At 64.5% G+C, this 108,471-nt stretch carries 113 protein-coding genes, 2 tRNA genes and 1 pseudogene (2 of these 116 running past the window's edge); 59 read left to right on the forward strand and 57 right to left on the reverse strand.

What is annotated here, in order from left to right:
* Together ku and ligD are read left to right on the forward strand one after the other, a co-directional pair.
* Positions 1–680 carry the 3' portion of a non-homologous end joining protein Ku gene (gene ku, locus ACR64R_RS22395; protein WP_487358444.1) on the forward strand. The gene continues 184 nt to the left of window position 1, outside the view, so only the last 680 of its 864 coding nucleotides appear in the window; its start codon lies beyond the left edge, outside the window; its stop codon occupies positions 678–680.
* 9 nt (positions 681–689) lie between these two features.
* Positions 690–3,191 (forward strand): DNA ligase D, encoded by a 2,502-nt coding sequence (gene ligD, locus ACR64R_RS22400; RefSeq protein WP_487358445.1) that lies wholly within the window; start codon positions 690–692, stop codon positions 3,189–3,191.
* Between the two features lie 41 nt (positions 3,192–3,232).
* On the opposite strand, the gene ACR64R_RS22405 is transcribed toward ligD, so the two are convergent.
* Positions 3,233–3,907, reverse strand: a complete 675-nt coding sequence (locus ACR64R_RS22405) for an ArsR/SmtB family transcription factor (RefSeq protein ID WP_487358446.1) — start codon at positions 3,905–3,907, stop codon at positions 3,233–3,235.
* A gap of 169 nt (positions 3,908–4,076) precedes the next feature.
* Between ACR64R_RS22405 and ACR64R_RS22410 the strand changes: the two genes are divergently transcribed.
* Together ACR64R_RS22410 and ACR64R_RS22415 are read left to right on the forward strand one after the other, a co-directional pair.
* Positions 4,077–4,445 (forward strand): NIPSNAP family protein, encoded by a 369-nt coding sequence (locus ACR64R_RS22410; RefSeq protein WP_487358447.1) that lies wholly within the window; start codon positions 4,077–4,079, stop codon positions 4,443–4,445.
* Positions 4,442–4,786, forward strand: coding sequence for an antibiotic biosynthesis monooxygenase family protein (locus tag ACR64R_RS22415; protein WP_487358448.1), 345 nt, complete (start codon positions 4,442–4,444; stop codon positions 4,784–4,786). Before ACR64R_RS22410 ends, ACR64R_RS22415 begins: the two co-directional genes overlap by 4 nt.
* A 42-nt stretch (positions 4,787–4,828) precedes the next feature.
* On the opposite strand, the gene mbfA is transcribed toward ACR64R_RS22415, so the two are convergent.
* A complete protein-coding gene (mbfA, locus tag ACR64R_RS22420; RefSeq protein ID WP_128257794.1) occupies positions 4,829–5,812 on the reverse strand; it encodes an iron exporter MbfA in 984 nt (327 codons plus the stop codon).
* Positions 5,813–5,991: 179 nt separating this feature from the next.
* On the opposite strand from mbfA, the gene ACR64R_RS22425 reads away from it, so the two are divergent.
* Entirely contained in the window at positions 5,992–6,315 is a 324-nt protein-coding gene (locus tag ACR64R_RS22425) for a hypothetical protein (protein WP_487358449.1), read from the forward strand.
* 308 nt (positions 6,316–6,623) lie between these two features.
* Positions 6,624–7,598: a threonine/serine dehydratase family protein gene (locus tag ACR64R_RS22430; protein ID WP_487358450.1), complete on the forward strand. Its 975-nt coding sequence runs from the start codon at positions 6,624–6,626 to the stop codon at positions 7,596–7,598.
* An 85-nt stretch (positions 7,599–7,683) separates the two neighbouring features.
* Here ACR64R_RS22430 and ACR64R_RS22435 read toward each other — a convergent pair whose 3' ends face one another.
* The 4 genes from ACR64R_RS22435 to ACR64R_RS22450 are packed head-to-tail and all read right to left on the reverse strand — an operon-like array spanning position 7,684 to position 11,388.
* Complete coding sequence (locus ACR64R_RS22435) at positions 7,684–8,820, reverse strand: ABC transporter permease (protein ID WP_487358451.1); 1,137 nt, start codon at positions 8,818–8,820, stop codon at positions 7,684–7,686.
* Positions 8,817–9,737 carry an ABC transporter ATP-binding protein gene (locus ACR64R_RS22440; RefSeq protein WP_487358452.1) on the reverse strand — a complete coding sequence of 307 codons (921 nt, stop codon included), beginning with the start codon at positions 9,735–9,737 and terminating at the stop codon, positions 8,817–8,819. The genes ACR64R_RS22435 and ACR64R_RS22440 overlap by 4 nt, the downstream gene beginning before the upstream one ends.
* Positions 9,734–10,687, reverse strand: a complete 954-nt coding sequence (locus tag ACR64R_RS22445) for an HlyD family secretion protein (RefSeq protein ID WP_487358453.1) — start codon at positions 10,685–10,687, stop codon at positions 9,734–9,736. Before ACR64R_RS22445 ends, ACR64R_RS22440 begins: the two co-directional genes overlap by 4 nt.
* Positions 10,684–11,388, reverse strand: a complete 705-nt coding sequence (locus ACR64R_RS22450; RefSeq protein ID WP_487358454.1) for a DUF1956 domain-containing protein — start codon at positions 11,386–11,388, stop codon at positions 10,684–10,686. The genes ACR64R_RS22445 and ACR64R_RS22450 overlap by 4 nt, the downstream gene beginning before the upstream one ends.
* A 90-nt stretch (positions 11,389–11,478) precedes the next feature.
* On the opposite strand from ACR64R_RS22450, the gene ACR64R_RS22455 reads away from it, so the two are divergent.
* From ACR64R_RS22455 to ACR64R_RS22465, 3 genes are all read left to right on the forward strand, one after another.
* Positions 11,479–11,952 (forward strand): CYTH domain-containing protein, encoded by a 474-nt coding sequence (locus tag ACR64R_RS22455; RefSeq protein ID WP_487358455.1) that lies wholly within the window; start codon positions 11,479–11,481, stop codon positions 11,950–11,952.
* Positions 11,949–12,881, forward strand: coding sequence for a CHAD domain-containing protein (locus ACR64R_RS22460; protein ID WP_487358456.1), 933 nt, complete (start codon positions 11,949–11,951; stop codon positions 12,879–12,881). The genes ACR64R_RS22455 and ACR64R_RS22460 overlap by 4 nt, the downstream gene beginning before the upstream one ends.
* Before the next feature lie 165 nt (positions 12,882–13,046).
* Positions 13,047–13,973, forward strand: coding sequence for a DMT family transporter (locus ACR64R_RS22465; protein WP_487358457.1), 927 nt, complete (start codon positions 13,047–13,049; stop codon positions 13,971–13,973).
* A 44-nt stretch (positions 13,974–14,017) separates the two neighbouring features.
* Here ACR64R_RS22465 and ACR64R_RS22470 read toward each other — a convergent pair whose 3' ends face one another.
* The 3 genes from ACR64R_RS22470 to ACR64R_RS22480 form a co-directional block, all read right to left on the reverse strand.
* Complete coding sequence (locus ACR64R_RS22470) at positions 14,018–14,287, reverse strand: helix-turn-helix domain-containing protein (RefSeq protein ID WP_487358458.1); 270 nt, start codon at positions 14,285–14,287, stop codon at positions 14,018–14,020.
* A gap of 90 nt (positions 14,288–14,377) precedes the next feature.
* Complete coding sequence (locus tag ACR64R_RS22475; RefSeq protein ID WP_487358459.1) at positions 14,378–15,079, reverse strand: phosphatase PAP2 family protein; 702 nt, start codon at positions 15,077–15,079, stop codon at positions 14,378–14,380.
* Positions 15,080–15,094: 15 nt separating this feature from the next.
* Positions 15,095–15,433, reverse strand: coding sequence for a hypothetical protein (locus tag ACR64R_RS22480; RefSeq protein WP_487358460.1), 339 nt, complete (start codon positions 15,431–15,433; stop codon positions 15,095–15,097).
* Between the two features lie 317 nt (positions 15,434–15,750).
* Between ACR64R_RS22480 and ACR64R_RS22485 the strand changes: the two genes are divergently transcribed.
* Both ACR64R_RS22485 and ACR64R_RS22490 read left to right on the forward strand, forming a co-directional pair.
* Positions 15,751–17,748, forward strand: a complete 1,998-nt coding sequence (locus ACR64R_RS22485) for a PhoX family protein (protein WP_487358461.1) — start codon at positions 15,751–15,753, stop codon at positions 17,746–17,748.
* A 128-nt stretch (positions 17,749–17,876) separates the two neighbouring features.
* The gene (locus ACR64R_RS22490) at positions 17,877–18,101 is read left to right on the forward strand and encodes a hypothetical protein (protein ID WP_487358462.1); all 225 of its coding nucleotides are present in this window, start codon (positions 17,877–17,879) and stop codon (positions 18,099–18,101) included.
* A gap of 12 nt (positions 18,102–18,113) precedes the next feature.
* Here the strand turns inward: ACR64R_RS22490 and ACR64R_RS22495 are convergent, their stop codons facing one another.
* Together ACR64R_RS22495 and ACR64R_RS22500 are read right to left on the reverse strand one after the other, a co-directional pair.
* Complete coding sequence (locus tag ACR64R_RS22495; protein WP_487358463.1) at positions 18,114–18,794, reverse strand: GNAT family N-acetyltransferase; 681 nt, start codon at positions 18,792–18,794, stop codon at positions 18,114–18,116.
* Entirely contained in the window at positions 18,791–19,282 is a 492-nt protein-coding gene (locus tag ACR64R_RS22500; protein WP_487358464.1) for a MarR family winged helix-turn-helix transcriptional regulator, read from the reverse strand. The genes ACR64R_RS22495 and ACR64R_RS22500 overlap by 4 nt, the downstream gene beginning before the upstream one ends.
* Positions 19,283–19,512: 230 nt before the next feature.
* Here ACR64R_RS22500 and ACR64R_RS22505 point away from each other — a divergent pair, with 230 nt between their 5' ends.
* Positions 19,513–20,550: a phosphatidylglycerol lysyltransferase domain-containing protein gene (locus ACR64R_RS22505; RefSeq protein WP_487358465.1), complete on the forward strand. Its 1,038-nt coding sequence runs from the start codon at positions 19,513–19,515 to the stop codon at positions 20,548–20,550.
* 51 nt (positions 20,551–20,601) lie between these two features.
* Here the strand turns inward: ACR64R_RS22505 and ACR64R_RS22510 are convergent, their stop codons facing one another.
* The 7 genes from ACR64R_RS22510 to ACR64R_RS22540 all read right to left on the reverse strand — a co-directional run bounded on the left by ACR64R_RS22510 (position 20,602) and on the right by ACR64R_RS22540 (position 27,620).
* Entirely contained in the window at positions 20,602–21,381 is a 780-nt protein-coding gene (locus tag ACR64R_RS22510; RefSeq protein WP_487358466.1) for an ABC transporter permease, read from the reverse strand.
* Positions 21,378–22,304: an ABC transporter ATP-binding protein gene (locus ACR64R_RS22515; protein WP_487358467.1), complete on the reverse strand. Its 927-nt coding sequence runs from the start codon at positions 22,302–22,304 to the stop codon at positions 21,378–21,380. Before ACR64R_RS22515 ends, ACR64R_RS22510 begins: the two co-directional genes overlap by 4 nt.
* Positions 22,305–22,428: 124 nt before the next feature.
* Positions 22,429–24,129, reverse strand: a complete 1,701-nt coding sequence (locus tag ACR64R_RS22520; RefSeq protein WP_487358468.1) for a phospholipase D-like domain-containing protein — start codon at positions 24,127–24,129, stop codon at positions 22,429–22,431.
* 277 nt (positions 24,130–24,406) lie between these two features.
* Positions 24,407–25,141, reverse strand: coding sequence for a peptide-methionine (S)-S-oxide reductase MsrA (gene msrA / locus ACR64R_RS22525; RefSeq protein ID WP_487358469.1), 735 nt, complete (start codon positions 25,139–25,141; stop codon positions 24,407–24,409).
* A 185-nt stretch (positions 25,142–25,326) separates the two neighbouring features.
* Positions 25,327–25,632, reverse strand: a complete 306-nt coding sequence (locus tag ACR64R_RS22530; protein WP_487358470.1) for a hypothetical protein — start codon at positions 25,630–25,632, stop codon at positions 25,327–25,329.
* An 83-nt stretch (positions 25,633–25,715) separates the two neighbouring features.
* Positions 25,716–26,408 carry a DUF1223 domain-containing protein gene (locus tag ACR64R_RS22535; RefSeq protein ID WP_487358471.1) on the reverse strand — a complete coding sequence of 231 codons (693 nt, stop codon included), beginning with the start codon at positions 26,406–26,408 and terminating at the stop codon, positions 25,716–25,718.
* A 120-nt stretch (positions 26,409–26,528) separates the two neighbouring features.
* Positions 26,529–27,620, reverse strand: a complete 1,092-nt coding sequence (locus ACR64R_RS22540; protein ID WP_487358472.1) for a TadE/TadG family type IV pilus assembly protein — start codon at positions 27,618–27,620, stop codon at positions 26,529–26,531.
* A gap of 197 nt (positions 27,621–27,817) precedes the next feature.
* On the opposite strand from ACR64R_RS22540, the gene lepA reads away from it, so the two are divergent.
* Entirely contained in the window at positions 27,818–29,623 is a 1,806-nt protein-coding gene (gene lepA, locus ACR64R_RS22545; protein ID WP_487358473.1) for a translation elongation factor 4, read from the forward strand.
* Between the two features lie 48 nt (positions 29,624–29,671).
* Here the strand turns inward: lepA and ACR64R_RS22550 are convergent, their stop codons facing one another.
* Positions 29,672–31,111: a hypothetical protein gene (locus ACR64R_RS22550; RefSeq protein ID WP_487358474.1), complete on the reverse strand. Its 1,440-nt coding sequence runs from the start codon at positions 31,109–31,111 to the stop codon at positions 29,672–29,674.
* 442 nt (positions 31,112–31,553) lie between these two features.
* Between ACR64R_RS22550 and ACR64R_RS22555 the strand changes: the two genes are divergently transcribed.
* Complete coding sequence (locus tag ACR64R_RS22555) at positions 31,554–31,775, forward strand: hypothetical protein (RefSeq protein WP_487358475.1); 222 nt, start codon at positions 31,554–31,556, stop codon at positions 31,773–31,775.
* A 12-nt stretch (positions 31,776–31,787) separates the two neighbouring features.
* Here the strand turns inward: ACR64R_RS22555 and ACR64R_RS22560 are convergent, their stop codons facing one another.
* Positions 31,788–31,994: a hypothetical protein gene (locus ACR64R_RS22560; protein ID WP_487358476.1), complete on the reverse strand. Its 207-nt coding sequence runs from the start codon at positions 31,992–31,994 to the stop codon at positions 31,788–31,790.
* Between the two features lie 116 nt (positions 31,995–32,110).
* A tRNA-Ser gene (locus ACR64R_RS22565) sits at positions 32,111–32,187 on the reverse strand.
* A gap of 301 nt (positions 32,188–32,488) precedes the next feature.
* Here ACR64R_RS22565 and ACR64R_RS22570 point away from each other — a divergent pair.
* The 7 genes from ACR64R_RS22570 (at position 32,489) to ACR64R_RS22600 (ending at position 39,753) form a co-directional block, all read left to right on the forward strand.
* Positions 32,489–33,001: a hypothetical protein gene (locus ACR64R_RS22570; RefSeq protein WP_487358477.1), complete on the forward strand. Its 513-nt coding sequence runs from the start codon at positions 32,489–32,491 to the stop codon at positions 32,999–33,001.
* Positions 33,002–33,012: 11 nt separating this feature from the next.
* Positions 33,013–33,522: a hypothetical protein gene (locus ACR64R_RS22575; protein WP_487358478.1), complete on the forward strand. Its 510-nt coding sequence runs from the start codon at positions 33,013–33,015 to the stop codon at positions 33,520–33,522.
* An 82-nt stretch (positions 33,523–33,604) separates the two neighbouring features.
* The gene (locus ACR64R_RS22580) at positions 33,605–33,952 is read left to right on the forward strand and encodes a hypothetical protein (protein WP_487358479.1); all 348 of its coding nucleotides are present in this window, start codon (positions 33,605–33,607) and stop codon (positions 33,950–33,952) included.
* A 112-nt stretch (positions 33,953–34,064) separates the two neighbouring features.
* Positions 34,065–34,691 carry a CDGSH iron-sulfur domain-containing protein gene (locus tag ACR64R_RS22585; protein WP_487358480.1) on the forward strand — a complete coding sequence of 209 codons (627 nt, stop codon included), beginning with the start codon at positions 34,065–34,067 and terminating at the stop codon, positions 34,689–34,691.
* Between the two features lie 58 nt (positions 34,692–34,749).
* Positions 34,750–35,052: a cupredoxin domain-containing protein gene (locus ACR64R_RS22590; RefSeq protein ID WP_487358481.1), complete on the forward strand. Its 303-nt coding sequence runs from the start codon at positions 34,750–34,752 to the stop codon at positions 35,050–35,052.
* A 360-nt stretch (positions 35,053–35,412) separates the two neighbouring features.
* Positions 35,413–37,449: a hydantoinase/oxoprolinase N-terminal domain-containing protein gene (locus ACR64R_RS22595; protein ID WP_487358482.1), complete on the forward strand. Its 2,037-nt coding sequence runs from the start codon at positions 35,413–35,415 to the stop codon at positions 37,447–37,449.
* Positions 37,450–37,578: 129 nt separating this feature from the next.
* Positions 37,579–39,753, forward strand: coding sequence for a malate synthase G (locus ACR64R_RS22600; protein ID WP_487358483.1), 2,175 nt, complete (start codon positions 37,579–37,581; stop codon positions 39,751–39,753).
* Positions 39,754–39,781: 28 nt separating this feature from the next.
* Here the strand turns inward: ACR64R_RS22600 and ACR64R_RS22605 are convergent, their stop codons facing one another.
* From ACR64R_RS22605 to ACR64R_RS22620, 4 genes are all read right to left on the reverse strand, one after another.
* On the reverse strand, positions 39,782–41,311 hold the full coding sequence (locus tag ACR64R_RS22605) for a YifB family Mg chelatase-like AAA ATPase (protein ID WP_487358484.1): 1,530 nt from the start codon (positions 41,309–41,311) through the stop codon (positions 39,782–39,784).
* A 151-nt stretch (positions 41,312–41,462) separates the two neighbouring features.
* A complete protein-coding gene (gene gshB, locus ACR64R_RS22610) occupies positions 41,463–42,404 on the reverse strand; it encodes a glutathione synthase (RefSeq protein ID WP_487358485.1) in 942 nt (313 codons plus the stop codon).
* 82 nt (positions 42,405–42,486) lie between these two features.
* The gene (locus tag ACR64R_RS22615; protein WP_487358486.1) at positions 42,487–42,864 is read right to left on the reverse strand and encodes a GtrA family protein; all 378 of its coding nucleotides are present in this window, start codon (positions 42,862–42,864) and stop codon (positions 42,487–42,489) included.
* A 7-nt stretch (positions 42,865–42,871) separates the two neighbouring features.
* Positions 42,872–43,876, reverse strand: a complete 1,005-nt coding sequence (locus tag ACR64R_RS22620) for a glycosyltransferase (RefSeq protein ID WP_487358487.1) — start codon at positions 43,874–43,876, stop codon at positions 42,872–42,874.
* Positions 43,877–44,003: 127 nt separating this feature from the next.
* On the opposite strand from ACR64R_RS22620, the gene ACR64R_RS22625 reads away from it, so the two are divergent.
* Positions 44,004–45,812, forward strand: a complete 1,809-nt coding sequence (locus tag ACR64R_RS22625; RefSeq protein ID WP_487358488.1) for a GtrA family protein — start codon at positions 44,004–44,006, stop codon at positions 45,810–45,812.
* A gap of 65 nt (positions 45,813–45,877) precedes the next feature.
* Here ACR64R_RS22625 and ACR64R_RS22630 read toward each other — a convergent pair whose 3' ends face one another.
* Positions 45,878–46,141 (reverse strand): hypothetical protein, encoded by a 264-nt coding sequence (locus tag ACR64R_RS22630; RefSeq protein WP_487362591.1) that lies wholly within the window; start codon positions 46,139–46,141, stop codon positions 45,878–45,880.
* Between ACR64R_RS22630 and ACR64R_RS22635 the strand changes: the two genes are divergently transcribed.
* The 6 genes from ACR64R_RS22635 to ACR64R_RS22660 all read left to right on the forward strand — a co-directional run bounded on the left by ACR64R_RS22635 (position 46,055) and on the right by ACR64R_RS22660 (position 52,014).
* Complete coding sequence (locus ACR64R_RS22635; RefSeq protein ID WP_487358489.1) at positions 46,055–47,404, forward strand: putative bifunctional diguanylate cyclase/phosphodiesterase; 1,350 nt, start codon at positions 46,055–46,057, stop codon at positions 47,402–47,404. The genes ACR64R_RS22630 and ACR64R_RS22635 overlap by 87 nt on opposite strands.
* 153 nt (positions 47,405–47,557) lie before the next feature.
* Complete coding sequence (locus tag ACR64R_RS22640) at positions 47,558–48,325, forward strand: SDR family NAD(P)-dependent oxidoreductase (RefSeq protein ID WP_487358490.1); 768 nt, start codon at positions 47,558–47,560, stop codon at positions 48,323–48,325.
* Entirely contained in the window at positions 48,322–49,257 is a 936-nt protein-coding gene (locus tag ACR64R_RS22645; RefSeq protein ID WP_487358491.1) for a 2-dehydro-3-deoxygalactonokinase, read from the forward strand. Before ACR64R_RS22640 ends, ACR64R_RS22645 begins: the two co-directional genes overlap by 4 nt.
* Positions 49,254–49,892, forward strand: coding sequence for a 2-dehydro-3-deoxy-6-phosphogalactonate aldolase (locus ACR64R_RS22650; protein ID WP_487358492.1), 639 nt, complete (start codon positions 49,254–49,256; stop codon positions 49,890–49,892). Before ACR64R_RS22645 ends, ACR64R_RS22650 begins: the two co-directional genes overlap by 4 nt.
* Positions 49,892–50,764, forward strand: a complete 873-nt coding sequence (locus ACR64R_RS22655) for an SMP-30/gluconolactonase/LRE family protein (RefSeq protein ID WP_487358493.1) — start codon at positions 49,892–49,894, stop codon at positions 50,762–50,764. Before ACR64R_RS22650 ends, ACR64R_RS22655 begins: the two co-directional genes overlap by 1 nt.
* Positions 50,765–50,955: 191 nt before the next feature.
* Positions 50,956–52,014: a D-alanine--D-alanine ligase family protein gene (locus ACR64R_RS22660; protein WP_487358494.1), complete on the forward strand. Its 1,059-nt coding sequence runs from the start codon at positions 50,956–50,958 to the stop codon at positions 52,012–52,014.
* Here the strand turns inward: ACR64R_RS22660 and ACR64R_RS22665 are convergent.
* From ACR64R_RS22665 to dnaK, 6 genes are all read right to left on the reverse strand, one after another.
* The gene (locus ACR64R_RS22665) at positions 52,011–52,298 is read right to left on the reverse strand and encodes a DUF1330 domain-containing protein (RefSeq protein WP_487358495.1); all 288 of its coding nucleotides are present in this window, start codon (positions 52,296–52,298) and stop codon (positions 52,011–52,013) included. The genes ACR64R_RS22660 and ACR64R_RS22665 overlap by 4 nt on opposite strands.
* A 40-nt stretch (positions 52,299–52,338) precedes the next feature.
* Positions 52,339–53,046: an orotidine-5'-phosphate decarboxylase gene (gene pyrF / locus ACR64R_RS22670; protein ID WP_487358496.1), complete on the reverse strand. Its 708-nt coding sequence runs from the start codon at positions 53,044–53,046 to the stop codon at positions 52,339–52,341.
* Entirely contained in the window at positions 53,046–53,642 is a 597-nt protein-coding gene (locus ACR64R_RS22675) for an NADPH-dependent FMN reductase (RefSeq protein ID WP_487358497.1), read from the reverse strand. Before ACR64R_RS22675 ends, pyrF begins: the two co-directional genes overlap by 1 nt.
* A gap of 115 nt (positions 53,643–53,757) precedes the next feature.
* Positions 53,758–54,363: a phospholipid N-methyltransferase PmtA gene (pmtA, locus tag ACR64R_RS22680; RefSeq protein ID WP_487358498.1), complete on the reverse strand. Its 606-nt coding sequence runs from the start codon at positions 54,361–54,363 to the stop codon at positions 53,758–53,760.
* A 137-nt stretch (positions 54,364–54,500) separates the two neighbouring features.
* Complete coding sequence (dnaJ, locus tag ACR64R_RS22685; protein ID WP_487358499.1) at positions 54,501–55,634, reverse strand: molecular chaperone DnaJ; 1,134 nt, start codon at positions 55,632–55,634, stop codon at positions 54,501–54,503.
* A 201-nt stretch (positions 55,635–55,835) separates the two neighbouring features.
* Positions 55,836–57,752 carry a molecular chaperone DnaK gene (dnaK, locus tag ACR64R_RS22690; RefSeq protein ID WP_487358500.1) on the reverse strand — a complete coding sequence of 639 codons (1,917 nt, stop codon included), beginning with the start codon at positions 57,750–57,752 and terminating at the stop codon, positions 55,836–55,838.
* A 245-nt stretch (positions 57,753–57,997) separates the two neighbouring features.
* On the opposite strand from dnaK, the gene ACR64R_RS22695 reads away from it, so the two are divergent.
* Positions 57,998–58,525: a MarR family winged helix-turn-helix transcriptional regulator gene (locus ACR64R_RS22695; RefSeq protein ID WP_487358501.1), complete on the forward strand. Its 528-nt coding sequence runs from the start codon at positions 57,998–58,000 to the stop codon at positions 58,523–58,525.
* A 257-nt stretch (positions 58,526–58,782) separates the two neighbouring features.
* Here the strand turns inward: ACR64R_RS22695 and ACR64R_RS22700 are convergent.
* From ACR64R_RS22700 to ACR64R_RS22720, 5 genes and pseudogenes are all read right to left on the reverse strand, one after another.
* Positions 58,783–59,588: pseudogene (locus tag ACR64R_RS22700) on the reverse strand (inositol monophosphatase family protein).
* A gap of 133 nt (positions 59,589–59,721) precedes the next feature.
* Entirely contained in the window at positions 59,722–60,720 is a 999-nt protein-coding gene (locus ACR64R_RS22705; protein WP_487358502.1) for an LLM class flavin-dependent oxidoreductase, read from the reverse strand.
* 3 nt (positions 60,721–60,723) lie between these two features.
* Positions 60,724–61,542, reverse strand: coding sequence for an arylamine N-acetyltransferase family protein (locus ACR64R_RS22710; RefSeq protein ID WP_487358503.1), 819 nt, complete (start codon positions 61,540–61,542; stop codon positions 60,724–60,726).
* Positions 61,543–61,630: 88 nt separating this feature from the next.
* A complete protein-coding gene (locus ACR64R_RS22715) occupies positions 61,631–62,800 on the reverse strand; it encodes an AI-2E family transporter (RefSeq protein ID WP_487358504.1) in 1,170 nt (389 codons plus the stop codon).
* Positions 62,801–62,897: 97 nt separating this feature from the next.
* The gene (locus ACR64R_RS22720) at positions 62,898–63,947 is read right to left on the reverse strand and encodes an LLM class flavin-dependent oxidoreductase (protein WP_487358505.1); all 1,050 of its coding nucleotides are present in this window, start codon (positions 63,945–63,947) and stop codon (positions 62,898–62,900) included.
* A gap of 231 nt (positions 63,948–64,178) precedes the next feature.
* Between ACR64R_RS22720 and ACR64R_RS22725 the strand changes: the two genes are divergently transcribed.
* Positions 64,179–64,607 carry a DUF6481 family protein gene (locus ACR64R_RS22725; RefSeq protein ID WP_487358506.1) on the forward strand — a complete coding sequence of 143 codons (429 nt, stop codon included), beginning with the start codon at positions 64,179–64,181 and terminating at the stop codon, positions 64,605–64,607.
* 73 nt (positions 64,608–64,680) lie between these two features.
* Here the strand turns inward: ACR64R_RS22725 and sugE are convergent, their stop codons facing one another.
* Both sugE and ACR64R_RS22735 read right to left on the reverse strand, forming a co-directional pair.
* Positions 64,681–64,995, reverse strand: coding sequence for a quaternary ammonium compound efflux SMR transporter SugE (gene sugE, locus ACR64R_RS22730; protein ID WP_487358507.1), 315 nt, complete (start codon positions 64,993–64,995; stop codon positions 64,681–64,683).
* Positions 64,996–65,191: 196 nt separating this feature from the next.
* On the reverse strand, positions 65,192–65,317 hold the full coding sequence (locus ACR64R_RS22735) for a hypothetical protein (protein ID WP_095819016.1): 126 nt from the start codon (positions 65,315–65,317) through the stop codon (positions 65,192–65,194).
* 210 nt (positions 65,318–65,527) lie between these two features.
* Between ACR64R_RS22735 and ACR64R_RS22740 the strand changes: the two genes are divergently transcribed.
* The 3 genes from ACR64R_RS22740 to ACR64R_RS22750 all read left to right on the forward strand — a co-directional run bounded on the left by ACR64R_RS22740 (position 65,528) and on the right by ACR64R_RS22750 (position 67,861).
* Positions 65,528–66,337 (forward strand): transglutaminase-like domain-containing protein, encoded by an 810-nt coding sequence (locus ACR64R_RS22740; RefSeq protein ID WP_487362518.1) that lies wholly within the window; start codon positions 65,528–65,530, stop codon positions 66,335–66,337.
* Positions 66,338–66,461: 124 nt separating this feature from the next.
* The gene (locus tag ACR64R_RS22745; RefSeq protein WP_487358508.1) at positions 66,462–67,421 is read left to right on the forward strand and encodes a cation diffusion facilitator family transporter; all 960 of its coding nucleotides are present in this window, start codon (positions 66,462–66,464) and stop codon (positions 67,419–67,421) included.
* Positions 67,422–67,456: 35 nt separating this feature from the next.
* Positions 67,457–67,861 carry a GFA family protein gene (locus tag ACR64R_RS22750; RefSeq protein WP_487358509.1) on the forward strand — a complete coding sequence of 135 codons (405 nt, stop codon included), beginning with the start codon at positions 67,457–67,459 and terminating at the stop codon, positions 67,859–67,861.
* Between the two features lie 31 nt (positions 67,862–67,892).
* On the opposite strand, the gene ACR64R_RS22755 is transcribed toward ACR64R_RS22750, so the two are convergent.
* Complete coding sequence (locus ACR64R_RS22755; RefSeq protein WP_487358510.1) at positions 67,893–69,146, reverse strand: DNA recombination protein RmuC; 1,254 nt, start codon at positions 69,144–69,146, stop codon at positions 67,893–67,895.
* 103 nt (positions 69,147–69,249) lie between these two features.
* Here ACR64R_RS22755 and def point away from each other — a divergent pair, with 103 nt between their 5' ends.
* From def to truA, 4 genes are read left to right on the forward strand one after another with little or no spacing between them, the layout of a single operon-like run.
* Positions 69,250–69,780 (forward strand): peptide deformylase, encoded by a 531-nt coding sequence (gene def, locus ACR64R_RS22760; protein ID WP_487358511.1) that lies wholly within the window; start codon positions 69,250–69,252, stop codon positions 69,778–69,780.
* A 56-nt stretch (positions 69,781–69,836) separates the two neighbouring features.
* A complete protein-coding gene (gene fmt / locus ACR64R_RS22765) occupies positions 69,837–70,772 on the forward strand; it encodes a methionyl-tRNA formyltransferase (protein WP_487358512.1) in 936 nt (311 codons plus the stop codon).
* On the forward strand, positions 70,769–71,275 hold the full coding sequence (locus tag ACR64R_RS22770; RefSeq protein WP_487358513.1) for a GNAT family N-acetyltransferase: 507 nt from the start codon (positions 70,769–70,771) through the stop codon (positions 71,273–71,275). Before fmt ends, ACR64R_RS22770 begins: the two co-directional genes overlap by 4 nt.
* Positions 71,276–71,299: 24 nt before the next feature.
* A complete protein-coding gene (gene truA, locus ACR64R_RS22775; protein WP_487358514.1) occupies positions 71,300–72,061 on the forward strand; it encodes a tRNA pseudouridine(38-40) synthase TruA in 762 nt (253 codons plus the stop codon).
* Positions 72,062–72,576: 515 nt separating this feature from the next.
* On the opposite strand, the gene ACR64R_RS22780 is transcribed toward truA, so the two are convergent.
* Positions 72,577–73,182, reverse strand: a complete 606-nt coding sequence (locus ACR64R_RS22780; protein ID WP_487362519.1) for a transporter — start codon at positions 73,180–73,182, stop codon at positions 72,577–72,579.
* 2 nt (positions 73,183–73,184) lie between these two features.
* Complete coding sequence (dapE, locus tag ACR64R_RS22785; RefSeq protein ID WP_487358515.1) at positions 73,185–74,384, reverse strand: succinyl-diaminopimelate desuccinylase; 1,200 nt, start codon at positions 74,382–74,384, stop codon at positions 73,185–73,187.
* Between the two features lie 174 nt (positions 74,385–74,558).
* Here dapE and ACR64R_RS22790 point away from each other — a divergent pair, with 174 nt between their 5' ends.
* The gene (locus ACR64R_RS22790; protein WP_487358516.1) at positions 74,559–75,590 is read left to right on the forward strand and encodes a 2-dehydropantoate 2-reductase; all 1,032 of its coding nucleotides are present in this window, start codon (positions 74,559–74,561) and stop codon (positions 75,588–75,590) included.
* A 76-nt stretch (positions 75,591–75,666) separates the two neighbouring features.
* Here the strand turns inward: ACR64R_RS22790 and ACR64R_RS22795 are convergent, their stop codons facing one another.
* The 3 genes from ACR64R_RS22795 to dapD all read right to left on the reverse strand — a co-directional run bounded on the left by ACR64R_RS22795 (position 75,667) and on the right by dapD (position 77,729).
* The gene (locus ACR64R_RS22795; RefSeq protein WP_487358517.1) at positions 75,667–76,368 is read right to left on the reverse strand and encodes a hypothetical protein; all 702 of its coding nucleotides are present in this window, start codon (positions 76,366–76,368) and stop codon (positions 75,667–75,669) included.
* 7 nt (positions 76,369–76,375) lie between these two features.
* Complete coding sequence (locus tag ACR64R_RS22800) at positions 76,376–76,747, reverse strand: DUF805 domain-containing protein (RefSeq protein ID WP_487358518.1); 372 nt, start codon at positions 76,745–76,747, stop codon at positions 76,376–76,378.
* A 127-nt stretch (positions 76,748–76,874) separates the two neighbouring features.
* The gene (dapD, locus tag ACR64R_RS22805; RefSeq protein ID WP_487358519.1) at positions 76,875–77,729 is read right to left on the reverse strand and encodes a 2,3,4,5-tetrahydropyridine-2,6-dicarboxylate N-succinyltransferase; all 855 of its coding nucleotides are present in this window, start codon (positions 77,727–77,729) and stop codon (positions 76,875–76,877) included.
* Between the two features lie 144 nt (positions 77,730–77,873).
* Between dapD and ACR64R_RS22810 the strand changes: the two genes are divergently transcribed.
* A complete protein-coding gene (locus ACR64R_RS22810) occupies positions 77,874–78,713 on the forward strand; it encodes an LOG family protein (RefSeq protein WP_487358520.1) in 840 nt (279 codons plus the stop codon).
* Positions 78,714–78,781: 68 nt separating this feature from the next.
* Here the strand turns inward: ACR64R_RS22810 and ACR64R_RS22815 are convergent, their stop codons facing one another.
* Positions 78,782–79,489: a pyrimidine 5'-nucleotidase gene (locus ACR64R_RS22815; RefSeq protein ID WP_487358521.1), complete on the reverse strand. Its 708-nt coding sequence runs from the start codon at positions 79,487–79,489 to the stop codon at positions 78,782–78,784.
* 150 nt (positions 79,490–79,639) lie between these two features.
* Between ACR64R_RS22815 and ACR64R_RS22820 the strand changes: the two genes are divergently transcribed.
* The 3 genes from ACR64R_RS22820 to ACR64R_RS22830 all read left to right on the forward strand — a co-directional run bounded on the left by ACR64R_RS22820 (position 79,640) and on the right by ACR64R_RS22830 (position 82,168).
* Positions 79,640–80,401, forward strand: a complete 762-nt coding sequence (locus ACR64R_RS22820) for a GGDEF domain-containing protein (RefSeq protein WP_487358522.1) — start codon at positions 79,640–79,642, stop codon at positions 80,399–80,401.
* A 172-nt stretch (positions 80,402–80,573) separates the two neighbouring features.
* Positions 80,574–80,732 (forward strand): hypothetical protein, encoded by a 159-nt coding sequence (locus ACR64R_RS22825; protein WP_487358523.1) that lies wholly within the window; start codon positions 80,574–80,576, stop codon positions 80,730–80,732.
* Positions 80,729–82,168: a GMC oxidoreductase gene (locus ACR64R_RS22830; RefSeq protein WP_487358524.1), complete on the forward strand. Its 1,440-nt coding sequence runs from the start codon at positions 80,729–80,731 to the stop codon at positions 82,166–82,168. Before ACR64R_RS22825 ends, ACR64R_RS22830 begins: the two co-directional genes overlap by 4 nt.
* Before the next feature lie 128 nt (positions 82,169–82,296).
* Here the strand turns inward: ACR64R_RS22830 and phhA are convergent, their stop codons facing one another.
* Positions 82,297–83,133: a phenylalanine 4-monooxygenase gene (gene phhA / locus ACR64R_RS22835; RefSeq protein WP_487358525.1), complete on the reverse strand. Its 837-nt coding sequence runs from the start codon at positions 83,131–83,133 to the stop codon at positions 82,297–82,299.
* Positions 83,134–83,268: 135 nt separating this feature from the next.
* Between phhA and ACR64R_RS22840 the strand changes: the two genes are divergently transcribed.
* The 3 genes from ACR64R_RS22840 (at position 83,269) to ACR64R_RS22850 (ending at position 86,108) form a co-directional block, all read left to right on the forward strand.
* Positions 83,269–83,745, forward strand: coding sequence for an Lrp/AsnC family transcriptional regulator (locus ACR64R_RS22840; RefSeq protein ID WP_487358526.1), 477 nt, complete (start codon positions 83,269–83,271; stop codon positions 83,743–83,745).
* A 150-nt stretch (positions 83,746–83,895) separates the two neighbouring features.
* On the forward strand, positions 83,896–85,485 hold the full coding sequence (gene bchE / locus ACR64R_RS22845; protein WP_487358527.1) for a magnesium-protoporphyrin IX monomethyl ester anaerobic oxidative cyclase: 1,590 nt from the start codon (positions 83,896–83,898) through the stop codon (positions 85,483–85,485).
* 41 nt (positions 85,486–85,526) lie between these two features.
* Positions 85,527–86,108 carry a helix-turn-helix domain-containing protein gene (locus ACR64R_RS22850; RefSeq protein ID WP_487358528.1) on the forward strand — a complete coding sequence of 194 codons (582 nt, stop codon included), beginning with the start codon at positions 85,527–85,529 and terminating at the stop codon, positions 86,106–86,108.
* A gap of 21 nt (positions 86,109–86,129) precedes the next feature.
* Here the strand turns inward: ACR64R_RS22850 and argB are convergent, their stop codons facing one another.
* A complete protein-coding gene (gene argB, locus ACR64R_RS22855) occupies positions 86,130–87,023 on the reverse strand; it encodes an acetylglutamate kinase (protein WP_487358529.1) in 894 nt (297 codons plus the stop codon).
* Between the two features lie 80 nt (positions 87,024–87,103).
* On the opposite strand from argB, the gene ACR64R_RS22860 reads away from it, so the two are divergent.
* The 6 genes from ACR64R_RS22860 (at position 87,104) to msrB (ending at position 91,022) form a co-directional block, all read left to right on the forward strand.
* Positions 87,104–87,388 carry a hypothetical protein gene (locus ACR64R_RS22860; RefSeq protein ID WP_487358530.1) on the forward strand — a complete coding sequence of 95 codons (285 nt, stop codon included), beginning with the start codon at positions 87,104–87,106 and terminating at the stop codon, positions 87,386–87,388.
* 277 nt (positions 87,389–87,665) lie between these two features.
* Positions 87,666–88,205 (forward strand): sigma-70 family RNA polymerase sigma factor, encoded by a 540-nt coding sequence (locus tag ACR64R_RS22865; RefSeq protein ID WP_487358531.1) that lies wholly within the window; start codon positions 87,666–87,668, stop codon positions 88,203–88,205.
* Complete coding sequence (locus ACR64R_RS22870; RefSeq protein WP_487358532.1) at positions 88,202–88,921, forward strand: anti-sigma factor; 720 nt, start codon at positions 88,202–88,204, stop codon at positions 88,919–88,921. The genes ACR64R_RS22865 and ACR64R_RS22870 overlap by 4 nt, the downstream gene beginning before the upstream one ends.
* Positions 88,922–89,126: 205 nt before the next feature.
* Positions 89,127–89,684 carry a fasciclin domain-containing protein gene (locus ACR64R_RS22875; RefSeq protein ID WP_487358533.1) on the forward strand — a complete coding sequence of 186 codons (558 nt, stop codon included), beginning with the start codon at positions 89,127–89,129 and terminating at the stop codon, positions 89,682–89,684.
* A 78-nt stretch (positions 89,685–89,762) separates the two neighbouring features.
* The gene (locus tag ACR64R_RS22880; RefSeq protein ID WP_487358534.1) at positions 89,763–90,317 is read left to right on the forward strand and encodes a fasciclin domain-containing protein; all 555 of its coding nucleotides are present in this window, start codon (positions 89,763–89,765) and stop codon (positions 90,315–90,317) included.
* A 201-nt stretch (positions 90,318–90,518) separates the two neighbouring features.
* Positions 90,519–91,022, forward strand: coding sequence for a peptide-methionine (R)-S-oxide reductase MsrB (gene msrB, locus ACR64R_RS22885; protein WP_487358535.1), 504 nt, complete (start codon positions 90,519–90,521; stop codon positions 91,020–91,022).
* A 91-nt stretch (positions 91,023–91,113) separates the two neighbouring features.
* Here msrB and ACR64R_RS22890 read toward each other — a convergent pair whose 3' ends face one another.
* Together ACR64R_RS22890 and ACR64R_RS22895 are read right to left on the reverse strand one after the other, a co-directional pair.
* A complete protein-coding gene (locus ACR64R_RS22890) occupies positions 91,114–92,730 on the reverse strand; it encodes a DHA2 family efflux MFS transporter permease subunit (protein WP_487358536.1) in 1,617 nt (538 codons plus the stop codon).
* Positions 92,731–92,849: 119 nt separating this feature from the next.
* Positions 92,850–94,022, reverse strand: coding sequence for an HlyD family secretion protein (locus tag ACR64R_RS22895; protein ID WP_487358537.1), 1,173 nt, complete (start codon positions 94,020–94,022; stop codon positions 92,850–92,852).
* Between the two features lie 129 nt (positions 94,023–94,151).
* Between ACR64R_RS22895 and ACR64R_RS22900 the strand changes: the two genes are divergently transcribed.
* Together ACR64R_RS22900 and ACR64R_RS22905 are read left to right on the forward strand one after the other, a co-directional pair.
* Complete coding sequence (locus ACR64R_RS22900) at positions 94,152–94,850, forward strand: TetR/AcrR family transcriptional regulator (RefSeq protein WP_487358538.1); 699 nt, start codon at positions 94,152–94,154, stop codon at positions 94,848–94,850.
* 213 nt (positions 94,851–95,063) lie between these two features.
* Entirely contained in the window at positions 95,064–97,544 is a 2,481-nt protein-coding gene (locus tag ACR64R_RS22905) for a DNA translocase FtsK (RefSeq protein ID WP_487358539.1), read from the forward strand.
* A gap of 29 nt (positions 97,545–97,573) precedes the next feature.
* Here ACR64R_RS22905 and yihA read toward each other — a convergent pair whose 3' ends face one another.
* The 3 genes from yihA to ACR64R_RS22920 all read right to left on the reverse strand — a co-directional run bounded on the left by yihA (position 97,574) and on the right by ACR64R_RS22920 (position 99,341).
* Positions 97,574–98,245 carry a ribosome biogenesis GTP-binding protein YihA/YsxC gene (gene yihA / locus ACR64R_RS22910; protein WP_487358540.1) on the reverse strand — a complete coding sequence of 224 codons (672 nt, stop codon included), beginning with the start codon at positions 98,243–98,245 and terminating at the stop codon, positions 97,574–97,576.
* Entirely contained in the window at positions 98,242–98,880 is a 639-nt protein-coding gene (locus ACR64R_RS22915; protein WP_487358541.1) for a CatB-related O-acetyltransferase, read from the reverse strand. Before ACR64R_RS22915 ends, yihA begins: the two co-directional genes overlap by 4 nt.
* A 95-nt stretch (positions 98,881–98,975) precedes the next feature.
* Positions 98,976–99,341, reverse strand: coding sequence for a hypothetical protein (locus ACR64R_RS22920; RefSeq protein ID WP_487358542.1), 366 nt, complete (start codon positions 99,339–99,341; stop codon positions 98,976–98,978).
* Between the two features lie 116 nt (positions 99,342–99,457).
* Here ACR64R_RS22920 and ACR64R_RS22925 point away from each other — a divergent pair, with 116 nt between their 5' ends.
* The 3 genes from ACR64R_RS22925 to ACR64R_RS22935 are packed head-to-tail and all read left to right on the forward strand — an operon-like array spanning position 99,458 to position 102,742.
* Entirely contained in the window at positions 99,458–99,922 is a 465-nt protein-coding gene (locus tag ACR64R_RS22925; protein WP_487358543.1) for a MarR family winged helix-turn-helix transcriptional regulator, read from the forward strand.
* Positions 99,915–101,201 (forward strand): HlyD family secretion protein, encoded by a 1,287-nt coding sequence (locus tag ACR64R_RS22930; protein ID WP_487358544.1) that lies wholly within the window; start codon positions 99,915–99,917, stop codon positions 101,199–101,201. The genes ACR64R_RS22925 and ACR64R_RS22930 overlap by 8 nt, the downstream gene beginning before the upstream one ends.
* A complete protein-coding gene (locus tag ACR64R_RS22935) occupies positions 101,198–102,742 on the forward strand; it encodes a DHA2 family efflux MFS transporter permease subunit (protein WP_487358545.1) in 1,545 nt (514 codons plus the stop codon). Before ACR64R_RS22930 ends, ACR64R_RS22935 begins: the two co-directional genes overlap by 4 nt.
* 197 nt (positions 102,743–102,939) lie before the next feature.
* Here ACR64R_RS22935 and yidC read toward each other — a convergent pair whose 3' ends face one another.
* Genes yidC through rpmH form a run of 3 tightly spaced genes read right to left on the reverse strand, consistent with a single transcriptional unit; the run spans position 102,940 to position 105,279 of the window.
* Entirely contained in the window at positions 102,940–104,760 is a 1,821-nt protein-coding gene (gene yidC / locus ACR64R_RS22940; protein WP_487358546.1) for a membrane protein insertase YidC, read from the reverse strand.
* Between the two features lie 14 nt (positions 104,761–104,774).
* Positions 104,775–105,128, reverse strand: coding sequence for a ribonuclease P protein component (rnpA, locus tag ACR64R_RS22945; protein WP_487358547.1), 354 nt, complete (start codon positions 105,126–105,128; stop codon positions 104,775–104,777).
* Positions 105,129–105,144: 16 nt separating this feature from the next.
* Entirely contained in the window at positions 105,145–105,279 is a 135-nt protein-coding gene (gene rpmH, locus ACR64R_RS22950; protein WP_008833937.1) for a 50S ribosomal protein L34, read from the reverse strand.
* 254 nt (positions 105,280–105,533) lie between these two features.
* Between rpmH and ACR64R_RS22955 the strand changes: the two genes are divergently transcribed.
* The 3 genes from ACR64R_RS22955 (at position 105,534) to ACR64R_RS22965 (ending at position 108,205) form a co-directional block, all read left to right on the forward strand.
* Complete coding sequence (locus ACR64R_RS22955; protein WP_487358548.1) at positions 105,534–107,027, forward strand: ATP-binding protein; 1,494 nt, start codon at positions 105,534–105,536, stop codon at positions 107,025–107,027.
* A gap of 189 nt (positions 107,028–107,216) precedes the next feature.
* A tRNA-Arg gene (locus tag ACR64R_RS22960) sits at positions 107,217–107,293 on the forward strand.
* A gap of 381 nt (positions 107,294–107,674) precedes the next feature.
* Entirely contained in the window at positions 107,675–108,205 is a 531-nt protein-coding gene (locus ACR64R_RS22965; protein ID WP_487358549.1) for a dihydrofolate reductase family protein, read from the forward strand.
* 5 nt (positions 108,206–108,210) lie between these two features.
* Here ACR64R_RS22965 and ACR64R_RS22970 read toward each other — a convergent pair whose 3' ends face one another.
* On the reverse strand, positions 108,211–108,471 hold the end of the coding sequence (locus ACR64R_RS22970) for an alpha/beta fold hydrolase (RefSeq protein WP_487358550.1). 651 nt of this gene lie beyond the right edge of the window; the window shows 261 of its 912 coding nt (coding positions 652–912); its start codon lies beyond the right edge, outside the window; the stop codon is at positions 108,211–108,213.

A 108,471-nucleotide genomic window follows, 5' to 3' on the forward strand; every position in this document is an offset into this window, starting at 1 on the left:
ACCAGGTCAAGGGCTATGAGGTGAGCGACGGCGACTTCGTCCATATCGAAGAGGACGAGATAGAGGCGGTGCAGATCGAATCCTCACACACGATGAGCCTCGACGGGTTTGTCGAGAAATCCTCGATCGAACAGATTTACCTCGATACGCCCTATTATGTCGCGCCGGCCGACAAGGTCTCCGAGGAAGCCTTCGCCGTCATCCGCGATGCCATGGCGGCCAGGAAGATGGCTGGGCTGGCGCGCATCGTGCTATATCAGCGTGAGCGCCCGGTGGTGATCGAGCCGCTCGGTAAAGGCATGGTGCTGACCACCTTGCGCTACGACGACACCGTGCGCCGGCCCGCGACCGTGTTCGAGGACATCAAGGCGGCGAAGACCGACAAGGAGATGATCGACCTCGCCCAGCACATTATCGACGGCAAGAAGACGAAGTTCGACCCGTCGAAGTTCGAGGACCGTTACGAGGATGCCCTGCTCGAGCTGATCCGCGCCAAGAAGGCCGGCAAGAAGGCGCCCAAGGCCAAGGCGCCGCCCAAGCCGTCCAACGTGGTCAATTTGTTCGACGCGCTGAAGAAGAGCCTCAACGCGGAAGGCGGCGGCAAAGCCGCAAAATCTTCGTCTAAAAAGACCGCGCGGCCGAAGGCCAAGGCGTCCGCGCCGAAGCGCAAATCCGCATAGGAGGATGGCATGGCCGGCCTGGAACAATATCACGCCAAGCGGGATTTCGGGAAAACCGCCGAGCCGGCCGGCAAGGTCGGCGGGCGCAAGCAGGGCGGGGGCATCTTCGTCGTGCAGAAGCATGCCGCGACGCGCCTTCACTATGATTTCCGCCTGGAGCATGACGGCGTTCTGTGGAGTTGGGCGGTCACGCGGGGCCCGAGCCTCGATCCGCATGAGAAGCGGCTGGCCGTGCATGTCGAGGATCACCCGATCGACTACGCCTCGTTCGAAGGCACAATTCCGAAGGGCCAATATGGCGGCGGCTCGGTCCTGGTCTGGGACGAAGGCAGATGGACGCCGGACGGCGATCCGGCCAGGGGCATGAAGAAGGGCCATATCGACTTCGAGCTCGAAGGCCACAAGCTCAACGGCCGCTGGCATCTGGTCAGGCTGAAGCCCCGCACCGGCGAGAAGCGCGACAACTGGCTGCTGATCAAGTCAGACGATGCCGCCGCCCGGCCGGGCGAGGATATTCTCGAGGAGGAACCGAAATCGGTGAAGTCGGGCCTGACCATCGAGGAGGTCGGCGAGGGCAAGGCGGCCAAAGGCGAGAAACCCAAGGTCTGGCAATCGAACAGGCCGGCCGCCGGCAAGGCCAGGACCGCGGCAGCCAAGCGCCTCGACTTCGTCGAGCCGCAATTGGCAACGCTGGAGAAGGATGCACCCACCGGCGACGACTGGCTCCACGAGGTGAAGTTCGACGGCTATCGCATGCAGGCGCAGATCGCCGGCAGCGAGGTCAGGCTGCTGACCCGGGCTGGCCTCGACTGGACTGAAAAATTCGACGGGCCGGTCACCGCCGCGCTGGCCAAACTGAAATGCCGCGACGCCATCATCGACGGCGAGATCGTGGTCCTGGCCGACAGCGGCGTGTCGTCCTTCCCGCTGCTGCAGGCGGACCTGTCGGCCCGCCGCGCCGACCGCTTCGTCTACTATGTCTTCGACCTGATGCGCCTCGACGGCGAGGATCTGCGCCGCGAGCCGCTGGTGGAGCGCAAGCAGGCGCTTGCCGAGCTGCTCGGCGAGCAGCCCGAGGATTCGGCGCTGCGCTTCAGCGATCACTTCCATGAGCCGGGCAAGGTCATGCTGCAGCATGTCTGTCGCATGGGTCTGGAAGGCGTGGTGTCGAAGCGCGCCGACGCGCCCTATCGCAGCGGGCGGGGGCTGACCTGGATCAAGTCGAAATGCACGCTCAGGCAGGAATTCGTCATCGGCGGCTATCTGCCTTCGGACAAGACCGGGCGCGGCCTGCGCTCACTGCTTGTCGGCTTCAATGAGGGCGGCAAGCTGCATTATGCCGGCCGCGTCGGCACCGGCTTTTCCGGCAAGGTGATGACGGATCTGAAGAAAAAGCTCGACGGGCTCAAGGTGGAAACGTCGCCCTTCTCGTCCGCTGTCCCGAAGGGCAAGGGGCTCACCTTCGTCAAGCCTGAGCTTGTCGGGGAGGTGGAGTTCCGCAGCTGGACATCCGACCGTATAATCCGACACGCCTCGTTCCAGGGGCTTCGCGAGGACAAGCCGGCGGAGGAAGTCGTGCAGGAGCAGCCGAAGAGGGCCGAGGCCGAAGCAAAACCGGGCGCAAAGGCCGCGACGAAGTCCTCGGCCGGAACGGCCAAGACCTCGATAAAGCTCTCGCATCCCGACAAGCTGCTGTGGCCCGACGAAAAGGTTTCGAAACAGGACCTGCTTGATCACTACGCGTTGGTCTGGCCACGCATGCAGCAATTCGTCCTCAACCGGCCGCTGAGCCTGGTGCGCGCGCCGGACGGCATCCACGGTCAGCGCTTCTTTCAGAAACATGCCTCGCCCGGCATGAGCGAAAAGATTGCCAGGATGAAGGACCCGACGGACGGCGAGGAAATCCTCTACATCAAGGATTTCGATGGGCTGGCGGCGCTCGTCCAGTACGGCGTGGTGGAAGTGCATATCTGGGGCTCGACCATCGATGAGTTGGAAAAGCCGGACCAGATCATTTTCGACCTCGATCCTGACGAGGGGATCGACGTCGGCAAAGTGCGCGAGGCAGCGCTCGACATCAACAAGCGGCTCGACGACCTGTCGCTGCCGAGTCTGGTCAAGACCTCCGGTGGCAAGGGCTACCATGTGCTGGTGCCGTTGAAGTCGTCGGCGGAATGGGACGAGGTGAAGGAATTCGCCCATGATTTCGCGCGCGCGCTGGAGCAGGCCGCGCCCGACCGCTACACAGCGACGCTGTCGAAGAAGGCGCGCGCCGGAAAGATCTTCGTCGATTATCTGCGCAACGGCCGCGGCTCGACCACGGTCGCGCCCTATTCGTCGCGCGCCAAGAAGGGCGCGACGATATCCATGCCCGTCACCTGGGCGGAGATCGAGAAGGGGCTTGCGCCGAATGCGTTTCCCCTCGGCGACGCGACGACACGCGAGCAGCTTAAGAAAGCCGACCCGTGGAAGGAGTTCTTCAAGCTGGGGAAGGCGCTGAAGCGGGGGTGAACCTTCAACATCGGCGGGACAGCAACGCGAAATTCGCCCGCTCAGGAGAGAAATACCCTCTCGAATGCCTGCCTACCCGTCGGCGAAAACACTACGGCGCGGCTGTCCTTTTCGCGCCGTGCCCATTTCTTGGCGATGATCTTGTCGAGGATGGCGGCGCCCAGCGTGCCGGCGAGGTGCGAGCGCCGCACGCTCCAGTCGAGGCAGGCACGGCACACCGGCCGCCGCGCCTTGGGATCGATCCCTATGCCGAGCGCGGAAAAATGCGCGGCGCCGGATGACGAGAGCCTGATCTCGTTGTCCTCGCGCAGCAAAAGCTTCCTGTCGAAGAGCCGGTCGAGCATGGCGACCGCCTGTTCGCCGGCGAGGTGGTCGTAACAGACACGCGCCACGCGCATGGCCGCGTCGCGCGGCCCGGGCCGCACCCGTTTTGGACCGACCGCCTCGGCGACGCCGATGATCGCCTCGATCATGCCGGCCACCTGCGCGCCGGCGAGGCCGTAATAGCGGTGGCGGCCCTGGCTCGCGAGCGTAAGCAAGCCGCCATCCATCAGCTTCGACAGATGCGAGGAAGCGGTGGGCAACGACACGCCTGCCTCCAGCGCCAGTTCCGACGCTGTCAGCGCGGTCCCGCCCATCAGCGCGTTGAGCATGTTGGCGCGTGCCGGGTCGCCGACCAGGCTGGCGATGCGGGCGATATCGGGTCCTTCGCGCATGGTTCGATCCTCATCGAAGCATTCCAGTCAGGGAACCACTATCCTGGCCTTATCTCAAGCAGCCCGGGCAACATTCCTGACAGGAGGATGCCTAGCATACCCGCGCAAGCGATGCTTCGACCGCGGTCGAACCATCATCGTCCGCAAGCCAACCGCCGAGGAGACCGAAATGACCATCACCTGCTTCATCCGCTACGAGCTCGACCCGTTCGGCAAGGCGGCCTTCGAGCACTATGCGCGCGCCTGGGGCCAGGTCATTCCGCGCTGCGGCGGCGATTTGATCGGCTATTTCGGGCCGCATGAAGGCTCGGCCACCACGGCCTATGCCGCCTATAACATCGAGAGCCTCGCGGCCTACGAAGCCTATCGCGCGCGGCTTGCCGACGACCCGGCCGGCAAGGCAAACTACGAGTTCGCGCGGCGCGAGAAATTCATCCTCAAGGAAGACCGTGTCTTCCTGACCCTGGTTTCCGGCCCGCATGGTCCGCGGCAGGTTTTCAAAACCGACGTGACGGTCAGGGAAGGGATAGAGGGATGATCGCAGTCATCTTCGAGGTGCAGCCGGCGGAAGGAAAGCGCGATGCCTATCTCGGCATCGCCGCCGAGCTTCGGCCGCTGCTCGACGGCATTGACGGGTTCATTTCGGTCGAGCGCTTCCAGAGCCTCACCGATCCCAAGCGTGTGCTGTCGCTGTCCTTCTGGCGCGACGAAGAGGCGGTCAAGGCCTGGCGCAACACCGACGAGCATCGGCAGGCGCAGCAAGCCGGCCGCGGCGGAATCTTTGCCGGCTATCGCCTGCGCATCGCCCATGTCGTGCGGGACTATGGGCTGACGGAGAGGGCGGAGGCGCCGGCGGATAGCAAGGCGGTGAATGGATGAGCGCGACTCCCCTTCTCCTAAAGGGAGAGAAGGGGAGGCCGCTCACGCATTCCCGATCAGCACACCCGCTCCGAACACCAGCGCGCCACCCAGCACCACCTGGAATGCGGCGCGCCAGAACGGCGTCTGCATGTAGCGGTTCTGGATGAAGGCGATCGCCCAGAGCTCGAAGAACACCACCACCGCCGCGACGATCGTGGCCGTCCAGAAATAAGGAATGAGATAGGGCAGCGCGTGGCCGAGACCGCCCAGCGTCGTCATGATGCCGACCGTGAGCCCGCGCTTGAGCGGCGAACCGCGCCCCGAGAGCTTGCCGTCATCCGAGGCGACCTCGGTGAAGCCCATCGAGATACCGGCGCCGATCGAGGCGGCGAGGCCGACCAGGAAGGTCTGGAACGTCGCATGCGTGGCGAAGGCGGCGGCGAAGATCGGCGCCAGCGTCGACACCGATCCGTCCATCAGCCCGGCCAGCCCCGGCTGGACATAGGTGAGGATGAACTGGCGCTGCTCGACATTCGCCTCCTCCTCCTTGACCTCGCCGGGGAGGTGCTTCTGCTCCAGTTCATGGGCGGAATTCTCGTGGCCGAGTTCGGCCGCAGCCAGCCAGTCCAGCAGCTTGCGGGTCGAGGCGTCGGTAGTGCGCTTGGCCGCCTCGACATAGAAGCGGTAGGCCTGCCGTTCCATGTCCTCGGCCTGCCGGCGCACATGCTCGATGCCGAGCGGCCGCACCAGCCAGTCCGGCTTGCGCTCGTAAAAGCCCCTCACATGCTCGCGCCGGATCAGGGGGATGCGCTCGCCAAAACGCTTGCGGTGCAGCTCGATGAGGGAATCGCGATGGCCGTCCTCTTCCTCGGCCATGGCCTCGAACACCTTGGCCGACTGCGGAAAATCCTGCGCCAGGCCGTCGGCATAGGCGCGGTAGATGCGCCCGTCATCTTCCTCGGAAGATATCGCCAGCGCCAGGATCTCCTGCTCCGACAACGAATCGAATGAACGGCGGCCGAAGCCGAAAACACGGGAAAGCATGATGGGATCACTCTAGTTTAGAATGATTCTAAACTAGGACTCTTGGCCGCCCGGCGTCAATTGCGAACGGCAAGGCTGCGCGCCGGAAAAGCAATCTAGCGGAACCTGGTCGCCCCTTCATTATCACCGAATGTTAGCCTATATAGTCGGCGACAGCAGAAATTGAAGGAAGCAACGGAATGAAGGACAAGAAGCCTCCGCACGCATTCGATGCGAAGCCAGTTCTCGATCTCATCGCCAGCATCGAGGCCGACCTGCAGCGCCTGAAGGGCCTGGTCGAAGAGCAAATCGAAAAATTCGACCCGGCCAACCCGCACAACAAGACGCCGGACGGCAAGCTGACCGAGGAAGGCGCCGAGTGCTGCTACCGCCTTTTCGACGAAGGCAAGTCGCGCTACACGGTTTCCCAGCAGATGAAGATCTCCTTCGCCGCCGCCACCCACCGCTTCAACACCTGGCGCAAGCTTGGCGGCAGCAAGAGGACCAAGACGCTGCTGGGGTGAACTGGCTGGCTGCAACTTGCGCAATGCCGGCGGGACAGCGGCCCCTCTGGCCTACCGCCAGTCTCCCCTAGAGGGGAGATTGGCAGCGTCGCCGTCACGCTTCAATTTCCGCCTTCGTGATTGGTGAAAGCCGAGGTGACGGCTGATCTCCTCCCCTTGTGGGGGAGATGTCCGGCAGGACAGACGGTGGCGCGAAGGAACGCCAACTCGCCAAGACTGCAACCTTGTCTCCATCACATTTTTTCGTTGGCGCGACGCCTCGTTTTGCGTGCAGCATAAGTCGACCCATCCCTCTGCGAGGCTCGCCCATGCTCCCCCTGCCCGGCATCTCCGACATCCGCGCCGCCGCCGCGCGGCTTTCCGGCCTGATCGTCGAAACGCCGCTGATCGAATCGCCCGAACTCAACAGGCGCTATGGCGGCCGTATCCTGTTCAAGCCCGAGACGCTGCAACGCACCGGCTCCTTCAAGATCCGCGGCGCCTACAACAAATTGTCGACGCTGAGCGAGGACGAGCGCGGCCGCGGCGTCGTCGCCTTTTCCTCCGGTAACCACGCCCAAGGCGTGGCGGCTTCCGCGGCCATGTTCAGCGTCAAGGCCGTCATCGCCATGCCGGCCGACGCTCCGGCCATGAAAGTCGGCAATGTTCGCAGGATGGGTGCCGAGGTGGTGCCGTTCGATCGTTTCAAGGACGACCGCATGGCGGTCGTGCGTCCCTATATCGAAAAGGGCATGGCGCTGGTGCCGCCTTTCGACGACCCGGCCATCATTGCCGGCCAGGGCACGATCGGCCTGGAACTGATCAAGCAGGCAGAAGCCCTCGGCGTGGCGCTCGACGCCGTGGTCATCCCCTGCGGCGGCGGCGGCCTGACGAGCGGCATTTCCGTGGCGGTCAAGCACCTCTCGCCGCGGACCGCCGTTTGGGCCGTCGAGCCCGAGCATTTCGACGATACGCGCCGCTCGCTGGCAAAGGGCGAACGCGTCGCGAACGAACCCGGCCACGCCTCGATCTGCGACGCGCTGCTCACCGCCGAGCCCGGCGCCATCACCTTTGAGATCAACCGCAGGAATCTCGCCGGCGCAATCGCGGTTTCCGACCAGGCCGCCGCGCAGGCGATGCGCGACGCCATGGCCTATCTCAAGCTGGTGGTCGAGCCTGGTGGCTGCGTCGCGTTTGCCGCGCTCGAATCCGGCGAGATCGACCTCGCGGGCAAAAGCGTCGCCGTGGTGCTCTCCGGCGGCAATGTCGATTTCGGCACTTACGCCGGGATCATGGCCGCGTAGCGCGGCCCACCTCCCGCCAGGGGGATGCGAGGGGCTCGAGACGTCACTATGCAGGGCACCGCGCCACGCGGGGCATCGAGCAAAATCAGTCCAGCGTCCGCCGGAAACGCAGCAGGGCGGTGCCAGCGAACACGACGACGAACACCGCCAGCCAGCCGACCTCGGTCGCGACCGCATTGAAATCCGCGCCCTTCAGCATCACCGCGCGAGTGATGCGCAGGAAGTGCGTGAGCGGAAAGATCTCGCCCAGCACCTGCGCCCAACCCGGCATGCCGCGATAGGGGAACATGAAGCCCGAGAGCAGCAGGGATGGCAGGAAGAAGAAGAAGGTAAGCTGCATCGCCTGCATCTGCGAGCGTGCCATGGTCGAGATGGTGTAGCCGAGCAGCACCAGCGAAAGCACGAAGACCAGCACCGAGGAGAGCAGCAGTGTCAGGCTGCCGACGAAGGGGATGGCGAACAGGAGCTTCGCGGCAACGAGCACCACCACCACCTGCACGGCGCCGACGACGAGGAAAGGTAGCACTTTGCCCAGCATGATCTCGGTTGGGCTGGACGGCATGGCCAGCAGGTTCTCCATGGTGCCGCGCTCGGTTTCCCGGGTCAGCGCCATCGCCGTCATCATCACCATGGTCATCTGCAGGATGACGCCGAGCAGGCCGGGTACGATGTTGTATTGCGAAACGCCCTCCGGGTTGTAGCGCCGGTGCACGACGACATCGAGCTGGCCGCGCGACGCTTCCCTGGCCGCGTCCTGGGTCCCTTGGGCTCTCAGCAGTGCCTGGCTGGCAACGGTGCCGAGCGTCGATATTGCGCCGCTGGCAACGGACGGGTCGGTGGCGTCGGCCTCGATCAGGATCTGCGGATTGTCGCCGCGCTCCACCCGCCGCGCGAAATCGGCGGGGATGGTGACGACGAAGGAGACGTCGCCGCGCGCCATCAGGAACTCGGCTTCCGCGGCATTTTGCGCGACATGGTCGAAGCGGTAGTAGCCGGTGGTCTGCAATGCCGAGACCATCGCCCGCGTATAGGGATCGCTGCTGGTCGCCACGAGCGCTGCCGGCAGGCTCTTCGGGTCGTTGTTGATCGCAAAGCCGAACAGCACCAGCTGCATCAGCGGCACGCCCAGCATCATGGCGAAGGTGATGCGGTCGCGCCGCATCTGGATGAATTCCTTGATGAGCAGGGCGCCCAGCCTGGCGAAGGAGAAGATCGCGTTCATGCCATGTTGTCCTTCGAGCCGGACATGAACTGGATGAACACATCCTCGAGGCTGGTCTCGCCCGGCGTCACCGTCACGTCCTTGTGGTCCTTCTCGACATCGGCGAGCGCCTTTTCCAAGGCCGCCTTGTCGGAGCCGACGACATGCAGCGTCGCGCCGAACGGCGCCACCTGGTCGACACCGGGCCGGCCCTGCAGCGCTTTGGCCGCCTGATCGAGTCGCGGCCCCTGCAGCACGAAGGTTGTCAGCCCGGCATTCCTCACCACCTCGTCCACCGTGCCGGTGGCGAGCATCTTGCCGTAGGAAATGTAGCTGATGCGATGGCAGCGCTCGGCCTCGTCCATGTAATGCGTGGAGACCAGCACCGTCAGCCCGCCGCCGGCCAGCCGGTGGATCTCGTCCCAGAACTCGCGCCGCGCCTTCGGGTCGACGCCGGCCGTAGGCTCGTCGAGCAAGAGCAGCTTCGGCTTGTGCATGATGCAGGCGGCCAGGGCCAGCCGCTGCTTCCAGCCGCCCGAAAGCGTGCCCGCCAGCTGGTTGCGGCGGCTCGTCAGGCCGAGCTCTTCCAGGGTCCGCGAGACATATTCCTCGACCGGCTTCAGCCGGTAGAGCCGCGCCACGAACTCGAGGTTCTCGCCGATCGTCAAATCCTCGTAGAACGAGAATTTCTGCGTCATGTAGCCGACTTCGCGTTTGATCTTGAGGGCGTCGGTGCGGATGTTGAAGCCCAGCACGGTGCCGTCGCCCTCGTCCGCCGTCAGAAGCCCGCACATGATGCGGATGGTCGTCGTCTTGCCCGAGCCGTTCGGCCCGAGAAAGCCGACGATCTCGCCTTCGGCGACCGTCATCGTCACATGGTCGACGACCGTCTTGCCGCCGAAGCGCTTGACGAGGCCGCGAACGTCGATGGCGTTCATTGCCCGAGATCCGCGAGATCGACGTCGACGATCTGGCCCGGCTGCAGGGGCCTGGCATCGCCGTCCGGCCGCGCCTCGACCAGATAGACCAGCTTCTGCCGGTTCTCGAGCGAGTAGATCACGGGCGGCGTGAATTCCGGATCGGGCGAGACATAGCTGACGCGTGCCTTCAGTCCCGCCCCGCAGCCGTCGCAGTGGACGTTGAGCTTGGTACCGATCTTGACCGACGAGAACGCGCTTTCGGGCACGTAGACGCTGAGCTTCACGGCGCCGTCCGGCAGCATCGAGATCACCGGCGCGGTCGGCCCGGCCGTGTCGCCGGGATTGCGGATGACATCGTTGACGCGTCCGGTCGAGGGGGCCGTCAGCACCCGCTTCGACAGTCGCCACTCGGCCTGCTCCAGGGCCGACCGCGCCTGCTTTACCTGATTGTCTGCGGCCTTGATGGTCTCTGGCCGCGCCGGCAGATTGCCGACGGCGAGATTGGCCTCGGCCTGGCCGACCTGGGCATTGGCCGTCTCCAGCGAGGCCGAGGCCGTGTCGTAATCGGCCTGCGTGCCGGTGCCGCGTTTGTAGAGGTCGCTCGCCCGGTCGTACTTGCGCTTTGCGTCGGCGGCCTGGGCCTTCGCCATGTCGACCTGGGCCTTGAGCACGGCGATTTCCTCGGGACGCTTGCCGACCTGCAGGTCGGCAAGCTGCGCCTGCGCCTGCGCAAGTGCTGCCTCGGCCTGCGCCACCTCGATCCTGGCGTCGGCGTCCTCGAGCGTCGCCACGGCCGTGCCGCTCTCGACGCGGTCGCCGCGCCTGACCGTCACCGTCGCGACCTGGGCCACCTCGATCGGCGCCATCAGCACATACTCGCCTTCGACATAGCCGACGGCCAGGGGCGCAGCCGGCGCGCAGGCGCCGAACAGCTGGGCCGCGAGCGGCAGCGAACAGAGAAAGCTCATGATTTGCCCTTCCTGCCGCCGGCCGGTCCGCGCGCCGCCAGCATCGCCCTGAGGTTATCGGTTGTGGCCGCCACCACCTTGGCGGCCTCTTCATTGCCGATCTCGCGCCATCCCATGCGGCGCATGACGGCCTCGCGGCCGATGCGGAAATAGATGACCTGGCCGATCATGGTGAAGACCGTGAGCCGCGTTGCCTCGCTCTCGGCCGCCTCGCCGGTCGCCTGTTCCCAGACCTGGCAAAGCCGCCGGTGCGTCGGTTCGAACACGCCCGCATAGATGCGGTCGAGCGCGGCGGTCGGGTGTGAGAGCTCGCGAAGCACGAACTGAACGATCTCGCCGGACTGCGGACTGGCCACGACGAAGCCCACCATCCGCTCCAGCGCGGCGAAAAGCTGGGCCCTGGCTGCCTCCGGGGTGAGGGTCCCGGCCGCCTGGACGTCGCCCAGCGCCTGGCCGGCAATTCCCTGTATGGTGTCGACGATATGGTCGGCGGCGGCGGCGCGCAGGCCCTCCTTGCCGCCGAAATGGTAGGCGATCGAGCCGATATTGGCCTTGGCTTCCGCCGCGATCTGGCGCGTCGACGTGCCGTCGAAACCCTGCCTTCCGAACAACTTGAGCGCCGCGTGCACCAGTGCCGCGCGCGTCTGGTCGGCGGTGTTGGCCTCGCGTTGCCGTCTTGTCGCACCTGATTGCCTGTTCATTGCTCGTGTTTAATCAATCGATTGATTAAAGTCAAATATGACTTCTATCCGGCTTGCCTTCTCGACCCCCGCGGGCTTTAGTGCGCGGCCATGGGCAAGGAAGTCGAGCGCAAGTTCCTGGTCTCCGGCCCCGCCTGGCGCGACGGGGTCGAGGCGGAAATTCGCATTCGTCAGTTCTATCTCGCCGCCCAGCCCGGCCGCACGGTGCGCGTGCGCATCAGCGATGGGAACGCCGCCAGGCTGACGCTGAAGTTCGGGCACAGGGCGCGCGAGCGCGACGAATTCGAATATTCGATCCCGCTCGCCGAGGCCGAGGAAATGATGGCGTTCGCCATCGGACGTGTCATCGAGAAGACACGCCACCATGTTAGACACCGCGGCTATCTCTATGAAGTCGATGTTTTCGGCGGCAAGCTCGCGGGTTTGGTGATCGCGGAGCTGGAGACGCCGGAGGACGTATCCGACGAAATGCTGCCCGACTGGCTCGGCCGCGAGGTCACCGGCGAGTCGAGGTTCTACAACGCGTCGCTGGCCCTCGGGGGGATTCCGGAGATCGCCGCATGAGCTTTCGCATCGATCCGCGCTTGCCGCTGACCGGCGAGGTCAGGCGCATATTGGCCGATGAGATCGGCAAGGCAATCGGCCATCTCGATACGGCGCGCGAGAAGCCGGAGCAGGGACTGCACAAATGCCGCAAGCGGCTGAAGAGCGTGCGAGCCCTGCTGCGCCTGGTTCGTTCCGGGGACGAATCGTTCTGCCAGACCGAGAACGAATGTTACAAGCAGGTGTCGGCGCTGCTGGCCGGCCCGCGCGAGGCGACCGCGCTCATCGAGACCATCGATCGCCTGGCCGATGCCTTTCCGGAGCAAGCGGCCGGCGGCGGCCTCGATCCCGTGCGCGAACGGCTGGTGCTGCGCCAGCACGAGTTCCATGCCGGTCCCGGCCTCGACGCCGCCATCAATGCGGCCCTGTCCGCCTGCAGGGAGGGCCTGGAGCGTATCGCCAGGCTGGCCCTGCCCGATCAGCCGGAGCAGGCGGCCGACATCCTGGCCGAGGGTGCCCGCACTACCTTGCGGCGGGCGAAGAAGGCGCTGGACAAGGCGCGGTCGCGTGGCAAGGACACTGACTTTCACGACCTGCGCAAGGCGGCCAAGGCCCACTCCATGCATCTGTCCCTGCTCGGCCGCTTGTGGCCGGCGCCGATCAAGGGGCGCCGCAAGGCGGTCGACAAGCTCGGCGAGCAGCTCGGCGAATTGCACGACGTCTTCGTCATGCGCGCGCTTCTCGATGCCGAAGGCGAGCCGCTCGGCTCCGCCGAAGAGACCAGGCTTTTGCGCAAGCTGCTGAAGCGCTCCGAAAGGAGGCTGGCCAAGGCCTGCCTCGCCGGCGCCGCCGACCTGTTCGCCGACAGCCCCAAGCGTTCGGCCAAGAGGCTCGCCCGCAAAGCGCGCGACGATCTCGCCGGCCCCCAGGAAGAGGCGAAGGCGGCATGAGGCCCCTGTGGTCGCTCCCTCCTGCCGCAATGACAGGACAGCCGGCTGGGGTGTGACTGCAAGCGATCAAGTTTCGATCGCCGATGGGGTTGGACCGGCATATCGGCGGGGCTGCCATCTGGTTCCGCCGCCTGCTCCGGAATATCCGGCTCCAATCCGTTACGATTGAGCCAAGCCGTGAAGACATCCAGCCCGACCGGGGCCGTTTCCCCGATGATCCCGGTGCTCATATGCGCGCTGGCGATCTTCTTGCTGTCCGGCATGGATGCGGCAATGAAATCTCTGATCATCGCCGTCGGAGTTTATAACGTGCTGTTGTGGCGCAGCGCGGTTGCCGCCGTAGTCGCGGGCGCGGCATGGTCGGCGGGGTCGCGCTCGAAACCGAGCCTTCCGGTGCTGGGCCTGCATGCGCTGCGCGCCGCGATCGCCTGCATCGTCTTGGTCCTGTTCTTCTGGGGTCTCGCCCGGCTGCCGCTCGCGGAGGCAATCGGGCTCAGTTTCGTGGCGCCGCTGTTTGCGCTCCTCCTCGCGGCGCTGCTGTTGGGCGAGCGCATAGGGCGGCAGGTGGTATGGGCGTCCTTGACCGGCATGGCGGGGGTCGCGATCATATTGGCTGGCCAGTTCGGCGCTGCAAGCCATTCGCAGGATGCTCTGCTGGGGACCGTCGCGGTGCTCGTATCGACGGTGTTCTATGGCTACAATCTGATCCTCTCCCGGCGGCAGGCGCTCCTGGCCAGACCCATCGAGATCATGCTGTTCCAGAATCTGTTCGTCGCAATCATCCTCGGTCTCGCCGCGCCCAGGCTCGCGGTTGAGCTGCCGAGGGAGCTCTGGCCTGCCCTGATCGGGGTGACGGTGCTGTCGCTCGCCGGGCAATTCCTGATGAGTTGGTCCTATGCCCGCGCCGAAGCGCAATATCTGATCCCGACCGAATACTCGGCCTTCATCTGGGCGATCGCGCTCGGCTGGTTCTTCTTCGGCGAAAAGGTGACCTGGACGACGCTGACGGGTGCATGTCTGATCGTTGCCGGTTGCCTGATCGCGGCGCGCGCCAATCCGAAGCTTGCCGAGCCGATCGAAGCGGCGATTTGAGAAGGTATCCGTCGACCGGGTCGATCCGGTCCGGCCTTGGCGGCTCAGCCTTGGGGGTTCTGCGCCGCGATGGTCTTGAGGCGCACGCCTCTTCCGCCGCGCTCGCTGGCCTGGTTCTCGCCGAGCAGCTCCACACCCGCTTCGTCGAGCGCCTGGATGACTTTCATAAGCGTGTCGACCACGCCCCTGACGACGCCGTCGCTCGCCTCCATGCGCTGGATCGTCGGAAGCGAGACCCCCGCGCGCTCGGCGAGTGTCTTCTGGTCGATGCCGGTCAACGCCCGTGCTGCGCGCATCTGTGCGGCTGTAATCATCGGCCGGGACCCGTCTCTGAGAACTTGCAAAGATGCATATTGTAAAAATTACAATGTCTCAAGCATCATTATACATGTATCAGCTATCGATCAGTCGCTATCGGCCACAACCTTGCGCCGTTGCAGCAGGCGGGCCGCAAGCCAGCACAGCATGGCCCAGGCAAAACCCGCGCACCAGCCGGCAAGCACGTCGGATGGCCAATGCACGCCGAGATAGACGCGGCTGGTCCCGACCAGCACGGTGATCAGGACGGCAAGGGAAAACACGAAGACCTTCGTCCGGCGGTCCGGGAGGAAGCGTGCCGCCAGGGAACCGAGCGTCAGATAGGTGACAGCCGACAGCATGGCGTGGCCACTTGGAAAGGATAGCGATGTCTCGTTGACAAGGTGCGAGACGAGGTCGGGCCGGGGCCGGTCGACCTCATGCTTGAGCAGGGTGGAGAGCGCTTGCCCGCTTGCGACCGCAGCGAGCACGAACAGCGCCGTCGACGGTCTGCGGATCAAGAGCAGGTAGATGATCGTCGCGGTTGTGATCAGCATCAGCACAACGGTGCTGCCGAGCGCGGTGACGTCGCGCATGGCTCCCTGCAGCCAAAGCGGACCGATCGGGCTGTCCGGCTGCCCGGCATGGCGGAAGGCAAGCAGGATCTCGGTGTCGAAGGCGTGCGGCGTCGTGGCGCGCGCCACTTCCATCAATTCCTCAAAGCCCCACAGCCCGCCGGCAACCACGAGCCCGGCCAGAAGCAGGGGAAATTCGATCCTGGTCAGCAGCGCGGTCAAACGTGGTCTCATCAGAAGGCTCGCCGGTTAGAGCTTCTGCATATAGGGCCCGAGCGTGATCAGCGCGACGGCCGCGATGGCCAGCATCACGCCGGTGGCCTGAAACGTGTTCAGCCGTTCGCCGAAGAAGGCGATCGCCACGACATTGACTGCGACAAGCTGGATCACCGCCGACAGGCTGAACGACACCGACATGCCGAACTCGCGCACGAGCCGAAGCATGATCAGATTGCCCGCCGTGTAGAGTGCCAGCGTCAGCAGGAGCTTGGCCAGGTTCGGCGCCACCCCCCATTGCTTGGCGGCCATTGCCGCCAGCAGGAACATCACGGTCGAAATGCCGAGCTGCGCCAGTCCCCAGAAGCTCACTTGCCGTCCCCTTTTGAAGCGCCGCCGCCACGCCGGCCGCAGCCCTTGTTTCCGAAGCGGGCGAAGCCGTCAAGCTGATCGCGGCGAACCGGGCGTGCGCCGGGACTATAAGCCGGGTGTCGCGGAAGCTTCACCGCCGGCCGGGCGCCAGATGGGGCGCGACCACGGACGGCATCCCAACCACGGCGCCGGCCTCAGCACTTGGCAAACAACCGTTGCGGTTTGATCACGTCGATGTCACGAAAATGTGATCGGCTCGCTTTAGGGGTCGAAAGGTCAAAAGCTCAAGCCACCTCATGAAGCCAGAGGAACAATATATGACCGCGACCCCTGAAAGCCGCTTCCGCACCAGCCAGCTCGAGGAAAATGACGGCCCGCCCGTCAACCCGACCGATAACCGCACCATGGGCGAGATCATCGCCGCGCGCTTCTCGCGCCGCGGCTTCCTGATGGGCTCGCTGGCGGTCTCGGCCATCGCCGCCACCGTCAGTCCGCTGGCGCTGGTCGCCGCCGGCGAGGCGCGCGCCGCCGAGGCTTCGGCTTTCAACTTCGACGAGCTCGAGGCCGGCATCGACGACAGGCACCATGTCGCGCCCGGCTATGACGCCGACGTACTGCTGCGCTGGGGCGATCCGCTTTTTGCCGATTCGCCGGAATTCGATCCGGTTAAGCAATCGGCTGAAGCCCAGGCCAGGCAGTTCGGCTACAACAACGACTATGTCGGCTACATCCCGATCGATGGCTCCCCCGAGCACGGCCTATTGGTCGTCAACCACGAATACACCAACCCGCATCTTATGTTTCCCGGCATCGTTTCGATCGTCGAGAAGGACGGCAAGAAGACTGCCGAGGTCGCGCCGCTCTCGAAGGAGCAGGTCGATGTCGAGATGGCGGCGCATGGCGGCACCATCGTCGAGATTCGCAAGCAAGGCGGCAAATGGCAGGTCGTGCGCGACGGCAAGCTCAATCGCCGCATCATGTCGACCACCGAGATGGCGCTCTCCGGCCCCGTCGCCGGCCATGACCGCGTCAAGACCAATGCCGACCCCTCCGGCACGAGGGTCATAGGCACCCTCAACAATTGCGCCGGCGGCGTCACGCCCTGGGGCACCTATGTGATGGCCGAGGAGAACATCCATGGCTATTTCTCGGGCGAATTGCCGGAAGGGCACAAGGAATCCGCCAATTACAAACGCCTCGGTATACCGGAAGGCGCCTATGAATGGGGCGCGCATTATGACCGCTTCAACCTCGCCAGGGAGCCGAACGAGCCCAACCGCTTCGGCTGGATCGTCGAGGTCGACGTCAACGACCCGAACTCGGTGCCGAGGAAGCGCACCGCCATGGGCCGCTTCAAGCATGAGGGCGCCGAATCGATCGTCGCCAAGGACGGCCGCGTCGTCTTCTATCTCGGCGACGACGAACGCTTCGACTATGTCTACAAGTTCGTCACTGCCGGCAGGTTCAACCCCGACGACCGCGCGGCCAACATGAACCTGCTCGACGACGGCACGCTGCATGTGGCGAAGTTCGCCGAGGACGGTTCGGTCGAATGGATGCCGATCGTGTTCGGTGAGGGGCCGCTGACGGCGGCGAATGGCTTTGCCTCCCAGGCCGACGTGCTGATCGAGACCCGCCGCGCCGCAGACCTGCTCGGCGCCACCAAGATGGACCGGCCGGAAGACATCCAGCCCAATGCCGGCAACGGCAAGGTCTATGTCATGCTGACCAACAATTCCAAGCGCAAGGCAGAGCAGGTCGACGCCGCCAACCCGCGTGCTTCCAACGCCTTCGGCCATATCATCGAGATCGTCGAGGACGGCGGCGACTTCGCCGCCGCCAAGGGCAAGTGGGAAGTGCTGCTGAAATGCGGCGATCCTTCCGTTGCCGATGTCGGTGCCACCTTCTCGACCGCGACCACCGCCAATGGCTGGTTCGGCATGCCGGACAATTGCGCTGTCAATTCGGCGGGCCGGCTCTGGGTCGCCACCGACGGCCAGGGTCCGAAGGCCACCGGCCGCACGGACGGCCTCTGGGCGCTGGATACCGAAGGCGCCGCGCGGGCGACGTCGAAATTGTTCTTCCGCGTGCCGATTGGCGCCGAGATGTGCGGCCCGCTCTTCGCGCCGGACGATCAGACGGCTTTCGTCGCCGTGCAGCATCCGGGCGACGGCGGCGAGGATTGGGAAGGCTTCGGCCGCCCGTCCTATTACGAGGATCCGTCGACCCGCTGGCCGGATTTCAAGCCCGACATGCCGGTGCGCCCCGCGGTGGTGGCCATTACCAAGCAGGGCGGCGGCAAGATCGCGGTGTGAGGCGCTAAGCGCCGGACAAGGCGGGGGGCTCGGCAGGATCCGGCCCCCTGTTCCGGTTGAAGTCAATCAGGCCTCGTGAAAGGTTGGTCTTTTATGGTGGCGCCCTAGCTCTTCGCCAGGAGATCACCATGCCGAAGTCCATTTATGAACGTGGCCTGTTGAAACCCGCCCAGGTCGCCGCCTTGCAACGCGTCTTCGACGAGGCCTGCCGAAAGCGGGAGGCGCATCCCGAGTCGGCGGAGGCGCGGGAGATCGCGCTGACTGTGCTCGCGCTCTACAATGCCGGCATGGTCGATGAAGAGATGTTGATGGAGACGGTTTGCTTCCGTCGGCCGGACTCGAAATCCGCCTGATCAAGACAGCCGTTATCCCGCCCGCTGAACCACCGCGATGTTCATCGCGCTGCGCAGCCGGAAGCCGATCGACTCGTATAGCCTTATCGCCGCGGCGTTGTTGGCAAAGGCGTGCAGATACGGCACCTCGCCGCGCGCAATGATGCGGTTTGCCACAAACAGCGACAACAGCCTGGCGAGGCCGCCGCCGCGATAATCCGGATGCGAGCATACGCCGCTGAGTTCCGAATAGCCGGGCTGCTTCATGCGCTCGCCGGCCATCGCGGCCAGCCTGCCGTCGATCTTCACGCCCCAGAATTCGCCGAGACTCAAGGCCTCCAGCGTGAATGGGCCGGGCTTCGTCAGCGAGGCGAGCGCTAGCATCTCGGTAGCGTCCTGCCGCATCAGTTGCTCGATCCGGGGATCGGCAACCGTCTGCAAGACCTGCTCGGCAGTCATCTGCACGGCGTCGGCGGTCATCGTTGCGACAAGCGCCGGCGGCAGGACGATGCTTTCGGCCTGGGCCAGGATGACGGTCTCGCCGGCGGCAACCAGCCTTCCGAGCGCGTGCAGGCTTTCCGGATCGTCAGTCGCCGTAGCGGCAAACGGGATGATCGCTGGCCGGTACCGGCGCGCGCGGTCATCGCCCTCGGCGAAAGTCCTTTGCCGCGTCGCAAGCGCGCTCCAGACGGGACGGTCGAGGACATGTGTCATGACGCGGCACCCCTGGCGTTTTCAGTGCGGCGATGGAGCGGCGTCGCGGCCAGACGATCCTCGATGGCGGCAAGCTGGCCGAGCAGCGGCCCGGAAAGATCGGCGCACAAATCCGCCACCGCATTTTCGATGCTCGGCCAGATGTCTCGCTTCGCCTTGTCGACCAGCCACCTCCCGTTGCGGCTCAGCGAAACGATCCTGCGCCGCTGGTCGTCCTCCGAAGGATTGACCTCGACCAGATCCAGATCGGCAAGCAGCGCCACGATCCGCGTCACGCCCGGCTGTGCGACGCCCAGGGCTTGCGCCAGCTCGCCGACCGGCAGCGGACCAAGCCTGTCGAGCGCGGCGAGCAGTGGGTACTGGCTCGACTGGATGCGCATGTCCAAGCGGTCGAGCACACGCTGCGTATCGGCCTGCAACTGCTCGCCAATGCGCTTCATCCGGCTGCCGAGGCAGAGAAAGCCCAAGGATCGGAGGATGTCTTCCATGATTCGTCATTCCATTTAGATAATTTGTTATATAACATAGCATAGAAGGTCAAGCCACTACACGACGCACGTTCGCGCATCCAGTGACGATAGCGGAGGAGTCGCTAGGTTTGCCCTTCATTCGCCGCCAATTGCATTCTATATCGCGCAGACGCGACGTGGCCGGCAGCGGTCGCCAGCGATTCGCGACCTGAGGGCGGCAGGTCATCACGTCTTGGCATGCGGAGCTCATGGCGCCCCTGCGCATTTACTTCGACAGGCTTCTCGATGCCGTGGCGCCCAAGGTTCCGCGGCGCGAACTGACGGAAGAGGAACGCCTTGGGCTGGTGCGCCGCCACGGCGATTTCTCGCTCGCCTATTCCACGGCCGTGCAGCAGAAGCTGTCCTATTTCAGCGACGGCGACGGCTACATCGCCTTCGGCACCAAGATGAGCCGTCATTTCGCGCTGGGCGATCCGGTGGCGGACCCGGCCGACCGTCCGGCCTATATCAAGCGCTTCGTCGAGGTCGCCCGCGACCCCTGGTTCGTGCAGATCGGCGCCGACACGGCCAAGGTGCTCGCAGGTCTCGGCTACCACGTCAACCGGCTCGGCATCGACACCAGGCTGCATTTGCCGGAGCATGATTTCTCGGGCAAGCGCAACGAGACGGTGCGCTATTCCGAACGCTGGCTGGCCAGGAAGGGTTTTGTGTTCGCCGAGGGCACGGGCGACATGCTGCTCGACGAGATCAAGCAGCTTTCCGTGGAATGGCGCAAAAGGCGCATCATCAAGCGCTGGGAGATGGGCTTCCTGAACCGTCGCTTTTCCATCCAGCCCGGCGGCGATATGCGCCGCTTCCTCCTGCACAGCCCCGAAGGCAGGCTTGTCGCCATCCTGGATTTCGACCCCCTGTTTCGCGACGGCAAGGTCTTCGGCTACACCACCTCCTTCAAGCGCAAGCAGGCCGACGCCACGCCGCACGCCGAGGTCGGACTGACCAAATTCGCCGTCGATCGCTTTCGGGAGGAGGGCATCTCGGTGGTGACACTTGGCCTTTCACCGCTGCTGGACGTCGAGCCCAGCGGCTTCGCCGAATCGGATTTCTGGCGTAACACCTTCCGGCGCGCCTACGACTCGCCCTGGGTCAACCGCTCCCGCTTCAACCTGCAGGGCCAGGCGGCCTTCAAGCGCCGCTTCCACGGCGTCGAGGAGCCGACCTATATCGCCTTCCGGAAAGGAACCTTCGTGGAGATGCTGGGGCTGCTGCGTCTGATCAAGGCCGTTTGAAAGGCTCTGTTCCTCGTCCTCGCAAAGCGCGGGAGAGAAAGCGGAGCTCGGTCAGTTCCGCAACCGGTAGCCTGTCTTGAAGATCCAGGCGACGATGGCGATGCAGATCGCCAGAAACACCAGCGTCATGCCAAGGCTGACGCCGACGGACACGTCGGCCTTGCCGTAGAAACTCCAGCGGAAGCCGCTGATCAGGTAGACGACCGGGTTGAAAAGCGTGATCGTCTTCCAGATGCCCGGAAGCATGTGGATCGAATAGAAGCTGCCGCCGAGAAAGGTGAGCGGCGTGACGATCAGCAGCGGCACCAGCTGCAACTGTTCAAAGGTCTTCGCCCATATGCCGATGATGAAGCCGAACAGGCTGAAGGTCACCGCGGTCAGCACCAGGAAGGCGATCATCCAGAACGGATGCTCTATCCTGAGCGGGACGAAAAGCGCCGCCGTGCCCAGGATGATCAGGCCGAGCATGATCGATTTGGTGGCCGCGCCCCCGACATAGGCGATGATGATCTCCAGATAGGAAACCGGCGCTGACAACAGCTCATAGATCGAGCCGACGAATTTCGGGAAATAGATGGCGAAGGAGGCGTTCGAAATCGACTGCGTCAGCAGCGACAGCATCATCAGGCCCGGCACGATGAAGGCGCCGTAGGGGATGCCGTCGATCTCGTTGATGCGCGAGCCGATCGCCGAGCCGAAGACGACGAAATAGAGCGATGTCGAGATGACCGGCGAGATGATGCTCTGCAGCACGGTGCGAAAGGCGCGCGCCATCTCCACCCGGTAGATCGCCCACACAGCGCGAAAATTGGGGGCCGCGCGCAGGTTCATGGCTCTTGCCTCAGAAGATTGACGAAGATCTCTTCGAGCGAGCTGTTCTTGGTGTCGAGGTCGCGGAACTGGACACCGGCCGCCTCGAGGTCGCGGATCAGCGAGGCGACGCCCGGCCGGTCGCTCTGGTTGTCGTAGGTGTAGGTGAGCTGGTTGCCGTCGCCCGACAGCTCCAATGAATAATGCGAAAGCCCGTCCGGGACGGCGGCAAGCGGCGCCCGCAGCTCCATTCTCATCTGCTTGCGGCCAAGCTTGCGCATCAGCTCGGCCTTGCCCTCGACCAGGATGATCTCGCCCTTGTTGATCACGCCGACGCGGTCGGCCATCGCCTCGGCCTCCTCGATGTAATGCGTGGTGAGGATGATGGTGACGCCGTCCTCGCGCAGCCGCCTGACCATCGCCCACATGTCCTGGCGCAGCTCCACGTCGACGCCGGCCGTCGGCTCGTCGAGGAACAGCACGCGCGGCTCGTGCGACAGCGCCTTGGCGATCATCAGTCGGCGCTTCATGCCGCCGGACAGCGTGATCGCCTTGGAATCCTTCTTATCCCACAGCGAAAGGTCGCGCAGCACCTTCTCGACAAAGTCCTTGTCGGGCGCCTTGCCGAACAGGCCCCGACTGTAGTTCACCGTCGCCCAGACCGTCTCGAAGGCATCGATCGTCAGCTCCTGCGGCACCAGCCCGATCAGGCTGCGCGCGGCGCGGTAGTCCCGGCTGATGTCGTGCCCATCCACCGTGACGCTGCCCGACGAGCGGTTGACGATGCCGCAGACGATCGAGATCAGCGTCGTCTTGCCGGCGCCATTGGGGCCGAGCAGCGCGAAGATCTCGCCGCGCTCTATGTCGAGATTGATCTCCTTCAACGCCTTGAAGCCGGTGGCATAGGTTTTCGTGACACCGGAGATCGAGATGATGGATGACATGCTGAAAGATGGCCGGCTGGAAAAGGTGACCTGATATAGGTCGCAAACCGCCCGGCGCAACCGTCAATCGACGCCGCTGCTGACAGTTCTGGACACTGCCAGCTTTCTTGCTACGGGGAGAAGGTCAGCCCTGCCCCCAGAACGCGATTTCCTGCGCCTTGGTGCGGAGCTCGGTCTTCAGCCACTGGTCGTCGTCGTCCAGGTAGCTCCACGGCGTCTTGCCCTGCGCCTGCATCTCGCGGATGTAGGAGCGGTAGCGGTAGTGGCTGTAGACCGACATCGCGTGGGTGGCATAGGCGACGGCAAGCTTCCTGTGGCCGCGCACGATCACCAGGTTCTCGTCGTTCTTCTCGCTCGCCGGCGCCGAGAAATTGTGGCTGCCGGTCACCACCACGCAGTCGTTCGAATGCGGATCGGTGACCAGGATCTTCGAGTGCACGATGGCGTGGCCGATCTGCGACAGGAAGGCCGGCCGGTTGACCTCGGCGATCCATGGCCCGAGCGGCGCGTCGAGACCCTGTGGCTGCGCCACCGCGTAGCGGTCCGGCGCGAATGTCCGGTCGCTGCTTATCAGGCCGATGTCGAGGAAGTTCTGCCCGGTGCCCCCCTCGTGCGCGCTCAGTGTCGAGACCACGCCGCGCACATACATGCCCCTCTCCCTGGCGCGCTGGCCGGCCAGAGTATGCAGCCCCTGCTTGCCCGGCGTGAACATCAGGAACAGCACCGCCTGCCTGGCGGAGGCGATGACCTCGCGCAGCGCATCCATGTCGGCCCCGTTCGATGTGCGGGTGAACCACACCGTCGCCCTGGCGCTCCCGACCGTGAAGGTCTTCGGCGCGTCGTTGTCGGCCATCAGCGCCGGCGTGAAATCGGCCGGCTCGGTCTTCGGCGGCGAGGCGTTCTTCAGGAGGTCCCAATGCTTGCGGAAATGCGCCGCGACATGCCTGTCCTCGATCAGCAATCCGTTGTTGACCTGCGTGCACAGGCCGGTGGTGCTCCAGTTGGTGCTCCCGGTCCACACTTTCCTCGGCTCGCCGTCTTCCGACACGACCACGAACTTGTTGTGGCCGAGCCCTTTCGCTTTCAGCATCCGGTCGATGGTCGCGATACCGTGCCCGTTGAGGTTCTTGCGCGCCGCCGCGTTGCCGTCGCCCGTCTTGTCGGATCCGTTGGCGAGGATGAGATGGAGCCGCGGCCCAAGCTCGATCAGCGCCGTTTCCAGCCTCGCGTCTCCGAGCTCGTAGAGCGCCGCATGCAATTCATCGCCGGTGCCTTGCGTCAGCCCGGCCATGCGCAGGCCGAGATCGCCTTCCAGGAAGGCGCGGAATTTGGCGTCGCCATTGGTCCGAAGGCTCTTCTTGAAGGCCGCGGGCGTGAGCCTGTTCTTGGCCATGTAGCGGGCGACGAACTGTGACAGCACCAGCCCGCGGTTGAAGTAGCAGGAAAAGCCGCCGCCGGCATCGGTCGCAAGCGTCTTCCAGTCCGTCCAGTCGCTGGAGACGCCCTTGGTCAGCGGCCGGCCGGGGCCGGAGCTCATCATCGCCGTCACCCGGTAGCGCACGACATTGCCCGCATCGGCCGCGTGGTCGGTCCAGTTGAAGCGCTGGAACGGCCACAGGTCCGACGGCCTGTGGTCGCCCGATTTCGGCTTGTCCCTGGCGAAGCCGACGCGGTTCTCCACCGGCTCGATCTTCTCGGTCGCGCCGGCCTTGCGGCCGCGTTCCAGAAGGAAGCCCCGGCATCCCGCGATGAAGTCGCTGGGCGCCCAGGCGACAAAGGCGTCGTCGCCATTGGTGTAGACGCAAACCCTTATGTCCACGGCCATCTGTCGCTTCTCCCCGATGCGGCGCCGGCACGCCCGGCACATCCATGCAGCCAACGGAACCCGCGCCGGAAGCAGGGTCCCGGATCGGCTGAAACAGAATCTTCGAAAGGGGTGACGGCGATGGTTTCGTGGCGGCGAAAGACAGGATGTCAGTGTCTGGCAGCGTCGGGCATGCCTCTATGAACTGCGTCACATTGCGGACGTCCGCCGGCAAGACAAAGGGCGGAGGTCCTACGAACCGTCCGCCCCGAAATTCGCACCGGCCTGCCGGGCCTGGTCAGCTCTTGCTGGAGGCGAGCACCAGCACGGGCTTCTCGCTGTAGAGCTTCGGGAACAACGACTTCAGGTTCTCGATCTTGGGCAGGTCGTTGTAGACGATATAGGGATAGGTCGGGTTCAGCGTCAGGAAGTCCTGATGGTAATCCTCGGCCGGGTAGAAGGTCTTGCCGGTTTCGAGCGTCGTGACGATCGGCTTGCCGAACACCTTGGCCTTGTCGAGCTGGGCGATATAGCTCTCGGCGACCTTCTTCTGCTCGTCATTCTCGGCGAATATCGTCGAGCGGTACTGCGTGCCGGAATCCGGCCCCTGGTAGTTGAGCTGGGTCGGATTGTGCGCGACCGAGAAATAGACCTGCAAGAGCTGGCCGTAGGTCACCTTTGACGGATCGTAGGTGATTTCGACGGATTCGGCATGCCCCGTGCGGCCGGTGCCGACGATCTCGTAGACGGCGCTCTCGGCGCTGCCGCCGGTATAGCCGGACACCGCCTTGCTCACGCCCTTGACGTGCTGGAACACGCCCTGCACGCCCCAGAAGCAGCCACCGGCGAACACGGCCTTCTCGATGCCGCCCGTCGCCTTTTCGTCCATCGCCGGCGGCGGGATCACCACCGCGTCCTCGGCCGAGCGCGCCGGGCTCTGCCAGAAGACGGCCGCCGCCGCGCTGAGCGCCAGCGCAACCAGCGCGCTCTTGGCAAGGAACGGCCGCGCGGCTTTCTTTTCAATGCCGGTCATGTTGGGTCTCCTTGTTGTTGTTCCACTATATACGAACGCAGCCACGAAGCGGTTCTCACTTTGCCGTGCGGCGGCGTGTATCCGCCGACTGCGCTCACCCTTCCTCTCCCTGCCGGGGAGAGGCCGGATTGCTCCGAATTGCCCCCTGGCAATCCGGCCGGCAATCCGGGTGAGCCAGGCCCGCCTTACTGGGCGGTGGTGTCCGCCGGCTTCATGGCGTCGGTAGCGGGCTTCATCGCGTCCGTGGCCGGCTTCATCGCATCCGCCGGTTTCATCGCGTCCGTCGCGGGCTTCATCGCCTCGGTGCTCATCGCGTCGGGCTTCATCGCATCGGCCGGCTTCATGGCGTCCGTCGCCGGTTTCATGGCGTCGGTCGCCATCGCGTTGGCGGGCTTCATGGCATTGGTCGTGTCGTCGGCCCGGGCGCCGGCCACGAAGACGGAGGCGGAAAGCGCTAGGGCAAGCGCCGGCAGGGTCAGGTATTTGGTCATGATAGTCTCCTTGGTTTTGGCGCGCGGAAGCGGGCCGGGTTATGCGTTGCCGCGTTCCGCGGCCCCGCGCGAAGGGAAGAAGGTCAGTTGGCGGCGGCGGCCAGGATCGGTCCGCCGCCCGGGCTCTGCACCAGCACGGCGGTCGCGAACCCGCCGTCGGCGGCAGGCAGCGGCAGCGTCGCGGCCGCGCCGTTCCAGCTGCCGAGCTTGGTCAGCGCATGCACGACATTGGCGTGCGGCAGCGTGCGTCCTGTGTTCTCGCCGCGCGCCACCGGCACCTCGACGACGCCCCGGTTGTAGCGCACCAGCCAGACATCGGCCTTGCCCGCCGGCGGCTTGCCTGCGCCGATGCTGACCTTGCCGCCGGCGAGCGTGATATCGGGACCGTTCGGATGATCGCTGTCGGCGATCAGGCGCTGGATCTCGCCGGGCGCCGCGCCCACGGCGTCGGCCTTGCCGTTCACCACGACTTGCGGCGTGAACGGCCCGTCGTGGCCAAGCGGCGGCTCGTAGCTCACCTGGCGGTCGGTGAACTCCTTGCGGCCGAACGTGTCCTTCCAGCCGAGATAATCCCAGTAGGTGACGTTGAACGACAGCGCCAGCACGCCCGGCTGGTCCTTGACCTTGATCAGGTTGGCATTGGCCGGCGGGCAAGACGAGCAGCCCTGGCTGGTGAACAGCTCGACCACGGTGAGCGGTTGCGCGGCCGCCGCGCCCACGCTCGCCGCCAGCATCGCGGCGGCGAACAGGGCGGCTCTTGTTGTCGTTCCGGTCATGGGAAGCAGTCTCCACTGTGGGGTCATGCTCCCATTTCGCCAAGGCGCGAGGATTCGTTACAGCTTCACCGGTTTGTGATCGGCGCGCGTTCTCACAAGGGAGGGGAGGAGAGGCCGCTGCTACTGGGTCAGCACCGTGTTGGACGGGCGCTGGTTGTAGTCGCACTTGCCCTGCACGGTGTAGAAGAAGTCGGCGTTGCTGACATCGGCTGGCACCGAATTGCCGCCGTCCTCCCAGGCCTGGTAGCCGGTCGTGCCGCAGGGCACGGCGGTAAAGATGTCGACCGTCTGGCCGGTCGCTACCTCCGGCATGTTGGTGGTGCTGGTGCCGATATAGAGCCGGTTCGAGGTGTTAGGATCGTTGGACTTGAGCACCGTAGGATTGCCGGAGGGCACGTCCATCTCGAGATAGAGCTGGTCCATCTGGCTCACGTCGACCACCGCGCCGGCGCTGTTGGCGGGATAGAACGTGTCGGCGCAGGTCGTCACATATTTCTTGCTGCCGCTGGTCTGCGTGATGGCCCCTGTCGGCAGGTTGTTGAAGTTCTTCACCGTGCTGGTCGTGCACACCTGCTTCTGCACCACGGTGGAGGTGGACCCGTTGACGGTGCTGACCGTGGTGGTTCCGTAGCCCTTCGGGTCGCCATAGCCATTATAGCTGTAGCTGATCGTCATCAGCTTCTGGGCGGCGGTCTGGCCGAACCTGGTGCCCCACAGTGTCATGGTCTTGCCCCAGTAGCCCGACACCTTCGTCACCTTGAAGGTGGTCTGCACCAGCGCCGGCGTCTTGCGCACCGAGGAGCCGACGCCGACCTGCACCGAATCGATGCGCGCGATCTGCATGAAGGTGGTGGGCATCGGGTAGCTCGCCGTGGCGGTGAAGGTCGCCGTGCCGAACGTGTCGACATTGACGCCCGTCAGCGTCGCCGTGCCTTGGCCGGCATTGGCGGCATAGGCCTGCTGCAGCGCCGTCTGGCGGTCGGAAAAACTGGTCGTGGTGGGCAGCGTGGTGATCGATATGATCGCGGCGTCCAGCGCGTTCTGCATGTCGCCGCGCGTCGTCACCGCCGAGGTGTAGTCGACGGAAAAGCCGACCGCCGCCAGCAGCGGGATCGTCAACAGCACCATCATCGGCATCATCGAGCCGTCGCGGCCGGCAAGGAAACGCCTCGCCGTCCCGGCCGGGCTGAACTTTGAGGCATCGTGGGACATTTCGCGGGCCTTCGTCGTCGCGGCATCGAGCTGGTTTGCCATCAGGGCGCGAAGCGTGCCCTACAGCGGTGCATGAATGTTTAAGCGCATTTGAATTTTCCGTGAGCGCCGCGTGATCGTCGCTTCAGCCGCCAGGGAAGAAGCGGGAAAAAGCGTCCCGCTTGCCCCTCAACCCCGCCCCTGCTAAAGCGCGGCGCATGACGACGCCCCTCGACCACATCCGCAATTTCTCCATCGTCGCCCATATCGACCATGGCAAATCCACGCTTGCCGACCGGCTGATCCAGCTCACCGGCGGGCTGGAGGAGCGCGACATGAAGGAGCAGGTGCTGGACTCGATGGACATCGAGCGCGAGCGCGGCATCACCATCAAGGCGCAGACGGTGCGGCTGAAATACCGCGCCAGGAACGGCGAGGACTATATCCTCAACCTCATCGACACGCCCGGCCACGTCGACTTCGCCTACGAGGTGTCGCGCTCTCTGGCCGCCTGCGAGGGCTCGCTGCTGGTGGTCGACGCTAGCCAAGGCGTTGAGGCGCAGACGCTGGCCAATGTCTACCAGGCCATCGACAACAACCACGAGATCGTCGTGGTGCTGAACAAGGTCGACCTGCCGGCGGCCGAGCCCGAGCGCATCCGCGAGCAGGTCGAGGAGGTGATCGGCATCGACGCCTCCAAGGCCGTGCTGATCTCGGCCAAGACCGGCCTTGGCGTGCCGGAGGTGCTGGAGGCGATCGTCAACGACCTGCCGCCGCCGCGCGAGGGCGACATCAAGGCGCCGCTCAAGGCCATGCTGGTCGATAGCTGGTACGACGCCTATCTCGGCGTCATCGTGCTGGTTCGCATCATCGACGGCGTACTCAAGAAGGGCCAGACCATCCGCATGATGGGCACCGGCGCCAAATACCTCGTCGAGCGCACCGGCGTCTTCACGCCGGCCCGCGTCAATGTCGACGAGCTCGGCCCCGGCGAGTTCGGCTTCTTCACCGGCTCCATCAAGGAAGTGGCCGACACCCGCGTCGGCGACACCATCACCGAGGACAAGCGCCCGACCGCGCAGGCCCTGCCCGGCTTCAAGCCGGCGCAGCCGGTGGTGTTCTGCGGCCTGTTCCCGGTCGACGCCGCCGATTTCGAGGATCTGCGCGCCGCCGTGGGCAAGCTGCGCCTCAACGACGCCAGCTTCTCCTACGAGATGGAAACCTCCGCCGCGCTCGGCTTCGGCTTCCGCTGCGGCTTCCTCGGCCTTTTGCACCTGGAAATCATCCAGGAGCGGCTGGAGCGCGAGTTCAACCTCGACCTCATCGCCACCGCGCCCAGCGTCGTCTACCGCATGAACCTCAATGACGGCACGGTGAAGGAGCTGCACAACCCGGCCGACATGCCCGACGTGGTCAAGATCGCCTCGATCGAGGAGCCGTGGATCCGCGCCACCATCCTCACCCCCGACGACTATCTCGGCGGCATCCTCAAGCTCTGCCAGGACAGGCGCGGCATCCAGGCCGATCTCTCCTATGTCGGCAAGCGCGCCATGCTGACTTACGATCTGCCGCTCAACGAGGTGGTGTTCGACTTCTACGACCGGCTGAAGTCGATCTCCAAGGGCTACGCCTCCTTCGACTATCATTTGACCGACTATCGCGAGGGCGACCTGGTCAAGATGTCGATCCTGGTCAATGACGAGCCGGTCGACGCGCTATCCATGCTGGTGCACCGCTCGGCGGCCGAAAAGCGCGGCCGCCAGATGTGCGAGAAGCTGAAGGAGCTGATCCCGCAGCATCTCTTCAAGATCCCGATCCAGGCGGCCATCGGCGGCCGCATCATCGCCCGCGAGACCGTCTCGGCGCTCCGCAAGGACGTCACCGCCAAATGCTACGGCGGCGACGTGACCCGCAAGCGCAAGCTGCTCGACAAGCAGAAAGAGGGCAAGAAGCGGATGCGCCAGTTCGGCAAGGTGGATATCCCGCAGGAGGCGTTCATCCAGGCGCTGAAGATGGGAGATTGAGAAAACTGCGTCCGAAAATACAACGGGAGCATCACTTATTTGGTTCGCCTAGCCCAACCCCATGTAAGACTTCAGAAATGCGGTAAGGACTGCGCCTCCCACAGATTTCCCGAGATCTAGCACCCAAGCGGCGGACTTGCGAAGAACGGCAGTAGCTCCTGAGGGATCACCATCCTTTGCCTTCTGAGCAGCTACGTCAATTAGGGTAGCTTCAAGCTCGGCATCGTCGCGGTCCTGGAGCCCGCGTAGGTGCTTGGCAAACGCGGACAATGCATCCGCAAGGTCTTCATTCGAATGCAGAGTATTGTGGCTATGACTCACCGAAGCTGACGCGCCACGTCCAATAGCAACGCCCTGGCCTGAAATATTTACGTTCTCATACTTATCGCCCATGATCGTCTCCATCCGTATACTCCGATTTATAGCTGAAGCCTCTCTTTGAGAGAGGTCGAGCAATTCGATCAGTTTTCTTTTGACCGTAGGTCGCATTTTGCTGGATAGCAGCTTACTGTGTATTGAGGATATTCGCCCGGGAAAAACAGCCTCGAATATTGAATAGCAATATTCCACCAAGGCGCCCTCATCGCGACCCATAAGGCCATTCTTTAAACGTAGTATTTGCCTAGTGTACTCATTGAACACATGTTGTACGCCGTCACTGTCGATGTCAATTTCCTTAGAATAAAGCATCTTGCAAACAGAGTCTATGTTCTGTTTGAGTCTGAAGAAGTATGTTCTTACATACCTGGACTCAGACCGGAATAAAGCTCTCTCATATCTGTACATATTTTTTCTGTACACGTCGAAACGCGGGAATATAACAAAGACCTCTGAGTTGCCAAAGTTAATCGGCTCAACAATAGATCGATTAAAATGGCCACCCAATCCACGTCGCCGCCTATCCCAGCCAAAAACTGGCGTCTCGGTTTCGAAAACAAATAGAGGGTTTGAGCAAAAGACCGCTTGAGCATGAGGTGCATGACCATTTTTCACAGTGGCTCTCGCCCAAATGCTGCCAACTAGATCTGAGGAATCTTTAAGTTTACCGGAATACGACTCAAGCTTCGACTTCACCGGAACTTCGGAAATAAACCTCAAAATTGTATTCAATTCGTCGTTGTCAAGATAGGAAACTACTCCGCCAGCAGCTCTGCCAACTCGAAATACAATCTCAAATCTACCATTTGCAGCGCCGTCAAAGTAACATGACTTTCTAACAAGTCCGATTTGATAATCTGCGTATTCGCTTCTGCATAGGCGAGGGAGCGTTATTTTAAACGCCTTACCCCCAACAGCTATTCTATCTTCGCCAACCCAGCCAGCAAAGCCACGCTTCTTTCTACGATGGATCGATCCCATTCCTCTGACGTAGTCGGTACCGGGACTGGGAAACGGCCAACTGGGCTTGTCGAGATAAGAGAAGCCCGGCACAGTGAGTGATCGCAAATCTGAGAACGGAAGAAACACCGATAGCAACATACAAAGCATTACTTCCGAAAAAAGGGGGGGCTCAATCCCGAACGACTGAGCCCCGATCTATGGAGCCGAAAGACCGGTCCGGTCTACCGGCTGCCCTCGTGATCACTTTCCACGCCAATCCTTTGTTGGCGGCCATATTCTATTCTCACTATGAAAAATCGCAAGCTGTCACTGGGGGATTTCTTGTTATGCGACGCGGCTGTATGCGTCGCATAATTCGTGACGGTCAGAACGGAATAAAGGCTCTCGAATTCAACTCCTTTTCATTATGTTATACAATAGGCGGTATTGGCTGCGCGCCTGATGGCGCGTCCGTACATAACCAAATCGAATCGATCAAACGGCGGCATCCGCTTCGCGTCGACGGATTCACTCTCTTTTAGACACCGGCTACACTTTTATATCCGACATCGACGTTGTATCCTCTGACCGGCTTGGGGAGAGACACCACATGGGCTCCACCTCGGATACCATCGCCGCGATGGGCCTCGCCATTGGCGGCCTGCTTGGTATGGCGGGCACGTGTGTTGCCAGCAACGCTGCGCGAGGGCTGTGGACCATCGACGGCGTGGCGTCGTCTTGGCTGCTGCGCTGCTTGACGATGAATATCAGCGGCGCGACAATGACCTCGTCGCGGCCGGTTGGGTCTGTCGTCCAAGTCGACAAGAAGTAGGAATAGAAGGACCTACATGTCGTTCTGTTTTGGGGCAGCTGTGGGTGCTGCCACCACGCCGTCTCTGACCAATTGCTTTAGGCTGTCCAGAATTAGATTTCTGGCGATGTCGGCACGGTTCCGTCCGTAGAGGCCAAGTGGCTCTAGGCCCTTTAACATCTCGATTGCCTGCAGAGGCAGAGCAATCGAGAACTGGATATTCCCATCGGCAACCGCCATGACGACTCCACGACAATGTCTTGGCAATGTCTAGACATTGTCGTACACTCCGACGCAGATGGCGAATCGAAAATGATTCGATTTTCTATCTAATTACTGCTTGACTTATTGGTTGGTGGTGGCCCGGAGGAGGTTCGAACTCCCGACATGCGGATTAGCAATCCGCCTCTCTATCCTGCTGAGATACCGGGCCACTTCTGAATCGCCTCGCTCCTGATCCGAGCGAGGCGATTCGCCTTCTGTGCACATGATAGTGCGTCAATAGATAGCATCAAACACTAATTATAGTGTTAACAATCGATTAACTCAGATGACGGCTGCCCGCCGATCAAAAAGAATGACTCGTAGCGGGCCGTCAAGCTTCGCTGCTTATTCTGGCTCCACCAGCTTCGACATCGCTAATTTGATTGTGTGCGCTGCCAGCCTTGGCATGGGCCCACCTTCACCATCCCCCTATATGGGCGTATCCTCTCCCCGGCTTGGGGAGACATCACATGCGCTCCACCTTAGACACCGTCGCCGCGATCGGGCTCGCCATAGGCGGCGCGCTGGGCATGGCGGGCACGTTCGTTGCCGGTGACGCGCTGCGCGAGACGCTGTGGACCATCGACGGCGTGGGCATCGTCGTCGCGGCAGCGCTCCTCACCATGAAATACCAGCGGCTGGGCAATGACCTCGTCGCGGCCGGCTTCCTCACTTTCATGGCCGGCGAAAGCCTGCTTCTGGCCGGCAATGCGGCGGGGCTGCAGGCAAGCGTGCCTTCCTATGCCGGCGGCATTGCGCTGTGGGCTGCGGGGCTGGTCATGGTCAGCGCGCCGGCCACCTTCGCGCTGTGGATGCGGCTCACGGCTTTTGTCGCCGCCGTGCTCTTCGCCGTCTCGGTGTTCATGATCCTGTGGGGCGCGCCGCTGCTGCCCACCTCGGCGCCGCTGCCGGCGCTCGGCTACCCGTTCCTGGTCCTTACCTTCATCGGCTGGATCTGGACGCTGCTCAAAGCCGGACGGTGAGCGGGTAGGCGATGCCCGCCCCGCTCGAAATCCGCAACAGCCCGTCGGGAAAGATCCTGCCCGCGCTCGGGCCGTTCCTGATCGGCGGCATTTTCGGCTTCGGCGCGCTGCAGGGCGTGGCTTCGGGCGCGGATGGCGGGCATGTGTTGTGGATCGCGCTGCTCGGCGCCGCCTGCCTGGGGCTCGGTGCTTTCATCGCCCGCGGCGCATTCGACACCTCGGTCAAGGTGACGCTGAACAGCCAGGGCTTCCGCGATAGTCGCGCGGGCGACGTGCTGGTGCCGTGGAGCAAGGTGAAAAGCGTGCGGCTCGCCGCCGGCGGCAAGGGCGCGGCGATGCTCAATTTCGAGCTCACCGGGGAGCCGCCCGACGAAATAAAATATTCCTCCGCCAACGTCTTCGGCCTGATGCCGTTCGGCAAGACCACCGTGCACATGGAAATCTCCTCGCTCGACGTACGCGGGGAGGATCTGGTGGATGCGGTGAAGAAATTCGCGCCGCATGTGGTGGTGCGGAGGTAGGGCTACTCCTTCTCCCACAAGGGGAGAAGGGGAGGTCGCGCGGCTTCCCCACCCGTGCTCTACTCCCGGCGGGGACCTCGCCATGATTCGCGCTCTGCTCGCCGCCTTACTCCTCACCTCGCCGGCCTTCGCCGCCGACATGTCGGTCTACGTGCGCAACCAGCGCTCGGACGGCGTCGCGCTGGAATTGTTCAGCCGCGACAGCCAGAAAGTCTGGCCGGGCGGCGACAAGGTGTTCCTCATCCGGCCGAAGGCGAAGAAGTCCGTGCCGATCTCCTGCGAGCCGGGCGAGCATATCTGCTGGGGCGCCTGGGTGGACGGCAACGATTCCGTCTTCGCCGGCGTCGGCCCCGACAACGACCAGCCCTGCGACACCTGCTGCTTCATCTGCACGGAGCATTCGACCGAGACGGTCGACCTGGCGGAGTAGGTGGGCGCGTTCCCCTTCTCCCACAAGGGGAGAAGGAGACGGCTGCCAGCTTGACGCCCGGCTCGCCGCCGCCCTAAGCCTTGTCTCCACCCAAACAGGAGAGCCCACCCAAATGGCAGGCACGGTCGAAGGCGAGAAGATCGACGTCGGTTTCAACGGCAAGCGCTGCATCCATTCGCGCAATTGCGTGCTGGGCAACCCGAATGTCTTCGTGCCCAACGCGCCGGGCGAGTGGATCCATCCGGAAGCGGCGAGCGTCGAGCAGGTCGTGGCGCTGGCGCAGAACTGCCCGTCGGGCGCCATCACCTACAACCGCAAGGACGGCGGGCCGCAGGAGAAGCCGCCGGTGGTCAACACCGTGCGGGTCAGGGAAAACGGCCCGCTTGCGGTGCATGCCGAGATCGTGCTGGGCGAGGAGACCTTGTTCCGCGCCACGCTCTGCCGATGTGGAGAATCCAAGAACAAGCCGTTCTGCGACAACAGTCACATCAAGGCCGGCTTCACCGCCACCGGCGAGCCGCCGCTGAAGGAAGCGCAGGTGCTGGACGCGAGGGATGGCCCGCTGAAGGTCACGCCCACCGCCAACGGCCCGCTCAAGGTCGAGGGCAATGCCGAGATCGTCACCGGTACCGGCCACACCATCGCACGCACCACCAAGGTGTTCCTCTGCCGCTGCGGCCACTCGGCCAACAAGCCGTTCTGCGATGGTTCGCATAAAAGAGTTGGGTTCGTGGGATGAAAAACGCCGTGCCCGCGTTAGTTAAGCATGAGGTTTCGCGCTCAGGAGGATATCCGTCATGCGCACCATGCTCGTTCTTGCCCTGCTTGCCCTGGCCATGCCCGCCTACGCCGCCAATCACGCGGTGCAGATCAAGGGGATGAAATTCAACCCCTCGAAAGTCAGCGTCGCCGTCGGCGACACCATCACCTTCACCAACGCCGATCCGATGACGCACACCGCCACCGCGCTCGACGGCGCGTTCGACACCGGCCAACTCGCCAAGGGCAAGAGCGCCAAGGTCAAGATCACGACCGCCGGCGCGCACCCCTTCCATTGCGCCATCCACAGCTCGATGAAGGGCACCGTCACGGCGAAGTAGGCGGCGCCGGCCTTTTCTCTCTGCGGCGAAACTTTTGGGCGCCGTGCTGCCGCGTAGTTCTCGCAGGCGCCGACAGCGGAGCTGCCGATCTTCCCCCTCATGGGGGAGATGCCCGGCAGGGCTGAGGGGCGCGAAGGAACTCTGCGCTGGCAGGCTCGACGTTCCTCTCCCCCGCCTTTGGCGGGGGCGAGGAACCAAGTGCGCAACGCTGGCGGGACAACGCCCTTGTGGCCTGCCGCCATCTCCCCCACAAAGGGGAAGATCGGCAGACCCCACTGGCCCACCCCTCCCGCCTTTATCCGCCAGCCGGTATCGGCTAAGGGGCAGGCGACAAGCTTCTTTGCCCGGACCGCCGCCCCAATGACCGCCAAGCCAACACCTCTCTTCCTCGGCATCGACACCGGCGGCACCTATACCGATGCGGTGCTGTGGTCGGAGGAGGGCGGCCCCCAGGATAAGCCGGGCAAAGGCAAGGTGCTGGCGAAGGCCAAGTCGCTGACCACGCGCCACGATCTCGCCGTCGGCATTTCCGGCGCGGTCGATGCGGTGCTGGAAAAGGCCGGCACAGACCCCGCCGCGATAAAGCTCGTCTCGATGTCCACCACTTTGGCCACCAACGCGCTGGTCGAGGGTCAGGGCGGGCGCGTGGCGCTGGTCATGATCGGCTTTTCCGAGGCCGATCTTGCCCGCGATGGTCTCAAGACCGCGCTTGGCACCGACCCGGTGGTGTTCTGCCCCGGCGGCCATGACGTGCACGGCAATGCGGCGAAGCTCGACCTCTCCGGTCTCGAGGCGGCACTCCCGGAGCTTGCTCGTTCGGTGTCGGGCTTCGCCGTCTGCGCCTATTTCGCCACCCGCAATCCGGCGCATGAGCTCGCCGCCCGCGACCTGATCCGCGAGAAGACCGGCCTGCCGGTCACCGCCAGCCATGAACTGTCGGCCAAGCTCGGCGGCCCGCGCCGGGCGCTCACCACATTGCTCAACGCAAGGCTGATCTCGATGATCGACCGGCTGGTCGCGGCGACGGAGGGTTTCCTCGCCAGGCGCGGCATCGCGGCACCGCTGATGGTGGTGCGCGGCGATGGCGCGCTGGTGTCGGCCGCCTTCGCCCGGCAGCGGCCGATCGAGACCATCCTCTCCGGCCCCGCCGCCAGCCTCGTCGGCGCCCGCCACATGACCGGGCTCGACGACGCCATGGTGTCGGACATCGGCGGCACCACCACCGACGTCGCCGTGCTCGATGGCGGCCGCCCGCGGCTCGATCCGGAAGGCGCTACCGTCGGCGGCTTCCGCACCATGGTGGAGGCGGTCGCCATGCGCACCTTCGGCCTCGGCGGCGATTCCGAAGTCACGCTGGAAGACGGCGCGCTCGACCCGAAGATCCTGCTAGGGCCCCGCCGCCTGGTGCCGCTGGCGCTGGCCGGCATGATGCATGGCGAGGCCGTGACATCGGAACTGGAGCGCCAGCTGCGCGCGCCGAACCCCGGCCGCATGGACGGGCGCTTCGCCTTGCGCACCGGCGTGCCGGACCGGCTCGCCGCCGGCCTCACCGCGCCGGAAGCCAAGCTCTACGAGGCGATCGGCGCCGTGCCGCTGGCGCTCGACAGGCTGCTGACCTCCAACGCCCAGAACGCCACGCTGAACCGGCTGGTCGCGCGCGGGCTCGTCCACATCTCGGGCTTCACCCCGTCCGATGCCGCCCATGTCGTGGGAAAGCAGGCGAACTGGGACGCCGCCGCCGCCCGCCTCGGCGCCGAGCTTTTCGCCCGGCGTCGCGACGGCCGCGGCCAGGTGATCGCCGCGACGCCGGAAGCGCTGGCCGAGCGGGTGCTGGTCACGCTGACCCGCTGGTCGGCCGAATACATCCTCGAAACCGCCTTCGCCGAGGACGGGCTGGACGGCGCCGCGACCGTCGCGCACGCGCTGGTGCAGCGCGCGGTCGATGGCCATCCCGGCATCGCGCGTTTCACCGTCGCGCTCGACCGTCCGGTCATCGGCCTCGGCGCGTCGGCGCCGCTGCATTATGCCGGTCTGCCGCCGCTGATCGGCAATGGCTGCATCGTGCCGGAAGACACCGATGTCGCCAATGCGCTCGGCGCCGTGGTCGGCCAAGTGCGCGTTTCGGCCGAAGCCCGCGTCAGCCAGCCCAAGGAGGGCCTGTTCCGCCTCGCCTCGGGCCAGACGGTGCGCGACTTCACCGAGGAGGAAAAGGCGGTCGCGGCGGCTGAAGCCGATGTGCGCGCGATCGCGGCCGAGCGCGCCAGGGACGCCGGCACCGACAACGCCGAGATCGACGTCTCCACCGAGTTCAAGGTCTCGACCATCGAGGGTCAGCGCATGTTCATAGAGGCGCATGTGGTGGCGGTGGCATCTGGACGGCCGCGGATTGCGGTATAAGCGCGGCTTTCCCTTCCCCCACAAGGGGAGAAGGGAAAGCCGCGCGGAGCCTTCACCCTAAGCCGAATTGACCCTTGCCCCTCAACATGCCAAAGGGCCGGCAAAGCCTACCTATCTGGAGACGTGCTGATGACCGACCGCATCGAGATCGCCGGGTTGCGGATTGCCCGGGAGCTCCATGACTTCGTGGCGGAAGAGGCCGCGCCCGGTACCGGCATCGACCCGGAGAAATTCTGGGAGGGCTTTTCGGCGATCGTCCACGACCTCGCGCCGAAGAACCGCGCGCTGCTCGCCAAGCGCGACGCCATGCAGGAGAAGCTCGACGACTGGTACCGCGAAAACGGCGCGCCGCGCGACATGGAGGCTTACAAGGGCTTCCTGAAGGAGATCGGCTATCTGATGCCGGAAGGTCCGGCCTTCAGCGTTTCGACACAGCATGTCGATCCCGAGATCGCCGTCGTCGCCGGGCCACAGCTTGTCGTGCCGGTGATGAACGCGCGCTATGCGCTCAACGCCGCCAATGCCCGCTGGGGCTCGCTCTATGACGCGCTCTACGGCACCGACGCCATTCCCGAGACGGGAGGCGCCGAGAAGGGCAAGGGGTTCAATCCGGTTCGCGGCGCCAGGGTGATTGCCTGGGCGAAGGATTTCCTCGACCAGTCCGTGCCGCTGACATCAGGCAAATGGGCCGGCGTCAACGGCCTCTCGGTCGAGAACGGCGCGCTGAAGGCCGGCGAGGGCGCCGGCGCCACCACGCTTGCCGACCCGAAACAGTTCGCCGGCTATCGCGGCGATGCCGCCAATCCCGAAGCCGTGCTTCTGGTCAGGAACGGCCTGCATATCGAGATCGTGATCGACCGCGCCAACCAGATCGGCAGGACCGACCCGGCCGGCATTGCCGACGTCATCCTTGAATCGGCTTTGACCACCATCCAGGACTGCGAGGATTCGGTGGCCGCGGTCGATGCCGAGGACAAGGTCGTCGTCTACCGCAACTGGCTGGGTCTCATGAAGGGTGACCTGGCGGAAGAGATCACCAAGGGCGGCAAGACCTTTACCCGCAAGCTCAACCCCGATCGCCGCTACACGGCGCCCAATGGCGGCCAGCTGCTTTTGCCGGGACGCTCGCTGATGCTGGTGCGCAATGTCGGCCACCTGATGACCAATCCGGCGATCACCGACCGCGACGGCCATGAGGTGCCGGAAGGCATCATGGATGCGGCGCTCACCGCGCTGATCGCGCTGCACGATGTCGGCGAGAACGGCCGCCGCGCCAATTCCCGCGCCGGCTCGATGTATGTGGTGAAGCCGAAGATGCACGGGCCGGAGGAAGTCGCCTTCGCCGTGGAGATCTTCGACCGCGTCGAGGCGCTGCTCGGCATGGCGAAAAACACCATCAAGATGGGCATCATGGACGAGGAGCGGCGCACCACCGTCAACCTCAAGGAAGCGATCCGCGCCGCCAGGGAGCGCGTGGTGTTCATCAACACCGGCTTCCTCGACCGCACCGGCGACGAGATCCACACCTCGATGGAAGCCGGCCCGATGATCCGCAAGGGCGACATGAAGCAGGCCGCCTGGATCTCGGCCTACGAGGCGTGGAACGTCGATACCGGGCTCGAATGCGGGCTGGCCGGCCACGCCCAGATCGGCAAGGGCATGTGGGCGATGCCGGACCTGATGGCGGCAATGCTGGTTGAGAAGATCGCGCATCCCAAGGCTGGCGCCAACACCGCCTGGGTGCCGTCGCCGACGGCCGCCACGCTGCATGTCACGCATTATCACAAGGTCGACGTGCATGCCGTGCAGGCGGCGCTGAAGAGCCGGCCGAAGGCCAAGCTCGACGACATCCTGTCGGTCCCGGTCGCGGTGCGGCCGAACTGGAGCGCGGCCGACATCCAGGCCGAGCTCGACAACAACGCGCAAGGCATCCTGGGTTATGTGGTGCGCTGGATCGACCAGGGCGTCGGCTGCTCCAAGGTGCCGGACATCCACGACGTCGGCCTGATGGAGGACCGCGCCACTTTGCGCATCTCCTCGCAGCACATCGCCAACTGGCTGCGCCACGAGGTCTGCACGCCCGATCAGGTGATGGAAACCATGAAGCGGATGGCGGCGGTGGTCGACCGCCAGAACGAAGGCGATCCGCTCTACCGGCCGATGGCGCCGGACTTCGACGCGTCCATCGCCTTCCAGGCCGCCTGCGACCTGGTGTTCAAGGGCCGTGTCCAGCCCAACGGCTATACCGAACCCGTGCTGCATGCGCGCCGGCTGGAACTGAAGGCGAGGGACCGGGCGGGATAGAGGCGGTTCCCGCTCCCCGAGTTGCTGTCTAGGCCGCCTGCGCCATCCGCTCCGCGCTCATCCGATAGGAGATCGCCTCGGCGAGATGGATGCGGCCGACGGTCTCGCTGGCGTCGAGGTCGGCCAGCGTGCGCGCCACTTTCAGCACGCGATGATAGGCCCGCGCCGAGAAGGCAAGCTTCTCGCTGGCATCCTTGAGCAATGTCAGCCCGGCGGCGTCGGGCCTGGCGATCTCCTCGATGATCGAAGGCGGACAATGCGCGTTGGTGGTGGCGGCGGCACCCAACCTTTCCAGCCGCTCGCGCTGGATAGTGCGCGCCCGCGCCACGCGCTGCGCCACCGCCGAACTGGTCTCCGCCTTGTCCGGCCGGATGAGGTCGCTCGCCGAAACCGCCGGCACCTCGATCCGAAGGTCGATGCGGTCGAGCAGCGGGCCGGAGATGCGCGCCTGGTATTCGGTGCGGCAGCGATCGCCGCGCAGGCAGCGAAAGCCCGGCTCGCCCGACATGCCGCAGCGGCACGGATTCATCGCCGCCACCAGCTGGATGCGCGCCGGATAGGTGACGCGGTGGTTGGCGCGCGCGATCATGCAGTCGCCGGTTTCCAGCGGTTGGCGCAGCGCATCCAGCGTCTGCGGCGTGAACTCCGGCAGCTCGTCGAGGAACAGCACGCCATGATGGGCGAGCGACACCTCGCCCGGACGAGCGCGCAGCCCGCCGCCCACCATCGCCGCCATCGAGGCCGAGTGATGCGGGGCGCGGAACGGCCGCCGGTCCGTCAGCTTGCCTTCGCCGAGCTCGCCGGCAACGGAGGCGATCATCGACACTTCCAGCAGTTCCTTGGGCGCCAGTGGCGGCAGGATCGACGGCAGGCGCTGTGCCAGCATCGATTTGCCCGAACCCGGAGGTCCGACCATCAGCAGGTTGTGCCCGCCGGCCGCCGCCACCTCCAGCGCCCGCTTGGCGCTTTCCTGGCCCTTGATGTCGGCGAGGTCCGGCAGGTCTCGCGCCGCGAGCTGGATGCCGGCCTCGGGCCGCGACAGCACCTGCGTGCCGCGGAAATGGTTGGCGACGGCGATCAGGCTGCGCGGCGCGAGAATGTCGAAATCCTTGCCGGCCCAGGCTGCCTCCGGTCCGCAGGCGAAGGGGCAGATCAGGCCCTTGCCTTCGGCATTGGCGCCGATCGCCGCCGGCAGCGCGCCGGCCACCGCCGCGATGGTGCCGTCGAGCGACAGTTCACCGAGCACGACATAGCCATTGAGCATGTCGCCCGGAATGGCACCGAGGGCCGCCATCAGGCCGAGCGCGATCGGCAGGTCGTAATGGCTGCCTTCCTTGGGAAGATCGGCCGGCGCGAGGTTCACCGTCACCTTCTTCGATGGCATCGACAGGCCCGATGCATGCAGCGCCGCCTGTACCCGCTCGCGGCTCTCGGCCACCGCCTTGTCCGGCAGCCCGACGATCTGCATGCCGACCTTGCCCGGTGCTACCATCACCTGGACATCGACCGGCACGGCCTCGATGCCCTGGAAAGCGACGGTGCGAACCCGCGCCACCATCTGTCTCAAGCCCCCCGTATACCGGCCAGCTCGCGGTCTTGCGATCGGGCCGCGAGCGAGATCGGTCCACACAACCATAGATTCCTGGCCGAGGCAAGAACATTACAGGAACAAGCGACGCGGCCGCGAGTTCTCGAAACGTGGTCCCGACCTAACGCCGCTTTCCCTCCACGCAGTCCCAGAACAGGCTGGCGATATCGGCGCCGCCGAAACGTTTGACCTCGCGCACGCCGGTCGGCGAGGTGACGTTGATCTCGGTCATGTAGTCGCCGATCACGTCGATGCCGACAAGGATGAAGCCGCGTTCTCTCAGGGAAGGCCCGATGCGCGCGCAGATTTCGCGCTCGCGCTCCGTCAGCTCGGTTTTCTCGGCGCGGCCGCCGACATGCATGTTGGAGCGCGAATCGTGCTCGGCCGGCACGCGGTTGATCGCGCCCACCGGCTCGCCGTCGATCAGGATGATGCGCTTGTCGCCCTTGCGCACGTCCTTCAGGTAGCGCTGCACGATATAGGGCTCGCGGAACAGCTGGCCGAACATCTCGAGCAGCGAGGCGAGGTTGCGGTCGGCCTCGTGCAGATGGAAGATGCCTGCGCCGCCATTGCCGTAGAGCGGCTTGACGATGATGTCGCCGAACTCCTTGCGGAAGGCGGCGACTTCCTGGGGGTCCTTGGTGATCAGCGTCTCCGGCATCAGGTCCGGGAATTCGGTGACGAAGATCTTTTCCGGGCTGTTGCGCACCCATGCCGGGTCGTTGACCACAAGCGTCTTCGGATGGAGGCGCTCCAGAATGTGCGTGGTGGTGATGTAGTTCATGTCGAAGGGCGGGTCCTGCCGCAGCAGGATGACGTCCATCTCCGAGAGGTCGGTGCGCACCTTGTCGCCCAGCGAATAGTGGTTGCCCTTCTCGTCGCGCACCTGCATTTCCTCGATGCGCGCGAACACCTTGCCGTCGCGCATGGACAGCCGGTCGGGCGTGTAGTGGAAGAGCTTGTGGCCGCGTCGCTGCGCTTCCAGCGACAGCGCGAAGCTCGTGTCGCCCGAAATCGACACGGTGGAGACATGGTCCATCTGGACGGCGATGTTGAGCGGCATTTCGGTCTCCGGCGATCCTGGCTGCCGTCGATATACGGAACTCGATGGCGTCTGCCAATCTTGCTTGCTTGGTGCAGGAGCTCTACCGGTCGAAGACCAGGCGCGAATATCCGAGGAAGGACAGGGTCATGGCGACGATCGAGGCGATGGCGAGCGCCGCCAGCGGGGGCAGCCCTGGCAGCGCGAACAGCATGGCGCAATAGACCAGGTAATTGACGATGCTGGTGGCGATGCCGACGCCGCCATAGCGCGCGCCTTCCCGCGCGATGCCCCGGCTCGATGGCGTGAAAGTCAGATGGCGGTTGATCTGCCAGGTGACGCCTAGGGCGAAGCCGATCGACAGAACGCGCGCTAAGAGCGGGCCGAGCGGCGTGGTGGAAAGCAGCAGCCAGAGCGCCGCCGCGTCGGCGAGAAAGCCGATGCCGCCGGCAAGGGCGAAGCGGAAAAGGCGGCCCACCATGCCGCCCCTATGCCGCCCGTGGGGCCTTGCCCGGCTCGCTCTTCGGCAAGGCCTGCCCGGATGCCGGGCGCTCGGCGCGGCCGGAGGAAATCGACAGGTAGAAGATCCGCTTCTGCTCGGCCCGCCCGCGCGACACCGAATCGAGGATGAGCCCGCTCATCATGGCGAGCATCGACAGAAGCAGCATGCCGATCGACAGCACCCAGGTCGGCATGCGCGGCACCAGCCCCGTCTCGGCGAATTCGACCAGCACCGGGATCATCAGGCCGATGCTTGCCGCCAGGAAGAACAGAGCGAAGGTGCCGAAGAAGCGCAGCGGTTGCGTCTCCTTCACCAGCATGGCGAACATCCATAGAATCCTGGCGCCGTCACGGAAGGTCGACAGTTTCGACGACGAGCCCTCCGGCCGGCGGCCGTAATCGAGCGCCATCTCGCTCACCGGCAGTTTGAGCTGCGAAGCATGCACCGACATCTCCGTCTCGATCTCGAAGCCGCCGGACACGGCCGGGAAGCTCTTGACGAAGCGGCGGGAAAAGACCCGGTAACCGGAGAAGATATCGGTGAAATCGGAGCCGAACAGACCCTTGTAGAGCCGGTTGAAGATGCGGTTGCCGAGGGCGTGGCCGTTGCGGCCGGCATCGTCGGTGACGCCGCGCCTGGTGCCCACCACCATGTCGGAGCGCTCGGTCCGCAATACGTTGATCAGTTGGGGGGCATCTTCCGGCGCGTAAGTGCCGTCGCCGTCGGCCATCACATAGATGTCCGCATCGATGTCGGCGAACATGCGCCGCACCACATTGCCCTTGCCCTGGCGCGGCTCGCGCACGACGATTGCGCCGGCCGCGCGGGCTTTCAGCGCCGTGAGATCCTTGGAATTGTTGTCGTAGACATAGATCTCGGCCGAAGGCAGCGCCTCTCGGAAGCGCCGCACGACCTCACCGATCGTGAGCTCCTCGTTGTAACAAGGCAGGAGCACGGCGATGACCGGCTCGTGGCGGACTGCATGCGGCATGTCGATCTCCGGCGCCCGACACCCAGCCTCCGGCCGTCCCATGCCGGCCCCATCGAGCCGCTTTACTATTTATTGAAGCCGTTAAGGCTAGGTTTAAGCCGATCCTCTCCCTTTTAAGGCCACGGCAATGGTCACAGCCGAGAATGGCGCCGCCACCTGGAAGTCCGACCTCGCGCTGGCGCTGCTTGCGACCCTGCTCGCGCTGGCCGTCGATGCGTGTGCAGGCTTTGGCCAACTGACCAATGCGGGCGGCGACAACGACAACCTGCTGCGCCTTATCGAGGTCCGCGACCTTCTTGCCGGCCAGGGCTGGTTCGACCTGCACCAGTATCGCATGGGGCTGGAGGGCGGCTTCGTCATGCACTGGTCGAGGCTGGTCGACGCGCCGATCGCCGCCATCATCCTTGCCGCGTCTGTGCTCACCGGCAGCAGGCCGCACGCCGAGGACGTGGCGCAGGTGCTGTGGCCCGCGCTGCTGCTTTGGTCGACGCTTTTCTTCACCGGCCGCGCCGCGCGCGCCTTCGGCGGAGGCGGCGCGGTGCTGCCTGCTATCCTGATCGGCGGCGCCGGCTATTATTTCGTCGGCATCTACGATCCCGGCGCGCTCGACCACCACAACGTCCAGCTGATGCTCACCATGGCGAGCCTCGCTTTGCTGCTCGAGGCGCCCGCTCGGCGCTGGGCCGCGCTGCTGTCTGGTCTCTGCGCCGCGCTGACGCTAGCCGTCGGCATGGAAACCGTGCCTTATGTCGCCGCCATCGGCGTTTGCGTGGCGCTGCTGTTCGTCGCCGATGCGGCCGGCCAGCGCGCGGTCGCCCGGGATTTCGGCCTCGGCTTCGCAGGCGTCTCGGCGCTTGTCTTCGTCGCGACCATCCCGCCATCCGCGTGGGGCGCGGCGCAGTGCGACGCCTTCTCGGTCGTGCAATTCGCCGTCGCGGCGATCGCCGGCGTGGGGCTGGCGGCAATCGCCTCCGTCGAACCCTCCGCCGGCAGCTGGCGGCGCAGGCTGGCGTCGCTTGCTGCGCTGGGCATCATCCTTGGCATGGTCGTCGCGATGCTGTTCCCGCAATGCCTCGCCGCCCCCTACGCCAACCTCGATCCGCGCCTCAAGGAACTGTGGCTCGACCATATCGACGAGGCCCAGTCGCTGTTCACGCTGCTTGTGCACGAGCCGGCGCGCGTGGCGGCGCGTTACGCGACGCCGCTGGTCGCGATCGTCCTGATGGCGCAGCGCTTGCGCCGAGGCGGCTGGCGGCGGCAGGACATCCTGGTCGCCGCATTGCTTGCCGTCGCCTTCGTGGTCGGGGCCTGGCAGGTGCGCGGCACCACCTTCTCGATCGCCTTCGCGGTCATCCCGCTGTCGGCCTGGATCGCGAGGTGGCGGGCGCGGGCTGGAACCAACTCTTCGCTTGGCGTGGCGCTGCGCCTTGCGGCTGTCTGGCTGGTCTCGATCAACCCGGTATGGACCGGCGTCGCCGCCGCGGCCTCGGTGGCGTTCGACAAAAGCCGGGCTGCCCTCGATGACGGCGCCTCGGACAGGAATTGCCAGAAGAAGGCCACCTTCGCTCCGCTCGCCGGCATGACTGGCGCCACCGTGCTGACGATCTCCAATCTCGGAGCGCCGGTCCTCGCTTACAGCGGCCACCGCGTCTTCGCCGGTCCCTATCACCGCAACGTCGCTGGCAATCTCCTGGCGTTGGACGCCTTTCTCGGCTCGGCCGATGACGCGAGGCGGATCGTCGAGGCGCATCATATCGGCCTCGTCGCCGTCTGTCCCGGCAATGTCGAGAGCCAGATCCTGACCCAAAAGGCGCCGCAGGGCTTTCTTGCCGGCCTGCTGCGCGGCAGCGTGCCGGACTGGCTCGAACCGGTCGGCGGGAAGGGCGGCCCGATCGAGCTTTATCGTGTCAGGCAAGCCGGCGAAAAAGCAAGCTGAAAGCGGTTTGCCGCTTGCGATCGCACAACTGGAAACGAAGCTTCGGAAGAATATTGGATGTTACATTAGCAATTACGCATGAACGAATATTTGGGAGCGGGCCGCCGTTCCTTGTCCCAAAGCTGAACCGCCGCCGGTGGTGCAAGCAATTTCTGGACGACGGAAAAACGATCTTCCGATACTTTTCCTAAACGCTTTGCTGCCAGTCTGGCCGCAAGTACCGAAATCAGAACAGAGGCATAATGCAAACGACGTTTGGCCCGGGTCAGCCAGGCAGGGAAAACACGGATCTGGCCTTGACCGATTCGTTGACCGGGCTCGGCAACCATCGTCGCTTCTTCGATAAGGTCGATCGCCTGATCAGCGACCGCGCCGACGATCCCGCGCCCTTCACCGTCGGCATCCTCGACCTCGACGGCTTCAAGCCGATCAACGACCTGTTCGGCCACAAGGCCGGCGATGACATCCTGATCCAGGTGGCGATGCGGCTGCGCGCCTCGATGGATGGCTATTCCACCGTCTGCCGCATCGGCGCCGACGAGTTCGCCTATCTCTATCCCATGGTGTTCTCGGAGGAGCAGGCGGCCGAGAAGTCGCGCATGCTGATCGAGATATTGTCGGCGCCCTATGATGTCGGCGAACGCACCGCCAGGCTTTCGGCCTCGGTCGGCTGCTCGCTCTTCTATTCCGGCGACGAGACCACCGAGATCCTCGTCAACAAGGCCGAAACGGCGCTCTACCACGCCAAGCGTTCGGGCCGCGGCCGGGTCGTCGTCTACAGCCGCGAGATGGAGGAGGCGGCCAAGCGCGTCACCCGCATCGAGCAGGCGCTGCGCCGCGCCGTATCGGCCGGCGAGGTCGAGCCGCATTTCCAGCCGATCGTAGACTTGAATAGCCGCCGCACCGTTGGCTTCGAAACCCTGGCGCGCTGGACAGACCGCGACCTGGGCGTCGTGCCGCCATCCGTCTTCATCCCGATCGCCGAGGAACGCGGCATCATCGGCCCGCTGTCGCAGCTGGTGCTGCGCAAGGCGACCGAGGCGGCGCGCAGTTGGCCGAAGGATCTGTTCCTGTCCTTCAACCTGTCGCCCTCGCAGCTCGTCGACCAGAACACCGGGCTGCACATCCTGGCGATCCTCGATCGCACAGGCTTCGATCCGCGCAGGCTGGAGATCGAGATCACCGAAACCGGCCTGATGAACGATCCGGCCTCGGCCGAGAAGATCGTCGAGGATCTGCGGCGCGTCGGCATCCGCGTCTCGCTCGACGACTTCGGCACCGGCCAGTCGTCGCTCGGACGCTTGCGCGAGTTCCATTTCGACAAGCTAAAGATCGACCGCGCCTTCGTCTCCTCCATCCTCGACGACAGGCCTTCCGAGCATATCATCCGCGCCATCCTTGCCATGTGCGAGGGGCTCGGCATGGATGTCGTGGCCGAGGGCATCGAGGAGGAAGCGCAGGCCGACCGCCTCGTCCAGTTCGGCTGCGCCGGCGGACAGGGTTATCTGTTCGGCAAACCGGCCGACGCCGACGCCACGCTTGGCTATCTGCGCGATTCCTATCGCGGCGCGCTGCACGCCAAGGCGATCTGATAGCGCCCTTACCTTCATTGTGAAGACCGGCGGCCGCCACTTTGGCGGGGCGTTGATGATTTGTCTGACATTTGGCCGGAAATGCGATGTTTCCCGCTTGCTCCCGCGCTTTGTCTGGCTAGGATGCGCGCCGGCCAAAGGGAGAAGAAGATCATGATGCCATCGGCACGTTTCGCCGACCTCGAAGGCGCCTCGGTGCTGATCACCGGCGGCGGCTCAGGCATCGGCGCGGCGCTGACCGAAGGCTTCATGCGGCAGAACGCGAAAGTCGCTTTCATCGACATAGCCGACAAGGCCAGCACGGCCCTTGCCGACCGGCTGGAGAAAGAACTCGGCCGCCGGCCGCTCTACCTCAAGGCCGACCTGCGCGACATCGAGGCGCTGCGCGCCGCCGCGGCCAAGGCGGCCGAAGCGCATGGCGATGTCACCGTGCTGGTCAACAACGCCGCGCTTGACGACCGTCACGCGGTGGAAGACGTCACGGTCGAGTTCTGGGACAACAACCTCGCCGTCAACCTGCGCCCGCATTTCTTCACCGCGCAGGCCGTGGCGCCCGGCATGAAGCGCGCCGGCGGCGGCTCGATCATCAACTTCACCTCCACCTCCTATCTGATCAACCATCCCGATATGCCCGCCTACACCGCGGCCAAGGCAGGCATACTCGGCCTGACGAAAGGCCTCGCCGGCAAGCTCGGGGCCGATCGCATCCGCGTCAACGCCGTGGCCCCGGGCTGGGTCATCACCGAACGCCAGCGCGAGCTCTGGGTCACTGACGAGGGGCTTGCCGCCCATGTCGCCAAGCAATGCATCAAGGATGTGATGCAGCCTGACGACATGGTGGGCACGGTGCTGTTCCTGGCGTCGGACGCCTCGCGCATGCTGACCGCGCAGATGCTGATCGTCGATGGAGGCTTCCTGTGAGGGGCGCGCCCGCGGTCGCAGCGCTCGACTGGGGCACGACCAGGCTCAGGGCTTGGCTGCTCGACGGCTCAGGCAAGGTGCTCGGCGAGCGGCGCGGCGACGATGGGCTGATCACCGCCCGCGAAAAAGGCTTTTCGAACGTGCTGGAGGGCCACCTTGCCGCCCTGGGCGCGCCCGACACGCTGCCGGTCATCATTTGCGGCATGGCCGGCTCCCGGCAGGGCTGGATCGAGGCGCCTTACGTCACAGTGCCGGCGCCGATCGGCGCCATCCTGCGCGGCGCCGCCCGCGTCGAGAACTCGATCCGCGACATCCGCATCGTGCCCGGCCTCGCCCAGCGCCTGGCCGATGCGCCCGATGTCATGCGCGGCGAGGAAACCCAGCTCGCCGGCGCCGGTTTGCCGGCAAAGGGGCGCCATCTCGTCTGCATGCCGGGCACACATTCGAAATGGGTCGCGGTCGAGGACGGCGCGGTCGCAGGTTTCGGCACCTGGCCGACCGGCGAATTGTTCTCCGTATTGGCCACGCACTCGATCCTGAAACATTCGCTTGGCGAGCATCCCGCTCCGGTCACGGCAGACAGCTCGTTTTTCCGTCAGTGGTGCGAGCGGGCACTCGGCGAAGGCGGCGATGTCTCCTCGAGACTGTTTGCCATCCGCGCCGCCGGGCTGCTGCAGGACTTAAAGCCCGACGAGGCGGCGGCCTGCCTCTCCGGGCTTCTGATCGGCGGCGAGATCGCCTCGGCGAGGCGCCGCTATGGCGCGGGCGATGCGCCGGTCGCGCTGATCGCCTCCGGCGCGTTGGCCACGCTTTACGGCGCGGCGCTCGGTGTTGCCGGCCTTGCCTTTCGCACGGTCGACGCCGATGAAGCGGTGCGTGCCGGCCTCGTCGAGGCCGCGCGCGAGAACGGCATGATTGGAGGCGCTCGATGAGCCAGACCGCACCCTTCCCGAAGCTCCAACGCGGCCTTGTTGCCATTTTGCGCGGCCTGAAGCCGTCCGAGGCCGTGGCGATCGGCAAGGCGATCCACGACGCCGGCATCGAGGCGATCGAGGTGCCGCTCAATTCACCGCAGCCGTTCGTCTCCATCGCCGATCTGGTCAAGGCGCTCCCGCAAACCGCGCTGGTCGGCGCCGGCACGGTGCTGACCGCGGCGGACGTCGATGCCTTGCACGAGGCCGGCGGCAAGTTGCTGGTCAGCCCGAACATCGATGCCGAGGTCATGGGCCGCGCCATGCACTACGGCATGGTCACGATGCCGGGCGTGTTCACGCCCACGGAAGCCTTCCAGGCGATCCGGTTAGGGGCCTCGGCGCTGAAATTCTTTCCGGCAAGCGTGCTTGGAGGGAGCGGTATCGCGGCGATCCGCGCCGTGTTGCCGCCCTCTACGCCGATCGGCGCCGTTGGCGGCGTCTCCGACAAGGATTTTGCCGGCTACAAGGCGGTCGGTGTCAGCGTCTTCGGCCTGGGGTCCAGCCTCTACAGGCCGGGCGTGACGGTTGAGGACGTCGCGCTGCGCGCTCGCGCCGCCGTCGCCGCCTGGGACGAAGCTTTCGGAGGGGTTTGATGGACGGCGCTTCGGTTTTTTCCGACCATATCTGCGAGCTCGGCGAAGGCCCTAGTTACGATCCCGCCACCGACACGCTGTTCTGGTTCGACATCGTCAACGGCAAGCTGCTCGAAAAGCCGCTCGCCGGCGCTCTGAAGATCCACGACCTCGGCGTCATGGCCAGCGCCGTCGCTGTCATCGACGAGAGCCGGCAACTCATTGCTACTGAGCAGGGTCTGCAGGTCCGCGACGTCGCGACCGGCAAACTGACCTTGCACACGCCGATCGAGGCCGAAAATCCGGCGACGCGCTCCAACGACTCCCGCGTCCATCCATGCGGTGCGCTGTGGACTGGAACGATGGGCAAGGACGAGCAAAAGGGCGCCGGTTCGATCTACTGGTTCTTCAAGGGCGAGCTTCGCCGGCTATATTCCGACATCACCGTCTCGAATTCGATCTGCTTCTCGGAAGACGGAACGACCGCCTACTACACCGATACCGCGACCGGCCTGCTGATGCGCGTCGCCTGCGATCCGGCGACCGGCCTGCCGGCAGGCGAGCCCAAGGTGTTCGTCGATCATCGTTCGTCGAAAGGCTATGTCGACGGTTCGGTCGTCGACCGCGACGGGGTGCTCTGGAACGCCGTCTGGGGCGGCAGGGCGGTGAAGGCCTATGCGCCGGACGGCGCGCTGCTGCGCGAGATCGCCATGCCGGTGACGCAGGCTTCCTGCCCGGCCTTCGTCGGGCCGAAAGGCGACCGCCTTGTGGTGACCTCGGCCTGGAAAGGCAAGGACGAGAGGCAGCGTTCTCTCGATCCGCAGGCCGGCATGACCTTCCTGCTCGATATCCCGGTCAAGGGCCGCTTCGAGCCGCGCGTGCTGATCGCTTAGAGCAATTCCAGGAAAAGTGTGAGCGGTTTTCCGTCCGGAATTGCGTGAAAACAAAGAGACAGAGCGGTTCGCCGTTTCCGTGAAACGGCGAACCGCTCTCAGCTATCACGCAACCGCCTGCGCCGGTCGGTTTCCCGCAAGCCGATCGCTTGGGCCGTGCGATGCTAGCGCCAGATTTTCCGGAGCATTCCATGCCGCGCAACACGCCGACGCTGGTTCTTGTCTACGAACCGGAGAAACCCTGTCTCGACCGGTTGATCGCCGACGGCTATCCAGCGGAGCGCGCCATCGAGATATCGTCCTATCTGGCGCAGTCGACCGACCTTGCACCGGAATTCGACCTGCTTGCCGAGGCTTGCGCGAAGCGCGGACTCGCTTTCAAGCCTGTCGAGCTCGACGATGCGGCCTCGGTTCTGGCGAAGGCCGATCCGGCGACGACGCTGGTCTGGACGCTGACCGACGGCATTGCCTATTTCCGCGGCGGCGCGGCGCCGGCGCTGGCGCGGCTGAACGGGCTGCGCACCATCGGCGCCGACGATTCCTTGTTCGCGCTCTGCCAGGACAAGCTCCGTTCCGGCGCCGTGCTGAGCGCGCTCGGCCTGCCGGTGCCGCAGGCCGGGCTCGCCCGCAACGGCGAGTGGCTGGTCGAGCCGCCGGTCTCGCCCAAAGGCTGGTTCGTCAAGCCGAACCGGCTCGGCGCCAAGATCGGCATCTGGCCGGATTCCCGCGTCGCCGATCTCGGCCATGCCCTGGAGCTTAGCCGGCGCGTCTTTGCCCACTATCGCGACGACGTCGTCGTGCAGCCCTATGTCGCCGGCCGCAACGTGCGCGCAAGCTTCCTTGGTCTCGAGCCGAAGACCGGGGTCGAGGCTTTGGGCATCTTCTTCGTCGATTCCGGCGGCGACTTCCAGACCATGGCCGACTCGATGGCGCTCTATGGCGACACCGGTCAGGCCGCCAAGGATGCCGGAACCTATGCCGAGCCGGAGCTCGAGCCGGTCGGATCAAGCCAGCCGGCGGCCGACCGGAAAATCCGCGCCATCGTGCGAAGGCTCATCGCCGCTCTTGCCCTGAGGGACGTCTTTTCCGTCGATTTCCGGGTCGAGGCCGACGACACGACCCATCTCATCGAGTTCGAGGTCTGTCCAGGCCTTCCCTGCTTCGATTTTCGCGACTACTGCCGCAGGCAATGGGGCATGAGCCTGGCCGATGCGATGGCGCAGACGGCCGCCAGCAGGCTTGTCGTTTAAATGCCTTCGACCAGCACGATCTCGCCATCGGCCACTTTCTGGCGGATGGCGACGGCGCGCTGGTATTCCGGCGAATGGTAGCAATCACGAGCCGCAGCAAGCGACTCGAACTCGATGATGACGTTGCGGGCGCGGCCTGGCCCCTCCGCCTTTTCATGCGCGCCGCCGCGCGCCAAGAACTTCGCGCCGAAGCGATCGAAGGCGAGCTTCGCGGCGGCGACATAATCCTTGTAGCCCTCGGTGTCGCGCACATCGACGCGGGCGATCCAGTATCCCTTCGGCATTGTTGTTCTCCTGTTTGTGTTGTCGAGCAAGGACCGGTCCTCAGGCCGACTGCATCTCGGCGAGGATCGTCTCAGCCGCGGCGCGGCGGTCCGGCGCCGCGACGATCGGCCGGCCGACCACGAGATGGCTGGAGCCATTGCGGATCGCCTGCGCCGGCGTCACCACGCGCTTCTGGTCGCCATGGTCGCTGCCCGCCGGCCGGATGCCCGGCGTCACCACCGCCATGTCGGGTCCGACGATCCGCCGCACCGCCTCTGCCTCCTCCGCCGAGCAGACGATGCCGCCCATGCCGGCATGCAGCGCCTGTTCGGAGCGCCTGAGCACCAGCGTGTGCGGGTCGTATTCATAGCCGGCGTCGATCACGTCCTGTTCGTCCATCGAGGTCAGCACCGTCACCCCGAGCAGGCACAGATCGCTGCCCTTGGCCGCCTCGACCGCTGCCCTCATGGCCCTGGGGTAGGCATGCAGCGTCAGCATCGTCATGCCCATCTTGACGATGTTCTCGACGCCCTTGGCCACCGTGTTGTCGATATCGAGCAGCTTCATGTCGAGGAACACCTTGAGGCCGCCGGTGGCAAGTTCGCGCGCAAACTCCAGTCCGCCGGCAAAGGCGAGCTGGTAGCCGATCTTGTAGAAGGAAACGGCGCCTTCGAGCTCGCGCACCGCCTTCTCGGCCTCCCTCAGCGTCGGCACGTCGAGCCCGACGATCAGCCGCTCCCGCATCGTGTCGGCGTCCGCGAAATGCATCAAGCCTCGATCCGGGTGGACAGCATGCGCGATGTTTCCATCAGTGTACGGCATAGGCGCTCCATCGATTGGTGTAGTCTGGCGTCCTTGAACTGCCCGTCGTCGGCGAACGCCATATTGGCCTCGGAGACCGAACATTCCGGCGTGATCACCTCCATCTGGCAGCGCACCAGCACCGCGCGCAGGTGGTTGATGCAGCGTATGCCGGCGAACTTGCCCTCCGAGGACGAGCAGAGCCCCACCGGCCTGCCGGCAAGCGGCCTGGACGTACGGCCGCCGTCGCGCCGTATCCGGCTCACCCAGTCGATCGAGTTCTTGAGCAGCGGCGGGATAGAGCCGTTATATTCGGGTGTCGCGATCAGCAGCCCGTCATGCGCGGCGATCTGACGACCGAGCCTCAGCGCGTTCTCGGGGATGCCTCTTTCCTTTTCCAGGTCTTCGTCCATGATCGGCAGCGGATAGTCGCCGAGCGAGATGCGCGTCACCTCCGCGCCCTGCATGGCGAGTTCCTTCTGCGCCACATCGGCAGTCCGGCCGCTGTAGGCTCCGGTTCGGACCGAGCCGGCGAAGACGAGGATTCGTGGGATCACTGCCATCGACCACCCTTGTTCCGGGACAGGTACAGCCAAGGGACACTCAAATCAACGGGTGAAGGAGCAAGGCCGTAGTGCGTTCATCCCGCTACTGCCTTACTCAGCTATTCCCCTACCCCTAATGCGCCGGCCGCCGATAAATCCAAAGCTGCGTCGGTGGGATGTTGCGGAAGACGAAGTGGAAATGTTCGACCGAGTAGTTGCCGCGTCCGGCCGGGATCGGCGACAGAGGGCCGTAGGTCAGCTGCACGATCGGCCGTCCCTGCGGAATGCGGTCGAGCAGGCTTTCGATATAGGCGATGCGCTGGGCGACCGGGAAATTGAGCAAGGGCACGCCGGAGACGACCGAATCGAAGACCATGTCGCGCTTGTCGCCGAGCGTGGCGTTGAGATTGAAGGCGTCGCCCTCGATCACGTTGACACCGGGATAAAGCCGGCGCAGATGGCGCACGAAATCGGCCGAATATTCGACCGCGTAGAGATTCTCCGGCCTCACCCCCTGGGCGAGGATGGCGCGGGTGATGACGCCGGTGCCCGGCCCGACTTCCAATACAGGCAGCCCCGATCTCGGATTGACGATCGAAGCCATCTTGCGGGCGGTGATGGAACTGGTGGGAACGATCGAGCCGACCGTTTTCGGCTTGTCGATCCAGCCTTTGAAGAACTTCAGCTCGTCGTCGAATTTTTCGGCCAGCGCTTTGCGCAACCCGGGACTACGTGACATGCGAGTTCTCCTCAATGCTCACCCCCCGGATCCGCTACTTAGCAGTTGGGCGGGACAAGGCAAGGCATTGGTCCGGCATAAGGTGTTGATGACGCTTGGGAAGCGCTCGCATCCGGAGCGGGCGCAACCGGGCGCGCTCATGAGCCTTCGCCGAACGACTCGAAGAAGTCCTTCATGCGGGCGAAGAAGCCGCTCGACTGGGGAGAATTGTCCTTCGAGGACAACTGCTCGAACTCTTCCAGCAATTCGCGCTGGCGGCGCGTCAGGTTCTGCGGCGTCTCGACCGCCGTCTGGATGTAGAGGTCGCCGACATTGGGCTGGCGCAGCACCGGCATGCCCTTGCCCTTGAGCCGGAACTGGCGGCCGTTCTGGGTGCCTTCCGGCACCTTCACCTTGGTCTGCGTGCCGTCGAGCGTAGTGACCTCGAAGGAGCCGCCAAGGGCGGCCGTCGTCATGGAGATCGGCACCTTGCAATAGAGGTCGGCGCCGTCGCGCTGGAAGAATTCGTGCGGCTTGACCGCCAGGAAAATGTAAAGGTCGCCGGACGGTCCGCCGCGCAGGCCGGCCTCGCCCTCATTGGCAAGCCGGATGCGGGTGCCGTCCTCGATGCCGGCCGGAATATTGACCGACAGCGAACGCTCCTCGGTGACGCGGCCCTGTCCGGAGCATTTCGGGCAAGGGTCCTTGATCGTCTGGCCGCGCCCCTGGCATTGCGGGCAGGTGCGCTCGATGGAGAAGAAGCCTTGCGTGGCGCGCACCTTGCCGTGGCCGTGGCACATGGAGCAGGTCACCGGCTGCGTGCCGGGCTTCGCGCCGCTGCCGGAGCATTCCGAGCACGAGATCGAGGCCGGTACGTGGATCTGCGCCGTCTTGCCGGCGAAGGCCTCCTCGAGCGTGATCTCCATGTTGTAGCGAAGGTCGGCGCCACGCTCGCGGCCGCCCGACGAACGGCGTTGCCGGCCGCCCATCATGTCGCCGAAAATGTCCTCGAAGATATCGGCGAAGCCGCCGGCGCCAAAGCCGTGCGCCGCTCCATTCATGCCGCCCTGCTCGAAGGCCGCATGGCCGAAGCGATCATAGGCGGCGCGCTTCTGCGGGTCCTTCAGCGTCTCGTAGGCTTCGTTGATTTCCTTGAACTTGTGCTCGCAGGCATGATCGCCGGGGTTGCGGTCGGGATGGAACTGCATGGCGAGCTTGCGGAAAGCGCTCTTGAGTTCCTTTTCGTCGGCGCCTTTTTGCACGCCCAGCGTTTCGTAGAAATCAGCTTTCATTTTTTCCCGCTGTCCGGATGCTCAATGTCTTCAAGCATTGTTGGCGACGTTTGCCGGCATGGTCTTGGATTTAGGAGCGATGTTTCCCGGATGCTAGTGCCAAGCCGGCCGGCTCCGGGTTTTTCCGTCACATTTTCGGCTGGGGTTGCAAAAAAGCCCGGCCTTTCGCCGGGCTTTTGCACTTATCCGCCGTCAGTCGGCTCAGGCCGACTTCTTCTTGTCGTCGTCTTCGTTGATTTCCTCGAAGTCGGCGTCAACCACGTCCGAATCCTTGGCGGCATCCGCCTTGGCGTCGGCTTCGGCGGCTTCCTTCTGCGAGGCCTCGTACATGGCCTGGCCGAGCTTCATCGAAGCTTCGGCAAGCGCCTGCGACTTGGCCTCGATATCGGCCGGGTCGTCGCCTTCCGCAGCGCTCTTCAACGCGGCAATGGCGTTCGAGATCGCGGTGCGGTCGGCCTCCGAGACCTTGTCGCCATAATCCTTGAGCGACTTCTCGGACGAATGCACCAGAGCCTCGGCCTGGTTGCGGGCCTCGACGAGGGCGCGGCGCTTCTTGTCCGCCTCGGCATTGGCCTCGGCATCCTTCACCATCTTCTCGATATCGGCGTCGGACAGACCGCCCGAAGCCTGTATGCGAATCTGGTGCTCCTTGCCGGTGCCCTTGTCCTTTGCCGAGACGTTGACGATGCCGTTGGCGTCGATGTCGAAGGTGACCTCGATCTGCGGCACGCCCCTCGGAGCCGGCGGGATGCCGACCAGGTCGAACTGGCCGAGCAGCTTGTTGTCGGCCGCCATTTCGCGCTCGCCCTGGAAGACCCGGATCGTCACCGCCGACTGCGAATCCTCGGCGGTCGAGAAGGTCTGGCTCTTCTTGGTCGGGATCGTCGTGTTGCGTTCGATCAACCGGGTGAACACGCCACCCAGCGTCTCGATGCCCAGCGACAGCGGCGTCACGTCGAGCAGGAGCACGTCCTTGACGTCGCCCTGCAACACGCCGGCCTGGATCGCGGCGCCAAGTGCGACGACCTCATCCGGGTTGACGCCCTTGTGCGGCTCCTTGCCGAAGAACTGCTTCACGATCTCCTGGATCTTGGGCATGCGGGTCATGCCGCCGACCAGAACCACTTCGTCGATCTCGCCCGCCTTCAGCCCGGCATCCTTGAGCGCGGCCTTGCAGGGGTCGATCGTGCGCTGGACGAGATCCTCGACCAGGCTTTCGAACTTGGCCCGGGTGAGCTTCATGGTCAGGTGCTTCGGCCCGGTGGCGTCGGCGGTGATGAAGGGCAGGTTGATCTCGGTCTGCGTCGTCGACGACAGCTCGATCTTGGCCTTCTCGGCCGCTTCTTTCAGGCGCTGCAGCGCGAGCTTGTCGGCCTTGAGGTCGATGCCCTGCTCCTTCTTGAACTCGGCCGCCAGGTACTCGACCAGGCGCATGTCGAAGTCCTCGCCGCCGAGGAAGGTGTCGCCGTTGGTCGACTTCACCTCGAAGACGCCGTCGCCGATTTCCAGCACGGAGATATCGAAGGTGCCGCCGCCAAGGTCATAGACGGCGATGGTCTTGCCGTCCTTCTTCTCGAGGCCGTAGGCAAGCGCGGCGGCCGTCGGCTCATTGATGATGCGCAGCACCTCGAGGCCTGCGATCCTTCCGGCGTCCTTGGTAGCCTGGCGCTGTGCGTCGTTGAAATAGGCTGGAACGGTGATGACCGCCTTCTCGACCTTCTCGCCGAGATAGGCTTCCGCCGTCTCCTTCATCTTCTGCAGGATCATGGCCGAAATCTGGCTGGGCGACTGCTTCTTGCCGCCGGCCTCGACCCAGGCATCGCCATTGTCGCCCTTGACGATCTTGTAGGGGACAAGCTTCTTGTCCTTTTCCGTCACCGGGTCGTCATAGCGGCGGCCGATCAGGCGCTTGACCGCGAAGATGGTGTTTTCCGGATTGGTGACCGCCTGGCGCTTGGCCGGCTGGCCGACGAGACGTTCGCCGTCATTCGAGATGGCGACGATGGAAGGGGTGGTGCGCGCGCCCTCCGCATTCTCGATCACCTTGGGTTCCTTGCCATCCATGATGGCGATACAGGAATTGGTGGTGCCGAGATCGATACCGATAACTTTTGCCATTGTTCTAATCTCTCCTCTAAGCAGGCTCTCAGGACCCTAAGCAGGCGTTCCGGCGAAAGCCCCTGTTCATAAGAAATTCCGTTCCGACGAACCGGCGTTCCGGCGCCGAACGGCTTGGCGCGTATATAAGAACAGGCTGCACGAGGCGCAAGCATTCTGCGCAAGGCGTCTGTCGCCATTGTCGGCGGCCCCGCAGCAGCGTAACTATGCATTATGCATAGGATCGCCGTCCATGGGATGAGCCGATGACGGAAGACCGGGAAAAGCTTCGGCTGGAGAACATCTTCGGCGCCATGAGCCTGGCTCTGGTGGATAAGATGGAGAAGGCGTTCGGAGCAGAAACCGGCCTCGGTCCGAGCGCCGTCGCCGCCATCATCCAGATCGGCTCGAACCCGGGCCTCTCCATTGAGACATTGCGACGCACCATCGCCCTGTCGCACTCGGCGACCGTCAGGATCGTCGACCTGCTCGTCGAACAAGGACTGGTGTCGCGCGAAGGCGGCCTGGAAGCTGACCGACGTTCGAAGGCGCTGCGCCTGACCGGGAGCGGAGAGGCGAACTTCCGGCGCAACCTTGCGGCCCGTCGTGCCGTCATCGACCGCGCCGTCAGCGTGCTCAGCGCCGACGAGACCCGCAGCCTCGGCCAGCTGGTCGAAAAGCTGTTGCCGGCGCTGGTCGACCTCGGCGACGACCAGAATGTCGTCTGCCGGGTGTGCGACGAAGCGGTCTGCGTGCGCGAGCGCTGCCCGATCAGCCATATGCCGAAAGCCTGATTGACAGGGCCCGACACCGCGGTGTTGACCAAAAATGAAATAATATGCATTATGCATACATATATTGCGAGGGAGGGATTCGATCATGCAGCGACTTCCGCTGATTGCGGCGTTCATCGATGCTTTCGAGCTGCTATGCTTGTTATCGCCCATTGCGCGTCAGGCCAGGCGTCGGCGGGATGTCGGGCCGGAACCGCGTCGCGGGCGTCGGCCGACGCCGTGACCCCGGCCGCAGGCCGCTTGACCGGAGCTACCGCTTAGTCCTCGGTGCCAGGCCCGAACGCTTGCGCGCATAGCGCCTGCAGTTTCGCAAAGATGTGCCTGCCCCGGTGATCACTTGTGTGCCCTGGCCGAGCACCGTCTTCGGATCGGCTTTCAGCACAATGCCGCCGGCCTCTTCGACCAGCAGCATGCCGGCCAGGCAGTCCCAGGCGTTCATATGCTCCTCGACATAGCCGAGCAGCCGGCCCGAAGCCGCATAGGCAAGCATCAGCGCTCCGGAAGCATTGCGGTAGAAGACGCCGCCCTCGGCCATGAGCCTGCCGATCAGCACGGCGACATGCTCGGTCGAAGCCCGGTTGGAAAGCCCGGTGCCGACCGAGCCTTCGGAAAGCGATGCCACCTCGCTGGCCTTGATCTGCTTGCCGTTGAGGAAGGCGCCTCCGCCGCGCCGGCCGTAGAAAGTCTCGCCGGTCGAGGGTTCGTGGATGACGCCTACCACGGTCTCGCCCTCCCTGGCGCAGGCGATCACCACGCACCAGGCGGGGATGCCGCGCACGAAATTGGCGGTGCCGTCGATCGGGTCGATCACCCACACATGACCGGTTGTTCCGGTCACGGCCGCGTGCTCCTCGCCGACGATGCCGTCTTGCGGATAGGCCTCAGCGATCGCCGCTCGGATGAACAGCTCGACCTCGCGGTCGCCCTCGGAAACCAGGTCCTGATGGCCCTTGCTCTCGACGGTCAGACTGTCGAGGTCGCGAAAATATTTCAGGGCCAGCTCGCCGGCACGCCGCGCCAGGTCGATGGCAAAATGCATGCGGTCGTCGAGATCATGGTTCACGGGAGCCTCTCGGTTTGGGAACGAGCGCCCACACGCTTAGAAGAATCGCGGGAAAAGCGTGAGCGGTTTTCCGCCTGAATCCCATGAAACCAAAAAGACAGACGAGTATCTCAGGCAAAAGCCCGTGGCTCGGTCAGGCCGCCTTCGACATCGATTTGTGCACGTCGGCGAGGATCTCGTAGGAGCGGACGCGCGCGGCGTGATCGAAGATCTGCGCCGTCACCATCAATTCGTCGGCGCCGGTGCGGCGTATGAAGGCGTCGATGCCCTGGCGCACCGTTTCCGGCGACCCGACGACCGCGCAGGACAGCGCCTGGGCAAGCATGCCCTTCGCCATAGGGTCGAGTTCGCGGTCGTAATTTTCGACCGGCGGCGGCAATTGCCCGGGCCGGCCGCTGCGCAGATTGACGAAAGCCTGCTGCAGCGAGCTGAACAACAACATAGCTTCGGTATCCGTCGGAGCGGCGGAGACGTTGAGGCCGAGCATCACATAGGGCTTGTCGAGCTCGGCCGACGGCTGGAAGCGCGTGCGGTAGACCTCCAGCGCATGGTCGAGCTCGGCCGGCGCGAAATGCGAGGCGAAGGCATAAGGGAGGCCGAGCAGCGCGGCGAGTTGCGCGCCGTAGAGGCTGGAGCCGAGGATCCAGACTGGCACCTTCTGCCCCTCGCCGGGCACGGCGCGGATGCGCTGGCCCTCTTCGGCCGGCTGGAAATAGCCCATCAGCTCGACCACATCCTGCGGGAAGTTGTCGCTGGCCTCCAGATTGCGGCGCAGCGCCCTGGCCGTCAGCATGTCGGTGCCCGGCGCGCGGCCGAGACCGAGGTCGATGCGGCCGGGAAAAAGCGCCGCCAGCGTGCCGAACTGCTCGGCGATCACCAATGGCGCGTGGTTGGGCAGCATGATGCCGCCGGCGCCGACCCGGATCGTCCTGGTTCCGCCGGCGACGTGCGCGATGACCACGGACGTCGCGGCGCTCGCGATGCCCGGCATGTTGTGGTGCTCGGCAAGCCAGTAGCGCGTATAGCCCAGGCGCTCGGCATGGCGGGCAAGGTCGAGCGAATTGGCAAGCGACTGCGAAGCGTTGCTGCCTTGGGTGATCGGCGACAGGTCGAGAACCGAAAGGGCGGTCATTGGTCAGGTCTCCACGATGCGTTTTTCCCTCAGCTTCGTCTCGAAGGCGAGGCGGTCGGGAATGACGATGGCGAGCTGGCTCTCCAGCACGTCGGCGAGTTCGGCGGCCGTCGCGATCTCGCGCTGCTCGCTGCGGCCGCCGGCATGATGCGTCGACAGCCTATTGTTGCGCAGCGCGTGGCGCCGGTCGGGCAGGGCCAGCGCGGCCACCAGCGTCGAAAGAAAATGCGAGCTCGGATGCGTCGACAGGAAATGGCTGGCGACACGGTAGTCGGGCTCGTAGGCTTGACTCATGTCGAAGCGGTAAAGCGTGCGCCACTCCTCGCCGATCTTGGCCTGCAAGCGCAAATGGTCGCCGATCTCGACGACGCGGAAGGTTTCGTGCGGTGTGTCTTGCTCCCCGGGTTGCAGCAGAAGCGGCGCCGTCAGCGTCAGGCCGCCGAAGCCGACATCGGCGATATAAACGCGGCCGCCGAGCTCGACGCGCAGCAGCATGTGGCTGCGCGCCGTGATGGCATCCTCCGGCTGTCCCCAGAGCACGCGGGCGGCGAGCCCGCTGACCGTGAAGCCAAGCGCGTCAAGCGCATGCATGAAGATCAGATTGTGCTCGAAGCAATAGCCGCCGCGGCCCTGGCGAAAAATCTTGTTCTGCAGCGAGGCGACGTCGAGGCCGACGGAAACGCCCATCAGGGCGTCGATGTTCTCGAAGGGGATCGCCCGCGGATGCGCGGCGTGCAGCGCCCGCAGCGTAGCCAGCGAAGGTCCGGTCGGCCCCGCATAGCCGATGCGGGCGAAATAGCCATCGAGATCGAAGTCGCTCATTAAGGGCAGGTCCGGCTTGACCGGTCCGATATAGGCACTCGCCGGCGGTGCCGCAAACAACGGTCGAGGTTTGAGATTATGCCAGATTTCAGGGCGCGGAGTTATGATTGTTCTCGACCACTTCCTCATCGACGGGAGCCGTCTGCTGCGCCGAGAGAAAATTGCCGACAGGGCTCAGGCCGTCGAAATGGTCGCAAAACACCTTGATGACGACCAGCAGCGGCACCGCCATCAGCGCGCCGACGAAGCCCCACAGCCATGACCAGAAGGCAATGGCGATGAAGATCGCCACCGCGTTGATCTCGAGGCGCCGGCCCACGACCATCGGCGTCACGAACTGGCCCTCGACGATGTCGCACAACATTACGAAGGCCGGCGCCAGCAGCGCATAGGCGATCGTGTCGAAGCTGATCAGCGCGATGACGGCAACCAGCAGCACGGTCATCAGCGCGCCGACATAGGGCAGGAAATTGAGCAGTGCCGCCGTTGCCCCCCAGACCAGCGGATTCGGCATGCCAAGTCCCCAGAGGCCGAGCCCGATGACTGTGCCGAGACCGGCATTGATGACGGCGACCGTGAGCAGATAGTGCGAGATCTCGCTCTCGACGTCATAGACGACGCGCAAGGCCCGCTTCTTCTGGGTGAGGCTGGTGAAGGACTGGACGATCTTCTCGTAGAACAGGGTGCCGGATGCGAGCAGGAACAGCGACAGCACGAAGACGATGGTGATAGAGGTGCCCGCCTGGAGCAGGTTGCCGGCGGCCGTGGACAGGATGCCGGACGGCGCCACCGCCACCCGCTGCAGGCCTGGCTCCTGCGAAGTCTCGGTCAGGGCCTCCAATTGATGCGCAAGGTCCATCAACCTTTCGAGCGGCCGCTTCAACGGCGCCAACCGCTCGGTAAGCTGCTGGCCGATCGAATAACTCTGGTTGATGAGATCGATGACCGGACCGCTGAGCAGATAGCCGGCAAGCGCGAAAACGAAGATGGAAAACAGCACCAGCAACGTCGCCGAGACCACCTCCGGGACGCCGCGTTTGCGCAGGAAGCGCACGATCGGCGTCAGCGTAAGCGCGAGCAGGAACGCAAGCACCACCGGCATGAAGAAGGCACGGGCGAAATAGAGCGCGGCGATCGTCATCAGGATGAAGATGCCGATCAACAGAGACCGCATCAGGCGCATGTCCGCCCGTGCGTCGGCCGGCGCATCAGCGCTCTCGGCAACGCTCGCGCCCGAAGCGATCGGTTCGGCTTTCATCGGTTCCCTCGGGCACCGCAACCGGTGCAATCGTCGGGAAACGTGCTTGCCGCGCCTAGGTTCCGTTAGCCGGCGGCCGTTGAAAAGCGGCCGCCGCTCAGGCGACCGGCGCTGCCGCCTTCGCCGTCTCCTTGCGCACGATCGGCGCCACCTTCGTGCCGTAGAGCTCGATCGCCTTCATGATCCTGGCGTGCGGCATGGTGCCGATCGCCATTTGCAGCAGGAAGCGGTCGTTTTTGAAGATCTTGTGCTGGGCGACGATCTTTTCCGCCACGGCTTCAGGATTGCCGACGAAGAGCGCGCCGTTCGGGCCGCGCGACTGATCGAAATGGGCGCGCGAGGTCGGGCCCCAGCCGCGCTCGCGGCCGATGCGATTCATTACCTCGGCCTGCGGTCCGTAGAAATCGTCCGCGGCTTGTTCGGTCGTCTCGGCGATGAAGCCGTGCACGTTGATGCTGGTTGCGAGTGAGGCCGGATCGGTGTTGGCGCGCCGCGCCGCCTCGCGATAGATGTCGAACAGAGGCGCGAAGCGCGCCGGCTCGCCGCCGATGATGGCAAGCGCCAGCGGCAGGCCGAGCACGCCGGCGCGTGCGGCGGATTGCGGCGTGCCGCCAATCGCGATCCAGATCGGCAGTTTTTCCTGGAACGGGCGGGGATAGACGCCGCGGCCGTTGATCGGCGCACGCAGCTTGCCTTGCCATGTCACTTTCACCTGGTCGCGGATGGCTAAGAGCAGGTCGAGCTTCTCGGCAAAGAGCTCGTCATAATCCTCAAGATCGTAGCCGAACAGCGGGAAGGATTCGATGAAGGACCCGCGCCCGGCCATGATCTCGGCGCGGCCGTTGGACAGAAGGTCGAGCGTCGCGAATTGCTGGAAGACGCGCACCGGGTCGTCGGAGGAGAGCACGGTGACAGCACTGGTAAGGCGGATGCGCTTCGTGCGCTCGGCCGCGGCGGCCAGCGCCACGACCGGCGCCGAGGCGGCATAATCGGGACGGTGATGCTCGCCGAGGCCGAACACGTCGAGCCCGACCTGATCGGCCAGCTCGATTTCCTCCATGAGATTGCGCAGCCGCTCATGCGGGCCGATGGCGCCGGGACCCGGCTCCGGGCTGACGTCGGCGAAAGTGTAGAGACCGAGTTCCATCTGCGTGTATCCTGAAGGTGCTCGTGTGGATGTTAGGTGTTGGCGCTAGAGGTAGCGGTCTGTCCCTCCGCCCGCCAGAGGCGCGATCTGTGAACAGTGCATCGCGCTCCGCCAGCCGTATCCCTGCGGCAACAAGCCCGCTTTTTTCATGGCTGGCATACCGTTTTGGCGCTTGAACTCGCCGCTTTCACGCGTATGTAAGCGTCGCGAATAGACTGCAGGGAAGTACACTTGGCTATCTACAGGGAAAAAGACATTTTCGAGCGGCGCAATGCCGCGAACGAGGCAAAGAAGGCGCTGCTCGAGCGATTCAAGGCAAAGCCGGCGGCGGATGACCCGGCCGTGCTGGCCCGCCAGGCCGAACGCAAGGCGATCCTCGAGGCTCGCGCGATCCGCGAAGCGGAGAAGGCCAGGCTGAAGCAGGAGAAGCTGGCTCGCGAGGCGGCGGAGAAAGCCGAACGCGAAGCAATTGCTGAAGCGGCGCGTCTTGCGGCGGAAGCAGCAGCGGCCGAGGAAGCCAGGCGCCGCGAGGCCGAGGAAGCCGAGCGCATCGCGTTCGAGCTCGCCGACGAGGCCGCGCGCAAGGCAAAGCGTGACGCACGCTATGCCGCCCGTAAGGCACGCGTCGGCCGCGCGCCTCCGGGCTTCTCCGCGCGCTAAGTTCGGGTTTCTGGAAATGATTCGGGGTCGCCTAAAGCGGCCCTGAACGCGTTTGTGCACTCGGCTGGCGACCTTAAGCGACGAGCTTCAGGCCGACGATGCCGCAGACGATCAGGCTGATACACGCAATCCGGATCACCGTCGCCGGTTCGCCGAGCAGCCAGATGCCGAGCAGCGCCGTGCCGACGGTGCCGATGCCGGTCCATACCGCATAGGCCGTGCCAACGGGCAGCGTCTTCAGCGCCAGGCCAAGCAGGCCGAGGCTGACGATCATCGAGGCAATGGTCAGTAGAGTTGGCAGCGGCTTGGAGAAACCGTCGGTATATTTGAGGCCGATCGCCCAGCCGATCTCGAACAGGCCGGCGAAGAAAAGAACGATCCAGGACATCGAAAACACTCCATCATTCCTGCATCGCTCGTGATGCTTGGTGGCGGGTCGTCCCGGCCTGGTTGTCGGGGAAGCGAGGTCGTCCTCGCCGTCTTGACTTGGGGCGGCCGGGTTGCCGATCAACAAAGCACCGGCAGCATTGTCATGCCGCCGGTTCGAAAGTCTGCATTGAGCCGGACCGACCGAATGGGGCCGCTTACTTTTCCTTGATGCGCATCGCCTTGACCGGCGGCGCCTTCGGAGCCGGGGCCGCGGCGGGCTTCTTGGCGTCCTTCTTCGGCTTCCGGGCTTCCTTGCCCGCCTTCATCGCACCTTTAGCCATGATTCGCTCCTCCGATTGTGGGCGTGCAAGTGAAACAAGAGAAATGCCCGACCGCAAGAGGGTAGCGCCTGTGGCCGCCAACAGCGGGGCGCTTTCAACCGGTTTCTAATTTGCTCGTAAACTGTAGCGGTCCGTGCGATGGTCTTCTTCGCGCTGCAGCATCCGCCCAGCCTTCGCCGGGAGCTGACCAAGCAGCAGGACAGGGAGAAAATGCGAATTCACATCGGCTGCGAGATGAGCTTCGACTTTCCGCAGGAGGCGCCGCTGATCGCCATGCTCAACGTCCACTACTCCCGCGCCTCTGATCTTGAGCGGCCGGATTTCCTGACCTCCACTGCGCCAGTACCGATCCAGAGCTACCGCGACAGCTTCGGCAACTGGTGCAATCGGCTTGTCGCCCCTCCTGGACGCTTTACCTTTGGCACCGATGCCGTCATCCGCGATCCCGGCACCTTCGAAACGGGTGACCTGTCGGCCTGGCAACACGAGGTGCGCGACCTGCCGTCGGACACACTCTTGTTTCTGCTGCCCAGCCGCTATTGCGAGAGCGATGTGCTGGCAAACGACGCCTGGCGGTTGTTTGGTCACACCGACCTCGGCGTTCCGCGCGTCCAGGCGGTCTGCGACTTCGTTCACAACCATATCGTCTTTGACTACGGCAATGCGCGGCCTACGCGCACCGCGGCGGAAGCCTACCACGAGCGGAACGGCGTGTGCCGCGATTTTGCCCATCTCGCCGTCGCCTTTTGCCGCGCGCTTAACATCCCGACCCGTTACTGCACCGGCTATATCAGCGACATCGGCCTGCCAAAGCCCTGGGCTCCGATGGATTTCGCCGCTTGGATGGAAGTCTATCTCGGCGGCCGCTGGCATGCTTTTGATCCACGCAACAATGCGCCGCGCATCGGCCGCATCCTGATTGCTTCCGGCCGAGACGCGGCCGATGTGCCGCTGACCCATATCTTTGGACCGGGCACGCTCGCCGGTTTCAGAGTATGGACCGACGAAGTCGTCGAATAGCAGTTTCGCGTCACGAGCCACCCTGCGCATTGAACGACCGGACCGTCAGCGCGTTGTGCATATCTGTGGAGCTTCGGCCGGCCGGCCGCTAAGGTCGGTCGTGTCGGACAGGGTCAGGAACCAGATGGCAAGCCACGCCGGCTCGAAAAAAGTGATCTACGCCGCGCTCGCCGGCAATCTTGCGATCGCGCTGACAAAATTCGCGGCGGCGGCCTTCACGGGCTCGTCCGCCATGCTGTCGGAAGGTGTGCATTCGCTGGTCGACACAGGCAACGGCGGGCTGCTGCTCTATGGCATGCGCCGCGCCGCGCGGCCGCCCGACCGCACGCACCCGCTCGGCCACGGACGCGAACTCTATTTCTGGAGCCTTATCGTGGCGCTCCTGGTGTTCGCGCTTGGCGCCGGCGTCTCCTTCTATGAAGGCGTCATCCACATCATGGCGCCTGAACCGGTGGTCAACGCCAAGGTCAACTACGTCGTGCTTGGCCTCTCCTTGCTGTTCGAGGGTAGTTCATGGCTGGTGGCGCTGAAGGAGTTCAGGCAGCAGAAGGGCAAGCAGGGCTGGCTGCAGGCCGTGCAGTCGAGCAAGGATCCGAGCGTCTATACCGTGCTGTTCGAAGACAGCGCCGCGCTGCTCGGGCTCGTCGTCGCCTTCGCCGGCATCCTATCGGCTGAATTTCTGGAAATCCCCGAACTCGATGGCGTCGGCTCGATCGGCATCGCAATCATCCTCGGCGCCACCGCCATCTTCCTGGCGCGCGAGAGCAAGGGCCTGCTGCTGGGCGAGCCCGCCTCACCCGAGGTGCAGAAGCAGGTGCTGGCGATCGTCCAGCAGGATCCCGCCGTGCAACGGGCGAACGGGATCCTGAGCGTCCATATCGGACCGGAGGAGATCGTGGCGGGTTTGAGCATCGAATTCGAGGATCATCTCACCGCGCCTGAGATCGAAGCCTGCGTCGAGCGCCTGGAGGCAAGGCTGAAGCGGGAAATGCCTCAGATATCAAGGCTCTTCGTCAAGCCGCAGGCAACTGGCATATGGGAGCAGCGGCGCAAGGCCATCGCCGAGGCCTCGGGGGAGCGATAGGTTCAAGTCAGCAAGCTTACTGAGGAGGAAGGCCGATGAAGATCGACGGCGGATGCCATTGCGGCGCAATCGCTTATGAGGCGGAAGTCGATCCGGAAAAGACCTCGATCTGCCATTGCACCGACTGCCAGCAACTGACCGGCACGGCCTTTCGGGTGACGGTTCCGGCGCCGGAAAGCGACTACAGGATCACCAGGGGCGCGCCGAAGATCTATATCAAGGTCGTGGCAAGCGGCGCCAGGCGCGCCCAGGCCTTTTGCGCCGACTGCGGCTCGCATCTTTACGCGACGTCGGTCGGCGACGGCCCGAAGGTCTATGGCGTCAGGGTCGGGACCGCAAGGCAGCGTCAGGATTTGGTCCCGAGACAGCAGAAATGGCACCGGTCGGCCCTGCACTGGCTTCCGGAATTCGAAGGCATGACGACGACGGAAGAGCAGTAGCGCCGTCGGATCGGCTCGCTGGCGCGACGACCTACTCGTCGCCCTCGACGACCCGGAGCCTCAACTGCCCTGTCTTTGAATCGGCCACCCTCGCGCCGCCTTCGGCCTTTGGCGCCGCACTTCGCATGGCCTCGGTCTCGCCCTCCGCGAATTCCAGCGCCTCGATCTTCTGGCCGCGCTTGGTGACCTTCGATGTGGAGACCAGGATGTCGTCGATGTCCTTGGCCGCCTGGCCGAAATGGGTCTGCAGCCGGCGCACGCGCTCGTCGACCCGGCCCACATCCTCCATCAGCCGGATGACCTCGCCCTGGATCAGATGCGCCTGCTCGCGCATGCGTGCGTCTTTGAGGATCGACTGGATCACCTGGATGGACAGCATCAGGAGCGAGGGCGAGACGATGACGACGCGGGCGCGGTGCGCCTTCTGCACCACCGCCTCGAAATTCTCGTGGATCTCGGCGAATACGGACTCCGACGGCACGAACATGAAGGCGGTGTCCTGGGTCTCGCCCTGGATCAGGTACTTTTCGGCGATATCGCGTATATGCACCTCGATGTCGCGCCGGAAGGACTGCGCCGCCACCTTCTGCATGTCGGCGCCCTCGGCGGCGCGGATGGCGTTCCACGCTTCCAGCGGGAACTTGGCGTCGATGGCGAGCATCGGCGCGCCGTTTGGCATCCGCACCAGGCAGTCGGGCCGGCTGCCGTTGGAGAGGCTGGCCTGGAATTCATAGGCGCCATGCGGCAGCCCGTCGGCGACGATGGCTTCCATGCGCGACTGGCCGAAGGCGCCGCGCGTCTGCTTGTTGGAGAGGATCGCCTGCAATTGCACCACCTGGCCGGCGAGCGACTGGATGTTGCCCTGCGCGGTGTCGATCACCGCCAGCCGCTCCTGCAGCTTGGCCAGGCTCTCATGCGTCGACTTGGTCTGTTCGGCCATGGTCTGGCCGAGGCGGCCGGTCATGGCGTCGAGCCGCTGTCCCAGCGACTGGGTAAGCTCGGCTTGCCGCGTGCCGAACACCTCGGCGATCGCTCCCATGCGTCCGTGCATCTCGGCCTGCGACCGCAGGACGTCGGCGATGCGCGCCTCGGTGTCCCGGGCATGGTCGGCAGCTTCCGCCGCGGCCACCGCGCGCGCCCTGCCCGCGCGCAACAAGGCGACGGCCAATCCCACAAACAGCACCACCAGCAGCAACGCGCCGAAACCCAGCACCTGGCCGAGCGTGATCGTTGAGGCGCCGAGCCGCGCGATCGGTTGCGAAAGGATTGTGGTCATGTCGTTCATGAGGCCAGCATAACCGATTCGGTCGCCTGGCACAGATCAAAACGTGAACGAGCCGATTCCACACCGGTTGACGCTTTTCCACCGACGTCTTAGGTGAGACGCCATGTCGATCAAGCCGCTCATCATTCTCCCCGATCCCGTCCTGCGCCAGCTGTCCAAGCCGGTCGAGCGCGTCGACGCGCCCTTGCGCAAGCTCGCCGACGACATGCTGGAGACCATGTATGACGCGCCGGGCATCGGTCTGGCGGCGATCCAGATCGGCGAGCCGCTGCGCATGCTGGTCATCGACCTTGCCAAGGAAGGCGAGCCGCCGGCGCCGCATGTCTTCATCAACCCCGAAATCCTGGGAAGCTCCGACCAGCGCTCCGTCTATGAGGAAGGCTGCCTGTCGATCCCCGATTACTATGCCGAGGTCGAGCGCCCGGCTTCCGTGCGAGTAAAATATCTCGACCGCGACGCCAAGCTGCAGGAGATGCAGGCCGAGGGTCTGATGGCAACCTGCCTGCAGCATGAGATCGACCATCTCAACGGCGTGCTCTTCATCGACCACATCTCGAAGCTGAAGCGCGACATGGTGGTCAAGAAGTTCAAGAAGCTCGCCAAGGACAAGGCGCCCGGCCGAATGGTGGGCTAAGGGCCGTTAGGCCCCGCGAGCCCTGGAGCCACGACAAGACAGGATCGCAGGACCTCATGCCGCTTCGCGTCATCTTCATGGGCACGCCGGATTTTTCCGTGCCGACCTTGCGCGCCATCGCCGAGGCTGGCCATGAGATCGCGGCCGTCTACACGCAGCCGCCGCGCGCCGCCGGACGGCGCGGCCTGGAACTGACGTCCTCGCCGGTGCAGCGCGAGGCCGAGCGGCTGGGCCTGGAAGTGCGCACCCCCACATCGCTGAAGGGCGAAGCGGAGCAGGTGGCTTTCGCCGCCTTGCGGGCCGAGGTCGCCGTGGTCGTCGCCTATGGCCTGCTCCTGCCGAAGGCCATTCTGGACGCGCCCACGCTTGGCTGCCTCAACGGCCATGCCTCGCTTTTGCCACGCTGGCGTGGTGCTGCTCCCATCCAGCGCGCCATCATGGCCGGCGACGGCGAGACCGGCATGATGATCATGCGCATGGAAGAAGGTCTGGATACCGGACCGGTTGCCTTGGTTGAAAAATGCACCATCGAACCCGATATGACGGCCGGCGAATTGCATGATCGCCTGATGGTGCAGGGAGCCTCGCTGATGGTCCGGGCGCTCGCACAACTTGGGATAAATTGTCTGACATTTACCCCGCAGGCGGCCGAAGGGGTGACCTACGCCCGAAAGATCGATAAATCGGAGACACGCGTAGACTGGACGCGGCCTTCTGGCGAAGTCCACAATCACATTCGCGGCCTCTCGCCCTTTCCGGGCGCGTGGTGCGAGGTCGAAATTGGCGGCCGCATGGAGCGGCTGAAACTGCTTCGCTCGACGCTCTCGGATGGCGTCGGCGAGTCGGGAGGAATTCTCGATGACCGCCTGACGGTCGCCTGCGGGTCGGGCGCGGTCCGGTTGGTCGAAGTTCAACGGGCGGGCGGAAGGCCCGCCGCCGCGCAGGAGTTTTTGCGCGGGGCCAAGATCGAAAAAGGAACGAAACTGACATGAGCATGATGTCGATACGCACGGCGACGCCGCGGGATCGCGAGGCGATCCGCCTCGTTGAGGAGCATGCCTTTGGCCAGCAGGCGGAAGCCGGCCTGGTCGATGCTCTGGTCACAGGCGGCGATGCCGTCGTCGAATTGGTTGCCGAGGAAGACGGCCAGGTTGTCGGCCACATCCTGTTTTCCAGGCTTTACGTGCAAAATGGCGGCAGGCGCTTCGCGGCTGTCGCGCTGGCGCCGCTGGCGGTGGAACCCTCCTTCCACGGCACCGGCATCGGCGGCGCGCTGATCCGCGAGGCGCATATCCGCCTCAAGGAATTGGGCGAGCAGCTTGCCGTGGTGCTGGGCGATCCGGCCTATTACGGCCGCTTCGGCTACAGCCACGCCCGAGCGGCGAAGTTCGAGAGCGAGTACCAGGGCGAGGCGCTGCAGGCGCTGGCCTGGAGCGACGCGCCCGAAACCGGCAGGCTGGTCTACGCTTCCGCCTTCACGGCGCTCGCCGCTTGAGGCGAGCGCGAAAGAACGCAGAGCATGCCGCGTTTTCGGCTCGATATCGAGTATGACGGCAGCCAATTCGCCGGCTGGCAGCATCAGGCCGACCAGCCCTCGGTGCAGCAGGCGATCGAGCAGGCGATCGGGAAGTTCTGCGGCGAAGAGGTGAGAATACGTGCCGCCGGCCGCACCGATGCCGGCGTGCACGCCACCGCCCAGGTGGCGCATGTCGATCTCGCCAAAGCGTGGCCGGGCGACAAGGTGCGCGATGCCGTGAACGCCCATCTGCAGGCGGCCGGCGCGCGCATCGCCATCCTGATGGCGGCTGTTGCCGACGACGATTTTGACGCGCGCTTTTCGGCCACCGGCCGCCACTATCTCTACCGCATCCTCAACCGCCGGGCCCCGGCGGCGTTGGAAAAAGGCAAGGTCTGGTGGGTGCCCAAGCGCCTCGACGCGGAGGCCATGCACGAGGCGGCCAAGGTGCTGCTCGGCCGGCATGATTTCACCACCTTCCGCTCCACCCAGTGCCAGGCCGAAAGCCCGGTGCGCACGCTTGCGCGTCTCGACGTCGGCCGCAATGGCGATTTCATCGAGGTCCGCACCTCGGCGCGCTCTTTCCTGCACAACCAGGTGCGTTCGATGGTGGGCTCACTGAGGCGCGTCGGCGATGGCTCCTGGGGCGCGGCCGATCTCAGGGCGGCGCTCGAGGCGCGCGACCGCGCCGCCTGCGGCCAGGTGGCGCCGCCGGATGGCCTCTTTCTCGTCGGCGTCGACTATCCGCAAGAGAGCCGGACCTGATCGCGAACCGCCGGCCCGGATAAGCCGGCGCCTGCCGATGCCGTTCTGGATGAGCAGCCGGGCTCTATCGCGCGTCGCCGCCGTGTCGAGACCGGGATGATCGAATTTGAGCGTGCGCGTGCGGTTCTGCCGATGAACCAGGCGACCCGGGGGGGTCGTCGGCGTCGAGCTGCCAAACATGGGCGCCGTCGACCGTGTCCTCCAAGACTTCGGCCGCCAGCCGGTTTAGGCTCTTGTGCGTATTTGCCGTTTCACGCGATTCCAGGCGAATAGCCGTCCCGCGCTGTTTCTGAATTGCCTTGGAGCGCAATGCCGAAAGCGCAAGGCGGCTTGCGGGCGGCATCGTGCTCTATTTCTCTTATTTGGAGACGGAGTGGTCTCAGGTCGATTCGGCCCGAAATCGTCCGGCTCCAAACCATGATGATGGCGTTTCGTGGGATCGCCATCACGATCCAACTCTTTGTCCGAGCATGATCCTTGTCCGAAAATCGGTTCCCGCTTTTCGGGATCGCGCCCTAAGCTCCGGCGTCGGCGGGTATGTCGATGCCGAGCAGCGCCTGCAGGCCGAACAGGACGAGCAGCGAGGCAATGAACATGCCGACAAAGACGGCGGTGCCCACGGCGGCGCCCTTGCCGATCGACGCGTTGGTCATGCGCCATGTCAGCAGCGCCGACAGCGCGAACAGAAACAGCGAGACAACGCTGCTGATCTCGCTGGTGGAGGGCAGGAAGAGCCTGAGCAGCGCCGAGGGCAGCATCAGCCAGGCGATGATCGCCGACGCCCAGTTCGAGGCAACGACATAGTGGACGAAGCGGCCGCCGATGCCGGCGCGCGGCGCGACCAGCGCCAGCGCCACAAGCGGCAGCACCCAGGCGCCGATATCGACCGTCGCCAGCCGGATCAGCATGCCGAGGCGCCCGGCGAAGGCTTCGGGATCGCCGATCTCATTGGCGATCCCGACCCAGCCGACGATCAGCGCCGGCGCCGCCACGACAACGGCGAAGAAGGAATTCCAGAAGCCGTCCGCCGAGAGGTCGAGCAGGCGCAGGCCGTCGGCCTTGCCGAACATCAGCCGCCAGGCGCCGGCCAGCGAAGCATAGGTTTCGTCCGCCGAAAGCATGGTCACGAAAGGCCCTGTCCGAACCAGTCCTCGATGAAGCGTTCGTAGATTTGTGTCAGCGTTTCGAGGTCGGCGAGCGCGACGCGCTCGTCCACCATATGCATGGTCTTGCCGACCAGCCCGAACTCGACCACGGGGCAGTAATCCTTGATGAAGCGCGCGTCCGACGTGCCGCCGGAGGTAGAGAGCGCCGGCGTCCTGCCGACCACGGCGGCCACCGAACTGCTCAGCGTATCGATCAGCTTGTCGTCGCGGGTCAGGAAGACATGGCTCGGCCGGTCGCGCCAGACGAGCTCGTAGTCGACCGGCGTCTTCTTGCCCGGCCGATATTTCCTGCGCCCCGCTGCCTGGTCCAGCCGGTTGTGGATCTCGGCCTGGATCGTTTCCGCCGTCCATGTGTCGTTGAAGCGGATGTTGAAAATGGCGGTCGCCCTGGCCGGGATGACGTTCGTTGCAGGGTTGCCGACATCGATCGAGGTCACTTCGAGATTCGTCGGCTGGAAATCCTTCGTGCCCTTGTCGAACACCGGATGAAGCAGCGCGTCGACCAGGCTGATCAGCCCGCGCACCGGATTGTCGGCAAGCTGCGGATAGGCGGCATGACCCTGCCGCCCGTTCACCGTCACGCTGCCCGACAGCGAGCCGCGCCGGCCGATCTTGATCATGTCGCCCAGCGCATCTGGATTAGTCGGCTCGCCGACGATCGAGGCATCCCACTTCTCGCCCTTGGCCGCCGCCCAGTCGAGCAGCTTGGTGGTGCCGTTGATCGCCGGTCCTTCCTCGTCGCCGGTGATGAGCAGCGAGACCGAGCCTTTCGGCCCGCCATTTTTCTCCACATGGCGCGCCACCGCGGCGATGAAACAGGCGATGCCGCCCTTCATGTCGACGGCGCCCCGGCCGTACATTTCGCCATTGGCGATTTCGGCGGCGAAGGGCGGGTGCGTCCAGGCCGCCTCGTCGCCCACCGGCACCACGTCGGTGTGGCCGGCAAACATGAGATGCGGTCCGTTGCCCGAGCGCCGCGCATAGAGGTTCTCGATGTCCGGCGTGCCGTCTTCCGAGAACACCGGACGTTCCACCGCGAAGCCGAGCGGCTTCAGCATCTCTTCCAGCGCGGCAAGCGCGCCGCCTTCGGCGGGCGTGACGGAAGGACAGCGGATCAGGGCGGCGAGATTCTGGGCGGGGTCGATCGGCAATGTCATGGGCAAAGCGATAGTCGAAAGCGTTTGTCGTGTCACGGTGGCAGATGATCGCCGGTCATGGCGCCGACAATATGGTTTTCATGGCGTATAAAGGCATGTCGCCCGGAAGTGCGCGCTGTGCTGGGAAAACGACATGCATCATGGCAAGTTGCGGGCCAAGACAAGGGCGAATGCATGGCCAGCGAAGCAAGGACGATCGCGATAGCCGGCGCGGGCAGCATCGGCTGCTATGTCGGCGGTTGCCTGGCGCTTGCCGGACGCAAGGTTGTTTTCCTCGGCCGTGGCCGCCTCGTCGAGGCCCTGCGCCAAAGCGGACTTCGTGTCAGCGATCTCGACGGCCGCGACCGCCGGCTGGAGGCGCAAGCGATTTCGGCCACCGACGATCCGGCTGCGGCACTGCGCGACGCTGACGTCGTCCTGGTCGCCGTGAAGAGCGGCTCAACCGTTGATATGGCGAAGCTGATCGCCGCCCACGGGCGCCCGGATGCCGTGGTGATAAGCCTGCAGAACGGCGTCGACAATGCGGACAGGTTGCGCGCCGGACTTCCCGGCCGGCGGGTGCTGGCCGGCATGGTGATGTTCAACGTCGTCCAGTCGCCGGACGATGAAAGGCCGTTCCGCGTCCACCGCGCAAGCCAGGGCGAGGTGATGATCGATGACGGCGTCGGCCTTGCCGGCCTGCTCGATGTCGATGGGCTCGCGGTCCAGGCGCGCGGCGACATGAAGGCGGTGCAGTGGGGCAAGTTGCTGATGAATCTCAACAATGCCCTGGTGGCGCTCTCCGACCTTCCGCTGGCGAGGCAACTGGCCGACCGCAGCTGGCGCGTGATCCTGGCCGCCCAGATCGGCGAGGCGCTCGCCGCGATGAAGGCGGCGGGCATGGCGCCGGCGCGCATCACCGGCCTGCCGCCGTCGCTGCTGCCGACAGTGCTCCGGCTCCCCGATTGGCTGTTCGGGCTTCTGGCGCGCCGCATGCTGGCGATCGACCCCGAAGCGCGCTCGTCGATGTGGGATGATCTCAAACGCGGTCGTGCGACCGAGATCGACGAATTGCAGGGCGCGGTCATTCGCCTGGCCAGGCAAACCGGAACCCCGGCGCCGGTCAACGAATATGTCACCGCGCTGGTGCGTCAGGCGGAAGCGGAAAAGCGCGGTCCGCCCGGGCTGACCGCAGATGAGGTCAGAGCAATTCCAGGAAAAGTGTGACGCGGTTTTCCGTCTGGATTTGCGTCTAAAGATAGAGATAGAACGGTTCGTGGTTTCCCCGAAACGATGAACCGCTCTAGCGGCGGTCCTCGATCAGGGTGATCTTCTGCCAGATTTTGCGCGACAGGTTTGAGCTGAGATTCTCGATGTCGTTGACCCCGTCGACGACGACATCGTCATTGACTGACTGCGCGAACAGCGCCGCGATCTTGCCAGCGATCGAGAGCATCTCCGAGCAATAGTCGAGATAGCGCGCAAGGTCGGCGGCGTTGGTGATGCGGGCGGGCGAGTGCGCGGTCGGCCTGAAATCGGCCGACAGCGCCGCCGGGTCCTTGGTAAGCTGGTGCATGTCGATGACATGGATCAGCGAACGCAGCCCGTGCAGCTGCCGGAAAACCTTCTTGCGCTTGATGCGCTCCTCGGTGCGGACCAGCGCGAGCAAGCCGAGCACGGCCAGGATAACCGTATTGATTGTCGCCTCGATGCCTTGCATCGACTGCACGGCATCGTCGGCGCCCGAGATGCGGTCGAGCGGCAGGATCGTCCCGACGAACAGGAAAACCGCCACGCCGGCGATGAAGGCCGCGATGATGACGCCGCGCAGCCACCAGATCGGCGCCTCCAGTTCCTTGGCCGCCTTGGCGAGGTCGCGCGACAGCGACACCAGTTCGGCGGCGACGCCGCGCAGGCCGGCTTCCGGGAAACGCTCGCCGATCCGCTCCTGCAGCCTTTCGGCCGTCTCGATGATCAGTTGCGGATCGAGCGCCCGGTAGCGCATGGCGGCCTCAGGAATCGCCCGGCGCGTTGGTGCGCCTGCCGTAGCGGTTCGGTCCGGGATCGCTGCGGAAACAGGCGAGGATGATGAGCAGGATAGGCCCGATGACGAGCGAGATCAGCGCAAAATAGGTCGGCTTGCCGAAATCATGGAAGCGCTTTGCCGTCACGGCGAACGTGGCCCAGGCCGAGATCAGCAGCACACCCCAGCAGATCATGGCCCAGTTCTGGCTGGCGGTCGTGTTCAATTCCACCCGCGCGAACTGGTAGAACGGAAAGAACTGGACAAGCACCAGCAGGATCCCGGCCAGCGCATAGGCGGCCGGGCTCAGCCGCCCCGAAAGGCTGAAGAACAGCCAGAGGAATTGTGATCTTTCAGACAACCGCGTCCGCTCCGTCAAAGCATGTCGCCCGAAAGTGGGAACCGGTTTCGGGACAAAGACATGCGCAAGATCAAAACCTAAAGCGCAGGGGGCGAATCTGAAAGATCGTGACGCGCTTTAGGCAGGATCAATCGCGCAGCAATTCGTTGATCGAGGTCTTGGAACGGGTCTTGGCGTCGACGCGCTTGACGATGACGGCGCAGTAGAGGCTCGGACCCGGCTCGCCATTGGGCAGCGGCTTGCCCGGCAGCGATCCGGCGACGACCACCGAGTTCGCCGGCACCTCGCCGTAGAATACCTCGCCGCTGGCGCGGTCGATGATCTTGGTCGACTGGCCGATGAACACGCCCATGCCGAGAACGGAGCCTTCGCGCACGATGCAGCCTTCGACCACTTCCGAGCGCGCGCCGATGAAGCAATTGTCCTCGATGATGGTCGGGCCGGCCTGCATCGGCTCCAGCACGCCGCCGATGCCGACGCCGCCGGAAAGATGCACGTTCTTTCCGATCTGGGCGCAGGAGCCGACCGAGGCCCAGGTGTCGACCATGGTGCCCGAATCGACATAGGCCCCGACATTGACGAAGGACGGCATCAGCACGGCGCCCGGCGCCACATAGGCCGAGCGGCGCACGATCGAGGACGGCACGGCGCGAAATCCGGCCTTCTCGAAGTCGACCGCGCTCCAGCCGTCGAACTTCGACGGCACCTTGTCCCACCACACGGCCTGTCCGGGGCCGCCCTTGATGATCTCCATCGGATTCAGCCTGAAGGAGAGCAGCACCGCCTTCTTCAGCCATTGGTTCACTTGCCACTTGCCGTCGTCCTGCCGCTCGGCGACGCGGGCCAGGCCCCGATCGAGGAGGTCGAGCGCGGACTGGATGGCGTCTCGCGCCTCGCCGCGCGTCGCGGGCGAAATCGTGTCGCGCTCCTCGAAGGCCTTTTCGATGGTCTTTTCGAGGCTCGCCAGATCGGGCTTCGACATGATTTCGCTCCATTACCAAGCTGTTAAGGGGCTCAGCCTTAACCTGTCTAAAAGTCGCGCGGACCCTATGTTAAGGCTCAACGGGGGTCAATCGCGCCAGCGTCACGGGACGGCGCAAGTAAGGGAATTGGACGGGTGGACTCGATGACTCCCATGGAAAAGGCAGGGTGGACGCCGCTGCCGCATTCGGACGAGGACCTGGAGCGCGCGAAAAGCGTGCCGGATACGCCGCAGACGCGTGCCGAAACCTACCGGCTGGCATGGAACGATCCCGACTTCATGACGCGGCGCGAATTGCGCGCCGTGCGGCTGCAGCTCGAACTCTTGAAACCGGAGATGATCCTGGCCGAGCGCGGCATCCGCTCGACCGTGATCCTGTTCGGCGGCGCCCGGCTGCCGGAACCCGGCGGTGAGGCCTGGGCGGCGAAGAACGAGACGCAGAAGAAAAACCTCGAGGCGAACAGCAAATATTACGAGGAAGCGCGAAAGTTCGCCCGTCTGTGCTCGCAGCAATCGGCTGCTTCCTATTATCGGGAATACGTCGTCGTCACCGGCGGCGGGCCTGGCGTCATGGAGGCGGGCAACCGCGGCGCCGACGATGTCGGCGCGCCGTCGATCGGCTTGAACATCGTTTTGCCGCATGAGCAGGCGCCCAACGCCTATGTCACGCCGGAGCTCTGCTTCAACTTCCACTACTTCGCCATCCGCAAGATGCATTTCGTCATGCGCGCCAGGGCGGTCGCCGTGTTTCCCGGCGGTTTCGGCACGATGGACGAGTTCTTCGAGACGCTGACCCTGATCCAGACCGGACGCATGGAGCGCGTGCCGGTCATCCTGTTCGGCAAGGCGTTCTGGCGAAGGGTGATCGACCTCGACTTCCTCGCCGAGCAGGGCACGATCTCGCCCGGCGACCAGGACATCATCGACTTCGTCGACACGGCCGACGAAGCCTGGGACATCATCCGCCGCTTCTACAATCTGTAAGCCCGTCGGACGACAGACCGCGCGCCTGCCAATCTCCAGGGCATGCCGCCTGCCAATGCAAACAGAGTTCAGGCGACGACGTCGACGATCGCGGTCAGGAAGCCCGAAAGGTTGTCGGTGACGAAATCGACGTCGTCGTCATTCGCCGGGTCGCGTTCCCAAATTTCCGAGAAGGTGGGCTCGAAATTGCGCGGCACCACCAGCACGGTCGTCATGCCGAGCGTTTTCGGCACTGCCAGGTTGCGGGCCAGATCCTCGAACATCACCGCATTGGGTCCGGTCACCGAATGCAGTTCGGCGAAGCGCTCATAAGTCTGGCGTTCCGGTTTGGGATTGAGCCCCGCCGCCACGATGTCGAAGATGTCGTCGAAATGTTCCAGTATACCAAGCTGGCGCGCGGTGCGCTCGGCATGCCTGCGGTCACCGTTGGTGAAGATGAACTTGCGCCCCGGAAGCTGGCGGATCGCCGCGCCCAGCACCGGATCCGGAACCAGCCGCGAATAGTCGATGTCGTGCACCTTCTCGAGAAAGTCGTCGGGGTTGATGCCGTGCCGCTTCATCAGCCCGTTCAGCGTCGTGCCGTATTCCAGGTAGAGCTCTTTCTGCAGCTTGCGCGCATCATCGCGCGAGAGCGTCAGCAGTTCGCCGACATAGGCGGTCATCTTCACGTCGATCTGCGCGAACAGGTTCGAGTGATGCGGATATAGCGTGTTGTCGAGGTCGAACACCCAGTCGGTGACATGGGCAAAACGGGCGGGGTCGGGTGTCGTTGTCATGGGTTCCTTATGGCATGCCGCCGCTCAGTTTATCCACAACTTAGACGCGTCTCGAATTGTGAAAATGGCGCCTCGCCTCAAATTTTAAATGTCTTGGAAAGGTCGCCTTTAACGCTTGCTGGCACAGAGGTTCTCCGTTGGGAGCAAGTGATGAGTCGGATATTTCTGAGGGCAGCCGCCGTGGCGTTTGCTTCGGTCGCTGTCTCGCTGTTGTTGACGCTGATTGTGGTTCCGGCGATTGGCTTCCCAATGAGCCGTGCCGTCTGGCTGGCATCGACGGTGTGCCCGCTCGTGCTCGCCTGGGCCGCCAGCGCCGGCAGCTTCTGGCGGAGCGACCGGCTGCAGAATGCGCATCGCGAGCTTGCCCGCGCGCACGCGCAGCTCGCCGCGGCGCACCGGCGCCTCTCGGAGAAGGCAAGCCGCGACGATATGACCGGCATGCTCAACCGAGAAACCTTCTTTGCCGCGCTCGACGGTTCACGGCGCAAGAGCGATCGCGGCGCGCTGCTCATTATCGACGCCGATCACTTCAAGAGGATCAATGACAATTATGGTCATCTGGCCGGCGACGAAGCGCTGCTTCTGATCGCCGGCGCCATCGAGCGCGGCGTTCGCAGGGGCGACGTGCTCGGCCGCATCGGCGGCGAGGAATTCGGCGCGTTCCTGGTCGGCGCCAGCGAAGCGGAGGCCAAGCATGTCGCCGAACGCATCCGCCGCGAGGTCGAGCTGCTCCGCTTCCGCCCCGTCGACGAGCGCACTGTGCCGCTCACCGTGTCGATCGGAGGCATCAGCTGCGGCGAGAGCGCAACCGTTTCCGATCTGATGCGCGCTGCCGATCGCAGGCTCTACGAAGCGAAGAGCCGGGGCCGCAATCTTTCGATCCTCGATCGCGAGTTCTCGGAAGCGGCATGAAGTTTCGCCGCGGGCGTCAGGAGAGCCCTAACCATATCCGCAATCAACCGCGCTGAACTTGCCCGCGAAACGCCGTCTTCACCCAAGTTTGGCACGGAACTGGCGTCTTCGGCGGCACGTGTGTCGTTCAGGAACGGCATGCGTGGATCGAGGCCCCATCGAGAGACGTGTCATGAGCAGGTTCATAAGAAAAATGTCGCGCCGCGCCATCGTGCAGGCGCTGGTCGCACTGCCGGCGCTGAAGCTGTTCGGCAACCGGCCGGCCATGGTCGATCCAGATGAAATCGTCGAGATCAACGGCTGGATCCTGCGGCGGAGCGATCTCGCATGATCTTTGACAGCTACGAGGCCTACAAGCAGGCCGGCTTCAGGCCCAAGGCCTGCGTACTCGGCTCCGGTCCGGCCGGCACCACGATCGCCAGGAAGCTCGGCGCCGCGGGCATTCCGGTCGTCGTCCTGGAAGCGGGTTCGCGCGAATTCAGCGACCAGTCGCAGGATTTCTACCGTGGCAAGACGGTCGGCGATTTCTATTTCGATCTCGACATCACCAGGCTGCGCTTCATGGGGGGCTCGTCCAACCACTGGGCCGGCTGGTGCCGCGTGTTAGACACGCACGACTTCCAACCCAAGGCCTGGGCGCCCGATACCGGCTGGCCGATCAGCCGCGCCGACATCGAGCCCTATCTGCCGGAGGTGCACGACATCCTCGAGCTTCCCGACTTCCGCCCTGATGTGCCGGTTTCGGACGACATCCGCTGGGTGCAATTGATCAAGAGCCCCGCGGTGCGCTTCGGCGAGAAATTCGCCGACGAACTCGACAAGAGCGGGAACATCGCCGTCGTGCTCAACACCTACGCGACCGAGCTTACCGGCGACGGCAAGCGCGTCACCGGCGCGAGGCTCTGGTCGAACGGACAAGACGCGGGCGCCTTCAGCGCCGACTATTTCGTCACCTGCACCGGTGGGCTCGAAAACTCGCGGCTGCTGTTGTGGTCGAATGAGCGTTCGAATGGCGGCGTGGTGCCGAACGCGGCCGCGCTCGGCCGCTACTGGATGGAGCATCCGACCTTCGAAGGGGGCAACGCCATCCTCGCCAATTACAGCGAGTTCGAGGTCGATGACTCCAACGAGGCTTTCTTCTCGCCGACGCTTGCCGCGATGGAGCGGCTGCAGATCATGAATTTCGGCATCCGCCTGATCGAGTCGCCCTATCCCAACGTCAAGAAACTCATCGCCGACCTCGCCTGCACCGCTCCGAGCATGGCGGAGTGGATGTCCTCGAAGCTAGACCAGCGGCTGCGTTGCGCCGCCCAGCTCTACGTCGCCTGGGAACAGGCGCCTCTCGCCTCGAACCAGATCGAGCTGTCGAAGAGTGACGTCGACCACGCCGGCGTGCCGCGCATCGAACTGCACTGGAAGAAGTCGCCGCTCGAGCGCCGCACCCTGCTCGAAGGACTGAGGCTGTTCGGGACGACGATGGCGCAGAAGAATCTCGGTCGCGTGCGCATCGACGACTGGATCAGCAATGGCGGCGATTATCCGACCAACGAGGAAACGGCCGGCCATCACCATATGGGCGGCACCCGCATGGGGACTGATGTCCTCAAGAGCGTCGTCGACGCCAATTGCAAGGTGCATGGCATGGACAATCTCTATGTCGGCGGCTCCTCGGTGTTCTGCACGTCGGGCCAATGCAACCCGACCACGACCATCACCGCGCTTGCCTGCCGGCTGGGCGAGCATCTCGGCAAGGTGATCGCCGTCTGAAGCCAAGGATGCGCGGCGGTACGGCCGCAATCGCAAAAGAGGCGCGCTGCTTGCCTGGAACGCTCAAGCGGCTCAGCTGCCTGGCAGGCAACTGAGCCGCTCCGATGTCGGTTGGGCGAAAACCGACCTCAGACCGTCGCCGGGTCGAGCGCCGGCCGGCCCTTGAACCGAGCCACGATACCGGCGAGGTCGGCGCTGCCGAAAGCGTCGCGCAGCACGTCGAAGGACGGCAGCACGAAATAGGCGCGCTGGAACTTGTCGATCTCGTAGCCGGTGCGCATCACCGTCTCGAGGTCGAACGGCACATGGTGCGCATCCTTGCTTTCCACCGCGAACTGCAATTCGGTGAAGGACGACATCAGCCCGGCGCCGAAGGCTTTCACCGGCTGGCCGGCTTCCTGGATGAGCCCATACTCGGCGCTGTACCAGTAGAGCCTCGTGATCATCTCATCGCCGCCGAGCGCGATCAATTCCTCGGCCTTCTCGCCATACATCTGCATGAAGTCGGCGAAAACCGGCTGGGTCAGGATCGGCACGTGGCCGAAGAAGTCGTGGAACATGTCCGGCTCGACGATATAGTCGAGCTCTTGTCTCGTCCGCAGCCAGTTCGTCACCGGGAAGCGCCGGTTGGCGAGATGGTCGAAGAACGGACCTGCCGGGATAAGGCCCGGCACCGCGACGATCTCCCAGCCGGTCAGCCTGGCGAGTTTCTCGCTCACCTCGTCGAAGTCGGGAATTCTGTCGAGCAGGCCGAGCGCCGCGACGCCGTCCAGATAGGAACGATGCGCAAGCTTCCTGGTCAGTTTCGTCTGGCGGTCGCAGAGCGTGCGCCACACCGCCTGCTCTTCGGCGGAATAGTCGTAGCCCTGCGCCACCGTGAAATCGGAGCGACAGACCGAATAGTCGCCGCGAAGGCCCTGCGCCGCGCATTCGGCCGCGTAATCGGCAACGCTGATAGTCATCATATCCTCCTCGAGATCGTGATCCGTGGATCGCGGGAGGGAGTTTAGGAGCGATCGCTGAGGTAAATCCGCCTTGTTTGTAGATCGAGGGCTGATTTGGAGGTAAAAGCACTCAGATCAACGAAGGATAGAGAAGATATGCCTCAGCTAGACGACTTCGAGATCAAGATGCTCGATATCCTGCAGCGCGACGGACGCAAGCCCGTCTCGGAGCTGGCGCAGGAGATCGGCTTGTCGACCACCCCTTGCGCGCGCCGGTTCGAGGCGTTGCGGGAAGCCGGCATCATCAAGGGCTTCGCCGCCGTGCTCAGCCGCCGCGCCCTTGGTCTGACGGTCGAGGTGTTCATCCAGGTGCGGCTGGTCAGCCACAGCGACGGCTCTCCCGAAAGCTTCATCGCCGCCGTGCAGCGCATGGACGAGGTCTCATCCTGCTGGACGATGACCGGCGACCACGATTTCCTGCTGCATGTCATGGTGCCGTCGGTCGATGACCTGAACGCTTTCGTCATGCACCGGCTGATGCGGCTGCCCGGCGTGCGCGACGTGCATACGCAACTGGTGCTGCAAAACATCAAGGGCCCGGGCCACGTGCCGCTCAACCATCTGCGGCGCTGAAGCGGTTCCAGGAAAAGTGTGAGGCGTTTCCGTCCGAAGTCGCTTCAAGACAGAACTTCTACCGAAAAGCTGCGGGGAAACTGCTGAACCGGGCCAAGGCTGCTTCGACATCGGCGATTAGCAAGAGCGGACCAACATGGAGGTCCGACCTTGAACATCGTGCTGATCAACCCGCCGCACACCGCCATCGGCAGCCGTGTGCCCGACGATCACTTGCCGCCGCTCGGGCTGCTGGCGATCGGCGGCCCGCTGATCGATTCCGGCCACCAGGTGCGCTTGGTCGATGCCGAGTTCGGGCCGATGCCACTTACGGGGCTGGTCGACGAGGTCCTGCATGACGACCCGGATTTCGTGCTGATCGGCCATTCCGGCTCGACCTCGGCCCATCCGACCGCCTTGAGGATCGCGCAAATGGTCAAGGCGCGCGCACCACGCGTCATCCTCATCTATGGCGGCGTCTTCCCGACCTATCATTGGCGCGACATTCTCGCCGCGACGGATGCCTTCGACTTCATCGTGCGCGGCGAGGGCGAGGCGTCCGCGACGGCGCTGGTCGAAGCCATCGAGATGCGCCAGCCGGCGGCAAGCGTCGCCGGCATCGCCTATCGCGACGATCTCGGCCGCCCGGTCGCCACGCAGGCGGCGATGACCATAGCCGATCTCGATGCCTGGCGCGTCGGCTGGGAGCTGATCGATCATCGCCGCTACTCCTACTGGGGCGGCAAGCGTGCGGTGGTCATGCAGTTCTCGCGCGGCTGTCCGCATCTTTGCAACTATTGCGGCCAGCGCGGCTTCTGGACCCGCTGGCGCCATCGTGACCCGGTGAAGTTTGCCAAGGAGATCGCCTGGCTGCATCGCGAGCACGGCGTCGAACTGATCAACCTGGCGGACGAGAACCCGACCTCCTCCAAAAAGGCCTGGCGCGCCTTTCTCGACGCCATGATCGCCGAGGACGTGCCGGTGCTGATCGTCGGCTCGACGCGGGCCGACGACATCGTGCGCGACGCCGATATCCTGCATCTCTACCGAAAGGCCGGTGTTATCCGCTGGCTGCTCGGCATGGAGAACACCGACGAGGAGACGCTGTCGCTGATCCGTAAGGGCGGCAGCACCAGATCGGATCGCGAAGCGATCCGGCTGCTCAGGCGGCATGGCATCCTGTCGATGGCGACCTGGGTGGCCGGCTTCGAGGATGAAACGCCGAGTGATCTCTGGCGCGGCTTCCGCCAGCTCATCGCCTACGATCCGGACCAGATCCAGGCGCTCTACGTCACGCCGCACAGATGGACGCCATTCTTCCGCATCGCCCGCGACCGCAAGGTGATCCAGAAGGATGTCCGCCTTTGGGACTACAAGCACCAGGTGTTGCACATGACCCGGCTGAAGCCCTGGATGCTGTTCTTCGCCGTCAAGCTGATCGAAGTCGCCGTTCAGTCGCGGCCGAAGGCGCTGGCGCGCATCCTGTTCCACCCCGATCCCGAGCAACGTCATTCGATGCGCTGGTACACGAAGATGGGCCGCCGCGTCTGGTTCCGCGAGGTCTGGGGTTTTCTCGCCCGCGACAGCCGCGTGAGCGATGGCCCGACGCTCGCCGAATTCTGGGGCGCGCCGCAGGACGCCGAGGAGGAGTCGATGATCGTCCGGAGGCCGTCTAGAGGGTCGGCCGAGAATGTCACTCTTCTCGACCAGCGTGCCGGTCAGCGGCGCACGGCGTATGGGAGCCTTAAAATTTCACATTGAGTGTGTCAATCCACTCATCATTGAAAGTAGGAAGATGATCAATGAATGGATTGGACCTAAAAAACGTTATCAACGAGCTTCGGCTTAGCCAGAGCGAGTTTGCTCAGATGCTGGGCGTCTCTGTGGGGGCCGTTTCGCAGTGGCTATCAGAAACGCGAGGCATCCCCGGTCCAGTCGAGGCGTTCGTTGGACTGTTCATGAGACTGCCTCCAGCTGTTCGCGAAGCTGAGATCCTGCATCTGAAAAAAGGAAAAGCTGCAATGAGAAATGGAATGTATCTAATTCACTTCGTTGGCTCGGCCGGTCAAGGCCATGCCACCCTCACCCTTGTCGACGGCCTGGCATATGGTTTTGACGAAGCGGGAGCCCTCTACGACGGTACGGTAGCGATGGCACCCGAAGGCAACGGCGTCTCCATTGTGGATGTCAAAGTTCGCATGCCACCTAATGTGCCAAGCGTGATCGGTGGGGTTACGCAGCCCTTCGAATGGGTTCTACCCGTGAAGGCAAAACTGAATCTGCAACTGGATTCAGGGTATGCGACAGTTGAAACAGGGCTCGGCCCCAGCATCACAGTTCAGTTCACGCGTGTGCGCGACCTACCGCAACCGAAGGCTGCTTGATGAAGAAGATTAGCCGGCTGATTAAGGAACGATCAGCGTGCCGGCGCCGTGCTCGGTGAACAGCTCCAGCAGCACCGAATGCGGCGTCTTGCCGTTGAGAATGACGACGCCTTCGACGCCGCGCTCGATCGCCTCGATGCAGGTCTCGACCTTCGGGATCATGCCGCCCGACACCGTGCCGTCCTTGATCAGCGCCTTGGCTTCGGCCACCGTCAGCTCGTCGATCAGCTTCTTGTTCTTGTCGAGCACGCCGGGCACGTCGGTCAGGAAGAGCAGGCGCGAGGCCTTGCAGGCGCCGGCGATGGCGCCGGCGAACGTGTCGGCGTTGATGTTGTAGGTGTGACCGTCGCGGCCTGGCGCGACGGGCGCCAGCACCGGGATCATCTCCGAGCGAGCCAGAAGGTCGAGCAGCGTGCGGTCGACCTCGACAGGCTCTCCGACGAAGCCGAGATCCAGCACGCGCTCGATATTGGAGTCGGGGTCAATCATGGTCTTGCGCGCCTTTTCGGCGAAAACCATGTTGCCGTCCTTGCCGCAGAGCCCGATCGCCCATTCGCCCTCGGCGTTGATCAGCGCCACGATCTCTTTGTTGATCGAGCCTGCCAGCACCATTTCGACGATCTCGACCGTCTTCTGGTCGGTCACGCGCAGGCCGCCCTCGAATTTGGATTCGATGCCCATCTTGGAAAGCATCGCGCCGATCTGCGGCCCGCCGCCATGCACGACGATCGGGTTGACGCCGGACTGCTTCAGCAGCGCGATGTCGCGGGCGAACGCCTTGCCGAGCTCGGTGTCGCCCATGGCATGGCCGCCATATTTGACCACCACCGTCTTGTTCTCGTAGCGCTGCATATAGGGCAGCGCCCTGGAGAGCAGCGCGGCCTGCATTTCGGCGGTGGCGGTGATGTCCGTCATCGGTCGGGTTCCGGAACTGGCAAGGATTGGCGGCGTCTTAGCGGGAATTGCCGCGGCCCGCAAACGGCTTTGCGCTCACAATGACGAAATCGTGTGCCGGGCGTCTATGCGGGCAACTTGAGCGGCGCGCGCCGCTTAACCATCCGGAAAGCTTCTCCATCTGGGCGGCGAAGGACAAAAGCGTCTCCTCGTCGCCGGGCCGCCTGGATGCCGAACGGCAGGTCGCCATTGCCGCGCCGCTCTACGACGCCGCGCGGCGGGCCAGGATCGTCGACCGCACGCTGCCGCTGGCCGGCGTGCCGTTCGCGCTCAAGGTTCTCGGCATCGGCCTCAAGGGCGTTCCGATCCATGGCGGCAGCCGTTGACGTCCGGCCTTGTCGCCTCGGCGCGCGCTATTGCTGCATCGATGAGCTCCTGCGGTGCGATTTCGCCCCGATTGACGAGCTCGCCCAGCCCGGTCGCGTCCTGTTCCCGACGCAAGTGTTCGATCGACATCCGCATTCCCGATTTCAAAAGGGGCTAGCGGGGCCGATTTGCTTAGCAACGGCCATTGCCGAAGCGCGCCGCGCAAGCACGCCGTCACGGGCGGAACAGGCTACCGGCACCCGTTGCAAATAAATCGCAATCTTCTAATTTGCGCGCATGGCGCCACAGGACATCAGCAAATTGATCGTCCGGACTTCGATGAAGGACCGGGCTGCGTTCGATCTGCTTTACAGGCAGACCAGCGCGAAACTTTTCGGTGTCTGCCTTCGTGTCTTGAGGGACAAGGGAGATGCGGAGGAAGCGCTGCAGGAAGTCTTCGTCAAGATCTGGACGAAGGCCGATCGTTTCGCGGTTTCCGATCTGAGCCCGATTTCCTGGCTGGTGGCCATTGCGCGCAACCATGCGATCGATCGCATCCGGGCGCGGCGCGGCCCTTCCGCCGACATAGATACGGTCCTCGACGTCGCCGATCCGACGCCGGGACCCGAGGCCATGGCTGTGGCGGGCGGCGAGGCCGAACGCATCCACCATTGCCTCGACGAACTGGAGAAAGACCGGGCGGCGGCCGTTCGGGGCGCCTATTTGAACGGCGAGAGTTATGCCGAGCTGGCGGAGCGCTTCAAGGTTCCGCTGAACACGATGCGGACCTGGCTGCGGCGAAGCCTGCTCAAACTAAGAGAATGCCTGGAAAGATGACGCTGGCGGAAGACAACGGACCGGAACGTGGAAGCGACGACCTGCTCGCCGCCGAATACGTTCTCGGCGTCCTGTCGGCCGAAGAGCGGCGGATCGCGTCGCGTCGCGTCGATACCGAGACGGCATTCGCCCGCCTTGTCGACGATTGGGAGGCCCACTTCGCGCCGATGGCCGCGGCCTATGCCGCGGTCGAGCCGCCGGCTTCCGTGAAGGCGGCGGTCGACCGTCGTCTGTTCGCATCCTCCGCCTCCACCACGGCGCCCAGCTCCGGCCTGTGGGCGAGCCTCACCTTTTGGCGCGGCCTGGCTGCCGCGGCCGTTGCCGCCTTGGCCGTCTATGCCGCCCTGCCTTTCATCAATCCGCCGGCGCCGCAGCCTGAGACCAGGCTGGTCGCGTCCCTCGCCGCCGACAACAGCAACGTCAAATACCTTGCCGTCTACGACGCCGCCCGCCACGAGGTCGGCCTGTCGCTCGTCTCCGGCGATCGCGGCGCCGGCAAGGATTTCGAGCTGTGGATGATTGAAGGCAAGAACGCGCCGGTCTCTATGGGCGTCATCCCCGCTGGCCAGACCGCGCGCATGGCCGTTGCCCCGGCCGTCCAGCAGAAGCTGGCGCAAGGCGCCGTGCTCGCCGTCAGCCTCGAGCCGACCGGCGGTTCACCGACCGGCCAGCCGACCGGTCCGGTCGTTGCCGCGGGCGACCTCAAGGGCATCTGATTCTAGTCGGCGCGGTTTCGAAGAATACCTGAAGTCTGTTGTCCACGGTCTGCGGGCGGTGGAAGTGCGCTGCCGCCGCATGCGGGACGGTCAGAATAAATCGACGAAGAAAAATTTCTCGGCGCTGATGAAACCATCTTTCTTGTAGCCACGTATCTCCTCTTGTTCCCAAGCACGGGAAAAACAACCCGAGGAGACTGACACCATGCGCAAGATCGCCACCCTTTTGCTCGCCTCCGCGCTCGGCTTTTCGGCGCTCGGCGCCGTTGCCTATGCCGCCAATCCGATGGTCGGCGGCGCGCCGATGTATGCCAACAAGAACATCGTCGAGAACGCCGTCAATTCGAAAGACCACACCACGCTGGTCGCCGCGGTCAAGGCCGCCGGCCTGGTTGACACGCTGCAGGGCGCCGGCCCCTTCACTGTGTTCGCGCCCACCAATGAAGCCTTCGCCGCGCTTCCCGCCGGAACGGTCGACACTCTGCTCAAGCCCGAGAATAAGGACAAGCTCGTGAAGATACTCACCTGCCATGTCATCGGTGCCAAGGCGATGGCCTCCGATGTCACCGCCATGGCCAAAGCCGATGGTGGCACACACAAGGTGAAGACCGTCGGTGGTTGCGAACTGTCGCTCAAGGCCGATGGGGGCAAGGTCACCGTAACCGACGAAAATGGCAATGTCGCCCATGTCACCATCGCCGATGTCGAGCAGTCGAACGGCGTGATCCATGTCATCGACAAGGTTCTCTTGCCGAAGATGTAACAGCCGAACCGATCGGCCCGAAACGCTCCCACCGTAACGTCAACTATCCAGTATCAACAAACTAAGGAGACTGACACTATGCGTAAACTCGCCACCCTTTTGCTTGCCTCCACCCTTGGCTTCTCCGCGCTTGGCGCCGTTGCCTACGCCAATCCGATGGTTGGCGGCGCGCCGATGTACTCCAAGAAGAACATCATCGAGAACGCCGTGAACTCGAAGGACCACACAACGCTGGTCGCAGCTGTCAAGGCCGCGGGCCTGGTCAGCACGCTCGAGGGCAAGGGGCCCTTCACCGTCTTCGCGCCGACCAATGAAGCCTTTGCCGCGCTTCCGCCCGGCACGGTCGATTCGCTGCTCAAGCCTGAAAACAAGGGCAAGCTGACCAAGATCCTGACCTGTCACGTCGTCGCCGCCAAGGCGCTGGCCGCCGATGTCGCCAAGATGGCGAAGGCCGATGGCGGCGCGCACCAGGTCAAGACGGTCGGCGGCTGCGAGCTCACGCTGAAGGCCAAGGGCGGCAAGGTCACCGTCACCGACGAGAACGGCAATGTCGCCCATGTCACCATCGCCGATGTCCGCCAGTCCAACGGCGTCATCCACGTCATCGACAAGGTTCTGTTGCCGAAGATGTAACAAAGCGGATCTGGCCGGCGAAGACATGGCTGAGCGCCGGCCGCAAGATCTAGGATCGGATCCGCCGGCAAAGGCGTGCTCCGCGCCGTCCCGCAGGGGCGGTGCGGGGCAGGATCTGGGCAAGGAAACGGATAGAACGTCACCGGCTTTTGATTTCCCGGTGGCGTTCTATCTTGGCAAAATGCGTTAGGAGGAACGGCCATGAACCGTCGCGATTTTCTCTGGAGCGGGGCTGCCGCCACCGCTCTCATCGTCGGATCCGGGGCGGTGCTGCGCGCCGCCGCACCGAAAGCCGCGCTCGCCGCCGAGACGTTCGAGATCACCAAGACCGACGCCGAATGGCATGCCATTCTGTCGGACGAGGCCTTCGATGTGCTGCGCAAGCAAGGCACGGAATATCCCGGCACCAGCCCGCTGCTCAATGAGCACCGCAAGGGCATCTTCGCCTGCGCCGGCTGCGACCTGCCGGTCTATTCGTCGGAGACGAAGTTCGATTCCGGCACCGGGTGGCCGAGCTTCTGGCAGGAGATCGCCAACTCGATCGGCAAGACGCAGGATACTTCGCTCGGCATGACGCGCACCGAGGTGCATTGCCGGCGCTGCGGCGGCCATCTCGGCCATGTCTTCGACGACGGCCCGCCGCCCACCGGTCTGCGCCATTGCATCAACGGCGTAGCGCTGAGCTTCAAGCCGGCCGCTGCCTAATCGCTTCAATCTCTCCAAAAGAATGACCCCGGAAATCGTCGCCGATTTCCGGGGTCACGCGTTGAGGAAGCCAGGCGGGGGTTCCGGCTCCTCAATGGCCTCCGCCGCCACCGCCGCCCTGCGAGGCCGGCTTATTGATGAACAGCACGAAGAACCCAAGCGACGCGAACAGCACCGTCAGCATCATGAACACGTCCATGAAGGACAACAGCGCCGCCTGCTGGTGCACCATGCCCGACAGTTTCGAGATCGCGGCGCTGGCGGCGTCGAGTCCTGCGGTCTGCTCGAAATTCTGCGTCATGTTCTGCAGCTTGGTCTGCGCGGCGGCACTTCCCCACTGCACATGCTCGGCAAGCCGCGCATAGTGGAAGGCGTTGCGGTCGATCAGCACGGTGTTGATGAGCGCCAGGCCGACGGCGCCGCCGAGATTGCGGGTCAGGTTGAACAGGCCCGACGCGTTCTTCAGCCGTTCCGGCGGCAAAGTGCCGAGCGCGATGTTGTTGATCGGCACCATGCACAGCATCATCGAGCAGCCGCGCAGGATCTGCGGGATCAAAAGCTCATAGAAGTCCCAGTCGGCGGTGAGGTGCGTCATCCACCAGGTGCCGGTGGCGAAGCCGAAGAAACCGATCATCATCATCAGCCTGAGATCGATCTTGTTCGACAGGATGCCGGCGACGGGCGCGGTGAAGAACATCGCCAGGCCGCTGACGAACAGCGCCTCGCCGATCATCATCGAATCGTAGCCACGGATGCGCCCCAGGAACACCGGATAGAGATAGGTCAGCCCGTAAAGCCCGATGCCGACGACGAAGGAGAACAGCGAGCCGAAGGCGAAGTTGATGTTGCTGAAGGCCCTTAGGTCGACGATCGGCTCCTCGGCGGTGAAGACGCGCCAGAAGAAGATGATACCGCCGATGGTCATGATGACGGCGCACGCAAAGACCGCTGGTTCCTGCAGCCAATCGTGGTTCGGGCCTTCCTCCAGCACATATTCCATGCAGCCGAGGAAGGCGGCCATGCCGATCAGACCCCACCAGTCGAACTTGTTGAACAGCTTGAGGTTGGGCTTGTCGAAATCGATCAGCGACCAGGCAGCCGTCGCCACCAGGATGCCGGGCACGACATTGATCAGGAACAGCCAGTGCCAGGACATGGCATGGCTGATATAGCCGCCAACCGTCGGGCCGATCGTTGGCGCCAGCGTCGCCACCAGGCCGATCATCGGCGAGACCACGGCGCGCTTGGACGGCGGGAAGATGGTGAAGGCGGCCGCGAAGACGCTGGGGATCATGCCGCCGCCGATGAAGCCCTGGATGGCGCGGTAGACGATCATCTGGTCGATGTTGGTGGCGGTTGCGGCGAGCGCGCTGGCCGCGGTGAAGCCGGCCGCCGCGGTGGTGAACAGCACGCGAGTCGACAGCATGCGGCTGAGGAAGCCCGACAGCGGGATCATCACCACCTCGGCGATCAAATAGGCGGTCTGCACCCAAGGTATCTCATCGGAGCTGGCGCTGAGGCCCGCCTGGATTTCCGACAGCGACGCCGAGACGATCTGGATGTCGAGGATCGCCATGAACATGCCGAACACCATCGCCAGGAACGCGACGACACGGCGCACGGGCATATGGTCCGCGGGCAGGGCCGGCGCGGCGGCAGCGACGGCGCGTCCCGGCGCTGATCCTGCGGTGATGGTTGCGGTTGCCATGGCATGGCCTCCCTAGGCAATTCTCAGGACAAGCGCGTGGCAGTCCCGCATTGCATCGAAATGGATAGAACAGGCTGAGCGGCCCGGCGCTCGAACGGCCACCGGACCGCCCCCCAAAATCAGTTGGTCGTCGAGGCCGGCGCGGTGCGGCTGTCGACCGCGACGACGACGCTCAGGCCGGCGCGCAGCTTGCCGGTCTTCAGCACATCGGCCGGCACGTCGATGCGCACGGGCACACGCTGCACCACCTTGGTGAAGTTACCGGTGGCGTTTTCCGGGGGCAGCAGCGAGAACACCGCGCCCGAAGCCGGAGCCAGCGAGGAGACCGTGCCCTCGAAGCTCTGGCCGTCGATTGCGTCCACCGTGATGCGGACCTTCTCGCCGGGCACCATGCGGCCGAGCTGCGTCTCCTTGAAGTTTCCGACGATGTAGAGCTTGTCCATCGGCACGACGACGGCGAGCTTCTGGCCGGGACTGACGAGGTCGCCCTGCTCGACCGAGCGGTTGCCGACGACGCCGTCATAGGGCGCCTTGAGCACGGTGAAGGACAGGTCGCGCTCGGCCTTGTCGCGGGTAAGCTGCAGCGAGGCCAGCGTCGACGCCGATTCCGCACGCTGCGCTTCCAGAACGCCGATATTGGCCTGCGCCGCCGCGATCTGGGCGTCGGCGCCCACAAGCGCAGCCTTGGCCTGGTCGAGCGCGGTCTGGGCGTCGTCGAGCTGCGCCTGCGTGCCGACATGGGTCTTGAGCAGCTGCGCGGCGCGGTCCTGGGCGCGCGCCGCATTGTCGGCGGCGGCCTGGTCCGCAACCTTCTGCGCCTTCGCCTGCGACAGCGAAGCCTGGGCCGCCTTGGTTTGCGCGTCGATGCGGTCGAGCGTCTTTGCCAGCGTCGCAATCTGCGCTTCGGCCTGGGCGACCGCGATCTTGTAATCGCCATTGTCGATGGCGAACAGCGGATCGCCGGCCTTGACCTTCTGGTTCTCGTTCACCAGCACCTTGTCGATATAGCCGGAAATTTTCGGCGAAACGAACGACATATCGGCCTGGACATAGGCGTCGTCCGTAGTGATCATGAACCTGCCGTCGGTCCAATAATTATATCCATACCAGGAGCCGGCGCCGAGCAGGGCCAGGCCGATGATCGGCAGCAGGAAGGAGCGGGCCGAGCGCTTCTTCCTGGCCGGAGCTTCGACTGGAGCAACAGGCTGGACGGGGACCTCCGGCGCTTCGGTCGACGGCTGGACCTTGGCGTTGGGAAATGTGCGGACTTCGGCGGTGGCGTTCGAGGACATGAGGATCTCTCTGAATGTCAGTCAGACTGAACCGTTCGGTTCGAATTGGCGATTGACATAGCGCGGTAAGAGGACCATATCAAGGGGAAATCGAACCGAGCGGTTCGAATATTTTAAGGAATGACTTCCATGGTCGAAACGACAGCGGACAGCGATCTGCTCGACTTGCGCAAGGGTCGTCCGGCGGCCGGGCAGGACCCGGTCAAGCGAGCTCAGATCATCGAAGGCGCGCGCCGCGTCTTCATAGACAAAGGTTTTGAAGCCGCCTCGATGAACGACATCACGCGCGAGGCCGGTGTCTCCAAGGGCACGATCTACGTCTATTTCGAAAACAAGGAAGAGCTGTTCGAGGCTCTCATCGAGGAAGAGCGCGGCACCATCTTCAAGAACATGTATGAGGTGCTCGACCATTTCGAGGACCTGCGCAACACGCTGGTGAAGTTCGGCATGGGGCTCTCGGCCAAGATCACATCCGCCAAGGTCATCCAGGCCCAACGCACGGTCGTCGGCGCGTCCGACAGGATACCCGAGCTTGGCGCGCGTTTTTACGAGCGCGGGCCGAAGCGCGGCCACGACAAGGTCATGGCCTTCCTCAGTGAGGCCGTCGAGCGTGGCCTGATGCAGATCGACGATGTCGACCTTGCCGCCTATCAGTTCACGGAGCTCTGCCTTGCCGGCCTGTTTCGCCAGTGCATCTTTTCCTACCGCACCAAGGCACCCAGCCAGGCGGAGATCGAGCACATCGTGACCTCCGGCGTCGACGTCTTCCTCAAGGCCTACGGCACGGAAAAATTTTTCGCCGAGGACAAGGCGCTGCAATCCGCCTGACCGTCCGGCACGCGGATCCGGCGCGAAAAGGGCGAGCTTGAGGGCCGCTGCGCGTCTTTGAAGGCGCGGCAGGACGGCCGACGCGACGTCGTCGAGAGCGCCGCCGATCCTCCTAAAATATCTTCGGCATCCGCCGCGACAAGCGTCGTCGGAAGGACCTGTTAACCATCGCTTCCTATGTCTCGGGAGACCTTCAAATGGCGAGTCTCGAGAATGACATCCATGCGTTTTCCCCGTGCCAATCTTTCCGGCGTTTCCGCTCATGGTGACGACGACGGTCACCGTGGCGCGGACGACGCGGGGCGCCGGGGCGCGAACCCGCAGCCGACGGCGCAAACGGGACAGGTCGTCGCGCTGCGCTCCACGCCAGGCAGCGAATCGAACGCCGCTCGTGTCGCCTCGACCGATTCGGCCGATGCCGGTGAATTCAGCCGCCCGGCCTGGCAGAACTATTTCTTCCTTGCGCCGAACGTGCGGTTCACGCGCACGCCGGACACCGATCTCGCCAAGCGCGCCGCTCCGCAGGGGGAAACTGCCGCGCACAACAAGGCGAGCGCCAGCGAACCCGCCCGGTCCGTGCCGCCGGGCCCGACGGCTTCCAATCCGCCCCGGGCAGTGCCCGCTGTCTCTGCCGCCGTGCCGCCGGCGCGAGGCAAACCGGCCCAGCCGCCTTCCACGGTTGCCGCCGCCGCTGGCCCAAAGCCTTCCACCCCGCCCCGCGCCGCCGCTCCGGCGCCCCAACCGCGCCTGACCGGATTGCGCTGGTCCTATCTTTCCGATCATGCCTTCTTCGAGTTCGGCATGCCATTCCTCGCCGAGCGCCTGGCGCGGGCGCGCCTGAATGAGACGGGACAGACGCCCGCCATTGCGGCTCCGCTCCCCGTCGAGCCGATCCCGGCGCATCCTGCGGCGGCGCAGCCAACCCAATCCCGTGCCTTCCTGGGTGAGGCGACGTCATTTTACCGCGTCATCGAGTGGCGCTCCGGCGTGGCCGCCGCAAGCCCCGCCTCGCCGCCGGCCGTCGCGGCCGATGCCCAACCGGAACCGGCGACGACCGCGCGGATTCCCGAAGCGGCAAGCGAAAGACCAGCCAGGCCGGCGCCCTCCTTGCCCATAGCCGGCGCGGTCGTGCCGTTGCCGACTTCCGTCGGCTACGAGCTTCCGTCCGAGGAACTCCTGCAGATGCCCCCGGAAGGACAGGGCTTCTACATGTCGCAGGAGCGGATGGAGCAGAACGCCGACCTGCTCGAAAGCGTGCTCGAGGATTTCGGCGTCAAAGGCGAGATCATCCATGTCCGGCCGGGGCCGGTCGTCACGCTCTATGAATTCGAGCCGGCGCCGGGCGTGAAATCCAGCCGCGTCATCGGTTTGGCGGACGACATCGCCCGCTCGATGTCGGCCGTCTCGGCGCGCGTCGCCGTGGTGCCCGGCCGCAACGTCATCGGCATCGAGCTGCCCAACGAGACGCGCGAGACGGTCTATTTCCGCGAGCTGATCGGATCGGCCGGCTTCCGCAACACCTCCTGCAAGCTGGCGCTAGGCCTCGGCAAGACGATCGGCGGCGAACCGGTCATCGCGGAACTCGCCAAGATGCCGCATCTGCTGGTGGCGGGCACCACCGGCTCCGGCAAGTCTGTCGCCATCAACACCATGATCCTGTCGCTGCTCTACCGGATGAAGCCGGAGGAATGCCGCCTCATCATGGTCGATCCCAAGATGCTGGAACTGTCCGTCTATGACGGCATCCCGCATTTGCTCACCCCGGTCGTCACCGATTCCAAGAAGGCTGTCACGGCGCTCAAATGGGCGGTGCGCGAGATGGAGGACCGTTATCGCAAGATGGCGCGCCTCGGCGTGCGTAACATCGACGGCTACAACCAGCGCGCCGCCGGCGCCCGGGACAAGGGCGAGGTGGTGACCATGCAGGTGCAGACAGGCTTCGAGAAGGGTACAGGCGAGCCGCTGTTCGAGGAACGCGTCATCGACCTTGCGCCCATGCCCTATATCGTCATCATCGTCGACGAGATGGCCGACCTGATGATGGTCGCCGGCAAGGAGATCGAGGGCGCCATCCAGCGCCTGGCGCAGATGGCCCGCGCCGCCGGCATCCATTTGATCATGGCCACGCAGCGCCCGTCCGTCGACGTCATCACCGGCACGATCAAGGCCAATTTCCCGACCCGCATCTCCTTCCAGGTGACGTCCAAGATCGACAGCCGCACCATCCTCGGCGAGCAGGGCGCAGAACAGCTGCTCGGTCAGGGCGACATGCTGCACATGGCCGGCGGCGGGCGTATTTCGCGCGTGCACGGGCCCTTCGTGTCCGACTTGGAGGTCGAGCAGGTCGTGGCGCATCTGAAAGCGCAGGGGCGTCCCGAATATCTCGACACCGTCACCGCCGACGAGGAAGAGGCTGAGGAAGCGGCCGATTCCGGCCCGGTCTTCGACAAAAGCGCGATCGCCGAGGAGGATGGCGACGCGCTCTACGAGGAAGCCGTCAAGGTGGTCAAGCGCGACAAGAAGTGCTCGACCTCCTACATCCAGCGCCGCCTCGGCGTCGGCTACAACCGCGCCGCTTCCCTGGTCGAGCGCATGGAAAAGGAAGGCCTGGTCGGCGCCCCCAACCATGTCGGCAAGCGCGAGATCCTCACCGGCCGGCGCGATCGCGAGCCCGAACGCGACGAGACGGATTGATCCCCGACGGATCAGTCCTGCAAGTTGCCTCAGCCGCCGTTCGCGACCAGTGCGATCGCGGCGCGCAATTCGTCGAGACCCGAGGCTTTCTCCGATGATGTCGCCAGGACCACGGGGAAGGCCGCCGGCCGCTTCTTGATCTTTGCCAGCGTCTCCTCGACCAGCTTCGGCACGCCCGCGGCCTTGATCTTGTCGGTCTTGGTCAGCACCACCTGGTAGGACACGGCCGCCTTGTCGAGCAGCGTTAGCACTTCCTCGTCCTTGGCCTTGATGCCGTGGCGCGCGTCGATCAGCACATAGACGCGTTTCAGCGTTACGCGGCCCTGCAGATACTCGTAGATGAGTTTCGTCCACTCATCGACCTTGTCCTTCGGCGCGCTGGCGTAGCCATAGCCCGGCATGTCGACCAGCGCCATCGGCGGCAGGTCGGCGCCTTCGCCGGAGAATCCGTCCGGCACGAAATAGTTGAGCTCCTGCGTGCGCCCTGGCGTGTTCGACGTGCGCGCCAGGCCCTTGTGCCCGACCAGCGCGTTGATCAGCGACGACTTGCCGACATTGGAACGGCCGGCGAAGGCGATCTCGGGCGGTCCCTCCGGCGGCAGGAATTTCATCGACGGCACGCCGCGGATGAAGATCCAGCCTTGGGTGAACAGCTCCGGACTGATTGCCGTTTGGTTAGTGCTCTTGTGTGGCGCGCTCAAGCTGCTGCCTCCAGCTTTGAAATGTCGGCGCCGCGAATGGCGTCGAGGTTGCGGCTGATCTTGTCGACCGGCCAGTGCCACCATGCCGCCTTGAGCAGCCGCCGCACCGTGAATTCGTCGAAGCGCATTTTCACCACCTTGGCCGGATTGCCGGCGACGATCGCATAAGGCGGCACGTCGTGCGTGACAACCGATTTCGCCGCCACGATGGCGCCGTTGCCCACCGTCACCCCCGGCATGATCACCGCATCCATGCCGATCCACACGTCATTGCCGATGGTGGTGTCGCCGCGGATCTCCTTCGACCAGGTCTGCGGGTCAAAACCTTCCTCCCAGCCATGGCCGAAGATGTTGAACGGATAGGTCGAGAAGCCGGACATGGCGTGATTGGCGCCGTTCATGATGAAGCGCGCTCCCTCCGCGATGGCGCAGAACTTGCCGATCACCAGCCGGTCGCCGATGAACTCATAGTGGTGCAGCACGCATCTCTCGGCGAATTTCTCGGGGCCGTCGGGGTCGTCGTAATAGGTGAAGTCGCCGATCTCGATGTTGGGCGACGTCACCAGCCCCTTCAGGAAGCCGACGCGCGGATGCATCGCGATCGGATGCTTTATGTTGGGATTGGGCCCGGTCATCGCCGTCCCTCCATGGTTCGCAGGCATGTTCGGGGCGCGGCCTTCGACGCCCGCGCGCGATCAAACTAACGTGATCCGGTTGCGGCACCAACCGTTCAATGGCTGCCGCGGCAGATCACGATGGGATTGGAGAGGGCGCTGTCGAACCCGCTGCCTTGATAGACCTGGACGTTCGACGCGCCGGGCGGCAGCGAGAAGCTGCCTTCGACGATCTTTTGCTCGCCGGCCGTGGTGTGCAGAGCCCAGCTGAACGTGCAGAATTGCGGCGGCGCCTTGGGTTGCACATGGCTGCAGTTGAGCTGGGCGCCACCCAGCATCGCCGCCCCGCCGCAGCTCACCGCGTCCTTCGCGGCGGCTGGAAAAGCATATCCTATCAGCAGCGCCGTCATGATGATCTTGAGCCGGTTCATCATCGTGTCCTTGCCGCGAAACAGGCCGGGACCGGCCGGGTTCTGGCCCATGCGATATCTTCACCGTGCGCCTTAGTCGGTCTTGCGCGCCGCGTCCAGCAGGATTATGTGCATGATGATAATAAGCATGCTCACGAAAAGTTGTCCGCCGACTCCGAAAACCTCCCATGTCCAGCTCACCCAACATCAGCTTCGTGCTACACGACGTCGTGCGCCTGCTCAGGAAGCGGTTCGAGCAGCGCTCGCGCGCCTTTGGGCTGACCCGCGCGCAATGGCAGGTGCTGACCCAGCTTTCGGTGCATGAGGGCATCCACCAGAACAAGCTGGCCGACCTCATCGAGATCATGCCGATCACGCTCGCAAGGTTGCTCGACAAGATGGAAGCGCACGGCTTCATCGAGCGCCGGCCCGATCCCGCCGACCGCCGCGCGTGGCTTCTCTACCTGACCCCGAAGGCCCATCCGCTCATCGAGGTGATGCGCGGCAACGGCCACAAGACGCGTGAGGAGGCCTTCGCCGGCCTGTCCGCGGAAGCGCAGCAGCAACTGCTGCAAGCCCTTTGCCTGATCAAATCCAATCTGCTCGAGGCCTGTACCCAGCCGGCCGTCGACCCGGAGAAAGCCCATGTCTGAAGGAACATCGCCCAGAAAGCCCGCCGACGCGGAAAGCGAAAGAGCAAGCGACCAGGTCATTCGCCTGGACAGCCAGCGTGAGCAAAGGCGCGGCAACCATCCGCCTGTCGTCGAAGACGATGAGCTGGAGGTGCCCGTGGCGCCGGAGCCGGCAGCCGAGGCTCCCTCGGCCCAGCCGAAGCCGGCTGCCGTCACGGTGGCTCCGCCGGCTCCCGCCAAGCCGCGCCGCAGCCGCACCCGGCCGGTCCTGTTCGCGCTGCTGCCCGTCGCTCTGGTGGCCGGCGGCTACTACTATGTCGTCGGCGGCCAGATCATGACCACCGACAATGCCTATATCCAGGCGCAATCGCTCGGCGTTTCGACCGATGTCTCCGGCACCGTGCAGGAGATCGACGTGCATGACAATCAGGCGGTGAAGAAGGGTGATGTGCTCTTCCGTCTGAGGCCGGCCTCCTTCGAAACCGCGCTCGCCGGCGCCAAGGCGCAGCTCGGCACCGTGCGCAACCAGGTGCTCACGCTGCAGGCGAGCTATCAGCAGTCGCTGGCATCGATCGATCAGGCCGAAGCGGACATTCCGTACTACGAATCGGCCTTCCAGCGTCAGCAGGACCTGCTCAGGACCTCGACAGCCTCCAAGGCGACTTTCGACAGCGCCCAGCACGATCTCATAGCGGCCCGCCAGAAGGTCATCGTCGCCAAGGCGCAGGCGCAGGCGATGCTTGCCCAGCTCGGCGGCGACGCCAGCCAGCCGGTCGAGCAGAACCCGTTCTACCTGCAGGCCCGGTCGGCGGTGGACGACGCGCAGCGCAATCTCGGCGACTCCGTCGTCAAGGCGCCGTTCGACGGCATCGTCACCAATGTCGATGCGCTGCAGGTCGGCAAATACCTGCCGGCGTCTCAGCCGGCCTTCAGCCTGGTGTCGTCGACCGATATCTGGATCGCGGCCGAGCCGAAGGAAACCGAGCTCACCTATGTGCGCCCCGGCCAGAAGGCGACGATCAGCATCGACGGCTATCCGGGCGAGGTCTGGCACGGCACCGTCGGCTCGATCAGTCCAGCTTCCTCGTCCAGCTTCTCGCTGCTGCCGGCGCAGAACACCTCCGGCAACTGGGTCAAGGTCGTGCAGCGCATTCCGATGCGGGTGACGATCGACGATCCGGACGGCAAGCCGCCGCTGCGTGGCGGCATGAGCGCGGTCGTCAGCATCGACACCGGCCACGCCCGCGGCCTGCCCGACTTCGTCACCGATCTCCTCAAGCGGTTCGGACAAAAGTCATGACAACGGCTTCCGCGACAGGCGCGCCCGCGGTCGCCAATCGCGGCGCCATCACCGCCTGCGTGATCCTGGCGGTCATCATGCAGGCGCTGGACACCACCATCGCCAACGTCGCGCTGCCCTATATCCAGGGCAGCGTGTCGGCGAGCGCCGACCAGATCAACTGGGTGCTCACCTCCTATATCGTCGCCGCCGCGGTGATGACGCCGCCGTCGGGCTATCTTGCCAACCGCTTCGGCCGCAAGCGTATCCTTTTGGTGGCGATCACCGGCTTCGTGGTGGCGTCGGTGCTGTGCGGTTTCGCCCAGTCGCTGCCGCAGATCGTCGGCTTCCGTCTGCTCCAGGGCCTGTTCGGTGCGGCGCTAGTGCCGCTGTCGCAGTCGATCCTGCTCGACATCTACAGCGTCGAGGAGCGCGGCTCGGCCATGGCGCTGTTCGGCGTCTCGGTCATGGTCGGCCCGGTGCTCGGGCCGGTCATCGGTGGCTGGCTGACAGAGAACGTCTCCTGGCGCTGGGTCTTCTACATCAACGTGCCGATCGGCGCGCTGGCCTTCGCCGGCGTCTCGATGTTCGTCCAGGAAACCAAGCTCGACCTCAAGGCCAGGCTCGATTGGCTGGGCTTCGGCATGCTCTCGATCGCCATCGCCTCGCTGCAGATGTTCCTCGACCGCGGCGAGCAGCTCAACTGGTTCTCCTCGGCCGAGATCGTCGTCGAGGCGCTGGTCTGCGCTTCGGCCTTCTACATCTTCATCGTCCACACCTTCACCGCGCGCGACACCTTCGTGAACCCACGGCTGTTCCTCGACCGCAACTTCGCCGTCGGCATGGTCTTCATCTTCATCATCGGCATCACCTATCTTGCTTCGCTGGCGTTGATGACACCGTACCTGCAGACGCTCATGGGTTATCCGGTGGTGACGGCCGGCATCGTCATGGGTCCGCGCGGCCTCGGCACCATGGCCTGCATGTTCCTCGTCGGCCGGCTGGTCGGCAAGGTCGACACACGCTGGCTGCTGTTCATCGGCCTCGCGATCACCGCCTGGGCGATGTACGACATGACCGGTTGGACGCCGGCCGTCTCGCAATGGACGATCATCAGCACCGGCTTCATCCAGGGCGCGGGGCTCGGCTTCCTGTTCGTGCCGCTCACCACCATCACCTTCGCAACGCTGGCGCCGGAGCGGCGTGCCGAGGGCACCGGCCTCTACAATCTTTCGCGCAACATCGGCTCCAGCGTCGGCATCTCTGTCGTCACGGCGCTGCTGACGCAGAACCAGCAGATCAATCACGCCAACATCGCCACCTATGTGACGCCGTATAATCCGGCGTTCGGCGACCCGGCTATCTCGCAGGCGCTGAGCCCTTACACGGCCGCCGGCCGGGCCGCGCTCGACGGCCTGGTCACGCTGCAGGCGACGATCATCTCCTATGTCGACGACTTCAAGCTGATGATGATCCTTTCGCTGGCGGCCATCCCGCTGGTGCTGCTGCTGCGCAAGCCAGGCACACCCGCCAAGATCGACCACAGCGCGGTCATGGAGTAGGGAACAGCCCGGCGCGACCGATCCGGCCATAGATCCCGGCTCGATCGTCGGCACGCTGGCGTGACCCCCGCCGTGGGGCGAAACGGCGCATGAATGACGACCCAGCCATCGTCTCGACAACTCGCAACGGCCGCAGGCAACAAAAAACCCCGGACAAACAATGCCGGGGTTCTCTCGTCCTGAATGTCAGGCGCCTACTATTCCGCCGGCGATGGTTTCTTGCGGAACATCGCCGCCAGATTGTCCCACAATTCGATCTTGGCGCCCTGCCGCTTCATGATCACGCCCTGCTGCAGGATCGACAGCGTGTTGTTCCAGGCCCAGTAGATGACGAGGCCGGCCGGGAACGAGCCCATCATGAAGGTGAAGATCACCGGCATCCAGGTGAAGATCGCCGCTTGCGTCGGGTCCGGCGGCGCAGGGTTCATGCGCATCTGCAGGAACATGGTGATGCCCATCACCACCGCCCAGGCGCCCATATGCGGCAGGAAGGCGGGCGCCGCGAAGGGCAGCAGGCCGAACAGGTTGAAGATTGACGTCGGATCGGGGGCCGCAAGGTCGTGGATCCAGCCGAAGAACGGCGCGTGGCGCATCTCGATGGTGATGTAGAGCACCTTGTAGAGCGAGAAGAAGACCGGGATCTGCAGCGCCACCGGCCAGCAGCCGGCGAGCGGATTGATCTTCTCGGTCTTGTAGAGCTCCATCATCGCCTGCTGCTGCTTCATCTTGTCGTCCGCGTATTTCTCGCGGATCTCGAGCATCTTCGGCTGCACCTTCTTCATGTTCGCCATCGAGGCGTAGGACTTGTTGGCGAGCGGGAAGAAGATGGCCTTGACGATGACGGTGGTGGCGAGGATCGCCAGGCCGAAATTGCCGAAGAATTTGTAGAGCGTGTCGATAAGCCAGAACATCGGCTTGGTGATGAAATAGAACCAGCCCCAGTCGATCAGAAGGTTGAACTGGCGGATATGACGGTCGGCCTCATAGGCGTTGATCTTGGCGACTTCCTTGGCACCGGCGAAGACCTCGGTTTCCACGGTCGCCGACTGGCCGGCTTCGATGTTTATCGGGTCGGTCAGGAAATCGGATTGATAGCGATGGCGCCCGTCCTCGAAATAGGCGTAACGCGGCTGGAAGGGTTGCTTCTCGGTCGGCACCAGCGTCACGGCCCAGTATTTGTCGGTGATGCCGACCCAGCCGTCGGTCGACTTGCCGGGCTTGACTTCCTTGTCCTTCTCGATCGCCGCGTATTTGTACTCCGACAGCCCTTCGCTGCCGGTGACGCCGATCAGGCCTTCATGCAGCACATAGGTGCTGGCGACGGCCGGCTTGTCGTAGCGCGTGACGCGGCCATAGTTGAACAGGCTTACGGTGGCCGTTCCCGAATTCTGCACCGTGTCGGAAACGGTGAACATGTAGTCGTTGTCGACCGAGATGGTGCGCTTGAAGGTCAGGCCCTTGTCGTTGGTGTAGCTCAGCGTCACCGGCGTCGAGGGGGTCAGCGTCGGATTGCCTTCGACGCTCCACACCGTGTCCGAGCCCGGCACCGCGCCAGTCTTGTCGGTGCCGACGAAACCGATCTCGGCGAAATAGCCGGTAGGTAGCGCCTGCGGGTTGAGAAGCTGGATCTCGGGCGAGTTCTTGTCGACGGTCTCGTTATAATGCTTGAGCCTGAGGTCGTCGAGCCGGGCGCCGGTCAGGTTGATCGAGCCCTCGAGGCTGGGCGTCTCGATCTTGACGCGCTTGGTCGCTGCAACGGCCTGGTCGCGGCTGGCTGCCGTCACCGTGTCGCCGCCCGGCGCGTTGGGGATCGCGCCAGCTGTGGGAGCCGGCGTCCCGGCCGAGCCGGAATTGGCGCCGCCGCCCGCTTCCTTCTTCTGCGCCTCGACGCGCTGCTGCTCGATACGGGCCTGCTCGCGCTGCTGCTCCATGCGCGGGTTCATGTAGAACACCTGCCAGAGCGTCAGGATCAGCACCGACAGCGCGATGGTGATGAAGAAATTGCGGTTGTTTTCCATCGAAAGCCCTTGGCCTATCGTGTTCCGCGCAGCCGGCGGGATAGCTCGGCCTTCAACTGGCCGAACGGAGTGGCGAGCACGTCTTCACGCCCGACGATGACATAGTCATTGCCGGGCGCCATGTCATTGGCGGCATGCGTGCGCACGGCTTCCCTGAGCCTGCGCCGGACGCGGTTGCGCACCACGGCGTTGCCGACCTTCTTGGTGACGGTGTAGCCGACACGCGGCGCAAGGTCATCGCCGCGGTCGAGAACTTCAACGAGAAAAAGCCGTCCGCGGCGTTTCTCGCCGCCGCGCACAGCCAGGAAGTCCGCGCGTTTCAGAAGCCGCCCGGGAGTTTTCCCCTTTGGCTTGCCGGGTGCGGGCAACGATCTTGTCTTTCGTTCAGGCGCTGAGCCGCTTGCGGCCGCGGTTGCGGCGGGCAGCAACGACGCCACGGCCACCTTTGGTGGCCATGCGGGCACGGAAACCATGCCGGCGCTTACGGACGAGCTTGGAAGGTTGGTATGTACGCTTCATTTGTTTTAATACCGCGGGGTGCGGCCCTTCTTGATTCTGTCACTCTGTAACAGGAGCTTTGCCGGGCCGGCTTAGGCGCGATCGAAACCGCGCCGGGACGAATGGCCCGAGCGTGAGCGGGCTTATAGGAAGAAGGTTTTTGGAAGTCAATCCGCCCAGCCACGATGTAATTTTTCGCGGGGGAGGCGATGAAATTGGCAAAAAGCCGCAAATCGCATAATCTTGGTCGATCAAGGCTTCGTGAAGACCGCGTCATGACGAGTCAAGTCCTGTCGAGCGATGAGAAGGCACGGCCGGCTGCGGCGAATTCGTCGCGGCGGGTGCCGCTGTCGCGCGGCCTGTCGACCAAGCTTCTCCTGCTCACCATCGCCTTCGTGCTTCTGGCTGAAATCCTGATCTTCCTGCCCTGGATAGCAAGCTACCGCGTCAACTGGCTGAAGGAGCGGCTGAGCACAGCCGCCGCCGTGTCGATAGTGCTGTTGCAGGGCGAGCCCAACTCGCTGTCGCACAATGCCCAGAACGACGTGCTGATGGCGATCGGCGCCAAGGCGATCGCCGTGCGCGACGGCGGCGTCTCCCGGCTGCTCGTCGTTTCGGACATGCCCCCTCAGGTCGACGAGCATATCGACATTTCCAATGTCGGGCTGGTCAATGGCATGACCGGCGCGCTCGACACGCTGGTCTTCGGCGGCAAGCGCATGCTGCGCGTCTTCGGTCCGGTCGGCGACAGCGACAAGGAATTCGAGCTGATCATGCCGGACTATCGGCTGCGTGACGCCATGCTGAGATATTCGCGCAACGTTGCCGTCGTCTCGCTGCTCATCTCGCTGTTCACCGCCATGCTGGTCTACGCGGCGATCGACCTGATCATGATCGGGCCGATCCGCACCATGACGCGCTCGATCCTGTCCTTTTCCGAGGCGCCCGACGACCCGGGGCGCATCATCTGCCCGACGGAGCGCGCCGACGAGATCGGCGTCGCCGAACGCGAGCTGGCGCAGATGCAGGATAGGCTGCAGAAAATGCTTTCCGAACAGAAGCACCTTGCAGACCTCGGCCTTGCCGTGTCGAAGATCAACCACGACATGCGCAATATCCTAGCTTCCGCGCAGCTTATGTCGGATCGCCTGCGCCAGGTGAAGGACCCGACCGTGCAGTCCTTCGCGCCGAAGCTGTTGCGCGCGCTCGACCGCGCCGTTGCCTATTCGGAGGGCGTGCTTGCCTATGGCCGCACGCAGGAACCGGCGCCGTCGCGCCGTCGCTTGCGGCTGCGCCAGCTGGTCGACGACGTGCACGGCCTGCTCGACATCGAGGAAGGCATCGAGTTCATCAACGGCGTCGAGATCGCCTTCGAGGTCGACGCCGATTCCGACCAGCTCTTCCGGGTGCTCACCAATCTCTGCCGCAACTCGGTGCAGGCGATGGCCGCCGACACCGAAAGCGCGGTGGTGCGGCGGCTGGCGGTCGCGGCCGAGCGCCATGGCAGCGTCAGCCGCATCACGGTCACCGACACCGGTCCGGGCCTGCCACCCAAGGCGCGTGAGAACCTGTTCGCCGCCTTCCGCGGCTCGGCGCGCAGCGGCGGCACCGGGCTTGGCCTGGCGATCGCGCATGAATTGATCCGCGCCCATGGCGGCACGGTCGAACTGGTCGAATCGATCGGCGGCCGCACCGTCTTCGCCGTCACCATTCCCGATCAGCCCGTCCGGCTCGACCAGGCCCGCACCGGACTGCGCCGTCCGGCTTGAGGCTATCGGCTGCGGCTGGGCTGCCTGTCGGCAACGGCGCGTCTCAATCGAAACCGGCAAAAAACTGTTGCGACAAAACTTTTGCCGGATTGGCTTGCTTTTCGCAAATTCAGTCGTTAGGGAACACTCCACATCGCGGCCGGCCGTCTCGACCGGATCGCGGGGCTTGTGTCACACACGGCCTGTTGCGCGCCCGTAGCTCAGCTGGATAGAGCACCAGACTACGAATCTGGGGGTCAGGAGTTCGAATCTCTTCGGGCGCGCCATCATTTCACTCCTAGACAAAGGCGAGTACCACATCGGTACCGGCAATTGTTCGTGGCCAAGATAGGGACGCGGTATGACGCGCCCGCGCGGCTCGACCTTTCGCATGGGCGGCCCAGCGAAAGACAGCGAAGGTGGAACTGCTGCTTCAGAGGATCAATCGCTCGACCAGGCGCTTTGATGGGCTAACTCGAGCCGCACGCGGCTGGCGACTATCCTGTTGGAAGGACAACAATGCCGTGGTTGAAGAGATGATTGCGGAGGCGGCGTTCCTCAATCTGTTCGACCAAATTTGCGGAAGGAAATCGGTCGACCTAACCTGTAGCTGATTGCGCTGCGCAACCGGATCCTGTGCCATTTGATTCAAGAAGTGGGAGTGGACCATGGCCAAGCTCGTGTTCGGAATGAACCAGTCGCTGGACGGCTACGTCGATCACATGGCGTTCGGGCCGAGCCCGACGCTATTCCGCCATTTCATCGAGGAGGCGCGGGGGCAGGCGGGAAGCATCTACGGTCGCCGCATGTATGAGATCATGCGCTACTGGGACGACGAGCATCCCGAATGGGATGCCGACCGGCTAGCCTACGCGGCGGCGTGGCGGAACCAGCCGAAATGGGTCGTTTCGCGTTCGTTGCAGTCCGTCGGCCCCAACGCCACGCTTGTCGAGGGCGACCTCGAGGGCGCGATCCGCGAGCTGAAGGCCGGGCGCGACGGTGAGATCGAGGTCGCCGGCCCGGCTCTGGCGCAAAGCCTCACCGATCTGGGCTTGATCGATGAGTATCGCATCTATCTGCACCCCGTGGTGCTTGGCCGCGGCAAGCCATATTTCGCCGGACCTCGGCCGCCCCTGCGCCTCGCGGCTCATGATCGCATCGGCGAGGATGTGATCAGGTTGACCTACTGTCCTGCCTGATCTCGCTATCGAGCAAGAAAATCCCGCACCGCGCTGATCGTCGGCTTGGGGGCCTCTTCCATCAGCCAGTGTCCGGAATCGGGGATGACGACCCCGGTCACGTTGCTGGCGGCGTTGCGCATGACGACTGCCTCCATCTCGCCAAACGACTTCGCGCCGCCGATGGCAAGCACGGGCATTGGCAGCTTCCTGGCCAGGGCGGACTGGTTGTCGACGGCATCCTGGCGGATCGACCGAAACTGCGCGAAGGCGGCGTGCATCGCGCC

It is taken from the genome of Mesorhizobium sp. MC2-1-1, from assembly GCF_057597255.1.

Coding starts and splice junctions, on each gene's coding strand:
- ACR64R_RS22430 (WP_487358450.1), top strand. CDS start 6,624: ATGCTCCCCCTGCCCGGCATCTCCGACATCCGCGCCGCCGCCGCGCGG.
- pmtA (WP_487358498.1), bottom strand. CDS start 54,363: ATGTCACGTAGTCCCGGGTTGCGCAAAGCGCTGGCCGAAAAATTCGAC.
- ACR64R_RS22440 (WP_487358452.1), bottom strand. CDS start 9,737: ATGAACGCCATCGACGTTCGCGGCCTCGTCAAGCGCTTCGGCGGCAAG.
- phhA (WP_487358525.1), bottom strand. CDS start 83,133: ATGATGACTATCAGCGTTGCCGATTACGCGGCCGAATGCGCGGCGCAG.
- ACR64R_RS22865 (WP_487358531.1), top strand. CDS start 87,666: ATGGCGCCACAGGACATCAGCAAATTGATCGTCCGGACTTCGATGAAG.
- ACR64R_RS22435 (WP_487358451.1), bottom strand. CDS start 8,820: ATGAACGCGATCTTCTCCTTCGCCAGGCTGGGCGCCCTGCTCATCAAG.
- ACR64R_RS22640 (WP_487358490.1), top strand. CDS start 47,558: ATGATGCCATCGGCACGTTTCGCCGACCTCGAAGGCGCCTCGGTGCTG.
- ACR64R_RS22410 (WP_487358447.1), top strand. CDS start 4,077: ATGACCATCACCTGCTTCATCCGCTACGAGCTCGACCCGTTCGGCAAG.
- ACR64R_RS22705 (WP_487358502.1), bottom strand. CDS start 60,720: ATGACCGCCCTTTCGGTTCTCGACCTGTCGCCGATCACCCAAGGCAGC.
- ACR64R_RS22750 (WP_487358509.1), top strand. CDS start 67,457: ATGAAGATCGACGGCGGATGCCATTGCGGCGCAATCGCTTATGAGGCG.
- ACR64R_RS22405 (WP_487358446.1), bottom strand. CDS start 3,907: ATGCGCGAAGGACCCGATATCGCCCGCATCGCCAGCCTGGTCGGCGAC.
- dapE (WP_487358515.1), bottom strand. CDS start 74,384: ATGACATTGCCGATCGACCCCGCCCAGAATCTCGCCGCCCTGATCCGC.
- ACR64R_RS22510 (WP_487358466.1), bottom strand. CDS start 21,381: ATGAACCTGCGCGCGGCCCCCAATTTTCGCGCTGTGTGGGCGATCTAC.
- ACR64R_RS22925 (WP_487358543.1), top strand. CDS start 99,458: ATGTCCAGCTCACCCAACATCAGCTTCGTGCTACACGACGTCGTGCGC.
- ACR64R_RS22890 (WP_487358536.1), bottom strand. CDS start 92,730: ATGGCAACCGCAACCATCACCGCAGGATCAGCGCCGGGACGCGCCGTC.
- ACR64R_RS22470 (WP_487358458.1), bottom strand. CDS start 14,287: ATGATTACAGCCGCACAGATGCGCGCAGCACGGGCGTTGACCGGCATC.
- ACR64R_RS22655 (WP_487358493.1), top strand. CDS start 49,892: ATGGACGGCGCTTCGGTTTTTTCCGACCATATCTGCGAGCTCGGCGAA.
- ACR64R_RS22965 (WP_487358549.1), top strand. CDS start 107,675: ATGGCCAAGCTCGTGTTCGGAATGAACCAGTCGCTGGACGGCTACGTC.
- dnaK (WP_487358500.1), bottom strand. CDS start 57,752: ATGGCAAAAGTTATCGGTATCGATCTCGGCACCACCAATTCCTGTATC.
- ACR64R_RS22830 (WP_487358524.1), top strand. CDS start 80,729: ATGATCTTTGACAGCTACGAGGCCTACAAGCAGGCCGGCTTCAGGCCC.
- ACR64R_RS22770 (WP_487358513.1), top strand. CDS start 70,769: ATGAGCATGATGTCGATACGCACGGCGACGCCGCGGGATCGCGAGGCG.
- ACR64R_RS22485 (WP_487358461.1), top strand. CDS start 15,751: ATGACCGCGACCCCTGAAAGCCGCTTCCGCACCAGCCAGCTCGAGGAA.
- ACR64R_RS22875 (WP_487358533.1), top strand. CDS start 89,127: ATGCGCAAGATCGCCACCCTTTTGCTCGCCTCCGCGCTCGGCTTTTCG.
- ACR64R_RS22595 (WP_487358482.1), top strand. CDS start 35,413: ATGACCGCCAAGCCAACACCTCTCTTCCTCGGCATCGACACCGGCGGC.
- ACR64R_RS22710 (WP_487358503.1), bottom strand. CDS start 61,542: ATGAGCGACTTCGATCTCGATGGCTATTTCGCCCGCATCGGCTATGCG.
- ACR64R_RS22955 (WP_487358548.1), top strand. CDS start 105,534: ATGACGAGTCAAGTCCTGTCGAGCGATGAGAAGGCACGGCCGGCTGCG.
- ACR64R_RS22880 (WP_487358534.1), top strand. CDS start 89,763: ATGCGTAAACTCGCCACCCTTTTGCTTGCCTCCACCCTTGGCTTCTCC.
- dnaJ (WP_487358499.1), bottom strand. CDS start 55,634: ATGAAAGCTGATTTCTACGAAACGCTGGGCGTGCAAAAAGGCGCCGAC.
- pyrF (WP_487358496.1), bottom strand. CDS start 53,046: ATGCATTTCGCGGACGCCGACACGATGCGGGAGCGGCTGATCGTCGGG.
- mbfA (WP_128257794.1), bottom strand. CDS start 5,812: ATGCTTTCCCGTGTTTTCGGCTTCGGCCGCCGTTCATTCGATTCGTTG.
- ACR64R_RS22620 (WP_487358487.1), bottom strand. CDS start 43,876: ATGCCGCATGCAGTCCGCCACGAGCCGGTCATCGCCGTGCTCCTGCCT.
- ACR64R_RS22915 (WP_487358541.1), bottom strand. CDS start 98,880: ATGACCGGGCCCAATCCCAACATAAAGCATCCGATCGCGATGCATCCG.
- ACR64R_RS22630 (WP_487362591.1), bottom strand. CDS start 46,141: ATGGTTGCCGAGCCCGGTCAACGAATCGGTCAAGGCCAGATCCGTGTT.
- ACR64R_RS22825 (WP_487358523.1), top strand. CDS start 80,574: ATGAGCAGGTTCATAAGAAAAATGTCGCGCCGCGCCATCGTGCAGGCG.
- ACR64R_RS22815 (WP_487358521.1), bottom strand. CDS start 79,489: ATGACAACGACACCCGACCCCGCCCGTTTTGCCCATGTCACCGACTGG.
- ACR64R_RS22415 (WP_487358448.1), top strand. CDS start 4,442: ATGATCGCAGTCATCTTCGAGGTGCAGCCGGCGGAAGGAAAGCGCGAT.
- ACR64R_RS22870 (WP_487358532.1), top strand. CDS start 88,202: ATGACGCTGGCGGAAGACAACGGACCGGAACGTGGAAGCGACGACCTG.
- def (WP_487358511.1), top strand. CDS start 69,250: ATGTCGATCAAGCCGCTCATCATTCTCCCCGATCCCGTCCTGCGCCAG.
- dapD (WP_487358519.1), bottom strand. CDS start 77,729: ATGTCGAAGCCCGATCTGGCGAGCCTCGAAAAGACCATCGAAAAGGCC.
- ACR64R_RS22585 (WP_487358480.1), top strand. CDS start 34,065: ATGGCAGGCACGGTCGAAGGCGAGAAGATCGACGTCGGTTTCAACGGC.
- ACR64R_RS22540 (WP_487358472.1), bottom strand. CDS start 27,620: ATGTCCCACGATGCCTCAAAGTTCAGCCCGGCCGGGACGGCGAGGCGT.
- ACR64R_RS22860 (WP_487358530.1), top strand. CDS start 87,104: ATGACGAAATCGTGTGCCGGGCGTCTATGCGGGCAACTTGAGCGGCGC.
- gshB (WP_487358485.1), bottom strand. CDS start 42,404: ATGCCGCTCAACATCGCCGTCCAGATGGACCATGTCTCCACCGTGTCG.
- ACR64R_RS22445 (WP_487358453.1), bottom strand. CDS start 10,687: ATGAGCTTTCTCTGTTCGCTGCCGCTCGCGGCCCAGCTGTTCGGCGCC.
- ACR64R_RS22650 (WP_487358492.1), top strand. CDS start 49,254: ATGAGCCAGACCGCACCCTTCCCGAAGCTCCAACGCGGCCTTGTTGCC.
- lepA (WP_487358473.1), top strand. CDS start 27,818: ATGACGACGCCCCTCGACCACATCCGCAATTTCTCCATCGTCGCCCAT.
- ACR64R_RS22625 (WP_487358488.1), top strand. CDS start 44,004: ATGGTCACAGCCGAGAATGGCGCCGCCACCTGGAAGTCCGACCTCGCG.
- ACR64R_RS22895 (WP_487358537.1), bottom strand. CDS start 94,022: ATGTCCTCGAACGCCACCGCCGAAGTCCGCACATTTCCCAACGCCAAG.
- ACR64R_RS22780 (WP_487362519.1), bottom strand. CDS start 73,182: ATGCTTTCGGCGGACGAAACCTATGCTTCGCTGGCCGGCGCCTGGCGG.
- ACR64R_RS22920 (WP_487358542.1), bottom strand. CDS start 99,341: ATGGGCCAGAACCCGGCCGGTCCCGGCCTGTTTCGCGGCAAGGACACG.
- ACR64R_RS22495 (WP_487358463.1), bottom strand. CDS start 18,794: ATGACACATGTCCTCGACCGTCCCGTCTGGAGCGCGCTTGCGACGCGG.
- ACR64R_RS22795 (WP_487358517.1), bottom strand. CDS start 76,368: ATGCGCTACCGGGCGCTCGATCCGCAACTGATCATCGAGACGGCCGAA.
- ACR64R_RS22475 (WP_487358459.1), bottom strand. CDS start 15,079: ATGAGACCACGTTTGACCGCGCTGCTGACCAGGATCGAATTTCCCCTG.
- ACR64R_RS22490 (WP_487358462.1), top strand. CDS start 17,877: ATGCCGAAGTCCATTTATGAACGTGGCCTGTTGAAACCCGCCCAGGTC.
- argB (WP_487358529.1), bottom strand. CDS start 87,023: ATGACGGACATCACCGCCACCGCCGAAATGCAGGCCGCGCTGCTCTCC.
- ACR64R_RS22570 (WP_487358477.1), top strand. CDS start 32,489: ATGCGCTCCACCTTAGACACCGTCGCCGCGATCGGGCTCGCCATAGGC.
- ACR64R_RS22755 (WP_487358510.1), bottom strand. CDS start 69,146: ATGAACGACATGACCACAATCCTTTCGCAACCGATCGCGCGGCTCGGC.
- ACR64R_RS22505 (WP_487358465.1), top strand. CDS start 19,513: ATGGCGCCCCTGCGCATTTACTTCGACAGGCTTCTCGATGCCGTGGCG.
- rpmH (WP_008833937.1), bottom strand. CDS start 105,279: ATGAAGCGTACATACCAACCTTCCAAGCTCGTCCGTAAGCGCCGGCAT.
- ACR64R_RS22740 (WP_487362518.1), top strand. CDS start 65,528: ATGCGAATTCACATCGGCTGCGAGATGAGCTTCGACTTTCCGCAGGAG.
- sugE (WP_487358507.1), bottom strand. CDS start 64,995: ATGTCCTGGATCGTTCTTTTCTTCGCCGGCCTGTTCGAGATCGGCTGG.
- truA (WP_487358514.1), top strand. CDS start 71,300: ATGCCGCGTTTTCGGCTCGATATCGAGTATGACGGCAGCCAATTCGCC.
- ACR64R_RS22660 (WP_487358494.1), top strand. CDS start 50,956: ATGCCGCGCAACACGCCGACGCTGGTTCTTGTCTACGAACCGGAGAAA.
- ACR64R_RS22600 (WP_487358483.1), top strand. CDS start 37,579: ATGACCGACCGCATCGAGATCGCCGGGTTGCGGATTGCCCGGGAGCTC.
- ACR64R_RS22535 (WP_487358471.1), bottom strand. CDS start 26,408: ATGACCGGAACGACAACAAGAGCCGCCCTGTTCGCCGCCGCGATGCTG.
- ACR64R_RS22550 (WP_487358474.1), bottom strand. CDS start 31,111: ATGCTTTGTATGTTGCTATCGGTGTTTCTTCCGTTCTCAGATTTGCGA.
- ACR64R_RS22635 (WP_487358489.1), top strand. CDS start 46,055: ATGCAAACGACGTTTGGCCCGGGTCAGCCAGGCAGGGAAAACACGGAT.
- ACR64R_RS22575 (WP_487358478.1), top strand. CDS start 33,013: ATGCCCGCCCCGCTCGAAATCCGCAACAGCCCGTCGGGAAAGATCCTG.
- ACR64R_RS22810 (WP_487358520.1), top strand. CDS start 77,874: ATGACTCCCATGGAAAAGGCAGGGTGGACGCCGCTGCCGCATTCGGAC.
- ACR64R_RS22530 (WP_487358470.1), bottom strand. CDS start 25,632: ATGACCAAATACCTGACCCTGCCGGCGCTTGCCCTAGCGCTTTCCGCC.
- ACR64R_RS22840 (WP_487358526.1), top strand. CDS start 83,269: ATGCCTCAGCTAGACGACTTCGAGATCAAGATGCTCGATATCCTGCAG.
- ACR64R_RS22580 (WP_487358479.1), top strand. CDS start 33,605: ATGATTCGCGCTCTGCTCGCCGCCTTACTCCTCACCTCGCCGGCCTTC.
- msrA (WP_487358469.1), bottom strand. CDS start 25,141: ATGACCGGCATTGAAAAGAAAGCCGCGCGGCCGTTCCTTGCCAAGAGC.
- ACR64R_RS22460 (WP_487358456.1), top strand. CDS start 11,949: ATGAGCTTTCGCATCGATCCGCGCTTGCCGCTGACCGGCGAGGTCAGG.
- ACR64R_RS22935 (WP_487358545.1), top strand. CDS start 101,198: ATGACAACGGCTTCCGCGACAGGCGCGCCCGCGGTCGCCAATCGCGGC.
- fmt (WP_487358512.1), top strand. CDS start 69,837: ATGCCGCTTCGCGTCATCTTCATGGGCACGCCGGATTTTTCCGTGCCG.
- ACR64R_RS22850 (WP_487358528.1), top strand. CDS start 85,527: ATGAATGGATTGGACCTAAAAAACGTTATCAACGAGCTTCGGCTTAGC.
- ACR64R_RS22590 (WP_487358481.1), top strand. CDS start 34,750: ATGCGCACCATGCTCGTTCTTGCCCTGCTTGCCCTGGCCATGCCCGCC.
- ACR64R_RS22555 (WP_487358475.1), top strand. CDS start 31,554: ATGGGCTCCACCTCGGATACCATCGCCGCGATGGGCCTCGCCATTGGC.
- ACR64R_RS22675 (WP_487358497.1), bottom strand. CDS start 53,642: ATGGCAGTGATCCCACGAATCCTCGTCTTCGCCGGCTCGGTCCGAACC.
- ACR64R_RS22930 (WP_487358544.1), top strand. CDS start 99,915: ATGTCTGAAGGAACATCGCCCAGAAAGCCCGCCGACGCGGAAAGCGAA.
- ACR64R_RS22745 (WP_487358508.1), top strand. CDS start 66,462: ATGGCAAGCCACGCCGGCTCGAAAAAAGTGATCTACGCCGCGCTCGCC.
- msrB (WP_487358535.1), top strand. CDS start 90,519: ATGAACCGTCGCGATTTTCTCTGGAGCGGGGCTGCCGCCACCGCTCTC.
- ACR64R_RS22905 (WP_487358539.1), top strand. CDS start 95,064: ATGACATCCATGCGTTTTCCCCGTGCCAATCTTTCCGGCGTTTCCGCT.
- ACR64R_RS22715 (WP_487358504.1), bottom strand. CDS start 62,800: ATGAAAGCCGAACCGATCGCTTCGGGCGCGAGCGTTGCCGAGAGCGCT.
- ACR64R_RS22515 (WP_487358467.1), bottom strand. CDS start 22,304: ATGTCATCCATCATCTCGATCTCCGGTGTCACGAAAACCTATGCCACC.
- ACR64R_RS22900 (WP_487358538.1), top strand. CDS start 94,152: ATGGTCGAAACGACAGCGGACAGCGATCTGCTCGACTTGCGCAAGGGT.
- ACR64R_RS22455 (WP_487358455.1), top strand. CDS start 11,479: ATGGGCAAGGAAGTCGAGCGCAAGTTCCTGGTCTCCGGCCCCGCCTGG.
- ACR64R_RS22790 (WP_487358516.1), top strand. CDS start 74,559: ATGGCCAGCGAAGCAAGGACGATCGCGATAGCCGGCGCGGGCAGCATC.
- ligD (WP_487358445.1), top strand. CDS start 690: ATGGCCGGCCTGGAACAATATCACGCCAAGCGGGATTTCGGGAAAACC.
- ACR64R_RS22450 (WP_487358454.1), bottom strand. CDS start 11,388: ATGAACAGGCAATCAGGTGCGACAAGACGGCAACGCGAGGCCAACACC.
- ACR64R_RS22665 (WP_487358495.1), bottom strand. CDS start 52,298: ATGCCGAAGGGATACTGGATCGCCCGCGTCGATGTGCGCGACACCGAG.
- ACR64R_RS22425 (WP_487358449.1), top strand. CDS start 5,992: ATGAAGGACAAGAAGCCTCCGCACGCATTCGATGCGAAGCCAGTTCTC.
- ACR64R_RS22605 (WP_487358484.1), bottom strand. CDS start 41,311: ATGGTGGCGCGGGTTCGCACCGTCGCTTTCCAGGGCATCGAGGCCGTG.
- ACR64R_RS22560 (WP_487358476.1), bottom strand. CDS start 31,994: ATGGCGGTTGCCGATGGGAATATCCAGTTCTCGATTGCTCTGCCTCTG.
- yidC (WP_487358546.1), bottom strand. CDS start 104,760: ATGGAAAACAACCGCAATTTCTTCATCACCATCGCGCTGTCGGTGCTG.
- ACR64R_RS22720 (WP_487358505.1), bottom strand. CDS start 63,947: ATGGAACTCGGTCTCTACACTTTCGCCGACGTCAGCCCGGAGCCGGGT.
- ACR64R_RS22500 (WP_487358464.1), bottom strand. CDS start 19,282: ATGGAAGACATCCTCCGATCCTTGGGCTTTCTCTGCCTCGGCAGCCGG.
- ACR64R_RS22695 (WP_487358501.1), top strand. CDS start 57,998: ATGACGGAAGACCGGGAAAAGCTTCGGCTGGAGAACATCTTCGGCGCC.
- ACR64R_RS22520 (WP_487358468.1), bottom strand. CDS start 24,129: ATGGCCGTGGACATAAGGGTTTGCGTCTACACCAATGGCGACGACGCC.
- ACR64R_RS22615 (WP_487358486.1), bottom strand. CDS start 42,864: ATGGTGGGCCGCCTTTTCCGCTTCGCCCTTGCCGGCGGCATCGGCTTT.
- ACR64R_RS22820 (WP_487358522.1), top strand. CDS start 79,640: ATGAGTCGGATATTTCTGAGGGCAGCCGCCGTGGCGTTTGCTTCGGTC.
- ACR64R_RS22735 (WP_095819016.1), bottom strand. CDS start 65,317: ATGGCTAAAGGTGCGATGAAGGCGGGCAAGGAAGCCCGGAAGCCGAAG.